At 46.6% G+C, this 96,189-nt stretch carries 63 protein-coding genes and 8 pseudogenes; 42 read left to right on the plus strand and 29 right to left on the minus strand.

What is annotated here, in order from left to right; genetic code table 11:
* Positions 1 to 180, minus strand: a pseudogene (locus D9741_RS19665) (flagellin FliC); the annotation flags it as partial.
* A 288-nt stretch (positions 181 to 468) separates the two neighbouring features.
* Between D9741_RS19665 and fliD the strand changes: the two are divergent.
* From fliD to D9741_RS19685, 4 genes are all read left to right on the plus strand, one after another.
* Entirely contained in the window at positions 469 to 1,956 is a 1,488-nt protein-coding gene (gene fliD, locus D9741_RS19670; RefSeq protein ID WP_130210261.1) for a flagellar filament capping protein FliD, read from the plus strand.
* A 52-nt stretch (positions 1,957 to 2,008) separates the two neighbouring features.
* Positions 2,009 to 2,416 carry a flagellar export chaperone FliS gene (gene fliS, locus D9741_RS19675; RefSeq protein WP_130210263.1) on the plus strand — a complete coding sequence of 136 codons (408 nt, stop codon included), beginning with the start codon at positions 2,009 to 2,011 and terminating at the stop codon, positions 2,414 to 2,416.
* Positions 2,382 to 2,744: a flagellar protein FliT gene (locus D9741_RS19680; RefSeq protein WP_130219382.1), complete on the plus strand. Its 363-nt coding sequence runs from the start codon at positions 2,382 to 2,384 to the stop codon at positions 2,742 to 2,744. The genes fliS and D9741_RS19680 overlap by 35 nt, the downstream gene beginning before the upstream one ends.
* Before the next feature lie 275 nt (positions 2,745 to 3,019).
* Positions 3,020 to 4,234, plus strand: a complete 1,215-nt coding sequence (locus D9741_RS19685) for a sigma 54-interacting transcriptional regulator (protein WP_130210267.1) — start codon at positions 3,020 to 3,022, stop codon at positions 4,232 to 4,234.
* Between the two features lie 34 nt (positions 4,235 to 4,268).
* Here D9741_RS19685 and D9741_RS19690 read toward each other — a convergent pair whose 3' ends face one another.
* Both D9741_RS19690 and megL read right to left on the minus strand, forming a co-directional pair.
* Positions 4,269 to 5,567: an aromatic amino acid transport family protein gene (locus D9741_RS19690; RefSeq protein ID WP_130210269.1), complete on the minus strand. Its 1,299-nt coding sequence runs from the start codon at positions 5,565 to 5,567 to the stop codon at positions 4,269 to 4,271.
* 74 nt (positions 5,568 to 5,641) lie between these two features.
* Positions 5,642 to 6,844 carry a methionine gamma-lyase gene (megL, locus tag D9741_RS19695; protein WP_130210271.1) on the minus strand — a complete coding sequence of 401 codons (1,203 nt, stop codon included), beginning with the start codon at positions 6,842 to 6,844 and terminating at the stop codon, positions 5,642 to 5,644.
* Positions 6,845 to 7,193: 349 nt separating this feature from the next.
* Between megL and D9741_RS19700 the strand changes: the two genes are divergently transcribed.
* Positions 7,194 to 7,487: a type II toxin-antitoxin system YoeB family toxin gene (locus tag D9741_RS19700; protein ID WP_130210273.1), complete on the plus strand. Its 294-nt coding sequence runs from the start codon at positions 7,194 to 7,196 to the stop codon at positions 7,485 to 7,487.
* A 43-nt stretch (positions 7,488 to 7,530) separates the two neighbouring features.
* Here D9741_RS19700 and D9741_RS23400 read toward each other — a convergent pair whose 3' ends face one another.
* From D9741_RS23400 to D9741_RS19735, 8 genes are all read right to left on the minus strand, one after another.
* Positions 7,531 to 7,698, minus strand: coding sequence for a hypothetical protein (locus D9741_RS23400; RefSeq protein WP_165383301.1), 168 nt, complete (start codon positions 7,696 to 7,698; stop codon positions 7,531 to 7,533).
* An 88-nt stretch (positions 7,699 to 7,786) separates the two neighbouring features.
* On the minus strand, positions 7,787 to 8,920 hold the full coding sequence (locus D9741_RS19705) for a glycosyltransferase family 4 protein (protein WP_130210275.1): 1,134 nt from the start codon (positions 8,918 to 8,920) through the stop codon (positions 7,787 to 7,789).
* Positions 8,921 to 9,001: 81 nt separating this feature from the next.
* Entirely contained in the window at positions 9,002 to 11,707 is a 2,706-nt protein-coding gene (locus D9741_RS19710; RefSeq protein ID WP_130210277.1) for an autotransporter outer membrane beta-barrel domain-containing protein, read from the minus strand.
* Positions 11,708 to 12,158: 451 nt separating this feature from the next.
* A complete protein-coding gene (locus D9741_RS19715; RefSeq protein WP_130210279.1) occupies positions 12,159 to 13,307 on the minus strand; it encodes an MFS transporter in 1,149 nt (382 codons plus the stop codon).
* 43 nt (positions 13,308 to 13,350) lie between these two features.
* Positions 13,351 to 14,049, minus strand: coding sequence for an HAD family phosphatase (locus D9741_RS19720; RefSeq protein ID WP_240780412.1), 699 nt, complete (start codon positions 14,047 to 14,049; stop codon positions 13,351 to 13,353).
* A gap of 34 nt (positions 14,050 to 14,083) precedes the next feature.
* Positions 14,084 to 16,432 carry a carbamoyltransferase HypF gene (hypF, locus tag D9741_RS19725; RefSeq protein WP_130210281.1) on the minus strand — a complete coding sequence of 783 codons (2,349 nt, stop codon included), beginning with the start codon at positions 16,430 to 16,432 and terminating at the stop codon, positions 14,084 to 14,086.
* Positions 16,407 to 17,471, minus strand: a complete 1,065-nt coding sequence (gene hypE / locus D9741_RS19730; RefSeq protein WP_240725571.1) for a hydrogenase expression/formation protein HypE — start codon at positions 17,469 to 17,471, stop codon at positions 16,407 to 16,409. Before hypE ends, hypF begins: the two co-directional genes overlap by 26 nt.
* A complete protein-coding gene (locus tag D9741_RS19735; RefSeq protein WP_130210283.1) occupies positions 17,468 to 18,067 on the minus strand; it encodes a cysteine hydrolase in 600 nt (199 codons plus the stop codon). Before D9741_RS19735 ends, hypE begins: the two co-directional genes overlap by 4 nt.
* A gap of 237 nt (positions 18,068 to 18,304) precedes the next feature.
* On the opposite strand from D9741_RS19735, the gene D9741_RS19740 reads away from it, so the two are divergent.
* Positions 18,305 to 19,186: a LysR family transcriptional regulator gene (locus tag D9741_RS19740; protein ID WP_240730457.1), complete on the plus strand. Its 882-nt coding sequence runs from the start codon at positions 18,305 to 18,307 to the stop codon at positions 19,184 to 19,186.
* Positions 19,187 to 19,352: 166 nt separating this feature from the next.
* Here the strand turns inward: D9741_RS19740 and D9741_RS19745 are convergent, their stop codons facing one another.
* The 5 genes from D9741_RS19745 to D9741_RS19765 all read right to left on the minus strand — a co-directional run bounded on the left by D9741_RS19745 (position 19,353) and on the right by D9741_RS19765 (position 25,356).
* The gene (locus D9741_RS19745) at positions 19,353 to 20,483 is read right to left on the minus strand and encodes a hypothetical protein (RefSeq protein ID WP_130210287.1); all 1,131 of its coding nucleotides are present in this window, start codon (positions 20,481 to 20,483) and stop codon (positions 19,353 to 19,355) included.
* A 659-nt stretch (positions 20,484 to 21,142) separates the two neighbouring features.
* Complete coding sequence (gene cspG, locus D9741_RS19750) at positions 21,143 to 21,358, minus strand: cold shock protein CspG (protein WP_130210289.1); 216 nt, start codon at positions 21,356 to 21,358, stop codon at positions 21,143 to 21,145.
* A 613-nt stretch (positions 21,359 to 21,971) separates the two neighbouring features.
* Complete coding sequence (locus tag D9741_RS19755; protein WP_130210291.1) at positions 21,972 to 22,841, minus strand: hypothetical protein; 870 nt, start codon at positions 22,839 to 22,841, stop codon at positions 21,972 to 21,974.
* Positions 22,842 to 22,966: 125 nt separating this feature from the next.
* Positions 22,967 to 24,174, minus strand: a protein-coding gene (locus D9741_RS19760) for an IS3 family transposase (protein ID WP_130210307.1) whose coding sequence is annotated in 2 segments (ribosomal slippage) — positions 22,967 to 23,853 and positions 23,853 to 24,174 — 1,209 coding nt in all. Because the reading frame shifts where the segments join, the coding sequence is not laid out codon by codon here.
* 483 nt (positions 24,175 to 24,657) lie between these two features.
* Positions 24,658 to 25,356, minus strand: coding sequence for a hypothetical protein (locus tag D9741_RS19765; protein ID WP_130210293.1), 699 nt, complete (start codon positions 25,354 to 25,356; stop codon positions 24,658 to 24,660).
* Positions 25,357 to 25,753: 397 nt separating this feature from the next.
* Here D9741_RS19765 and D9741_RS19770 point away from each other — a divergent pair, with 397 nt between their 5' ends.
* On the plus strand, positions 25,754 to 26,743 hold the full coding sequence (locus D9741_RS19770) for a tyrosine-type recombinase/integrase (RefSeq protein WP_130210295.1): 990 nt from the start codon (positions 25,754 to 25,756) through the stop codon (positions 26,741 to 26,743).
* A gap of 138 nt (positions 26,744 to 26,881) precedes the next feature.
* Here the strand turns inward: D9741_RS19770 and D9741_RS19775 are convergent, their stop codons facing one another.
* Positions 26,882 to 31,336, minus strand: coding sequence for an autotransporter outer membrane beta-barrel domain-containing protein (locus D9741_RS19775; protein ID WP_165383302.1), 4,455 nt, complete (start codon positions 31,334 to 31,336; stop codon positions 26,882 to 26,884).
* A gap of 402 nt (positions 31,337 to 31,738) precedes the next feature.
* Here D9741_RS19775 and D9741_RS19780 point away from each other — a divergent pair, with 402 nt between their 5' ends.
* Complete coding sequence (locus tag D9741_RS19780; RefSeq protein WP_130221287.1) at positions 31,739 to 34,102, plus strand: hypothetical protein; 2,364 nt, start codon at positions 31,739 to 31,741, stop codon at positions 34,100 to 34,102.
* Between the two features lie 86 nt (positions 34,103 to 34,188).
* On the opposite strand, the pseudogene D9741_RS23505 reads toward D9741_RS19780, so the two are convergent.
* Positions 34,189 to 34,308 (minus strand): annotated as a pseudogene (locus tag D9741_RS23505) (AAA family ATPase); the annotation flags it as partial.
* A 2,017-nt stretch (positions 34,309 to 36,325) separates the two neighbouring features.
* On the opposite strand from D9741_RS23505, the gene D9741_RS19785 reads away from it, so the two are divergent.
* The 28 genes and pseudogenes from D9741_RS19785 (at position 36,326) to tssE (ending at position 68,226) form a co-directional block, all read left to right on the plus strand.
* Positions 36,326 to 36,481, plus strand: coding sequence for an MbcA/ParS/Xre antitoxin family protein (locus tag D9741_RS19785; RefSeq protein ID WP_240726364.1), 156 nt, complete (start codon positions 36,326 to 36,328; stop codon positions 36,479 to 36,481).
* Positions 36,482 to 37,027: 546 nt separating this feature from the next.
* Entirely contained in the window at positions 37,028 to 37,249 is a 222-nt protein-coding gene (locus D9741_RS19795; RefSeq protein WP_130210301.1) for a type II toxin-antitoxin system prevent-host-death family antitoxin, read from the plus strand.
* Positions 37,250 to 37,421: 172 nt separating this feature from the next.
* A protein-coding gene (locus tag D9741_RS19800) for an IS3 family transposase (protein WP_130219387.1) occupies positions 37,422 to 38,596 on the plus strand; the annotation gives its coding sequence in 2 pieces (ribosomal slippage) (positions 37,422 to 37,680 and positions 37,680 to 38,596; 1,176 coding nt in all).
* A gap of 1,139 nt (positions 38,597 to 39,735) precedes the next feature.
* Positions 39,736 to 40,002, plus strand: a pseudogene (locus D9741_RS19805) (type VI secretion system contractile sheath small subunit); the annotation flags it as partial.
* Positions 40,003 to 40,055: 53 nt separating this feature from the next.
* Complete coding sequence (tssK, locus tag D9741_RS19810; RefSeq protein WP_130210742.1) at positions 40,056 to 41,405, plus strand: type VI secretion system baseplate subunit TssK; 1,350 nt, start codon at positions 40,056 to 40,058, stop codon at positions 41,403 to 41,405.
* The gene (gene tssL, locus D9741_RS19815) at positions 41,402 to 42,091 is read left to right on the plus strand and encodes a type VI secretion system protein TssL, short form (RefSeq protein WP_130210740.1); all 690 of its coding nucleotides are present in this window, start codon (positions 41,402 to 41,404) and stop codon (positions 42,089 to 42,091) included. Before tssK ends, tssL begins: the two co-directional genes overlap by 4 nt.
* The gene (locus D9741_RS19820; protein ID WP_130210738.1) at positions 42,091 to 43,737 is read left to right on the plus strand and encodes an OmpA family protein; all 1,647 of its coding nucleotides are present in this window, start codon (positions 42,091 to 42,093) and stop codon (positions 43,735 to 43,737) included. The genes tssL and D9741_RS19820 overlap by 1 nt, the downstream gene beginning before the upstream one ends.
* Positions 43,738 to 43,835: 98 nt before the next feature.
* Positions 43,836 to 43,970: pseudogene (locus tag D9741_RS19825) on the plus strand (type VI secretion system tube protein Hcp); the annotation flags it as partial.
* Between the two features lie 161 nt (positions 43,971 to 44,131).
* Positions 44,132 to 44,293 carry a hypothetical protein gene (locus D9741_RS23405; protein ID WP_165382800.1) on the plus strand — a complete coding sequence of 54 codons (162 nt, stop codon included), beginning with the start codon at positions 44,132 to 44,134 and terminating at the stop codon, positions 44,291 to 44,293.
* Positions 44,290 to 46,647 carry a type VI secretion system Vgr family protein gene (vgrG, locus tag D9741_RS19830; protein WP_130210734.1) on the plus strand — a complete coding sequence of 786 codons (2,358 nt, stop codon included), beginning with the start codon at positions 44,290 to 44,292 and terminating at the stop codon, positions 46,645 to 46,647. The genes D9741_RS23405 and vgrG (D9741_RS19830) overlap by 4 nt, the downstream gene beginning before the upstream one ends.
* A gap of 15 nt (positions 46,648 to 46,662) precedes the next feature.
* A complete protein-coding gene (locus D9741_RS19835; RefSeq protein ID WP_130210732.1) occupies positions 46,663 to 49,380 on the plus strand; it encodes a hypothetical protein in 2,718 nt (905 codons plus the stop codon).
* Positions 49,381 to 49,404: 24 nt separating this feature from the next.
* A complete protein-coding gene (locus D9741_RS19840; protein ID WP_130210730.1) occupies positions 49,405 to 50,151 on the plus strand; it encodes a hypothetical protein in 747 nt (248 codons plus the stop codon).
* Positions 50,152 to 50,417: 266 nt separating this feature from the next.
* Positions 50,418 to 50,651: a hypothetical protein gene (locus D9741_RS19845; RefSeq protein ID WP_240780278.1), complete on the plus strand. Its 234-nt coding sequence runs from the start codon at positions 50,418 to 50,420 to the stop codon at positions 50,649 to 50,651.
* Positions 50,648 to 51,013: a hypothetical protein gene (locus D9741_RS19850; RefSeq protein ID WP_130210728.1), complete on the plus strand. Its 366-nt coding sequence runs from the start codon at positions 50,648 to 50,650 to the stop codon at positions 51,011 to 51,013. Before D9741_RS19845 ends, D9741_RS19850 begins: the two co-directional genes overlap by 4 nt.
* 108 nt (positions 51,014 to 51,121) lie before the next feature.
* Positions 51,122 to 52,233, plus strand: a protein-coding gene (locus D9741_RS19855) for an IS3 family transposase (RefSeq protein ID WP_130210726.1) whose coding sequence is annotated in 2 segments (ribosomal slippage) — positions 51,122 to 51,383 and positions 51,383 to 52,233 — 1,113 coding nt in all. Because the reading frame shifts where the segments join, the coding sequence is not laid out codon by codon here.
* A gap of 959 nt (positions 52,234 to 53,192) precedes the next feature.
* Positions 53,193 to 53,456 (plus strand): PAAR domain-containing protein, encoded by a 264-nt coding sequence (locus D9741_RS19865; RefSeq protein ID WP_130210724.1) that lies wholly within the window; start codon positions 53,193 to 53,195, stop codon positions 53,454 to 53,456.
* Positions 53,457 to 53,458: 2 nt separating this feature from the next.
* A complete protein-coding gene (locus D9741_RS19870) occupies positions 53,459 to 54,667 on the plus strand; it encodes a hypothetical protein (RefSeq protein ID WP_130210722.1) in 1,209 nt (402 codons plus the stop codon).
* On the plus strand, positions 54,660 to 58,031 hold the full coding sequence (locus tag D9741_RS19875; protein ID WP_130210720.1) for an ImcF-related family protein: 3,372 nt from the start codon (positions 54,660 to 54,662) through the stop codon (positions 58,029 to 58,031). The genes D9741_RS19870 and D9741_RS19875 overlap by 8 nt, the downstream gene beginning before the upstream one ends.
* 130 nt (positions 58,032 to 58,161) lie before the next feature.
* Positions 58,162 to 58,328: pseudogene (locus tag D9741_RS19880) on the plus strand (type VI secretion system protein TssA); the annotation flags it as partial.
* Positions 58,329 to 58,361: 33 nt separating this feature from the next.
* Complete coding sequence (gene tssF, locus D9741_RS19885; RefSeq protein ID WP_130210718.1) at positions 58,362 to 60,131, plus strand: type VI secretion system baseplate subunit TssF; 1,770 nt, start codon at positions 58,362 to 58,364, stop codon at positions 60,129 to 60,131.
* Positions 60,095 to 61,177 carry a type VI secretion system baseplate subunit TssG gene (tssG, locus tag D9741_RS19890; RefSeq protein ID WP_130210716.1) on the plus strand — a complete coding sequence of 361 codons (1,083 nt, stop codon included), beginning with the start codon at positions 60,095 to 60,097 and terminating at the stop codon, positions 61,175 to 61,177. The genes tssF and tssG overlap by 37 nt, the downstream gene beginning before the upstream one ends.
* A 35-nt stretch (positions 61,178 to 61,212) precedes the next feature.
* Complete coding sequence (gene tssJ, locus D9741_RS19895) at positions 61,213 to 61,737, plus strand: type VI secretion system lipoprotein TssJ (RefSeq protein ID WP_130210714.1); 525 nt, start codon at positions 61,213 to 61,215, stop codon at positions 61,735 to 61,737.
* A 4-nt stretch (positions 61,738 to 61,741) separates the two neighbouring features.
* Positions 61,742 to 63,976 (plus strand): annotated as a pseudogene (gene vgrG / locus D9741_RS23640) (type VI secretion system tip protein VgrG); the annotation flags it as partial.
* Positions 63,977 to 64,477: 501 nt separating this feature from the next.
* Positions 64,478 to 65,305: pseudogene (locus D9741_RS23645) on the plus strand (S-type pyocin domain-containing protein); the annotation flags it as partial.
* Positions 65,306 to 65,308: 3 nt separating this feature from the next.
* Positions 65,309 to 65,584: a bacteriocin immunity protein gene (locus D9741_RS19905; protein ID WP_130210710.1), complete on the plus strand. Its 276-nt coding sequence runs from the start codon at positions 65,309 to 65,311 to the stop codon at positions 65,582 to 65,584.
* A 678-nt stretch (positions 65,585 to 66,262) separates the two neighbouring features.
* Positions 66,263 to 66,661 carry a hypothetical protein gene (locus tag D9741_RS19915; RefSeq protein ID WP_130210706.1) on the plus strand — a complete coding sequence of 133 codons (399 nt, stop codon included), beginning with the start codon at positions 66,263 to 66,265 and terminating at the stop codon, positions 66,659 to 66,661.
* A gap of 823 nt (positions 66,662 to 67,484) precedes the next feature.
* Positions 67,485 to 67,784, plus strand: coding sequence for a bacteriocin immunity protein (locus tag D9741_RS19925; RefSeq protein ID WP_130210704.1), 300 nt, complete (start codon positions 67,485 to 67,487; stop codon positions 67,782 to 67,784).
* 7 nt (positions 67,785 to 67,791) lie between these two features.
* A complete protein-coding gene (tssE, locus tag D9741_RS19930; protein ID WP_130210702.1) occupies positions 67,792 to 68,226 on the plus strand; it encodes a type VI secretion system baseplate subunit TssE in 435 nt (144 codons plus the stop codon).
* An 18-nt stretch (positions 68,227 to 68,244) separates the two neighbouring features.
* Here the strand turns inward: tssE and hipA are convergent.
* Both hipA and hipB read right to left on the minus strand, forming a co-directional pair.
* Positions 68,245 to 69,574 (minus strand): annotated as a pseudogene (hipA, locus tag D9741_RS19940) (type II toxin-antitoxin system serine/threonine protein kinase toxin HipA).
* Positions 69,574 to 69,840, minus strand: a complete 267-nt coding sequence (gene hipB / locus D9741_RS19945; RefSeq protein WP_130209497.1) for a type II toxin-antitoxin system antitoxin HipB — start codon at positions 69,838 to 69,840, stop codon at positions 69,574 to 69,576. Before hipB ends, hipA begins: the two are co-directional and overlap by 1 nt.
* A 449-nt stretch (positions 69,841 to 70,289) precedes the next feature.
* Between hipB and D9741_RS23410 the strand changes: the two genes are divergently transcribed.
* The 3 genes from D9741_RS23410 (at position 70,290) to D9741_RS19955 (ending at position 71,824) form a co-directional block, all read left to right on the plus strand.
* Positions 70,290 to 70,451 carry a hypothetical protein gene (locus D9741_RS23410; protein WP_165382765.1) on the plus strand — a complete coding sequence of 54 codons (162 nt, stop codon included), beginning with the start codon at positions 70,290 to 70,292 and terminating at the stop codon, positions 70,449 to 70,451.
* 312 nt (positions 70,452 to 70,763) lie between these two features.
* A complete protein-coding gene (locus D9741_RS19950) occupies positions 70,764 to 71,267 on the plus strand; it encodes a helix-turn-helix domain-containing protein (protein WP_130209643.1) in 504 nt (167 codons plus the stop codon).
* Positions 71,268 to 71,323: 56 nt separating this feature from the next.
* Positions 71,324 to 71,824 carry a DUF6622 family protein gene (locus D9741_RS19955; protein ID WP_130209499.1) on the plus strand — a complete coding sequence of 167 codons (501 nt, stop codon included), beginning with the start codon at positions 71,324 to 71,326 and terminating at the stop codon, positions 71,822 to 71,824.
* A gap of 513 nt (positions 71,825 to 72,337) precedes the next feature.
* Here D9741_RS19955 and D9741_RS19960 read toward each other — a convergent pair.
* The 3 genes from D9741_RS19960 to D9741_RS19970 form a co-directional block, all read right to left on the minus strand.
* Complete coding sequence (locus D9741_RS19960; RefSeq protein WP_130209501.1) at positions 72,338 to 72,820, minus strand: GNAT family N-acetyltransferase; 483 nt, start codon at positions 72,818 to 72,820, stop codon at positions 72,338 to 72,340.
* Positions 72,808 to 73,074 carry a DUF1778 domain-containing protein gene (locus tag D9741_RS19965; RefSeq protein ID WP_130209503.1) on the minus strand — a complete coding sequence of 89 codons (267 nt, stop codon included), beginning with the start codon at positions 73,072 to 73,074 and terminating at the stop codon, positions 72,808 to 72,810. The genes D9741_RS19960 and D9741_RS19965 overlap by 13 nt, the downstream gene beginning before the upstream one ends.
* Positions 73,075 to 73,303: 229 nt before the next feature.
* Positions 73,304 to 74,227 carry an omptin family outer membrane protease gene (locus D9741_RS19970; protein WP_130209505.1) on the minus strand — a complete coding sequence of 308 codons (924 nt, stop codon included), beginning with the start codon at positions 74,225 to 74,227 and terminating at the stop codon, positions 73,304 to 73,306.
* A gap of 849 nt (positions 74,228 to 75,076) precedes the next feature.
* Between D9741_RS19970 and D9741_RS19975 the strand changes: the two genes are divergently transcribed.
* The 3 genes from D9741_RS19975 to D9741_RS19985 all read left to right on the plus strand — a co-directional run bounded on the left by D9741_RS19975 (position 75,077) and on the right by D9741_RS19985 (position 85,555).
* The gene (locus tag D9741_RS19975) at positions 75,077 to 82,933 is read left to right on the plus strand and encodes an Ig-like domain-containing protein (RefSeq protein ID WP_165383467.1); all 7,857 of its coding nucleotides are present in this window, start codon (positions 75,077 to 75,079) and stop codon (positions 82,931 to 82,933) included.
* 448 nt (positions 82,934 to 83,381) lie between these two features.
* Positions 83,382 to 84,587, plus strand: coding sequence for an AAA family ATPase (locus D9741_RS19980; RefSeq protein ID WP_130209509.1), 1,206 nt, complete (start codon positions 83,382 to 83,384; stop codon positions 84,585 to 84,587).
* The gene (locus D9741_RS19985) at positions 84,584 to 85,555 is read left to right on the plus strand and encodes a ParB family protein (RefSeq protein WP_240780413.1); all 972 of its coding nucleotides are present in this window, start codon (positions 84,584 to 84,586) and stop codon (positions 85,553 to 85,555) included. Before D9741_RS19980 ends, D9741_RS19985 begins: the two co-directional genes overlap by 4 nt.
* A 680-nt stretch (positions 85,556 to 86,235) precedes the next feature.
* Here the strand turns inward: D9741_RS19985 and cadA are convergent.
* From cadA to cheA, 6 genes are all read right to left on the minus strand, one after another.
* The gene (cadA, locus tag D9741_RS19990; RefSeq protein ID WP_130209511.1) at positions 86,236 to 88,368 is read right to left on the minus strand and encodes a lysine decarboxylase CadA; all 2,133 of its coding nucleotides are present in this window, start codon (positions 88,366 to 88,368) and stop codon (positions 86,236 to 86,238) included.
* 77 nt (positions 88,369 to 88,445) lie between these two features.
* Positions 88,446 to 89,777: a cadaverine/lysine antiporter gene (gene cadB / locus D9741_RS19995; protein WP_130209513.1), complete on the minus strand. Its 1,332-nt coding sequence runs from the start codon at positions 89,775 to 89,777 to the stop codon at positions 88,446 to 88,448.
* Between the two features lie 363 nt (positions 89,778 to 90,140).
* A complete protein-coding gene (gene cadC / locus D9741_RS20000) occupies positions 90,141 to 91,658 on the minus strand; it encodes a lysine decarboxylation/transport transcriptional activator CadC (RefSeq protein ID WP_130209647.1) in 1,518 nt (505 codons plus the stop codon).
* Between the two features lie 338 nt (positions 91,659 to 91,996).
* Entirely contained in the window at positions 91,997 to 93,517 is a 1,521-nt protein-coding gene (locus D9741_RS20005; RefSeq protein WP_130209515.1) for a methyl-accepting chemotaxis protein, read from the minus strand.
* 43 nt (positions 93,518 to 93,560) lie between these two features.
* On the minus strand, positions 93,561 to 94,070 hold the full coding sequence (locus tag D9741_RS20010) for a chemotaxis protein CheW (RefSeq protein ID WP_130209517.1): 510 nt from the start codon (positions 94,068 to 94,070) through the stop codon (positions 93,561 to 93,563).
* A 10-nt stretch (positions 94,071 to 94,080) separates the two neighbouring features.
* A complete protein-coding gene (gene cheA, locus D9741_RS23415; protein ID WP_130209519.1) occupies positions 94,081 to 96,099 on the minus strand; it encodes a chemotaxis protein CheA in 2,019 nt (672 codons plus the stop codon).
* Positions 96,100 to 96,189: the final 90 nt, after the last annotated feature.

The raw sequence follows: 96,189 nt of genomic DNA on the forward strand, positions 1-96,189 counted from the left end.
ACCAGAGATGCTGGCGGTGAAGCGGTTGCTGATAGCCTGGCCAGCAGCATCGTCTTTTGCGCTGTTAATACGCAGACCAGAAGACAGGCGTTGGATCGCAGTGCCGAGAGTGGACTGAGATTTGTTCAGGTTGTTCTGTGCAACTAGGCTCAGTGCGTTGGTATTAATGACCTGTGACATGATATATCCTCAATTAAAACGTGACGGTGCGATCCGCCCGGAATAGAATTTAAACTGAATATGCGTTGTAACTCCGCATACCACAGATATCGGCGTGGAAATAAAGTGGCTAAAGCGAATGAGATAAAAAAAGTAAAAATAGGGCGGAAATGTAAGAGGACAAATTAAAGAAAGCGAATAATTTCATTCTTCGGATTGTTGAAAAAAAGTTAAATATTTATCCAGTCTGTTTTTATGCCGATATAGGGAAGAGATTCTTAAAAATCACAACCCCTCAGGAGAAACAACATGGGTATATCATCACTGGGAATCGGTTCAGGGATCGATACCGCATCAATGCTGGAGCAACTTAAAGCCAGCGAACAGCAGCGCCTGACGCCCTATACCAGTCTTCAGAATAGCTATAAATTGAAGATTTCAGCCTGGGGATCTATCTCCAGCCTATTGTCTACGCTGCAAAAATCGGTGAAATCATTAGGTGGTGATGCATTCAATACCCTGAAAGTGAGTAGCAACAAAGCCTTTACTGCGACGGCGAGCACGGGTGCGCTGGCGGATACTCATGAAATTACTGTGGAACAACTGGCATCTGCCCATAAACTGAAAACGGAACTCCAGACCAGTGCTGACACCACCCTGGGGAGTACAACTGGCAGCGGCACCAGAAAGATCACCATCACGCAAAAAGACGGAAAAACCACCGAAGTTGAACTTAAAGACGATGAAACGTCGTTAAACAGCATCGCCAAGGCTATCAACAAGCAAAATGGTGATGTTAGTGCCAGCGTTCAGTCTACAGGCAAAGGTTATCAACTGGTTCTGAGTTCTAAAACAACCGGCAGCGACGGTGAAATGAGCGTTAAGGTCGACGGCGATCAGAATCTTGCGGACATCTTGGACACGTCAGCAGGCGGTCAGCATCCAAATGGTGTTGCGGGCGATCCCGGTGCAGCTGACAAGATGATTTCGGTTTCGGATGCTAAAGATGCCAAATTGTCTGTTGATGGTACTGATTTTACTCGTTCCAGTAACAACATTACTGACATCATTGACGGTGTGACGCTGAACCTGAATGCCGTTTCTGAAGCAGATAAAAATGATCCGACCAAATTACAATCTGAGCAGTTGACATTAACGGCTGATACGTCTGCTATTAAAACTCACCTTCAGGATTTTGTTAAGCAATACAATGCACTGCTGTCAGCAACAACTGTATTCAGTAAGTACGTCAAGAATGATACCTCCGGTCTGAGTGATGATGATGTCGCAACGCCCAGTTCCAAGAGCGGGGCGCTGATGGGCGATTCCACGCTGCGCGGAATGGTCAGTCAAATTCGCTCTACGGTAAACGGCGTTTATGGTGATTCTGGCGCTGATTATGGTTCATTAGCCGATCTGGGCATCAAAATTGATGCCGCAACCGGTCAGATGACACTGGATGAGAACAAGCTGGACAACGCGATTGCCGATGATCCGGATCAGATCGCCAATATGTTTATGGGTCATGGCAGTAATGAAGGCATGGCGACTACGTTGGGGAATATCATCAGTAGCTATATTGGTACTGGTAGCGATGATAAAACCGGGCTTATCAAGACCACCACTGACGGCCTTGATTCACAAAGCAAGGTGGTTCAGCAGCAAATTGATAAGACCCAGAAACTGATCGATGCTCAGGTTGAGCGTTATCGCATCCAGTTCCAGAATCTGGATACCGCGATGTCAAAAATGAACAGCATGAACTCGCAATTAACCTCTCTTTTATCAACGATTTAATAAGAGTAAAGGCTGACGGAGCGTGACTCCGCCAGCCCCGCAGGAGTCTGATATGTACACTTCACAGGGCGCAGAAGCCTACAAACAAGTTTCGCTACAGAGCAAACTGGCAGGAGCAACCCCACATCAGCTTATTTCTATGCTGTTTGATGGAATTCATAGCGCAATCCAGAAAGCAATTATCTATTTTGAACAGGGTAATATTCCTCGCCGCGGGGAGATGATCTCTAAAGCAATCAATATTATTGATAATGGTTTGCGGGCATCGCTTGATCATGAGAAAGGTCTGCATATTGCAGGCGAACTCGAACAACTTTATGAGTATATGTCACGGACATTGTTTCAGGCTAACCGAACGAACGACCCTGAATTACTGAAGCATGTCGATCAACTATTAATGCGGCTTGCAGAAACCTGGGAAGAAATTGACCCACAGCAAACCCGGGGGAGACGTGGTTAATTTGATTTCACATTATGATAATTTGTTCGACATGAACCAGTCGATGTTAACGATGGTGCGTGAAGAAAAATGGGATGCCTTTTTAGCGCTGCTGGATATATTTCTGGCGAAAGCGGAAGACTTAATGACGGGCACCAGTGGATTAACGCTGTCAGAAATTGAGCGTGAACGCATCAAAAGTCTGGTTCGTGAGCTTATGAACGGTACAGAGGAGTTGATCCGTAAAGTCAATATCAGGCTCGAAACGCTCAAGCAAAATATGACATCTTTGCATCAAGGTTCAAAAGTTAGTCAGATGTATACGTTTTTTGACGCGGTAAAACGCTAATTAGCATTGGTTATACTGCATTCCCTGGGCAGCAAATGAGCTGTACCAGCGTTGGTTAATGTCCATTGGAGTCATGGGCATTAACAATATCATCTATTCTCAATAGTTTATCTATCATATTTCCTATTTCCAGTTTCCGATGCTACGCGACACATATTCCCTTAACGTTGTTCTTCATTGAGATTTTCCTCAACTCTGTGATGCCTTTGGCAGAACATCCTCCTCCTTGCAGTAAAATGCCTGTCGATGTGTTCAAAAAATGCAATGGAGCTTATGTGTTTACGATACGCTGGAATATAAAAACCATTGACCGTATTTCAATGATAGAAGACGTTTTAAAAGAATTTTCATTTTATAAATTTAATATTATTTCAATGAAAGTGACAGCCGGACGCATTCTTATTAAATCAATGTGTCGTCATACAGGGGATATCAATAGTGTGGTGACACGGTTAAGTCATCATCCAGACATTATTAATATTGAGCATTTTAGTACCGATAGTGGAATCACCTCTCATAGATCAGTAAAACCGAGCGAATATTTTACTGATATGATTGGTGAAAGCCCGCAAATGCAATCGCTTATAGAAAAAGCGATAAAGTTTTCGGAAAGTCGTTTTACCGTATTGATTCGCGGTGAAACGGGAACAGGGAAAGAGTTGCTGGCGCGTGCTATTCATAATTGTGGGCCACGACGTTTACACGCTTTTATTCCGGTAAACTGTTCGACAATCCCTGAAGAACTGATGGAAAGCGAGTTCTTTGGTTACGAGAAAGGCGCGTTCACCGGGGCCGATGGCAAAGGGAAGAAAGGATTGTTTGAAATGGCGGATAAAGGAACGCTGTTTCTTGATGAGTTTGGCGAAATGCCACTAAGTATGCAGGCAAAACTACTGCGCGTTTTGCAGGATAGTTGTATCCGCCGTATAGGCAGTTCTCAGGTTGTTTCTTTTGATACTCGGGTTATCGTAGCCACTAATGCGAACCTGGAAGAGATGATGTTGAATCGTGAGTTACGTGCCGATCTCTACTACCGAATCAATATTCTTTCGTTAACAATCCCGCCGCTTCGCCAGCATCCACAAGATATTACGTTATTAATTGATCATTTTCTGCAAAAGCATTGTTGCGAGTTTAAGCGGGCATTGGTTTTTGATAAAAATAGTCTGGAATTTTTGCAGCATTACGCATGGCCGGGCAACATCAGGGAACTGGAGAATATTATTATCCGTTTGATGCATATGTCGGACAGTGGAATAGTAACAATGGACGAAATGAAATGGATGAATTCTCTATGCCGGGAGAATCAGCAAAGGCACAGTGGGAATATAGGGCCTTTAAAAGAACAAGTTCGCTTGACTGAACGAAAAATTATCGAAAAGATGTTAGATGATAATGTCTCTGCGCGTGGTATCGCTAAAGTGCTTGGTGTCTCGCATACTACCGTTTTGAATAAAATACGCAGCTACCAGCAGGATATGGTTTATTAATGCCCCCATCTAAAACATGGGGGCGTCCCAAATACTACTCGATGAGTTTCAGCAGCGGTGAGAGACAGAGTAAAATACCGTAGATAAAAATAAGCCAGCTTCTGACCCCGCGCAGGTTTTCTAGCGCTTTGACACTGTAAATTAAGAAAACAGGGATCAGACAAGAGACGATACCGTATAGTGGACTACCAAGCTGGAAAAACACCAGGACGGATACACGAAACGAAACCCAGACAACCAGTGTAGCAACAATAAAAATCCCTATTCCTGTTGTGAGCATCTGCGGGCTGACTTTCTCAACATTAATTACCCGACTTAAAATATTGAGTACAATTCCTTTCAATGCTTCATGAAAACCAAGATATATACCAAAAAAAGCCGTCAGAACTGCAAATATATTTAATATTGTCGAAGCAAGATGAATAATTTCTCCCGGTATCACTTGCGTTGCCAGCGCCAGGGCGGAAATATTCTGCTCAAATGCGGAAACCGCTTCTTCATGGCTGATGGAAAAAGTAAATGAGAATGAAAAAAATAATATGATGGTTATCAGCGCAATGTAACTGATTCGATGGGTGCGGATAGCCATTCTGGTGGCCATAACCCGGTCTCTTTCTCTTTTTCGATAGGCAATATTCATCGGATTCAACACCTGAATAAAGACGGCTGAGAAAAAACAAAACGGGATGGTGAGCAGAACGTCGCGAAAAAAATCACTCATTGGCGGGAATGCACTAACATTATTAAAATTCCAGTGAGGGATCATGATAAAACCGAGAATAATAATAATTCCCACTTTGATGATTACCATTGGTCCGGAAATTTTAAATAATATTTTTTCACCACGAGAGGCAATGGCCACTAAAACAGAAAAGACAATGATCTTATAGATAACGGATTGTGACAAGTCGCTATCGGTTAAACCAAAATGCCTGATGTACGAAGCGCTGTCAAAAATGACGGAAAGAGAGTAGATGAATATCCCATGGACAATCATCAAAAAATAAATAACACCTAAAAAAATTCCCCAGTTTTTCCCCAGGTAGTGGCTTATAATATCAGTATAATCGTTGCAGGTTTCACTTTTAGAAAGTGTTTTAAGATACATATCCTGCACAATATAAGTTGCAGGGTAAGCAATAATAAATGCTGTAATGAAAACCCATATCCCTTTTAAACCGATCTGCACCGGCATTAAAACAGTACCTGCGCCAATTGCCATGCCAATGCATAATAAGACCCAACCAAAGTCATAGCGTGTAAAGGGGAGTTTATTGGTGAGTGTGTGAGAAATATTTACATAATTATCCGCTTGTTGCGTGCTGATTTGCATAATGTGCCTCCATCCCAATCCCTCTGCCAATAAGACAGAGGGCAGGCGTTGATATTTTATATGCTGTTGAAAAATTAATTTCCGGCGATGGCTGTTGCGATTGCCTGCTGAAGGTCCTCAATAATATCGTCAGGATCTTCCAGACCTACAGAAAGCCGAATCATTCCATCAGTAATTCCTGCTTTTAATCGTTCTTCTGGCGGTACAGGAGAGTGGGTCATCGATGCCGGATGTTGGATCAGCGTTTCGGTATCCCCAAGACTTACCGCCAGCAAACATAAATTGACCGCGTTAATCATCCGTCTGCCAGAATCAAATCCTCCGGCTATTTCGAAACTGATGACACCGCCGGGTAAAGTCATTTGTCGCTTATATAAATCGTACTGAGGGTGAGCCAGTAATCCAGGATAATAGACATGGGTAATTGTTGGATGGCTTTCAAGGAACTGCGCAATTTTCATGGCGTTGCTGGAGTGACGTTCCATCCTGACGCCGAGAGTTTTAACGCCACGCAAGGTCAGCCAGGCATTAAACGGACTCATACATCCGCCTGTAATATCCTTAAGTCCAACGTAACGCGCCTGGTCGATAAAGTCTTTTTTACCAACAATAACACCGCCAATTACATCGCCGTGACCGTTAATGTATTTAGTGACACTATGTACAACAATATCCGCCCCCAGACGTAATGGTTGTTGACCGTAAGGCGACATAAAGGTGTTATCGACAATTAACAGCGCGCCGTGCTGATGCGCGATACCCGCGACCATTTCGATATCGACCAGTGTCAGTGTTGGATTGGCTGGGGTTTCGATATAAATAACCTTCGTTTCTGGCCGTATTGCTGCTTTTAGTTCAGCAATGTTGGTTGCGTCGACAAAGCTTGTGGTAATGCCAAATTTCGGCATGCTGTGGGAAAGAAAAGCGTGCGTGCAACCATAAATTGCATTGGCAGAGACAATATGATCGCCTTGCTGACACAGAGTCAGCAGGGCTGTCGTAATTGCTGAAATTCCAGAAGCGGTCGCCAGCGCGGCTTCACCGTCTTCAAGGACGGCCATTTTTTGCTCAAGGGCATCTGTGGTGGGGTTACCCAGGCGAGTATAAATATAACCTGGTTCTTCCAGTGCAAAACGTGCAGCGCCTTGTTCAGCATTATCAAAGACAAATGTTGATGTCTGGAAAATTGGCGTGCTGAGTGATCCTGTAGAGGGGTCCGGGTGTTGTCCTGCGTGTACAATTTTGGTATCGAATCGATAATTGCGGTTATTAGACATACTCTTTCCTTAATTTTATAAACGACTCGCTAATGACTTAGCAATTGCTATGCCAGATAAATAAGCGTGTATATTCAATTCATTAGTATTTTTACACTGTCGTTTATGTTCGGAATATTTCCAGTCTGGAAATAAAGTTGCCACTATTAACGGAAACAATAGTTACAACATACAAATATTTGTCGAAATCTCCGCACTCTTTAAACTCCAGATACTAAAATGTCGCTATGTAATACCTTATCGTTCAATCAAAACAATTGTTGTTCTAACCGACGAAGAGTTAGTTAGGCTAAATGTTGTAATGAGCAGCGCTGCTCACCATGGGCAGCTTTCAAGGAGATGAGAGTTTATGTATTACAATTTTGATGATCGTGAACAAAGAACCAGATATCGCCAAAACAAACATATCGAAGTACCGCAAGCCGCTATGAGAAAATATTATGAATGGCGTCGTCTTGTCAGGGACTATGGGCACGATCCAAAAACAGCGGCAAAATCTGTTTCGGATGCAAATTGTGAAAAACTTCACGGTGTTACTGATACTTATTCATTTCGGATAAATCAAGAGCATAGGGTTGTATTCATCAAGCGAGGTAATGATATAACAGTTCTTTCCGTAGGCGGCCATTACGTTCGTCAGTAAGTAAAGACAGGTGTTATGGTAGACCTGTATAACTGCCGTCATGTTAAAGGTGATCGCTCAGGTGGTCACCGAACTCAATAATAAAACGGATCATCATCAACAGCCAGTTCTGGAACGACATACTCAATTTAAGGGTATCGTTGTTGAGTACCAGGTAAATGAGTTTTTTACTTGGTACAGTACAAGATAAGTAACCGTGGCAACTTGTCATTGACCGCCTCTGACCCACAATCAAGTCTGGGTCAAGTATTTATGCTGTAAGAAAAACAGCGTTTATGGGAATTTTGAATAAAAATAACTCACTGTCGTTCTTTCTGTAACGTCTTATGCAATTCCTGCCAAACGCTGATATATGACTCAGTCATCTTGCTTAACGTAAACTCCGGTCGATTAACACTATTACGGAATATCTGCGTCTTCTGGTCTTTACGTAATTGCTCGACATCCGAAAGATAAGTAATAATTCGCTTTTGGATCGCGGCGATTGTCGGTTCGCAAGCATATTCCGGCTGCATATAACTATCCATACCTAATCCTGGCGTGGCGATTAATGCGCAATTCGACAACAATGCTTCCAGACCAACAATACCGTAGCTTTCCTGCATACTTGGGAAAACGACGATATCAGTTTCCGCCAGCGCCCGTTTTTTCTCTTCCCCTTGCACAAAGGTTAAACCTTTAAAACCTTCTTTTTCCATATAATCGGGGATTTTTTCAGGTCCATAAACCCGGGCTTCTATGCGCTGCCGATAGGTTGGTGGAAGTGTATTGATGGCATCACGGAAAATCAGGAAATTCTTCACAATATCGGTAAAGCGACCAAAAAAGCTAATCACGACTTTGCCTTCAGGATGGGGAATTTTATCCGCCGGATAATCTGCGAAATCCACACCGATTGGAAACAGGTGAGGTGGGACGATATCCGCCGAGACATGCTGAATAACAGAGCGATGGGCCCAATCGCTATGAAGAACCACCGCGCCACTTTGCCGCACGGCGATCCTCTGCTCCCAGTAATGCTGCATTCCTTTTTGTGTCCGGGTCAGATAGTGTTGCATACCGATATAGCTGGAATGCAGCGTGAACTGAACGCGGTTTAGCTCAAAAAAGAACGGCAATAGCGGCGAGTTTTCATGTACCGAAATAATGTCAGGTTTGAACTCATTGAGGATCGGCTGAACTTTTTGCGCTGTACTCCAGGCCACGTTAAGACTGAGCGACTCCAGCGATGAATCGAGGGGTAAGGCCGGTTCTACTGCAATCTCATAATCAGCTAACTGAGAATGTGCTGTCTTTTGATTATTCAGATACAACACTTTAAAAGGATAATTACGCCGTTTTAATTCCGCCCAAAAGTGTTCATTAAAAAAACCAAGACCGCTAAACAGCACGTCCGGGGCTTCAGTTGTAACAATTAAAACTCGTGGTTGCATACCAAATCCTATTATCAAATGCAACGGATAGCCTGCCAGTCAATAAAAACCGCCAGGCTTCCATTTAACAATGGCTCTCCACTAGAAACGATATTTAATTCCTAATATAACCAGAGTATCGCTATAGCCACTGTCACCCATTTGCTGCGTGACGTTACCCCAAAGATCCAGGCGACGAGATAACTGGCCTTCAAGTCCCACTTTTACTTCGCCAATATTTTTGGTTCCATCAATACTATTCTTATAGCCATTCATGGTTGCACCAAAGTTATGAGTATTGTGGATCCAGTTGGCTTCGATAAATGGCTGGAATTTACGGTCTTTACCGTTATCAATAGCACTATGACCGTTGGCATAAGTACGAATACCAAGACGACTTTGAATATTGCCATCACCATCAAAGGAAACACGTGAACCACCACTACTTGAATGTTCAGTATGGTCATTGGCGCGAACGTTCATCCAGGTCAGTTGTCCCTTAGGTTGCAAATAATATTTCACACCGTCAGAGATTCGTTCCCCCAGTTTGAAGGTATAGCCAGCTTCAATTGATGCCGTAACACCCCGGGATTTATAGCTTTCCGTCGCCAACTGGTCACCTTTTACTTCATTATCAAACCAGTTATATAAAGCCCAGGCATCAACATAACTGCCTGTTTTATCATGCTCATTGGCATACCATGTGCCATACAATCCCGCACTGTACCCCGCCACAGAACCTGTGGATTTATATCCTGAATATTTTGACTCCGTATTGCTGTTTTGCCTGGCGAATCCGGCCATTACGCCCAAATGCCAACGGTCGAAACCATTGCTACTCCATTGTGCAATATCGCCACCTAGTTGAGAAACGTAACGATTCCCCTGATTTTTTAACTGGCCACTGCTATCACGAGAACGGTTATGACCGCCAACTTGGCGCAGCCACAAACTGGTCACCTTTTGCTCACCGGTCAGGGCATCAGTATATTGGGTTTCCCCCATACGATCGTGAAGGCGCATCAGGAACAGGCTATTGGCGGCCATATGGTTAAACATATAGCTCCCCGGTTCGGGTCGATTGATATTTTCAGGTTCAGGCTTCGGTTCTGGAGTTGGCGTAGGCTCGGGGTCAGGATCAGGTTCCGGGTTCGGTATAACCGGATCTTCAGGCGTGACAATCGGAAGCTGTGAACGCAGATACCAGTCACCATCCTGATTATTGACGCTATTTTTATGCAAATAGTATTCAAATGCACCGCCAACGACACGACCTTGCTGAATAAACTCACCGGAGGAATCACCGTTAACTTCAATAACTTTGATCCCTTCACTGGTTTTAGCTCCGGTTCCGCCAGAATTATTAATCAGCAGATAACTTTGTCCGGAGGTTGAGCCATTAATGATGACTCTGTCTGTAGGAGAACTGTCATCCCCAAGGTAAGTATCCAGCTCAACAGTGCCATTATTACCCACATAATCACCGTCGATAGTAAAACGATCACCTACGACGTTATTAGCGAGAATTAAACGGCCCTGGTTTTTGAAGGTGGGCAAATTCTGCAACAGCGCGCTGTTTGCGCTGCCATCGGCATTCGCGGTCAGTATAATTTGACCGAGGTTATTTAACTCAGTCGTTCCGCCACCAAAATCACTGGTTGCCACAGAAGCAACCGCATCCCGGACACCATCCCGATCGGAATCTGACCACTGACGAATATTCCAGACGCCCGTTGTGTCATTCACGATCTTATCCTGACCGCTGGTTAATTGAATAACACCAGTCATCGTTCCGGCATTGGTGATGCTGGTAGCCGCCCCAGTGTATTGGTATGTATTAATACCCGACGGATTATTAGTGTAGTTGAGATCATAATAATCATAGCCAGTTGTGCTAATCGCGACATCAGACAATGCCCCCAACGTTGCACCTTCATCAATCGTGATACTGGAAGTTGCTCCGCCGATGGTTTTAATCCCCGCACCTTCAGAGCCGCCATCAACTACACTACCTTCCTGTAAGTGAACATCAAACACACTCTGAGGATCGAGAATAATGTAGCCGCCGCTACTATAGGAATATTCAGGGCCGGTATCCTGTAAACGAATCGCATCTCCAACTTGAGAGCGAATAACGCCTGAGGTTGTCATCCGAGATTCCAGCGCCTGAGAATATATTGCGGCTGTATCTTTACTGGCACTCTGGTTAACAATTTGACTATCGGAATATTGCGTCACGGCCCCCAACGCTAATAGACCGCCGGATGCACCCGCCAGATAAACACTGGCGTGTTGGGTTCCACGAACGTTGGTTATATCAAAGATTATACCGCCGGAAGGCCCGGAGATGGGGGCCTGAGGTTTCTGCACATCAACATCGGAGATGTTTCCTGTATAGATATTGCCAGAGGTGCTCACTTCAATTTCGGTGTTGCTACGTCCTAATGCCTCAATACCCGTTGCATCCGAATGAATTGTTGTGCCAGCCTCTAAATGGATAACTGATTTATCCGTAGTCATATAATCAGTTTCGTATTGATAGGCTGGGGTACTAGTACGATTATTTATGTCAGTATGAATATGGATATTTATTTTGTTATCAGCATAGACACAGCTAGTTTCAGGTCTGGTACTGACATAATCACAAGAATCTGTGGCATGCGCGGTATTAAAAGCAAGAAAGATAGCACCTGCAACCAGGGTTTTGTTAAAGGGATTTTGACCTGCGTGATAGTATACATTCTGTAGCGCTATTTTAGGTTTTTCAACGCTCTCTTCTGAATAACAACAATTGTATCTATTATCCATAATAGCTCATCCTGATGAAATTTATCCATTTAATAAAACCGACGAGAGCAATACCACGCGCACGCATTTGGTTTAGGTTAAGAGTCTATACGTCCCATTAATTTTGTAAATAAGAAATATTGAACTTTTGGTTAAAATATCATTCATTGATAAAAAACAACATTTTCATACTCAAATAAACACGCATTCGGGACCAGAGAACGATAGTTATTATAAAGATTTCAACTGGTTAAAGTGAAAATGGTTTAACAAACGGAATGATCGATTAATAAAATTGTTAGCGATATAAAATAAGGATTTTTATAAACAATGCCAGGAAATTTCCGTGATTAATGCGGACAAATCACTCGTCTCTTTCGATTATTCAAAAAGTTAAAGAAGAAGATCTGTATCCTGAACAATGGCCAGAAAGGCCTCGAGAAGTCTAACCCTTTATCATCAACGAAAGTTTTTAATATTTGTTATTATTATTACGTAATAATGGTGCAAGCACAGCATTCATAACAAGTATAAAAGCCATTGCTATATATATCATTGGAAAACCGAATTGTTGTGCAAAAAAGCCTATTGGTGCTGGCGCCATTAATGTACCTAAATAACCGATGCTTGTAACAATACTTATTCCAGTACCTACAGCAATTCCAGACTGATGGCCTGCGGATGAAAAGATGACAGGAACAATATTGGCAATACCACCGCCAGCCAGAGAAAAAGCCAGAATTGCCTGCCACGGCGACGGTGACAGGGCTGCTGTTAGCATACCGGCTGCTGCCAGGATACTGGATACACGAAGAGTTTTCACGGGTCCATAACTATCATGTATCACATCACCAACGAATCGAACCATTGACATGGTGCATGCAAAAAAAGCAAAAGCAAGGCTGGCTATTTCTATATTAGCATTAAGGTTTTTCATTAGATAACGTGATGACCAGTCGACAACCGCACACTCTGGTATCATTCCAAGAAGAGCCATTATTCCTATAATATAGATTTTAGCCTGGCGGGGTAAACTCGATGATGATTTATTTTTCTGATTCTCTTGTGGATGATCATTAGTGATAAAATGAAGTGCTGTCAAAACCAGAAGAAAAGCGATCCCAGAAATTATAAAAATATGACCAAGGTATCCATAGTTTTTAACTGCATAACCACCTGTAAAACCCGATACAAATAAACCAACGCTCCATGAATAGTGGCACATTGACAGTATTGCGTAAGCTAATTTTCTTTCAAGGATAACGGCATTTGCATTCATGGCCACATTCATCGAACCAATCATCGCGCCTAAGAGAAATAAAAAGAATACTAATGAAGAAATATTTTTTACAATGCCTACGGATATTAACGAAACAGATGCTAACACGGCAAATAATCGAACAACTTTTTGTGAGCCAAACCTTGAGATTAACATACCGGACAGAGGCATCATAAATAAAGCCCCCAAACCGAATGTCAAAATAAGTAGACCAATGGTTATATCATCGGCACCAAAACGAGGAGCAAGCTGTGCTATCTGCACAGCCCATCCTCCTTGTATAAATCCGTTGACAAAAAATAGTACAGTAACGGCCCATCGGGATTTTTGTAGCCGTTCCATGAACATTACTCCTGCTGTGTTAGCTGTTTATCACTGTAATGAATTACTTACTATTTAATAAAACAGAGTGATCAGCACATAATTTAAGCATATAGCTATCTTCACTGTTTCTGATTAATTGTACATTTTTAAAATCAGGAATAATGACTTTTGCGCCTAATGGCATGAGCTCCTCATCGCCTACACCAACGCAATAACAACCCGCAGCAACTGCTGATACAACGCCGCTTTTAGCATCCTCGAAGACAACTGCCTGACTTGCTGGAATACCCAGACGTTGTGTAGCAAGAAGATAGGGATCAGGGTGAGGTTTGCCACGGGTAACATCATCACGTTCTACAATAACGGATATGTAAGGCTCTGCATGAAGTAACTCTATGACTCTGTTAATTTTTTGCCTCCAGCCGCTGGTTACAATACCAACAGGAATGTCGGCCTCTCCCAAAGAAGCAATGAGGCTGGCAACGCCAGGTATAAGTTCACAGTCCGTCGTATTCTCTACATGAATAATATGTGCCTGAACTTTTTGCTGGTCGGATTCCGGGAGATCGCCAAATAATGTCCGGATAGTATAGGGGCCAGGATGTCCGTGAATATGCTTCTGTATATCTTCGTCGGTGAGATGACGTTCATACATCAGAGCCGCTTCACGCCATCCATTTTCAATAACCATCCGGGAATCAATCAGGACTCCGTCCATATCAAATAAAACAGCTGAAAATTTTTCTCCGTTTTTATTCACTCTATTCTCCTTCAATGATAATAAATATCTATATCTATATCTTCATACCGTTCGCTGCTACGACGACCTGTCCCAGCGATATGCATCCATCATTACCAGGTACCAGCTTATGGCAATATGGTTTAAAACCTCTTGATTCAAGTTCATCAAGAGTGTTAACCAGCAAGAATTCATTACAAAAAACGCCTCCGCTCAATACAATCTGGTCAGTTCCATAACGTTCAGAGAGGAGAGAGCACATTGTTGCTATAATATGCACAATGGTTGAGTGAAAACGTCGGCTAAGATCTTCCTGGTTGATGTTATTGACTAGTATGGACTGAACTAATTCTTTCACTAACGGACGATAATCAACACTTATATCACCATTGTGAATTTCATCGATTATATAGGTAAATGGTTCAATCATATGAAAATCTTTTTTTAGAAGCGCTTCCATTTCAATGGCGGCCTGTGCTTCATACTCAATCTCTGAACAAATTCCAATAAGTGCTGAAACACCATCGAAAAGGCGCCCCATACTGGTAGTAATCGTTGTGTTAATTTTCCTTGTTACCATCCTGGTGAATACTTCACGGCGATTTTCAGATAAATCAAGAATAGCTGGTAAGTTGATATAACTCTCAACATTTTCACCATATGTTTCAACCAGCAATGATATTGCCATTCTAATAGGTTCTTTAACCGCTTTATCTCCTCCTGCTAATAACATTGGGCGTAAATGAGCAACACGCTCTACACTTTCGACGTTACCAAATAAAAATTCTCCGCCCCATATTGTTCCGTCAGAACCATACCCTGTACCATCGAAAATCACGCCAATGGTTTTACCTGAAAGACCATTTTCCGCCATACATGCGGCCATATGCGCATGGTGATGTTGGACCTGAATGACTTTGATCTCTGCATTTTCGAGGGCACTGCGAGTTGAACGAAAGGCCGGGTGTAAATCACAGACCAGAATATCGGCTTTTTTTATGGACAGTAACCCTTGCAGATGTTTTATACAGTCGAGATGAGATTTAAATGTTGTATCATTTTTTAAATCCCCAATATGTTGACTGATAAACACTTCTTTACCTTTCCCAATACTTATTGTGGTTTTCAGTTCGGCACCAAACGCCACAACATTTCCAACGGAATAAGGAAGGTGAACAGGGTAGGGAGCATAACCTCGTGAGCGACGCAAAAATGATATTTGTGAATCGGGGGTGTTTTTTCGCTTAATAACGCGAACAACGGAGTCATCTACTCTTGTACGAATATCGCGATTATTAAGTACAAAGTAGTCTGCAATTTTCCCTAGTTGTTCTATTGCATCATTATTATCAATGACAATAGGCTGTCCGGAAATATTTCCGCTGGTCATTATAACGGCCGGGAGTTCAGGATCAGCAAGTAACATATGTTGTACAGGCGTAGAAGGCAACATTACACCCAAATTGGGGTTTTTGGGGGCCACCACTTCTGGCAACGTCTGAGAGCGTTTGCGCAAAAGAACGATAGGGCGAGGCCCGCTCTCAAGTAAAGAGATATCGTCAGGGGTCACAACTGCCCACCTGGCCGCGCTTTCACTGTCTGCAACCATAACAGCGAACGGTTTAGCATCACGTCGTTTACGGCGACGTAACTCTCGCACAGCATCGACATTGGATGCATCAACGACCAGATGAAAGCCGCCAAGACTCTTAATGGCAACAATAGCGCCTTCTTTTAGCCTGTCGATGGTAAAACGTATAATGTCACTGACTGAGATTGATACGCCATCTTTATCAGTTAACTGCAGTTGTGGTCCGCAAACAGGACACGCATTGGGTTGCGCATGATAACGGCGATCTTCAATATCATGATATTCCTTATTACATTGTGGACACATTATAAAAGATTGCATGGTCGTTTGTGCACGATCATAAGGCATTCCACAGATAATAGAATAACGCGGACCACAATTGGTACAATTTATAAAGGCATAACGATAACGATGATTGGACGGATCGTTCATTTCCCTCAGACAGTCTTTACATACATTTGAATCAGGGGGAACAATTGTATCCATATTGGATAAATTATTGCTTTTTCTGATATCAAAGCCTGAATAATACGGCGCTGGTTTTTCCAGTTCGACCTTATATATATCAGTGATCCGTGCCAGAGGCGGTGGCTGAGAGATCAGTTCATCAATTATGTTATTTATGGTCTGTGAAGATGCCTGCAGTTCAAGCAAAACACCTTCGGAATCATTAAGAACCCAACCGGTTGCACCATGCGTTCTGGCTAATCGATGAACAAAAGGTCTGAATCCTACTCCCTGGACAATGCCGCAAACTCGAAACCGGCAGGTGTCTTTTTTTTCAGAATCAACAGAGTCTTGGTAGTTCTGCACCGTAAAGTTCCTCAATAATAGTATGCGTTCCGTCAGATTCGACCATGCAGACTTCCGGCTGCGAGCCTGATTTAACCTCTCCAATAATCGCTGCCTTTTTACCAAAAGGATGAACGCGGAGTAATTCCAGAACATGCTCTGCCACATCTGGCTCAACAAACAGGCAAAGACATCCCTCATTGGCCAGATTAATGACATCCACACCTAACATATCAGCAGCCATAGCTGCCTCAGGCTGGACAGGCAACGCATCTTTATTAAAAACAATAGGGCATGAAGTGGCTCTGGCATATTCGTGCAATACTGCAGAAAGACCACCACGAGTAACGTCCCGCATGGAAGCTATTTTTCCTGTAGGAGTATTAAGCAAAATGTTTTCAATCATATGATTCAGCGGTGCACAGTCACTTAATATATTACGTTCAAACCCCAAACCTTCCCGAATCGATAAAAGATGAATAGAGTGATTCCCGATATAGCCACTCAGGATTATTTTCTGACCCGGCCTGACATGAGTTATCGAAACAGGAGGCCGCTCCAGCACGCCTATTCCGGCAGTATTGATAAAAAGCTGGTCAGCCTCGCCTTTTCCAACAACCTTGGTATCACCGGCAACAATTTTCACACCGGCTAAACGCGCTGTTTCACGAACGGATGCGATAATTTTTAATAAATCTGAGACAGGCATCCCGTCTTCAATGATCAGACTCAGCGTGAGATAAAGCGGGCGGGCTCCACTTACCGCCAGATCATTAACTGTGCCACACACGGCAATCTTACCAATATCGCCGTTGCCAAAGATAAGAGGAGTTACAACGAAAGAGTCGGTAGTGAAAGCAATTTTATTCGTTGGTAGATCCAACAAGGCGCTATCCTCCATCTCTCCCAGATAAGTTTCTTCCAATGTTTCTGAGATACGCTCAACCAGCTCTCTGCTTAATTTTGCACCTGTACCATGATCCAATATTATTGTTTCATTCAATGGCGCAAATAAATTCTCGCCAAGTTCGTTATCGGGCGTTGCTTCAGTCATTTTCATGCTGTTGTCCTTTCACCACGTTCAGGTAAATCACCAGTTTTCTCCAGTAACGACAGTATTTCAGTGGACGGGGCGACGGTTGCACAATATCCAGCAAGCCATTGAAGCGCTCTGTCGGTATCATCTGATGAGGGGGCAAAAACGCAGTCATCAGGAACCCAGACGTTATAACCACGGAAGAAGGCGTCTGCTGCTGTCGTCTGGACACATACGTGAGTTTGTAATCCGGTGACAATAACTGTTTTGACTCCAAGCTCCTGGAGTTTTTGATCTAATTGAGTTTCAAAGAAGCCACTATCCCTGCCTTTTACCACAATAAAATCTGATGGATGGTAAACGGTATTAATGATTTGATTGCTTGGTGTGCCCGCTATTGCTGGTATTCCAGCCGCGCGGTTTCGATATCGACGCTGAACAGCTGGGTCATCAGGATCATGAATAAGTTGCAGATGTATAACGGCTTGCCCCTGGTTTCTTACACCATCAAGAAATTTATTAAATGCTTTCAGCTTTTTATCAAGTTCTTGCGGGTCATTTGTTATTTTATAAGTAAATTCATATTGTAAATCATTTGTCAGAACAGCAATATTTGGCATCTTTATATCCTTATTAAATAATTTTAAATGTTAATAATTCATTCAGACATAAATGAAACACCCTGAAACTATCTGTACAGGGCTATGCCAGAAGATTAAAAATAAAAGGATGTTCATCAAATATAAAAATAATAGATTTTTATTCTCAGATAAAAACCTTGTATAACAATATAAACCATACAGGTATAGTATGTACAATTCCTTTTTTTCAAAAATTGATAAGCAACGGGAATGGATATGAAGCTGCTACGTGCCTTTGTAACACTTGCCAGATTAGGGAGCTATCATGATGCAGCTGAGGCCATGTACATCACTCAGCCAGCACTAACAAAGAAAATACAGTCTTTGGAAAAAATAACGGGGATTGCCCTTTTTCAACGGGGCCGTCAGGGAGCAAAACTGACAGAACCAGGAAAACAGCTTCTTTCCCGGGCTCAGAAATTGTTGAAACATTATGAAGAGTTTTCAGAATATGCACAAAATTTGCAAAAAGGAAGTTCAGGTAAGCTGACTCTTGGATTTGGGATATCCTCGTTTCAGTTAGCTCCCAGATGTGTAAGCCTCTTTCGGGAACAATACCCTGACGTTGAGGTATTACTTGATGATGTTCCTTCAGATGTGCAATGCCGTATGTTACTGGACGGGAAGCTTCTGGCTGGATTTACCCGAGAACCGTTAACAGATAAACTTAACTTCAGCCCACTGTTTACAGAAAGTCTGGTTTTGGCTATTCCAGCGGGATTTACACTTAAGTCGCAAAAGATTCAATCAATACTGAACCAATATCAACTGTTGCAAATGACCCCAGACAGAGGTCGGGGATTGGTTGAACAAACAGAAAAATTTCTGAAAGAAAACAATTACAAAGGTAAACCATCTTCTGCTGCAAACGATATCCATACTTTACTAGCTTTGGTTGCTACAGGGAACGGTGTGGCTTTACTACCCGCGGGAACCAACTATTTTTTACCTAAGGGCGTATCACTTATTAGGCCAGAGGGTAATTATACCAAATGGAATATAGGAATTGCCTGGAACCCGCAAATAAATGATATTATCAGGGATAATTTTTTACAAATAGTAAACAATATTAGATTGAATCAGTATTGTGTTAATTAATATTACAAATTGAATAAAAAAGATTAGACTCAAGTCTCAACCTGATACAAACGGGCAACTTAGTGGACAAAAAATGCGACAGCACTGTTAATAATCCTGTCGCATGCAGTTAATTACTCCGCAGAATAAATTTTCATAAACAGAAATTTATTTTTGAAACGGGTAATCATCTCAACTGTATAGTCAATCCACCAGAATCAAAATCAACACTCAATTTATTCCTGTTATCAATAGGTTTTCCATCTATGTAAACAAGATTCAAAAGATATAGCGCATTAACATCATACTGGGTTCCAATTGAATGTGCGTTTAATCTTAGCACTGCTCCTGACCCTGATTTAAAATTGAACATGCCGGGCCAGCACTTACCTGTTGGGTTAATCACTTCCTTCACAGGGTTAATAGGGACGATATCAATCAATGGATTAATTGTTACCTTTGCATTACCTGACAATTGAATAATCTTACCTTTCCCATACCCTTGTAAAAATTGAGCTGTATGAATATCCACTGTCGAGTTATCAAAAGCATTTATCGCAACGAAATCACCTGTGTTGTTGTCTGGGATGTCATTATGGATAGACATTGTGAAAATATTACCATAAGATGAATCATGAAAAGATAAACTATTCGAAAGTTTTAATTCTGATTCAAGATGTTGATCCGACCTAACATTTAGTAAGAGTGAGGAATAATTATTAAAACGCAATCCCTCAGGTTCAATACCAGCACGATTAGGTGCTGAAATCGCATAGGCATGTACATCAAGAGTGCTATACCCTGATAGCGTTGCTTTATAAAATAAACCAATGCTATCAGCCAAAATGGAAAATTTCGAATTCTGCAAACCCGTAAAATCTGTGGATGTCGCTGTCTCTAACGATGACATTCCGAGAAAAACACCCTGTAGTTCTTCCAGTGTAACACGACTGTCGTCGTACAAGCTGAAAGCAATTTTGTATTCAGGGTAATATAGAGAGGAGTCAATTAACCTTTTATTTTTTAATTTCCTATTGCCTGAAATACGGAAATCAGCTTTTTCAAAAAATTTGAAACTGGAATCTTTAGGTGCCGCAGATTGTACAGCCCAGTTAATCTGGTTGGATTTTATACTATCCGGAATAAGAATAAGAGGGCCTGATTGAGTACCATCCATAGTTACACCGTAAACATCAAGTCCGCACCCTTGCATTTTATTAAATGTTTCTGCAGGTCCCTTCAACGTAGTTTCTCCGGCAGAACGAAAAGTTTGCTGATTATTAGAATCCCAGCTAAACGTGTCATCTGTATTTTGCATAATAACCTCTTTTCAAATAGAAATTTGCAACCCAAAACAATATCAGATTGCTGATGAACTACCTGTTTTTTCAGGTAGTGGAATAAAGTGTTAATTCATTTTCTCTGGACATGAAGTAAATTCACGGCGTTATTTGCCAGAATTTAGTCACAACGCTTTATCACTTTTCTGCGATCAAGATTTTCATTAACTGACAATCTTAAAAGCAGCTGCAATGATAATGACTTGAATACTTCATTCCAGAGCACTTTAACACCATGAATATTAATGCAATTAAAGAAGAGTTGTTGTTATTTGCAAGTTATATATTGATATGGAGTGGGTTATTTTAAAATGATCAGATATCATAGAAATGATTTTTATTATAAATCTGTGATATTGGTGATGACTTATGTTTAAATTTATCTATCTAACTGCATGATTAGCAGTCATTTTAACCAATAGGGTAAGGTAATTTACTCAGATAACGTCATGTATCTCTTCTGATATATAGGTTCAGACGCAGATAAATTTACCCGTTAAATACTTTAGACGGCATAGATATTAAAAAACAACCCGCCATTATGGCGGGTTGTTTTTTAATCTGATTATTCCTGCAACTCTGTCTACTCGGGCTTATGCCGTCTTCGTTATCGCAGATATGCTGATTATCAGGATAGTTAGCTCAACGCGATAACATTCGCGGCGGCCGGACCTTTGGCCCCATTCTCGATCGAGAACTCAACTTTCTGACCTTCATCTAAGGTGCGGAAATCGTTGCTCTGGATCGCAGAAAAGTGTACGAACACGTCTTTGCTGCCATCAGCAGGGGTGATAAATCCAAAACCTTTATCTGCGTTAAACCATTTTACTAAACCAGTCATTTTGTTAGACATAAATATTACCTTCTAAATTTGTGAGCCACACAACGCGGCAAGAATGTGATCTGTATAAAGATTTTGACTTACTAAGGCACTAAAGGAGGAGACTCACGAAGAAGGGTAATCGGAAGATAACACTGAACTGAGACTGCTTTACTAAAACTGCTTTCATAAGGTCTGTCTTGCAAACCAACGATGCTATTAACGCATATTCATTATAGTTATGCAACTTTTATTTTTCATTCATGTGTTCTATTTGTTGTGCGCCATTAACAAAGGTAAGCCAGAACGCCTGTTATCCCTTCTGTCGGTGGCTGGCTTTCAACGAAAGCCGTTGGAGCGTAAGGAGAGTCGTGAGCCCCATGATGTCCGGTAGTTCTCCTCACTATATAATGCCTGAAACCAGGCAGCGTGATGGTGAGTTACCATTCGACTATTTTACATATTCTGTGCCACCACGGCGGTTTAAAATTTCGACGTTTCTCGCACGAGCACCCTGTAACACATTTTTCTGAACAGAAAACACTCAAAACAGAATGATAGCCGGACATATATTATGTTCCGGCTATTTATTAATAGCTTACTTAATAGGTTCAGCAAGTGTTGTTCTACATTTTAATTATTTTTACTACCAAATGCTCATAGCAGTCGAGTATTCAAAAACAACCACGCCATTAATAAGATGGTCTGCTGGTTTTAAATTATAAGTTCTGGCGCCAGAGTCGCTCATTGTTTTACCATTAATAAGAATCCTGTGAGTATTTTCTGATTCAACGACAAAAGTACACATTTTATCGATATCCACAGTGAGATAAGACCGCTTACCTTCATTGATATTAACGCCATTACTATAAACAATAAGGTTAGTATTAGCATAATCCTGAATCGAAAGAATAATATGGCATTTTCCTTCCGGGGGCTCAGGGAATTTCTCAGGATTCATATATGTGAAATCAGTAAATTCTACGCTTTCAGTATGAATTTTCATAGTAAATACCCCAATTATATACCGGATATCCACCCTACCTAAAAAATCCACTTCAAGATTATACTTATCGTTAGTGTATCCTATTGTTTTATCTACATCTACCCCGCAGGGGTCATCTATCATATAGATATACCTATTTCTTGGACCTTTATCGACAACATCAATAGTACTATCCTGTACTGCACAAACAGTACCCATGCCGAATGAATACGTCGTATATTCAATGCATTGACTATGGGGTTTCCCACAAATAATAATATTGTTCTCAATTACTGGAGGAGTAAGAGATTGTTGTTTTATTTCTGCAATTGGACGCCCCTCCTCATCGCCATGAAAAAGGAAAAAATTATCATTTCGCCACTTTAAGTCCCATAAAGAGATGTTTTTCAGCTTTGAAAAAAAATCAGGAATGTAGCATTTCCTCAGGTTAGGGTAAAGTGTCGTCGTCGTTAATAACCATTGCTTGAAAAAATCAGCATTTTTTAACTTTTCTTGCTCTGAAGTGGACATTTCGTTAATCCACAGAGGGTATTTAGGATGAGTAAGATTATGTGATGGTGCATATTGTACATCCTGAACGAAAACAGGCAGTGCAGGGTGATCTTGACCCGCTATCTCCGGACCGCTTTTGTATCTTAAGTTAACGATGCCCGCTGCCGCCGGTATTCCCTCGGAGAGTAATATCCCAGCGCGCTGTGCGGGTGGTTTTCATTGTAATGCGTGAACGCTGCTGCAAGGTTTTGCAGGGCTGTTCTCACATCCGGTTTTGGCATGAACGCGATATAGTCTTCTTTCATCGTCTTCACGAACCGTTCGGCCATGCCATTACTCTGCGGACTGCTCACCGCTGTTGTACAGGGCTCAAGATTCAGCTCTCTGGCGAACCTCCGCGTTTCATGCGCAGTATACGCTGAACCGTTATCCGTCAACCACTGCACTGGTGTGTCCGGCAACCTGTCGCCGAAGCGCTTTTCCACCGACCTCAGCATCACATCCTGTACGGTCGAACTGTCGTAGCCTCCCGTGCTCGCTGCCCAGTCTATGGCCTCTCTGTCGCAGCAGTCCAGCGCGAACGTCACCCGCAGTTTTTCACCGTTGTCGCAGCCGAACTCGAAGCCGTCTGAACACCAGCGCATATCGCTTTCTGCCACCGCGATTTTTCCCTTGTGTTCACGCTTCGGTCGCTCTGGTTTGTCATGCAACAACAACAGGTTATGCTCGCTCATTATCCTGTAAAGCCGTTTGGCGTTCATCGGTGGCTCTCCCTCAGTGCGACGTTGCTTGCGCAGGATGCCCCACACGCGTCGATAACCATAACTCGGCATATCGCTGATGATATCGAGGATATCCGTCAGTATTTCAGCGTCTGCTTCGTCATTACGCCGGTTACAGCGCCTGTCCTGCCAGTCGGCAGAACGGTTAACTCGCAGTGACAGCTGCGCACGCGACACGCCCATGGTGCGGCTGACCAGGGCTATTCCCCGTCCTTTGGCAACAAGGGCGCGTGCGCTATCCATTTTCGCGACTGGCCGTACTCCACCGCTTCTTTCAGGATCTCAACTTCCATCGTCTTCTTGCCCAGAAGGCGCTGAAGCTCCCGGACCTGCTTCAGAGCAGCTGTAAGCTCAGAAGCAGGAACGACTTCCTCTCCGGCCGCAACGGCGGTGAGGCTGCCTTCCTGATATTGCTTCTTCCATTTAAACAGCAGGCTGGGCTGGATACCATGCAGGCGGGCGACATGGGAGACATTCATACCCGGCTCCATCGTCTGCTGTATAATGGCGATTTTCTCCTGAGGAGTTTTACGTTTACGGACTTCTTGCCCTAACAGGATCCCGGTCATCTCAAAATTGGCGTTAGTGTTAGACATATATTCAAGCCTATCTCTTATCTGGAGATACAGCTACTGTCCGGTGTTTCTGGGGGCTACATCAAACAGGCAGTGCAGGGCTTTCTTGTGGATATGCTTCATACTCTCCCGCCGTATTCTGAATGACGATTTTCATTATGAACTTTCTTCCAGGTTTTACGTATGATGTAATATCTACGGTTAGTGTATCTTTTTTTTATCTTATTTATAAGACATGTATCTGTTATTGCATCATAGACTTGATAACATACAATCTTATCATAAATATTTCTGTCATGTGATGCACTGTCAAATTCTGCACTTTGCCATGCCAGATAATACTTAATGCCTTGCGGTGATTTTTTTCTATAATTCTGACAAAATTAACACTGAATGATGAGTCTTGCATCTTCATAAATTCTCTCACTATATTGTTACGACACGGGAATAATATTGATAATTACGCGTATAAAAATATCATGAAACAATAGATTGTCCGTAAAACGCCACAGCCTGTGCATATAGATCCATCGAATCATCCCAGAGATCTCTTGAGTTATGGGAGCGTACTTCCGAGATATATATTTCGTTATTTTCTTCCGAAAAAATTGCTGATTCATGATTACCAATTGCACCATGTAAAGGATTAGTCCACCCACTAAATAATAAAAATCCCCATTCCTGAAAAAGCCCAGAATTTACTTCACGTTTTATATCATGATATGATTCGATTTCCAGTTCATCGTAAGGGACATTGTTGATATCGCGGCGGGCAGGGAAAGTGCCTTTTTCATCCACAACCCACTTCCATGCGCTGCAGAATCCATCCCAGGTTTCGACATGTGGTTTAAAGAAGCGAAGAGGTTTAATTACATATGCTGAAATATATTTGTCTGTAACCTTATTAGTGGCAAAAATGACAAATGTTTTACCAATGCAATTTTCATCAATATCTTTTGAAAATGACACTACGCCGTCCTGATTTACAGTAACTGTGTTGTCTCCTGCATTGGTAGAAACACTCCAGTCTACCGTATTATTATAGACAACATCATTATCAACCATCATCTGAAATGTTGCCCCAGGGAATAATGTTTTTGGGAAAGACCCATTAGTCATATCTTTTTTCATATCGAAATCATAGTAATTCACCCGAACACCAGTAACTTTTGGCATAATAAATTCCTTAATTGTTTAATTGAAATAGGCTTAATAAACATAATCGGCAAAGAGATATTATTATTTTTATACAGATAAGTGCTGTCATTTATTGGTTATAAAACCATCAGCTTCGAGAATTAATTCAGCCTAAAAAATAAACTGCTATTACTTTTATCGTAATAACATCTTGTATGAGCGACTTTATGCTTCTTCCTGATGGCATCTGGATTTGGCTGTTTCGCCACAGCGTCTATGGAATGGGATATGTTCCGGGTATGGGGAATCATAATCGACTCTACTTATTAAAATGTACCTTTGAAAAAGTAGATTTTCCGAATAGTGTTTGTGTGGCACACTATGGTTAACTTTTTACGTAGCGCATCTGACGTTTTTCGCTGTTGTGAGGTCCTCTATGACCCATCTGTCCGACATTGATCCTGAGATGAATCATTTTCAACCACTCGTTCCCTCAGAGATCGAGTTATGGCCAACATCTGTAGAAAGTGGTAATTCTCTTAATCCGGCAAGGGCATACTTGCTCTCTCTTAACTCACCGCGCAGCCGACAAACCATGGCATCTTTTTTGGGAATAGTTGCCAGAATGCTCGGAGCCGCCAATGCAGAAACTTGCCCGTGGGGAAGTTTACGTCGCCACCACATCATGGCGGTGGCTGAATTGCTACGGGATACGGGTCGGGCGACGGCGACAATCAATACCTATTTGTCTGCACTTAAAGGCGTAGCGAAAGAGGCCTGGATGTTGAAGCTGATGGATGTTGAAAGCTTCCAGCACATTCTTGCAGTACGTAATTTTCGCGGTAGTAAACTTCAGCGAGGACGCGCGTTGCATCGAGCGGAGATCCGGCAGTTATTTCAGGTCTGCGAAACCGATCGTAGCTGTCGTGGTCCGAGAGACGCCGCGATGTTGGGGGTGTTATTAGGCTGTGGATTGCGTCGTTCCGAGGCGGTAGGGCTTGATTTAAGTGACATTGTCACTTATGAACGCGCATTGCGTGTCTTAGGAAAAGGGAATAAAGAACGGCTGGCTTATATGCCGGAAGGGACATGGGTAAGATTACAGACCTGGATTGAACAGGTAAGGGGAGATGCACCGGGACCGTTGTTTACGCGCATCCGCCGTTTTGATGATGTGACCTGCGCAAGACTCACTGACCAGGCGGTTTATCACATATTGCAGGTGAGGCAGCGAGAGGCAGGAATTGAAAAATGCGCCCCTCACGATTTGAGAAGAACGTTTGCTACTGCGTTGCTTGAAAACGGCGAAGACTTAATCACGGTAAAAGATGCGATGGGCCATGCCAGTGTCACAACAACGCAAAAATACGATCGCCGTGGCGAGCAACGGCTTCGTCGCGCCCGCGACAAACTGAATTTTGATTAGCGCTTCCCCGTTTTCTGCCAAAGTGCGTTTTGTTCATGCCGGATGCGGCGTAAACGCCTTATCCTGACTACAAAATCGCGCAAATTCAATATATTGCATTTATATGTAGGCCTGATAAGCGTAGCGCATCAGGCAATGTTAGCGCCAACTATACTTAATCCCCAGCATTCCCTGAGTGTCACTATAGCCTTTGTCACCTGCCTGCACGCCCACGTTGCCCCAGATGCTCAGATTAGCATTCACTTTGCCCTCCACCCCGGTACGGATTTCGCCCAGATTACGCACGCCGTCACGACTGATGCTTACGCCATCCATCTTCACGCCAAAGGTTTCGGTATTGTGGATCCAGTTTACTTCCACGAATGGCTGGAACTCACGCTGCTTACCGTCATCCATTTTGTGATGACTGTTTAGGTACGTTCTCACACCCAGACGCGTCTGGATGTTACCATCGCCCTGAGTTTCAATACGGGTCCCATCGTTTCGGTTGTGCGCATTGTCCTTCACGCCCATCCAGGTAACCTGTGCCTGCGGCTGGATATACCAGGTGTTCAGCGTGCTCCGACTGCCGGAAAGCTCCCCGGCCTTCAGGGTATAACCCGCTTCCAGTGAGGTAGTCAGTCCTTTCGAACTGGAACTGTCGCTGGCACGATTATCCGCTGCCACACTGTTATCAAACCAGTTGTACAATATCCAGCTATCGACATACGCCCCGGTTTTATCCGCCTCATTCTGGTTCCAGGTGCCGTACAGCCCGGCGCTGTAACCGTTGATACGTCCGTCAGAGCCGTACCCGGCGCGGTCGCTGCGGGTATTGCTGCGCGCGTTTGCATAACCTCCCATCACACCCAAATGCCAGCGGTCGGTGCCGTCGGTACTCCACTGTGTGATATCGCCACCCAGTTGCAGCACATAACGATTGCTCTGCGTTTTCAACTGACCGTCACCGACAACAGAGCGTTCATGACCGCCGACCTGGCGCATCCACATGCTTGCTGCCAGTCCGTCCTCTTTTAGCGCGTCGGTGTAGTGCGGTTCACCAAGACGATCGTGCAGACGGTGGTTAAACAGCGTGTTGGCGGTTGCAATATTGCTGATATAACTACCCGCTTCCGGACGTAGCGCATCTGGTGCCGTCGGATCCACTACCGGTGGTTTGACCGGAGCCTCCGGTACAACGGGTAGAACGGGTCGAACAGGTAAAACGGGACCTTTCCACTTACTGGTGAGATACCAGTTTTGCGCCGCACTGTCAGTGCCTTTCGCCAACGTATAGACATAAGCACCAGCTTCCACGGTGCCGTTGGTTAGGGCGAAGTTAGCGGAAGAATTGCCATCGACATGGACCAGTTCAATACCATTAATGGTCTGCGCTCCGGTACCGCCGACATGATTCACTGCAAGGCGGGTGTTACCGACCGTGTCGCCGTGAACAATGAGTTTGTCGGTTTTAGAATCGTCGTCCCCCAGTTCCGTATTCATCACAATCAGGCCGTCGCTGCCAGTGTAGTTACCTTCCACGGTCAGGGTTTTGAAATCATTATCGGTCGGTGCGGAAATCGCGATTGTCCCGGCACTGCTCAGATCGTTGACCTGCGAAGTAGCTGTCATGTTCCAGCTACTGGCAGCATCAATATCGACATCGGTCGGGTCGATCCACCCGATCAGTTGTGCGCCGTTTTGCAGACTCAGACGGCTACCACTGTCACCTATAATATTGCTGGTCAGTTGCGCGCCACCGTTGGAGCCATCAAGGGCAAGCTCACCCGCGTTCAGTTCAGTGTCTGCGGTCCAGGCCGTCTGTCCCGCCAGCGTCAGGCTGCCATCACCATTCTTGATGAAGCGGCCGCCAGCCACATTGCCATCGATGATGTCGCCGTCAAAACGCGTATCGTCGCTGTCTGTAGCGTTAATGGCGGTTAGCGATGCACCGTTGAGCATCAGAATGCCACCGCTGCCGCTCAGGCGGTTAGCCTGCTGGTTGTTGCCGTTCAGATCGAGTAGGCCACCATTGACGATAATATCGCTGCTGCTGTTCAGCGTGTCAGCGATATCGGTCCGCAGTGTGCCTTCATTGATGGTAGTGCTGCCGGAATAACCATTGATAGCAGAGAATATCAGCGTACCGCCGCCGGTTTTGCTGAGGCTTTTACCGTCCCAGCCGAAGCCATACGCGGTGGAGTTCAGGTTATCTTGCAGTGCGTCCCCCAGGGTAAAGCTATGATTGTCCATTATGTTGAACGTACCATGAGCACTGGAATCTTCGGTGTTTAACCAGACCAGACCAAACTGCGCAATAACATTTTTGCTGTCGTTATCTTTCTTCGCCCATCCGATCAGAAAATGATCTATATCGACATAATCCTGCAAAGCCTGTCCTGCGACGGTATAGCTGAAATCACCGCTGATCCCGTTCCGGGTGCGGATAAGGGTATACTGATTCTCATCAGAAACAGGGGCATAGCCGGAGATATCCAGCGTATTGTTCCCGGTAAGCTGGAGAGTATCGGCACTTAGTGACGGGTCACTGGCAATATCAACCTGCGCAGTTACACCGCTGCCAAAATTTGCGTCAGCAGAAACTGTCAGCGTTTCACCGGCATCAACTTTCAGCGTACCGCCAGACATATCCAACCGGTTAGCGCTTACGGAATTAGCAATCTGCAGTTCACCACTGCCTGATTTGTTCAGCGTCTGGACGTTTTCCAGCGAACCGGCAATCATGGCGCGATCGGTGATCGACAGGTTTTCGCCGCTGTTGCCCATCGTCATTAACGCGTCATGCTGGATATCCAGCGAACTGAAACTCTGCGCCATGTTCTGCGCGCTCAGTGTTCCTTCTTTGACATTGAATCCACCTGTGTTGAGGAACTGATTGGCGTTAGCCGTAGATAAGGTTCCCGTGCCGATCTTTTCCAGTTTGCCAGGGCCGGACAGGACTCCGCCGAGTGTCAGTTTATCGGCTCCGTCGGTTTCAATCGCTACCGTGTCACCTGCTGCAGTACCAATCAGCCGACTACCGGCATTCAGATTCAATTTGCTGTCGCCATTGCTCTTAATCAGCGAACCATCGGCGAAATTCATGGTGCCAGATGAAAGCACATTCACGGTATTCGCCGCCGTACTGGTTGACAATAAAGTGGCGCCGTCCCGCAATGTAAACCGCGTGCTGCTGGTGTTTATGCCATACTGAGCATTGTCTTTTAGTTCCAGTACACCACCATAAACGGTGGTATTGGCATAAATACGCGATTGCGTATTTTGAGAACCAGGCGTGAAATCTTCGCCACTAAAAGTCACTTTCCCATCGGTAGCATCACTGCCGTTGGTGGTATTAATTCCAACAATGACATTTATTGCCACGCCAGTGGAGTTGAAACTGGTTATCGGATCACGAAACAGAATCTGACGCCCAGATTCCGCAGCGATATTCAACACGCCATTCGGCTGGCGAATGTTAATAGCATTAGCAACCGCATATGTCATATTGGGCGTTAAGAGATTTCCGACCCCGGTGAAATTTTCATAGAACTGAATATCGCTATTTTCCGCATGTAGCAGACTCGTGCCGGTAAAATTCGCGCTGTTGCCGATAAGAATAGCGCCTGCATACTGGCTATTAGAATAGTTTCCATGGACTTTCATGCCATCGATACCGTTCGTTTCCATCACCAGTCCGGTCTGTGCAACGATAGCGCCTGCTGTATCCCTGACAGCCCGATTGCCATAGATATCGGCATTACCATACAACTGCACACTTCCGTCAGAAAATAATCCGCCACCCGAACTTATTGCACTGTTATTACCGATAATAATGGAGGCATCTGTACCACTGAAAATCAAATTTCCCGAGTCATGTAACCGAATGACGCCGCCGGCAATAGCGTGATTGACATTATTGGTCAGCGTGACGTTGCCTTCAAATATAATGTTGGCGTTAGTGGTATCTATCGCGGGGTCATAGGAGTAGGCGCTGTTATTGTCAAAAACAACAGTACCGTTCGCACCACGGAAAAGCACATCTGAATTTGAGATGATAAGGCCACGATAGCCATTATTGGCACGGTTATCGACAAAACGGAGCTGACTGCCATTGCCGAGCTCATACACAATTCCCGAAGCAGTGCCGGAATTATAAACAGCTCCCCCCGTGGAGTTGCTTATTGTCATATCAATACCGTCCAGCAGCTTAATCACTGCTCTTCGAGTTCCACTCAGACTAATTAAGTTAACGGCATTGCCGGTGGCATTAAACAACCAACTGTCGGACCCCAGAGTTGTATTGCGGTCGACAATAAGCGTTGCCGGTGAAGAGCTGGTACCATTAAAAATAAGATCAGCTAAACGCGTTGTCTGATTTGCGCCTGTGCCATAGATTTGTGACAGATAGACACTCTCTCCCGGCAGGATCGACACTGTTGCGGCGAGCGACGATGTAACACAGTTCAGTGTCAACACGAAAACAACCAGCGTCATCGCAGAGCCAGCCTGCACACGACGTCCGGTTCGTTTTCCCCGACTCTTTGCAAACTCCGATACCGCGCCCCAGACGCCAGTAGATTCGTTACGGACAACACGGAATACGTTGTTCATGTTATTCATCCTTTAATTATATGAACATCTCCATCTGGTACATTATTTCTATAGCATTTTACTTAAGGACTACAGGTTTATTTTATAAATAAAAGAAGCAATATTCTTATTTGCAGGGATAAATGCCTGAAGATGCCAGACATGACTGAAAAATGAGAACTCAGTGACACGGAATAGTAAAATCATCTATAGCAACTGTTGGATAAACAAAAAACGCCCTTCGACATTATTATAAAAATATAATTTATTTATAAGTACTCATTTTAATAACGGTGCGCTATTAATTACCCACGCCATTAACTGGTGTTATAACTGCAAGCAGGAACAGACGGAGTACGAACTATTATTTTATAGTTCCTTACCATGTATCAATAATGAATAAAACAAAAATAGGATAAAATAATGTCATTTAATATAATTAATACTACATACAAAAAGATAGAGAGAGATGGGCTGACTATGACTATAAGTCAACGGAAAGGTCCAGTCTGCGCAACCCTCTATTCACCAGATGGACGTAATCTTAAGAACAACCACATTTATTATCTAATTAAAATTTTTGACGCTGAAAACAATCCAATAAAAAAAAGCCCCTTCAAATATCATGTTGATGTAGTCACCAAAAATGACTGGTCCTCACTTGATACTTATCCAACACTCAAAATATCCTATGAGGGTGACGCAAAGAAATTACAACAGGATAGTTATGGATTTTATAATACAGAAACAGATCAGAATGGAGAATTTTTATTTGGTATTTTGCCCTTCCTTACTCTGAACAACGCAGAAACTCTGATAGAAAAAACAATGGTACCTTATGTACAAAGTATAACTCTTACCTTTTATCTTGGTGATATCAGTACCGATCTTGTCGTTGAAACTCCATATAATTTAGATTTACGCACATATGACGCAGTAGACATGGTTGTCAATAGTACTGGTGATTTCCGTGATTTAACTGATACAGTCACATTAATTCCTGGCGGGAATATATGTTGTAATCGTAAAGTATGTTTTTGTTTTAGCGGGGAACTGGAATGTGAAGTAGCCTCCTCCATAGAGGGGGTAGCTATTATGGATGTGGATAAAAATAATCAGGTAACGATGCCCTTTACAGAAGAGGAAATTGCCAATCGTGAAGTCTGGGCATATACAAGTTTTGCATGGTGTGCGATGTCCCCACTGCGCATCCGCGAAGCCAATTCTTCCCGGCAACTGCATGTCAGTCCGCAAAACAACAGCAATATCTTTCCTGGGCAGACGCTCTATGCCACTTTCCGCTATCAACTGAAAGCGGGTGAAAGTTTTTCCGGAACCGGCTGTCCCTTTACATTAAACCGGGGGAATTTCTATCCTCCTGAGATTTCCTGGTGGCAGGAAGGGAATACCTTATATGGCGGCTGTTTACTGACCGTGGATGACAGCCTGATGCAAGGCGATCTGTTGTCGTGGACGGTTTCCTGCTGCCTTGATAATTCCGGAGTTCCGGTAGCCTCTGAAACGGTGAACTGGAATGTAGCCTGGGATGCCGATATCAATGTTGACGTCACTTTTGTCGCCGATACACCGGTGTTAATTGATTACAGCAATGACGACACCCGACCGTTATCCTCACGGCCCGCGATGACCTGGCGGCTGACCGTGCCGGGACTGAGTAACACCCAGGCCTGTTTTTACCCCCTTGTGACCCGCATTACCGAAGATGCCATTATCAGTGACGCGTCGTTCAGTGAAATTGCGCCCTGCATGGCTGACAGAACCAGCGGGGATTATTTTTACGTCATGCTGGACGACCAGGGGAGTGCCGTCATTAATGTGCAGCCCCGGGAAAACCGCACGCTGCTTACCGCGTTCAGCGCCGGGATTTACGGTGTCGGGACGATGATTAACACCGCGAACTTTTTTATTAACAGTGCCTGGGAGTCCGCGACGGCCCCTTCCGTCAGCGTGACGGAAGGGCAGAACCCTCAGGCCCGCCCCGGTGACGACAACTATGGTCTGGCAACATTCCCGCTGCTTTCGAACTGGGAGGCAGTGAAACAGCACGATCTGCTGGGCGGTGCCGTGTATCTGTTTGCCGGCGAAGAGGTGCAGAGAAAGAACCACTACACCCCACTGATGTTACTGGGAAAAACGCAGATCCCGCTTAAAGCCGGTGGTGGCGCGCCCGATATCGCCCTGTATTTTACCGAGTCTAATTTTGAGACCGGAAAGACCTATTACATCCATGCCTGTCTTGTTGAAAATGCTTATCTGCACAAGGGCGTAAATTACCTCCGTTTGCAGGAAATCAGATTCGAAATTCCGCAGGAGCAGCCTGCCGTGCCGGAAGGGGTGAAGCGAACCTATCGGGCACCGCAATTTGTCTGTAAAGACGGCGCGGTTATTGATGAAGATGATGTCCTGCTCGGGCGCAATGAAATCGGTTATCAGGGGCTGGAATACCGTATTCCGTTATCCGGCGGGCAAAAACACCTGGTGGCGGGAGATCAGATAATGGCCACGGCGTATCTGCACGCGTGGAATAAGCAGACGCAGGAAATGGAAAACAGTAATCCGCTGTTAAAATTAAATCAGCCCCATACCGTAACAGATGCCGATATAAATCGGGGCTATCTGACGGATGTTATTTCCATAGACGATCTGGCGGGCTGTGATATGCCCCCGCAGGGCGTGGATCAGAGCACGCTGAGAGTGGAATACTATTGTCAGAATAAGCAGGAATACTCTTATCTGCGCGAAGTGTTCATTGATATGTATCCGTAGTCATCGGAAATACCCAGCCTTTCTGGCTGGGTATTATCACGTGTGACATTAGCATGAACCATTACACAATCTGTCAAGAGCCAGGTTCAGATGTCTGTTTCCGCCATTTCATCATCACTGATTGGCGTAGCGTTTTTTGCCAGCATTCCCACTTTGCGTTTTTCCTTTAACCGGCAGCTTTCTCTTTTGATGTTCAGTGTGGTGGACAATCCCGTAGATATATATATCCGCACGCTTTAGTTCTGTTATATTTTTTTCGACAAAATAATCAAAACAGTAAATAAAATAAACGTTAGGTATTTTCTTTATGCGTTCTCTTTACATGTTGAGACTTCGAGTAATACTGTAAACCATATACGTTATAATCGCTAACCGACAAATAATCCAGAAAATTTAATTTATATGCCAGAGTAAACAAGCTGTTCATTTCAAAAATATGTTTGTAAAAGTGTATAGTATTCTGATTGCCGAAGTTTAACTGTGCAGGAGAAAATTTAGCAGATGAGAAAATTGGGGCACACTCGTCAACATTAACTGTTCTAAACAATAATGAAATAGCGGTACTTACATCATCAAAGCCTCTTAATTTCGTGCTGTTAAAATAGAACGTTCTTGCCGTAATAGTTATAGTAATCCGTCCGTCTCCGCAATCATCCAATATTCCCAGAACGCATGGTTCACAAAATGTGTTTTTCGCATATTTTCGCTCTTCATTACAAAAACAAGTTTTTAAATGTAACTCAGTGACCTCGTTTTATACGTGCTAAACTTATGCCATGTAATTGTAACTTTCTTTGCATTACCAATTATAATGCAACTTTTGGTACATACACCCCCAGATACTCCTTCTTCACCGTATTGCCTGGTCACGGTAAATTTATCTCCTGATGACTCCTTTCCTTCCACACGATCCAGTAAATTGTGATCATGTCTTCAGTTTCTTCCCGAAACACATAAATTTGTGAACACAACAAACTGAGTGATATCTCCGGTGACTTTAATAGTTTCGAATTAGATATACGACCTCTCGGTTTAAAATAACCATACCGAAGAGATTATCAGTTTTTTTTCACAAATGGGACTTTTTTTTGTGTTTTTTTGAGGCATTTTGAATGCTTGGAGTGCAGCTGGAAGTTAACAGTTTGAAAAGCACGTCAGATGGGAATGGGAGAGTCGTATGAGGATGTTTTCTAATGCTACATAAAAGTAACTTTTTTGACAATGGGTATTGGTATTATTGTGAGTTGATAGGTACTGTTTTGTCATTTAAGTTATACATATATCTAGTGCCACTTTTTCGAGAAAAATGATCCTATGATTTTTGTACATAGTGCCACTTTTAAAAAAAGTGACCCTATATCGTGATTACATAGGGTCACTTTTCATCAATAAGTGACCCTATGCGAGGTGCACATAGGGCCATTTTTAAGGAAAAAGTGACCCTATGTCGTAGTCATCCTAAGCAATTAGAGATATAATCACGCAAAGACGTTTTTTCGCGAAAGTTTCTCGGCATATCGCAGATACTGATTGCAGTATTGCGTTTTTTTAAGCAGTAAAATTTTCGTTAGCAGGCTCAGGGGTTTTGAGAAAACCCTGGAGACTTTGGTTAAAAAGTGATACAAGTAAGGACAATAGTTTAATGGATGGTTTAGAAGCTTAAATCGATAGTTCAAAATTTATAAAAGTTACTTTTCCATCTCCAAAACCGATCTTTTAATTCGAGTAGAAAATTATTGCAATTGTATTTATGCAAGGGCAATGGAAAGTAAATCAAACAACGTCGATATAGCTGAACAACTCAACAGGTTCCATTCCTTGATGCAGGTTGGCAGCGTGCGACATACACTTCACTGCAACCTCTGCTGAATATTATTATCAACCTTGCATCCTTGATATACAGTGATTATAGTTGTAAACGACTAGCATACAGGGGTACGCGTTGGTTATATCATTTTTAATGAGACTAACCAGTCCAGCGCCTGAATGGAGAGAGTGAAATTCAATTTCACTCTCTCTTTTTCATCTAACCCTTTATTGTCAAGGAGTTATACAGATTCATTTGTAATTAGTCGTGATTAGATCTGACACATTGCCTTGTTACTCATTGCGAAAATGAGTAGCGAAGTGCATATCCAGTTATTAAACAGATTAAGAAAACGATAACTAATTAGTGGAGTTGGTTCCTTGAACAGAGAAGATGTCCATCAACTGGCTACGCAATTGTTTGAAGGTAACGAAAGTGCGGCCCAAAAGTGGTGCCATGAACCCAACCGAGCGTTACGGTGGCAACCCCCTGAAGAACTTATGGGGAGCGAATCAGGAATCCAAACGGTAATAGCGTTAATAACACGACTAGAGCAAGGCGTGTATTCTTAGACCTTCTGCCCAGAGCCGTTCTGTAGTTTTATCATCGCATCAAGCAAATCGTTTTCATCCCGTGAATGCTGAGACTTGTTCCGGGTCACATCGGGGCTATTCACCGATGGAAGAGCTTTAAAACGACGGTTATCCCTTTGTTCCTGTGCCAGCTTCGCCACATACAATACTTGGCCCAAATTCTGGGGTTAACAACTTACCCAGCCGAGGAAAACATCTGCAGTCCTCAAATAGACATTAGCATTGAGCCCCTACACTCGCACCAGTTGATAGTTCACTGCTTGTATGTGCTATAGCGTAAAGAGATACCGAAAGTATCCGCGTCAGCACCTGAAGAATTTAAGAGCCTGGAAGGAGGAAGGTTGCCAAAGGATGACGATGGATGCATGGGCAGTAATGCCGTGTTTGGTGTGATCACTCACATCATCAATGATGCCTGGAGTGGGGAAATTTGACGATTGCCCGGTGATTTAAGGCGCAAAGAAGTGGTATTTCGTGTCATTAAAACCCATGATTGTATACACATAACGAGTACACGAGGTTTTTATGCAATCCATCAACTTCCGTACCGCACGCAGCAACCTTACTGAAGTGCTCAACAATGTTGAAGCCGGGGAAAAGGTTGAAATCACCCGCAGAGGCCGCGAGCCAGCTGTAATTGTCAACAAGGTTACTTTCGAAGCCTACAAAAAAGCGACGCAGGATGCCGAATTTGCATCCCTGTTTGACACACTGGATTCCACCAACAAGGAACTGGTTAACCGATAATGAGGCATATATATCACAGGAAGAGCTTATTGCGCTTCATGATACGAATATAAGCCACTACGGCCTACCGGGCATGTCGGATCCGGGTAGGGCAGAAACTGTAGTGGCATAGTGAATTTGGCCACCTGAATAGAGGTGATATCATCACCTCATAGTCAAAACAGGTGACATTATGACCGGACGTAACAGACGCAATTTTAGCCCCGAGTTTCGCCTCGAGGCTGCCCAGCTTGTACTCGATCAGCATTACACCGTTGCCGCCGCTGCCACTGCGATGAATGTCGGCAAATCCACGATGGATAAATGGGTTCGACAACTGAAAGAAGAGCGAGCGGGAAAATCACCCATAGCTTCACCCATGACACCTGAGCAGATTGAAATACGTGAGTTGAAGAAAAGACTTCAACGCGTTGAAATGGAAAGGGATATATTAAAAAAGGCTACCGCGCTCTTGATGTCAGACTCCCTGAACAATTCTCATTAGTTGAGAAACTCAGGGCGCGGTTTCCTGTTGCCGTTATGTGCAACGTGTTTGGGGTTCATCGCAGCAGTTATAAATACTGGCGGCAGCCCAGGAAGCCTGACGCCACGAAAGTGGCATTACTGAGCCTTGTGCGTGAAGTTTATCACGAAAGTAACGGTTCAGCAGGAGCGCGAAGCATTGCCGCAATGGTCACCACCAAAGGTATAAAACTGAGCCGCTGGCGGGCAACAAAGCTGATGAAAGCGCTCAATATTATCAGCTGTCAGCAACCTGGCCATCGTTATAAGAAGGTGTCTAAGGAACACATTGAGATCCCTAATTATCTGGATCGCCAGTTTGCTGTTACCGAGCCTAATCAGGCTTGGTGCGGTGATGTGACTTATATCTGGACGGGAAAACGCTGGGCTTATCTGGCTGTTGTACTCGATTTGTTTTCCCGTAAACCGGTTGGCTGGGCGATGTCATTTTTCCCTGATTCCGCACTGACAGGTAAAGCCCTGTCGATGGCCTGGGAAGCACGGGGGAAACCGGCTAATTTACTGTATCACTCGGATCAAGGCAGTCACTATACCAGCAGGAATTTCAGACAGTTACTGTGGAGATATCAGATAAAGCAAAGCCTGAGTCGCCGGGGAAATTGCTGGGATAACAGCCCAATGGAACGGTTCTTCAGAAGCCTGAAAACAGAGTGGGTACCGGATAATGGCTACGCGAATTTTAGCGAAGCCAGCACGGCAATAACGAATTACATCACAGGATATTACAGCCAGCTCAGACCTCATCAATATAATGGTGGTTTGACGCCGAATGAATCAGAACGATTGTTCTGGAAAAACTCTAAAGCTGTGGCCAGTTTTTGTTGACCACTATACCTCTCGCTTTGATTTACCTCGTATAGTGTATCTCCACTACACCGGGTGGCATCAGCCCCATTACCCCGATGCAGTCCATTTTCTTCTGCCTTTTCTGGGTGTCTTGTATGTATTTTAGCCAAGAATGTGATCCTCACCCGGTATAGTGGATCACGTTATTGCCACCATACCTGATAGCGTGGCGGCACGGTTAGGAAACTTTACCTGGTACAGTGTATCGTGAATGATGATCGGCTCTGATAACGTGATGATACTGAAGTGAAAGCTGTACCCTGTGTAGTGGATCCAGTGAAAGTGCGCACCCGGTATAGTGTGCTTCATGGCTGAATCGGAGTTTACCGCAGGTAGCCCTGCATCCATCATCATAACAGACACTGTCCGCAGGACTCGCGAGCCGTATGTGGGGTCGGTTTGGGAAATGGAAAATTTTGTACGTTAAGCGCATTATTTAACCACTCCTGATTTGTAAGGGCCTGATTTAAAGTCAGTGGTCATCGCATTTAGGTTATCCGATTGAGTCAAGACCCCCTAAGAAATGCCGTATAGTTTTTTTTCACCGGAAACCTGGATTTTTCCGCGCCCAGTAACCACGGGCGCGGTTTCGTAAACGACCGGTTGAGAAACAACGATTTTGATGCTGAAACCTGCCACATAACCCGTAACTTATTCAACGTCATACAAATCAGATAGTTTTTAAAACGAAATACCCTCCATTACTTACAATGTTTTTCCTATAAGTCCGCTTTCGGATTTTTATCACAACAGCATGTAACAAAAAATGTAACTGTTACAGTGAGTTATCAGTGCAAAGGTACACATCCGCACTAGGCAATCATCCCACTCATTGCATTGATCTTAACCAATAAAAGATCACATATGAAACATTCAACCGCCAGGGCACCTATTTATAGTTAATCCCCCTGTAAATGACGACATAAGCAGTGAACAAAAAAACCTTTACCCCAATACTTAGAGATGCGCCCTGTTACATGGTAGATGAAAATTCTTAATAGAATTACAATGACAGATTTTTGATCTGCAAAGTTGATATTTTTTAGCAAAACGCTCTATCATCGCTTTGTAAAGATACCTCGTGGTAACTATCACCACTGCCCAACAAAGGGAATGATATGGCAGATTCCAGCTTCCAGAATGAAGTGCCAAAAGCACGCGTCAACATCCAGCCTGACCTGCACACGGGTTCTGCCCAAAAGAAAGTAGAGTTGCCCTTAAAACTTCTCGCGGTGGGAAATTTCAGCAACGGCAAAGAAACTCTCCCGTTTTCTGAACGCAGCAAGTTAACTATTTCAAAACACAACTTTAATAGCGTTCTATCCGAGCTTAACCCAGAGTTCAGTATTGATGTTGCCAACACCCTGAGAGGGTATGGACGTCAATCTGTCGCTGGTATCTCAGATGCCGAAAGCAAAAGCATAAGGCGGGCGCAGAGATGAAAATTTATCGTCCATTGTGGAACGAGGGGGCTTTACTGTCCCCTCAGCAGTTCCAGCAACAGGCAGAATGGGAGTCTTTTCGCAGCGCCGGTGCAACCGCACTGGCATCTGCATTCCCCTGGGGTGTGGAAAAGATTGAGTTTAACGACAGTCTTCTTTCATCGGGTCTGATCCAGATTACGCAGTTACGTCTCTGGCTGGAAGATGGAACGCTGATTGATGCGCAAAGAAGCGATCTGCCTCCGGCGCCACGTGAGTTAGATGCCAGTCAGCTGGCAGGTCTTGATGCAGTAACTGTCGTTATCGCACTGCCTCATATGCAGCCGGGTGTTGCCAACGTTGAGCAGGAAGGCATCTTCCCGGACCGACCGCTTCGCTATCGCGAAGAATGGGTGACGTTGCCGGATGCATTTGGGCCTGAAGAAGAATCAATGGCAGTTGCCCGGTTCAATTTCTCCATCCGGTTTGCCCATGAAAGTAATGATTCCTGGAAAGTCTGCCCTGTAGCAAGGCTAATCCGGGACGGACATAATGCGTGGCTACTGGACCCGTCTTTCATTCCTCCCGTTGCGTCATTTTCGGCAAGCCCGGTTCTTCGCGAACGTCTGGTGCTGTTAAATCGCCAGTTACGTTCCCGACGCCAACGTTTGATGACAATGCGTCGTGAGAGCAACGAGAGACTTGCCGATTTTGCCGTCGCCGATGTTTCCCTTTTCTGGTTGCTGAATGCGCTAAATTCCCACGCTGGGGTGCTGACGGAATACGAACGTTTTCCTTCCCGTCCGCCTGAACAGGTGTGGGCTGAGCTTGCACGCCTGGCAGGAAGCATGCTGACCTTTTCCCTGGACCATGATCTCGACGCCATACCGGGGTATGACCACGAGGATCCCGCCAATACGTTTCCTCCGCTGTTTGACCTGATCTCGGGGTTACTTGAGGCAAGTCTGCCATCCCGGGTCATTGCTCTGGAAATGTCCCGTCCGGACGGCCAAACCTGGAAAGCAAACCTTCACGATATTCGTCTGCGCGAAGAGGCGGACCTCTACCTCTCTGTTCGCTCAGACATACCGGCCTGGCAGGTTGCCGATAAATTCCCGGCACTTTGTCAGGCGGGTTCACCTGATGACGTCAATGAGATCTATGGTGTTGCACTCAAGGGGATCCCTCTGATCCCTGTCAGCAGGGTCCCGGCGGCTTTGCCTGTACGCATGGAAAACCAGTACTTCGCGCTTGATATGGAAAGCCCCGCTGCGCATGAAATGCAGGAGCAGGGCGTGTGTATGTTCTACGTGCCTGAAATGCTTGGCGCACTGGAACTTGAACTGTTTGCGGTATTGCGCTCATGAAACAGGATATCGATATCGACCAGCTGATGACAGAGACCTGGCTCACCGTCACCATGCTGAAGAAAGGCGCCGTCACGCTCAATGGTAGTGCGCTTTACGACAAGTGCGTTAAACAGGTTGAAAGTGTGCGGGAAGCGCTGGAGCGTGCCGGTTATGACGAGGACAGTGTCGGGCATATTTCCTACGCACAATGTGCCTTGCTGGACGAGGCGGTGATGAGCCGTAAGCCTGAAAAGTGCGAGGAAGGAGAAGAGCCGAAAATTGATGAGGGCCAGGTGGCATGGCGTAAAGTCCCGCTTCAGGCACGATTTTTCGGATCACTTCGAGCAGGTGAGGCGCTGTGGGATAGCATTGCAGAGGTCCTGCGTCAGCCTTCACCGAACCCGGCCGTTTTGACGTGTTATCACCGGGTAATTGCCCTGGGTTTTCAGGGTGTGTACGGATTGAAGGCGGTCAGTCAGTCGCAGCGGGATGAAGTCGTCAAAGCCCTGTCTGAGCGATGCTCTCCGCCTGATGCAGGCCTGTCACTGATTGTTCACCGGATGGGGAAACATCGCTGGAGTCTGATGCGTTCAGTCTGGTTCTGGATAGCGCTTGCCATCATCCTTACCGGTGTTATCTGGTGGGGCGGTCATCTGTGGCTCCAGGCACTCTTGTCAGCACAAATACCGGAGCTACGTAACTAATGCGTAGATCAGTCATTATTCCGGTTGCCCTGCACACCTTTGCAGCTGTTGGCACATTGCTGTGGTTGCTCTGGTATTTCATCCCAACAGGGAACGTGTTTAAAGGTCTGACCACGGTGCTGATCCTCCTGCTGGCAGACTGGACTGTTTTTAATAACTGCAGCCGGGAGCAGCCGGTATCCGACACCTCCGTTTCAGCTGCTGACCTGCCACTACTCGACACCCAGGGCCCCGTTGTACTGGTATGCGGTGACGGGCTGGGTGCGCTGTTTCAGGGGAGTCCTCTGCGTAAAACAGCTCAGGGTTGGTGGCTCCGGGCCGATGACGTCAGCCGGTTAACGGATGTTGTCCGCAGCATACAGGCGCAGTTCCCACGCCAGGTCGGTCAGCTTTCGGTTATGTACCGTTGCCTGCCAGACCATCATCAGGATGAAGCGGTTCTGCGCTCCACATTAAAGACGCTCCGCCAGCAGAGTAAACAAATCAAAACTCTGACGGGTTTCACACTACCGGTTGTGGTGAGTGCCGAATTCTCCGGACCTGAGACTCCGTGGATAATCGTTCGTGGTGACAAGCCGATTGTATGTCCGGTAAATGATTCGCCGCAGGCTTTCATCGACTGGTTGCAGGCTAATGACAATATTACGGCACTACCCGTGATCAGTCAGGCATTTTCATTTATCCGTAAAACCCTGACTGATGAGCTTGAGAAACCTGATCGGTTAACCCCGCCTGAACGAGCGTTTTCCGTGGCACTGCGCCTCGGTACCGTCCTTCTCGAAACCCAGTCAGTCTGGACCGACTGGCTATATTCCCGCACCTGTTTGCAGTTTTCCCGAAAGCCTGGGCAGATAGATCCGGAAAGTTTATTTCCGGATGCGGTTCTGCCGCTGCTGGCACCTTTTGCATCAACGGTGCAGGGGGGGCAACGTACCCGTCGCCTGGTCCTGCTGATGTGGGTGTGTGCTCTGACCGCATTGGGTATTTCTGCGCTCAATAACCGTGACCTGATCTGTCAGGTGAGCACCGATTTGCAGCGCTGGAATGCAATCCCGATGAACCACTATCGCCCTAAGGCAGAATCACTGGTTGCCCTGAAGCAGGATGCGCTCCTGCTTGAACGCTGGCAGCGTCAGGGAGAGCCTTTCCGTTACAGCCTGGGCTATTACCCGGGGCTACGCCTGTGGCTGGCCGTGCAACAGGCTATCGATACCTGGACTCCACCACCAACACCTAAACCAAAACCAGCATCTAAACAAAAACCAGTACCGAAAATTGTTCGTCTCGACGGCATGTCGCTGTTTGATTCCGGCAAATCGGCACTCAAAGACGGCTCTGCCAAAATACTCGTCAATGCACTGGCAGGGGTCAAAGCCAGACCAGGCTGGCTCATCGTGGTCAGTGGCCACACAGACAATACCGGCAGCGTTCAGCTTAACCAGACCCTGTCTTTACAACGAGCGGAGGCCGTTCGTAACTGGATGCGTGATACCTGGGACGTCCCGGAAAGTTGCATTGACGTGCAGGGTTACGGTGACAGCCGACCGGTTGCATCAAACGACACGCCTGATGGCCGTGCGCATAACCGCCGTGTCGAGATCAGTCTGGTACCCCAGGCTGACGCCTGTCGTCTGCCAGGCGCGTAACACACGTCACAGGATGTACGTGACGTTTCAACTAAAGAAATGGAGAAGTAAACATGGCAATCCCAGTTTATCTGTGGCTGAAAGACGATGGCGGCGCTGACATCAAGGATGCCTCCTTCGAGAAGCATAACCACCTTGAGCAGATCGAGCTGCACTACGAAAAAATCACCTGGACCTACAAAGACGGCAACATCATTCATTCCAATTCCTGGAACGAACGCACCACAGCATAAGACTCTGGCGGGCAGATCCTTTCTGCCCGCCTTTTTTTTACTCCGCACAGCGCCTGTCAGACGGACGCTTTGCAGAGCAGTCTCACAATTTATCGGCATGAACCTTATGGGCATCGGTTGACGGCCAGGGGCGGTAGCGTGCCTGAACAAGAGGGAACGAAATGGAACATCATTCAGCAGTCCTGCTACGACGACTTACCCCTTATTGCGCCAGAGCACTGGAGGGGGCGGCTTTTTTATGTCAGACCCGTGCGCATGCGGAAATCACGCCTGAGCACTGGCTGTTGAAACTGCTGGAGCAGGCAGAAGGAGAGCCGTCATGAGCAGTTCCCTCTCCAACAAGGCTACCAGCCTGGTACATCAGCTTTTAGGGCAATCACGGTACCGGGTTGAAGTGCATGAATGCGACCATTTCCTGGATGTGTTACGTTACAACGCCGTTGAATCACTCAGCCAGCCCTGGCGCTATAACGTGGCGGTCACCAGCTCTTCTGCGGATATTGCTTGTGACTCGTTACTGCTGAAGCCCGCTTCATTCACTTTCCAGACACCCGTGTTTGACGGAACTCCGGCCCAGCCGGTCAGGACGGTATTTGGCGTGGTTGAGTCGTTTCGCCGCGTGTCTACCTCGAACGATGAAACCTATTACGCGCTGACGATCGTTCCCCGTATTGCCCTTCTGGGCTATACGAAAGGGAGCGAGATCTACCTCAATCAGTCAGTCACTGAAGTGGTTGAACAGGTACTGCGTAAACACTGTCTGGAAGGGCCTGATTTCGAGTTCCGCCTCTCCCGCGAATACCCCTCCCGGGAGCTCATCACCCAGTGGCGGGAAACCGACCTTGAATTTATCCAGCGTCTGCTGGCAGAAGTGGGCATTTACTGGCGCTATGAAATGGACAGCCGTCTTGAACAGGACGTGGTGATTTTCCAGGACAGCCAGCAGCAGTATGAATTTGGTGTCACGCTACCGTTACGCAACCAGGCCGGGATGAGTGACAACGGGCAGGAGAGCATCTGGGATATTCAGACCGCATATAACGTGGTGAGCGGAGGTGTGGCCACCCGGGACTACAACTACCGTGAAGCGCTACAACCTCAGGACAGTATCGAGAGCATTTTCAGCAAAGAAGGGATCACCACCGGAGAAACATACCATTATGCTGAACCTTTCCTGACAGCAGGTGACGCTGAAAGCCCGGAGACCGGGGCATACTTTGCCCGTCTGCGTCACGAACGTATTCTGAATGCGCAATATCACGTCAGCGGGCATTCCTCCAGCCCTCATCTGGCTCCGGGTCAGGTACTGGAAACTGACGGAACGCTTCCCGATACCGTGAAAGAAGGCATTGTCATCACCACGGTGCGCACCAGTGGCTCACGAAAAAGTAGCTTTACCCTGACCTTTGAAGGCATCCCGTATAGCGAAACCGTCTGTTATCGTCCGGCGCTGCTCAGTCGCCCGGTGATATCCGGCTCGCTTCCGGCCCGGGTGGAAAGCACACAGAAAGGTGACACCTGTTCCTGGCTCGATCCGGACGGGCGCTACCGGGTAAAACTGGACTTTGACCGCAACAGTACTGAACAGGGTTATGCCTGTTTGTGGCTGCGGCTGGCCAGGCCCTATGCCGGTGATACGTACGGCTTCCACTCACCGCTTATCGACGGAACGGAAGTGGCCGTCGTATTTGACAGCGGAGACCCGGATCGTCCCTACATCGCCTATGCCCTGCACGACTCAGAACATCCGGACCCTGTCACCAGTGACAACCATACGCGAAACGTGTGGCGCACTCCTGCGAACAATAAGTTGCGGATGGAGGATAAGCGCCAGGAAGAGCATATCAAGCTCGCGACGGAATATGGCAAAACGCAACTGAACATGGGACACCTGGTCAATGGCCAGCGTGAAAAGCGCGGAGCCGGTTTCGAACTGCGAACGGATGAACATGGTGCTGTACGTGCGGCAAAAGGGCTGTTCCTGACGGCTGATGCCCAGGCCAAAGCCCAGGGACCGGTACTGGAAATGGCCCCTGCGATAAGTCAGATTAATCAGGCCAACAGCCAGATGCAGGCGCTGAACAGCGCCGCTGAAGCCGCCGGAGCCCTGATCTCTGATATCAATACTCAGATTAGTCTTGTGACTGACAAAATCAGGGACCTCCAGTCTGCGGTCCTACTGGGTAGCGCTCCGCAGGGGGTGGCGTTTACCTCAGGTGAACATCTTCAGCTCAGCAGTACCCGCAATACCATGATCAATGCCGGTCAACATCTTGATATCGGTGCGATGAAAAATCTGTCGGTAACGGTGGAAAAAGCCCTTGGTCTGTTTGTCCATAAAGACGGGGCGAAGCTGGTTGCCAACCAGGGAGACATCGAGATTCAGGCTCAGCACAACACGATGGCCCTGTTTTCTGAAAAACAGCTGACGGTGACCTGTAGTAAAGACGAAATTATTATCAGCACCCCGGAAACGCTGACGCTGAACGGTGGCGGCTCTTACCTGAGACTGAGTAAGAACGGGATTGAGCATGGCTCCAAAGGGAATATGGTGATGAAGGTAGCGAGCTATCTGGTGCCCGGAAATGGCAGCAGCCTGCCACTGGAAACACCGGACTTTAAAATGACAGACGTTACGGTCACGGCTAAAAATTCCTCCAAATGGAGCAGTGAATAGCATGGAAGGGGATTTATGACAGCAAAGTTACCCAAAATCAGTTACCCCGTACCGTCAAACAAAAATGGCCATGCCTTTTCCTCTGTGGAAGCGTTGTTATCGATGATCGGAGGGGAAAGCTCAGGACTGTATCTGGTGGGAAGTCAGGGAATGTGGCATGGCGGTATTCATATTACTGATGCCACCATTCCCTGGTGCGCCCTGAGTACTGACAGTGAAGCTGAGAATGAATATTGTCGTGAGCTTTATAAAGGGGAGCAATTTATTCGTTGTATGGCCGATGGTGAAATAGTTGCCTGGCGGGTATGCAAGGATTACGAGAGTGCCGCGATTGAATGGCGAGGTGAAAAGTTGTTCATTTCGACCTCTTTTGTGCTGGTGAAACATTATATCCAGCCGGCTGATAACGCAGAAAGTGGACTGACGTTTTTTACGCTGTACATGAATCTGGCGCCCTATGCTGCTTATGAACAACAGGGTAGCCAGGCGGACAGAAAAGTGGCAGGCGTCCAGCGCTATTACACCAGTGCGGAAGATGTGCAGACATGCCGCGCAGCCGGAAAACTGAATAAAGACACGGTAGTCACGTTGAGTGACGCTATTGTGACCCGCACCAGCGACCTGCGTCAGTTTACCGAAGTGACCATTATCAGAGAGACGAAAAATGTAGCGGGAGACACGCTTGCAGCGAGAACAAAAGTCTGGACGGTATCAGACAGGGGGGCTCTGAAGGCTGTTAAATCAGCACTCGTTCCGTCCTGGTGGGCAAAATGTACTCCGGCTTACACTAATGAGTCAGAAGGCGTGGTGAACTGCACTTCGCGTACAGACTGGGCGTACTATCTGAGCAGTGACGATGTGCTGCAAGATAAAAATGCAGGCAGACTGACAGCCGATTTCCCGCTTTCATACGAGCCCGGTAATACCGCACAGCAGATCATCCGTCCAGGTAAGAATCCAGGCGATGCAGCAAGAACATTCAGTCTGGTCACTCTGGGCCGGGATAAGGATAAGTTGAAAAAGGGCGACCGGGTATGGGTAGTATCAGACGGCGACAGTCTGACGCCGGTTGCACCAGCAGCATCCGGTAGTGGATCCGTTTTTAATGATGTGTATGTCCCGCCAGTCCCTGTGACTGTCAGTGCAGGGGCTAATCTCGGCCATATGGGTTTTTATCAGCTACCTGAGGAAAACGGTAAACGCTCGCGCTACCAGGTACATATAGAGTGCCTGAGCATGGATGATATAGAAAAGTTCATCACCAACCCCGGAAGAGCAGGAGAGGATGCGCCAGTGTATCTGACCTGGCAAACCAACGCTCCATTATTTGAAAAGGGTGAGCGGGGAATGGTTGCGGGCAGTCGAAAAACAAAAGCCTCAGGAATTCTGACGCTGGCCAAAGTCCCTGGCGTTGATGCCGGGGGGAATACACTGACCAGTAACCAGGATGCTGCGTATTATCAGATACGCCCGGAAGGTGGCTGGTTACCTGCTGCCAGTGTAAAAAAGGTATCGCAGTACGCGTTAGGCGAGCTGGGGTTTGTGACGCTGAATAAAGCACCAACGAGCTTTGACCTGATTGATGGGATAAAACAACCGTATAACGTGGTTAAGGGTATTCTGGAGCAGTTGTATAAAGCAGCACAGGATGAAACGCGTACCACTCATGCCCTGAACAAATATAACTACCAGCAACTGCTGGAGATGATAGACAATAACCAGGACGGGTATTACTCGGAGCAGGAGTATCTTCAGGCGATCCATAATATCTCTTACCGCGATCGCTTATACCGTGTAATTGCGAAACACGCCAGTGAATGGTACTACGGTAAAGATGACCCGTTGTGGAAAAACTATCTGGATACATTAACCGGAGATGCACCGTTATGGAAAACGTATTTGGAAGCATTTCTGGATAAGATGACGTGGATGAAGGCAGTGTCTGAGAAGGGCGTGGCGCTGGGACCGGAGCCGTGGCATATGCATCCGGTGGTGTTTTTGGAGGCTATAGGAGATAAACGTATTGTTCATATAACAGTGGATATGCTTTATAAAGTATTCAATGGATTAAGATCACCAGCGAAATTTTCATTTCTTCAGGATATTGCCGATGAAATTAATAATCATGCGATTGAATACAAACTAGACAATGTATTGAGAGTCAATCATTTTTTTGCTCAAATAAGAGAAGAGATGGGAGGGATGGCTAGCCCTGTTGAAGCCCTTAATTATAGCGAAGAGGGTTTGAAGGCAAACTTTAGTTATTTTAGAAGACACCCTGTAGAAGCAAATGAATATTCATATACGAAACTTAATGGAAGAATTACGAAGCATGCAAATGAGATTGCTATTGCTGATAGAGTTTATGCTAATAGATTAGGAAATGGAAATATTTCGTCAGGTGATGGTAGTGCATATAGAGGTAGAGGAGGTATTCATCTTACAGGAAAAATAAATTACCAAGGATTTTCTGATTACTATAAAAAGAATTGGGTGGATGATATTGATTTTATAAAGAATCCATCATTGCTTGAGGAAGGAATTTACTGTATGCGATCAGCTATTTATTTTTGGCTTCGCGAAAAACTTTATGACATTGCTGATCAAGGGGATACAGGTTCAATAGTGGATAAAATAACAGCAAAAGTGAATTTAAATACAACTAGCTATGCAAAACGTCGGGAACATTTTGAAAGAATCAAATCAACTAACGTCTTTACTGATGCATTTTAATTAACTGAAAATCAAGGTTAGACGATGGTTAAAATTAAAGCTTTTTTAGGCTGTTTCGTGCTGTCGCTAAGTGCTTCAATTCAGGCAGCATACGTTCCATACGTAGTAAATAATTATGAAGGTTATATAGGGAAATATCCTGTGCATTTATCCCTCCAGTATTATGACTTTGGGAAAAATGTGAACGTAGAGGGAAATTATTATTACGATAATCATAGAACCTCCATTCCACTATATGGTGTGAATGAATCAAATTTGATTGTGTTATGTGAGGCCGTTAGTAATGAGAGTTTCGATAAATATATTATTCAAGGTGAGAAGTTTGAAATTGCAAAATGTCCTTTCAAGTTAACACGAAACTCTGTTGGTTTTTCAGGTGAATGGAGCAATGCTCGCTCCACTTTAAAAGTGGACTTAAGGGAGACATCCAGACTTAGTGATGGTGTTTTGAAAGGGGAGGCTAAAGAACTGGATATTCCATTTTGGGGGCAAACTAAACAGCATGCTTTCATTGGGATATATATAGAGGGGGAGGAAGGTATTGTTATCAATAAAGTAAATGTAATTGATAAAGTAAGTGGTAAATTAATACAAGTCATTAACCCACAATTGAATGGCTGTGAATTTGGTTCATATATGACGTCTATTTTTCAAAACTTAGAAAACGATGGAGCTCAGATTCACCTGAATTGTTACAGTATTGGGCCGGATATTAGTGTTAATTACATATTTAATAAGCAAACACAGAAATATGACATGATTACAGAGTAAAGCAATATTATTTTGGACTTTTATACTGACTTAGGCGTTTAGAGGATATCTAAAAAATCAGCAGAACTGATTTTAAAAGCTAAAGGATATCAGAAGAATTCTTATGTATCTAAAGTCAGTAATGCAAATAGTGTTACAGTTGAATATGGTTGTGATCTGGTAATCACACCAGTAAATGGTACTATATCAAGGATATCCTGCTGTTTAAATGCAGCGGTGTGTTACAGATTACTGGTCGTGATAATTACACCAAATGAATACGAAAAATGCTTCATGATGAATACAATAATCGCCTGATAGTAAATTACATAATGGATGATGACATGACTCATTGTATAAATGCAGTTGAAGATCAAGAGCAGTTGTTATCACGTATTGCAGAAATCAGAAAGGATTATTACCGTTCTTTAACTATAACCAACGGTGAACCTAATGCACAGATTAAATTCCTCAATGGCTGGATAAATAGAGTTAATGATTGTTTGAGGGTTGATATATGAAAAGAATATTATTGCTTTTAATTTTTATTTCATTTCACTCAATAGCTAATTTTTCTGGTCATTGGGTAAAGGAGAATGACTCACAATCGCTAACATTGGATTTAGACGAAGATGGTGCTCATCTTGTTGGTAAATATTGCTTTATAACTAATGACGGAAATAGAATTGACTGTTCTGAAGGCAATGATAGAAACATTAACGGTATAATCAAAGATAATGTTGGAATTGTGGACTTTGAAAGTACATTTGGGGGTATTGGTCAGGCAACTATATCAATTAAAAAGAATGTCCTTAAATATACCATCACTAATCCTACTCCATTTGTGAATGCTAATATGTCTGTGCCCAATGTGATATTTTAAAAAAAAATAGTGCAAGTCTCAGGCAAAGATGTAAGTATCCCGCATAATCGTGCCATTCATATTTAGAGATCATCCGGCATAATCAATCTGCCAACGAAGGAGATCGCTATGCGTAAAGCCCGTTTTACTGAGCATCAGATCATCGCTGTGATTAAGTCAGTTGAAGCCGGACGAACCGTTAAAGATGTCTGCCGGGAGGCCGGTATCTCTGAAGCCACCTACTACAACTGGAAGTCCAGATACGGCGGCATGGAGGCTTCTGATATTAAAAAAATCAAGGATCTTGAGGACGAGAACCGCCGCCTCAAACAGATGTTTGCTGACCTGCGTCTGGAGAACCGGGCGCTGAAAGACGTTATCGAAAAAAAGCTTTAAAACCAGCCTTTAAGCGTGAGCTGGTCACTCATCTGATAACGACATTCGGACTCAGTATCCGTCAGGCCTGCCGGAGTCTGAACCTGAGCAGAACGGTTTATCATTACCGCCCGGATACCACGCGTGATGAACCCGTTATTGCCGCCCTGCAGGCTGCGGCTGAGCGATACCCGCGATACGGCTTTCCGAAGCTTTTCCAGATTCTGCGACGGCAAGGATACTCGTGGAATCACAAAAGGCTCCACCGTATTTACTGTCTGCTGAAGCTGAATTTTCGCCGTAAGGGCAAACAACGACTGCCGGTACGCAATCCCTCACCACTGGCTACGCCAGAAGCGCTGAACCAGAGTTGGTCTGTCGATTTTATGCATGATGCGCTGGCCTGTGGCCGTCGTTTTCGCACGTTCAATGTCGTTGATGACTTTAATCGTGAGGCGTTATCGATTGAAATCGATCTGAATCTGCCAGCTCTGCGAGTGGTCCGTGTACTTGACAGGATCGCGGCAAACCGCGGTTATCCGGTCATGCTGCGCATGGATAATGGTCCGGAATTTATCTCTCTGGCGCTGGCTGAATGGGCAGAGATACACGCAGTAAAACTGGAGTTCATCCAGCCGGGTAAGCCGACGCAGAACGCTTTCATTGAGCGTTTTAACAGGACATACCGTACAGAAATACTCGATTTTTATCTGTTCAGAACGCTGAATGAAGTACGGGAAATTACGGAGAAATGGTTATCAGAATATAACTGTGAACGCCCGCATGAATCACTGAACAATATGACACCGGAGGAATACCGACTTCACCATTATTTGGCCGGGTTCTCAAAAAATGCATGGAACTAAAACGGGTCTATTTACAAAGAATCCACTAAAATCATTACTTGCTCATTACCTGGAGAGGGAGGTAAAGAAGCTTCATTCTTCATTGATAATATTACAAAAGAAATTAATTATAGTTTTGAAAAGAATGGTAAAACAGAGTTAAAAGTGGTTTTTAATGAAAGGAATAACCTGAGGCACACCAAAGATAGCAAAATGAGAATTACTTATTATGGCTTCAAGCGCGGCAAATACAATTATGTCATTAATGTAATCGAAGGTTCTGAAAAAAATAAATATACAATATCGTTTGATATCAAGAAAAATGGAAGGATTATTCAATCCAGTGATTGCTTACCGAGTTCATTTAGACACGATAGTATTATAAGTAATATATACTTGATATTCCTTACATGAATGAGGAAAGATTTAATTTTCCATAAGCCCCCCAACAAAAATAAATTTCATTTTAACTCATCGAAGAGTTTTAAATTTAATGTTAATGCATTGATTGTTAAATTGGTGAATAAGATAGCCAGGTGTCAGGTTAGCGACTGGGATGGAGAGGTATATGGATATACCAGGACGGAGGAAAAGAAATATTAGTCAGTTCTGGAATGGCTTACATGCTTCAGTGCGTCTTACCATCTAAGGAAAATAGGATATATATCAAAGAAAAACAAAAAGGCGAAAGAAATTGCATTAAAAACCATTTCTGAATATCCGAGCGGAATTTTCATGAAAGTCAAAGCAAAAAATAAATAAAATTTATTTTATTTTTCGCGTAATAATAAGACCAGTGCTTAGCTTGTTTCCGGAGATAAGGTAAGGGTTATACGGATTTCACAAGATAATAAATGGGTAAATATTGGTTATATCAATACCAAAGGTTTACCTCTTATATTCTGGATCAACGCTGAAACACTTGAATAATAAATATTAATTTATTCCGCCCTGTAAACAATAAATTAATGGAGATACAAATGTTGCAAATTATTCGAAAAGGCGACAAAACCACTCACGGCGGTTCAGTCATGACCTGTTCTGACACCATGATATTTGGTGGGATTGGCGTGGCGCGTAAAGGTGATATGGTTTTCTGCCCGATACCTCTACATGGTCCGACAACCATCATCGAAGGTAATCCTGATTATCTTGATAACGGGATCCCGGTCGCCTTTCACGGCCATAAATGTGGTTGTGGCTGTACATTGATCAGCTCTTTTGCTTCTGCAAAGGTTGCCTGAGTATGCCAGTCCTGCTGGATGCTATCCCTGAAAAGGCGTCGAAGGTTCCACGACCTGATACCCGCCGATGGCTGCTGTTCCTGGCATTTGTCATGTCAGGAGGAATTGCGTTAACGCTCTGGAACTGGACGGCAGAACGCACTGGCTTTATTTTCTGGTTTACTGCACTGGGATTGCCTTTCTGTCTCTGGGGGCTTCTTTTCTCCCTGCGCAGGTTTGCATATAAAGTAGAGCAGGTAGGGGCTGAGTCCAGGAATGCGGAACGCGAAGCGCTTATTGATAGCGAAACTTGTCGTGGTCAGCGCTGTGGCTGGATACTCGATACCTATGTTCAACACTTTTCAGGAAATACTCCCGCTGCACTGGTTAAAGCTGTTAATCATACTGTTCCAGCTTCAGAGACCTCCACGCCACGTGGTTCCAAATCTGCTGTCAGGTATGCAGCCTTACCCAGTTTTCAGACAGCTCTGGATACAGAACTCATCTCTGTAACGTCAACACTCGTCGCCCATGTACAAAAAATTACCGACATCCTTTCGCAGGATATTCCTTGCTGCCTGATGCTGGACTGTGACGATGATATCCGTCCCGGACTGGAGGAGCACTTCAGAAATGAACTCACGGCCAGAACCGGGAGAGTTTTCAGAGTCCTCGCAGGCAAAGGTCTGGCGGGATTTGATGCCTGGCTTGATCAGCGCTGGAACACTCCAGGCATTCTTGCAGAGGTGACGTTTTCATTGCCCGCGCAACCTGATGAAGGTGACGCCGATGCCATTACTCTTGTGGTGTTCAGCAACCGTAAGGCTGCTGGCTATCCAGATGCAGTATGCCTTCATCGCCCAGAAAAGGGTAAGGAAGTCCAGCTTGTAAAAACGCTGGACAGGGCGCTGTTATGGGCCGCAACAGCCCCTGAGGCACTAAAAACGGCCTGGTATACAGGTCCAGTCCTTTCAGGCGGAAGTGGATGGAATATGGCTTGTGAAGATAACGGGGTAACATTCAGCTTGTCAAAAGACAATCATGGAATTGATTCCGTTCTGGGATATGCCAGCCGCGCCGCCCCCTGGCTCGCTGTTATTCTTGCCTCAGTGGCATGCAGAGATAATGGCCCGCAGGTTATCGCCGCCCAACCCACCGCTGACAAAGACGACGTCTGGATCGCTGTCATCACCAAAGAAGAAGTTCGCAAGGAATCGCCCAAGAATGTCTAAGGTAAAAGTAAAAACTCTCATCGGCTCCGTTGTAACTGTCGCCTTTTTCCTGACAGCCATCGTGGCATTTCTGTTTTATGCCTTTCCGGAAAACGTAGCTTCGGCCACCGGCTTCGGTCCGTATGACGGCCAACGGATACTCACATTCTGCGCCATACTGGTTGCCACGTTGTTTTTACTCGGCTGGCTGACGGAGAAGGCTTTCGACCTCGCCGGTAAATCTGGGTTGTATTTCCAGTGGGGACGGAAAAAGGCTGAGAGCGTCACTCCGGTAATGAGCACCATTCCCGGTGAAGAAGACGACGATGAACCGGTCTTCAGCGAAGACGCCGTATCCGAACACCTGCGCTTTCGCTATGGACGTCGCTGGAAGCGTAGAGTGCGACTCCTTCTGGTGATGGGCAACCAGGACGACGTTCACAAAGCTGCCCCGGGCCTGTGTAATGACCTCTGGCAGGAAGGCGACGGCAATGTGCTGATTTATGGCGGTGACGCGCAGTCACTTCCGGACGAGATCTTCCTTTCAAAACTGAAGCGCCTGCGATCCGGGCAACCGGTTGATGGCATCATTCAGGTGATGAGTATTTCAGCCCTTCCAACGGATGGCGAACGGGATGCCCTCCTGCGTTACCGTCAGAAAGCCGACCATCAGTTGGGCTGGCAGGTGCCTGTCTGGCTGTGGCTGACTGACAACGCCACCGATGCTCAGCAGGGCGCGGAAACTGCTGCGACAGGGGTCATATTCGGGCCTGATGGCACCGTGAAAGACGCGGGTGAAGGGTTTTCTACATTGGCACTGCATCTGCAAAAAGCAGGTATGGCACAGATACTGAATAATCCGGCTGATTTCGGTCTGCTTCAGTTATCCCTCCAACTGCGGCAGGAGCTGAAAGCCAGTCTGGATGTTTTGCTCGGCGGGCTGATGCAGGGATCTGCGGTCTGGCGTTTACGCGGTGTCATGTTCAGTCCTGAAGTGGCCGTTGTCGGTTCGGTCCCAAACACACGCCCCGACACACTGACCTGGAAAGCCGTCATTGATGACTGTGATGCCGTCAGCGGCAGGAAGCTGGGCTTCGACTGGCTGAAGATGCTGCGGTTAATTCTGCTTTCCCTGATTGTCCTGTGGGGGGCCGCTACACTGCTGTCTCTGATCGTTAACCGTACTCAGATTTATCAGGCGCAGGAAACGGCAAGACAGGCAGCGGATACTGCAAAATCACTGGCTGAACGTCTGCACAATCAGCTCGTACTCCAGCAGGCCATTGCCCGTCTGCAACATCGTGAGACGACCGGCGCGCCATGGTACACACGATTTGGTCTTAATCAGGACAGCGACACGCTGGCCGCACTCTGGCCGCTGTATGCGAAAAATAACGCACAGCTAATGAGGGATGCTACAGCAGACAGTCTCAGGCAGCAGCTGAATGCCTTTGTGCAACTACCTCCTGCCAGTGATGCCCGTACGCAGGGCACACAGCATACATATGACATACTCAAAAGTTATCTGATGCTGGCGCGTCCGGACAAAGCGGACGCCGGCTGGCTGGCAAAAAACGCGCTGAAAGCCTTACCGAAACGCCAGAATGTGCCGGATGGCATATGGCAGAACATCGCACCGAAACTGCTGGGTTTTTATGCGCAAAACCTCCCGGCTCATCCGGAATGGAAAATTAAGCCTGATGCCCAATTAATCAGCACAGTCCGTCAAATTCTGCTTAAGCAAATTGGCCAGCGGAACGCTGAGTCCGGGTTATATCAGGAGATGCTTAAGCGCGTGGCCAGCAACTGGCCTGATTTAACGCTTGCTGATATGACTGGCGACACCGATGCCTCAACGGTATTCAGCACTGATGAAGTCGTTCCTGGAATGTTTACGCGTCAGGCCTGGGAAGAGCAGGTACAGGATGCGATTGATGAGGTCGTGAAAACCCGCCGCGATGAAATTGACTGGGTACTGTCGGACAAGACCCATCAGACAGGGAGCGATATCTCCCCGGAGGCGCTGAAGGCCCGCCTGACTGAACGCTATTTCACCGATTTTGGTAACGCCTGGCTCAACATGGTCAACAGCATACAGTGGCAGGAAGCCACGTCACTGTCTGAGGCGATTGCCCAGCTCAGTCTGATCGGCGATGTCCGCCAGTCCCCGCTAGTGGCACTGATGAACACGCTGGCCTGGCAGGGGAAAACAGGGCAGAAAGGTGAGGCTCTGGCTGATTCAATCGTGGACTCAGCGAAAAAGCTGATCGGTCAGAAAAAAAATGCCAGACAGTTTATTGAACAGGCACAGGGCCCTAAAGGTCCGCTTGATGGCGTGTTTGGACCGCTGATGGGGCTTATGGAAGGTAAAGAGGGTACCGGTGCCAACGGTAACCTCAGTTTCCAGTCCTGGCTGGCCCGCGTAACTCAGGTGCGGCTGAAGCTTCAGCAAGTCACCAGCGCCCCGGATCCGCAGGCTATGTCGCAGATGCTGGCCCAGACAGTATTCCAGGGCAAAGCCATCGATCTGACCGATACCCGCGACTACGGCAGTCTGGTTGCGGCGAGTCTGGGGCAGGGGTGGAATGGATTTGGCCAGTCGTTATTTGTGCAACCGCTTGATCTGGCCTGGCGGCAGGTAATTGCCCCGGCTGCGGGTAGCCTCAATGTCCGCTGGCAGACAACCATTGTCGATCAGTGGAATAAGGCCTTTGCGGGACGGTACCCGTTTAAAGCCACCGGCAGCGATGCCTCCCTGCCGCTACTGGCTCAGTTCCTGCGTAGCGACTCGGGTCGAATCACTACCTTCCTGAAAACTAATCTCGGCGGGATCCTCCGCCAGGAAGGGAATCGCTGGGTCGTTGATCCTTCCGCAAGTCAGGGGATGGTTGTGAGTCCGGATTTTCTCCGGGCGATTAATCAGCTGGCGGAACTGTCAGATATCATGTTCTCTCAGGGCGATGCGAGTGTTCACTTCGAACTGATGGCGCGTCCTTCACGGGATGTTGCCAGAGTGCAGCTTACCCTCGATGAGCAGAACCTGGATTACTTCAATCAGATGGAAAGCTGGCAGAGCTTCACCTGGCCGGGGAATACTTACTATCCAGGTGTGTCGCTCATCTGGCGTAGTGTAAACAGCGGTATGCAACTCTTCGCCAGTAACCAGGGTAACTGGGGCTTCATTCGCCTGCTGGACAAAGCCCTGATCACTCCACTCGATGCCAGCCGTACACAACTGGTGTGGATCACCGCCGATGGCAATCCTCTGAAGTTCATCATGCGCAGCGAGCTGGGCGACGGTCCGCTAGCCTTACTAAAGCTACAGGGATTTACGCTGCCCGCGTCCATTTTTAACGTTGCTGCTGGCACTGAAGGTGTTGAGTAAATATGAACAGAGGCATTCATCCTGTGCTGGCCTTTGCTAAACAGGTAGATGGCTGGTCTTCAGGTGTATTCAGTCAGGTTGATAAGTGGCGGGAAACCGATTCACTTGCCCCATGCCGGTAGATGACGTTTCGCCAGTGCTGACGCTGGAAGACTCGGAGCCCGCTCTGTTGTTTGAAGTCCTGGCCCAACGCCTGAAGCTGCTACGAATGAAAGCCGGTCACAGTGAATCTGATAAAGCCCGTTGGTGGGTCTGATCGCCATTGACCCGGCCAGTGCCATGGTGCTCTGTGGCTAATATTCTCTTTAATAATTTTCAGGAATACCATGCATGGATGATTTAACCCTTCGCTATTACGAAGCAGAGATGCGCTATCTGCGTGAGGCGGGCAAAGAGTTCGCCCGTGCCCATCCGGATCGGGCAGCGATGCTTAATCTGGATAAACCCGGCGCCCGCGATCCTTATGTAGAGCGCCTGTTTGAAGGTTTTGCCTTCCTGATGGGCCGTTTGCGTCAGAAGCTGGATGATGACCTGCCGGAACTGACCGAAGGGCTGGTGAGTCTGCTGTGGCCACACTATATGCGGACCATCCCGTCGCTGGCTATCGTCGAATTCTCTCCTGACTGGCGTGGCCTTCGTCAGGCTGAACTTCTTGCCGAAGGTTTCTCCGTACAATCACGCCCTGTCGGGCCGCATAAAACCGCCTGCCAGTACCGGACGACTCGCGATGTTCCTCTGCAACCACTGCATCTTGCGGATGCCCGCCTTCATACTGAAACCGATGGCCGCTCTGCTATCCGTTTGCGCTTCGAATGCCCTGAAAAAGTGGACTGGAGCAAAGCCGGGATCGACAAAGTCGCCATATTCCTCAACGCAGAGAGTCCGATCAGTTCAGCACTCCACCTGGCATTGACCCGTCGCGTTCACGCCATGTACGCCCGCCATTCAGGGACATACACCGAACGTCATCAGTTTGATGGCTGGTGCAAACCCATGGGCTTTGACGACAATGACGGCCTGTGGAAGAAAGCCGATACTGCCTTCAGTGGTTACCAGCTGCTGCTGGAGTATTTCAGCTTCCGACCGAAATTTATGTTTGTTGAACTGCGTGGCCTCGACACCATCGGGCTAACTGAAGCCAGCTCCTGGTTTGAAATCGACATCGTGCTCAGTGAAGCCTGGTCATCCGATCTGCCTTTTGAAACGGAAAACTTCCGGCTGCACTGTGCACCGGTCATCAACCTCTTCACCCTGGAGGCCGATCCGCTGACGCTTAACCCGCTGGATAACGAATACCTGCTCAGGCCGTTGCGTCTTCAGGATGGTCACACCGAGATTTACAGCGTCGATGATATCCATGGCGCGGTAAAGAATGGCAAACACCCCTATGTACCGTTCACCAGCTTCCGGCACCGGGGCGGTATGATGCGCCACGATGCCCCTGAACGTTATTACCACACCCGCGTGAAACGCGGCCCCTCTGGCCTGTATGACACCTGGTTGATTCTCGGGGGGCGTTCGTTCGAGCTGGAGCAGCTGTCCGATAAACCAGAATCCCTTTCGATGCGAATAACCGGTACCAACGGGCAGCTTCCGCGCACAGCGCTGGAAAGTACGCTCCTGGACAGGGTGGCAAAAACCGGCAAAGTGCCCGTCAGGGTACTGAACGTCACCGCACCGACGATACCGCTGTATCCCCCTGCAAACGACCGTTTTCACTGGCGGGTGATGAGCCACCTCGGCTCAAACTTCCTCAGCATGATGGACAATCCGGAAGTCCTGCGGGGAACGCTGGCGCTGTACGACTGGACCGATGATGAAATGAACCGACGTCGGCTTGAAGCTATCGTCGCCGTGAAGCACACCCTGCTCCGCCGTTTTGAGAAGGGCTTTATGCTCCGGGGAGTAGACATAGAGGTCACGCTGAACATGGATAATTTTGCAGGCGAGGGGGATGTGAATCTCTTCGGCGAAATGCTGCACCGGTTCTTCGCGCGCTACGCTGATATTCACCTCTTCAACCAGCTTACGCTGGTGCTGCAACCGACAGGAAAACGACTGAGATGGCGCGAGAATCACAGCCAGTACGTCCCGGGCTAACACTAGTCCTGAGCAAAGATATCTGGCGGGCCAATTTTTATCGTTTCTGCCAGCTGCTGGAGCAGGAAAATCCGGACGCGCCGAAACTGGGCGCCTCCAGCCATCCAGCCAACGATCCGGTCCGCTTCAGGCCCTGGCCTGGTATGGGTTTCCCGGTCAGTACCCTCAAAGCGGTGGAGACTGACGAAGACCACCCGGAATTACCCCCAACGGTCCGTACGACATTTTTGGGGATATATGGCGTGGACTCCCCTCTGCCGACGTCCTGGCTGGACGACATTGCGCAGCGCCGCGAAGGGCACGAGGCAGTTACCTCGTTTCTGGATATTTTCAGCCACCGTATCACCACCCAGTATTATCGGATCTGGCGGAAATACGCCTGGCCGGCCACCTTCGAGGCAGGTGGCCGCGATGCCACATCTCAGTGTCTGCTGGGGCTGGTCGGCCTTGGTATACCGGGCACCGCTGAACAGGTGGCAACGCCGGTTTCACGCTTTCTGGCCTTGCTGGGTACCATGCGATTACCCACCCGCAATGCAGAAGGCATTCGGGCCCTGGTAAGCCTACTGGCACCGAATACCCGGGCAATTATCACCGAGCCCGATCCGGTTAAGGTCCATATCGATAACCGTAGCGGGTTGGGTACCGGGAACCGCATCTGTCTTTCTCAGCGAGCCACGCTGGGTAAAACGGCAAAGGAAGCATGCAGTCGGGTACTGGTGACGCTGGAGACAGAAGATCCGGAGGAAGCCGAAGGGTGGTTACCAGGTGGTTTCCTCCATACCGATTTACTGGTCCTGCTGCGCGTTTATCTCGGCTACCGCAGTGACGCCCGACTGCGCCTCACCGTACCCGTACGATTGTTGCCTGAGCCACGCCTTGGCAAAGGCAGACGTATCCAGCTGGGCCGCACCGGCTTGCTGGGCCTGAAAGCAGGCAAGCTCAGCAATAGTCGGGGAAGTCTGACCGTCAGTCTGGGCTGCTATGAAGGGTTGCAATGTTCTGCGCTACCGTCCGCTGAAGACGGGCACTACCGCTTCGAATAATCACGTACTCCCACTCTCAATAAAGGAACTTTTGAATGGCAACAGTAACCCGTTGGTGGGCGCTGACGCTTATTGCCTGTAGCCTGCTCGCTGGCTGCGGTCTGACTCAGACTGTCACGGACGGTACGGTCAGCATCACGAAATCCATCTTCTACAAGAAAATCAAAACGCTGCATCTGGATTTTACCCCGCGTACGGCCATTAACGCTGATGGCGCACAGACACCGCTGGCAACGATGGTGAGAGTTTATCAGCTCAGGGATCGTAAAGCGGTTGATGCCGCCGATTACCAGACACTGCTGCGCAATGCCGATACGGTACTTAAAGACGACGTACTGGCGTCTAAAGAGCTGCTGGTGATGCCAGAAGGCAGCATGACACTCAATATGCCCATGGATGAAGACGCTCAGTTCGTGGCGGTGGTGGGATTATTTAACCGCCCGGATCAGAAGGACAACCGCTGGCGCCTGGTGCTGACCCGTGACGATCTGGACCCGGACAACCCCCGCACGATTGAACTGGGTGATGGCTGGCTCAGCCTCGTGCCGGTGAAGGAGTGACGTGATGGATAACTGGTTAGCGCTTTTTGACGGACAGACCCGATATTTTCTGGATATTTTTGACAGCTCAGTGAAGCCGGATGTTCTGCGCTTTTACGGCAGGGAAGCACTGAGCGAACCCTTCAGCTGGGACATCGAGTTCACAACGCTTCAGGCGAATATCCCCCCGGAAGAGGTGCTGATGAAATATGCCTCTTTCCGGATGCGGAGCGGTAAAAGTGTGCACGGCATGGTGACCCGCCTGGAATGGCTTTCCACCTCAAAGGACCAGTCTCACTACCGGCTTACGATCAGTTCGCGCCTGGCGCTCCTGGGATATACCCGACAGTGCGTGGTCTATCAGAACCAGTCTGTTCCTGAGGTGGTTGAGCAGGTGCTGCGTAAACACGGTCTGGAAGGTCCCGATTTTGAATTCAGACTGGAGCGCACCTACCCACCACGTGAAATTATCACTCAGTGGCGGGAAACGGATTTGCAGTTCATTCAGCGCATTCTGTCTGAGGTGGGTATTTACTGGCGTACGGAGATGGACGACGTGCGCGGTCTGGATACTTACATACTGGCCGACAGCCAGCTTAACTATCAGTTTGATGTGCAGTTGCCCTACAGCGAGCCGTCGGGGTTGTTCGACAGTGTGGCAGAATCGGTCTGGGATGTGCGGACCTGGCACAACATTGCCACCGGCACTGTCACCACGCGTGATTACAACTACCGGACAGCCACCATGCCGATGAATGCGGCGGTCAGCGTGCGTAATGATGTGGTCACCACCGGGGAGCATTACCGCTACGCAGCCCCTTATCGTGAAGCGGGAGACGATGCCAGCCCGGAGCCGGAAACCGAATCTGGCGCGTTCTGGGCCCGACTTCACCACGAGCGGGAGCTCAACAGGTCGGCCCGTATTCACCTGTTCAGCAATGCTGCACACCTCACACCCGGGCAGGTGCTGGAGCCGCAGGGCGATGTCATTACGGCCCTGCAAGAGGGCGTCATCCTTACGCTGGTGACCTTCCGGGGCGCCCGTGATTCCCGTCTGCATGTGTCGGTCTGGGGCCAGCCTTACACCGAACGTTACTGCTTCCGTCCGGCAGAGATCCCGCGTCCGGTCATCGCGGGTACGCTTCCGGCACGGATCGAAAGTCGCGAAAAAAATGATACCTACGCACATCTGGATGAGCAGGGGCGCTATCGGGTGAAGCAGGACTTCGACCGGGAGGGGACGGAACCCGGTTACGGCTACCTTTGGCTGCGGATGGCGAAGCCTTATGCCGGTGAAACGCTGGGCTGGCATACGCCGCTCATCGATGGCACCGAAGTGGCGATTGCGTACAGCAATGGCGATATTGATCTGCCGTACATCGCCTGTGCACTACACGACTCCGAACATCCCGATCTTGTGAACCGGGACAATCATACCCGGAACATCCTCCGGACACCGGCCAACTCAAAATTGCGGATGGAAGACAAGCGTGGTGAGGAGCACATCAAACTCGCCACGGAATACGGTAAAACGCAGCTCAACAACGGGCACCTGGTGAACAGCAAAGGACAACTTCGCGGTAAAGGCACAGAGCTGCGCACCGATGAGTGGGGAGTCCTGAGAGCAGGAAAGGGACTCTTTGTCGCTGCGGATGTCCAGGCGAAAGCGCAGGGTGATGCTCTGGACATGGATGCTGCATTGAAGGAAATCGACAGGCTTAATCAGCAACTGCAACAACTGGAAATGGCCGCAGAAAAGGCCCTGGCGCTGAAGGGGGATGTCGACAGCCAGATACAGATGTTTGAGCAGCGGCTGAAACCGCTCAATGAAGCGGTGCTTTTCTCGGCGCCGGAAGGCATGGCACTGACCAGTGGAGAAGATATGCAGCTGGCCGCGGGCCGGAACCTTGCGCTTAACGCCGGAGAAGACTTCAGTGCTGGAGTGATGGGCAATGCGACCGCTTTGACCGGGGAGAAGCTGGGGCTCTTTGCCCGCACCGGTCAACTGAGCCTGAAATCCGGGGAAGGGCCAATAGATGTCCAGGCGCAAAACGCCAGTATGCGGTTGTTCGCTGAGAAGAAGCTGACGCTGAGCTCAGCGAGTGACATCTCCTTTGCCGGAAAAAAACGTATCACGCTGATTGGTGGTGGCAGTTATCTGAAGCTTGAGGCCGGGAAGGTCGAGTATGGTACGACAGCGTCGTATGTACGGAAGGTGAAAAGGACGATGGCGGCATCAGCCAGTGCTAAACCTCCGGAGGCCTTATCCTTACCGCCTCCAGCGACCATGAGAGAATTCAATCCCGAAACGCTCACCCCGTGGGTGACGCCGGTGTATGCAAAATCCTGCCTGAAGGAGAAAGGCTGCACGGATGCCGGTACTGCCGAAGAGCCCGTTGATAACTTTGGACAGATGACAATTTTTGCCCAGCCTGTCGAGGACGACTGCTGCGGTTATGGCCATCAGCATGAGCATGCAGATGATGAAGTCGTTCAGCATGCCCAGTCAGCCAAAAAGCGTAAGCCTGACGCCGGGGGCGCTCAGGCAACGGCTGCACCACTTGCTCTTGGGGCTGCTACGGGCGTGATGACCCAGGTCTGGGGAGAATGGTCCCTGACCGGCGTATTGGGCGCGGCCCGGGGAATTCCGTATGTAGGAGCGATGATGTCCGCACTCTACGTTCCATCTGCGGGCGAGGGGAGTGACAGGGTTCCTGGCCGGGATGAATTCTGGTACGAGGAAGAGCTGCGGCAGAAAGCCATCACCGGGGCAAAAGCGACAACCCGGGTGAGATTCTTCTGGCGCCAGGATGAACAGGGCAACATGCGGGTCTATGGCGTCCATACGGGTGAAGGTACCCCGTATGAAGGTGTCCGCACAGCAAACATGGTGTGGAATAGTGAGCATAATCAATATGAGTTCACTCCAGCTCACGGTGCCGATGGTCCGCTGATTACCTGGACGCCAGAGAGACCTGAGGGCAGTGACCTTCCCTCACATACCGGCAGCGACATCAAGCCAATAGACCAGGCAACAATACTCGTCACGCCAATTCCTGACGGTAAAGATGAATACACGACACCACCTTTCCCGGTGCCGGAAGAACGCGATCTTAACGATTACATTCTGGTGTTCCCTGCGGATTCAGGGATTAAGCCGATTTATGTTTATCTCAAAACCGCGAGGGATGAGCCAGGTGTGGCAACAGGGAAGGGGGAGACGCTATCAGGTTCAGAGAAATGGCTTGAGGCTGCGAGCTCTGGTCTGGGGGCACCTGTACCTGCGCAGGTTGCTGATAAACTTAGAGGAAAACCCTTCCGTAACTTTGACCATTTTAGAGAAGAGTTTTGGCTTGCTGTGGCAGAATGTCCTGAATTGATGAGTCAGTTTAAAAGGGTTAACCAGATGGAAATAAGAGATGGGAATGCTCCTTTCAGCATAGTGCCAGAACAAGTTGGTGGAAGAAAAAGATTTGAAATACACCATATAGAACGTATTATTGATAGTGGGGCTGTTTATGACTTTGAAAACATGCGCGTAAACACAGTTAGAAATCATATTAATTTACACTCAAAGAAAAATAGGTGATTTATGGAGTTTAAGCCAAAGCTTGAGGATTATACAGAGGATGAGTTCAGAACCTTTTTAAATGAATTTTTCACGAACCCAAAAAAATTAAAAGGAAAAGAGCGGCAGCAGTATATAGATAATTTAGTTGCGCACTTTGACCTAATTGTAAATCACCCTGAAGGTAATGGATTGTTATTCTATCCCCCAGACGACCGTGAAGATAGCCCTGATGGGGTGATCGGGGAAATAATAAGATGGAGAAAATCCCAAGGGCTTCCACTTTTTAAAGATAGTTAAGAATTAATACCTGAACTCAATATGGCTATCTGATGAGATAATCTAACCAAACATTTCTGCTTGCACATTATGAGGAATGCAAAGCTGATTATGATTAACAATAGGTGTGTTAAAAACAAATTGGAAGATTATACTAAAAATAAATTCATGAAAATCTTGAATGAATTTTACTCAGAACATAGATCATCGTCATCACCTAAGGGTAACGAGCTAGAAACTTATTTAGATAATCTCCTTGATATGTTGACTGTACTGGTTGGGACCGGAGAAGTTAGTGACTTTATATACTACCCAGACACACCTGAAAATGATTCGCCTGAAGGTGCATTAAATGAAATAATTAAATGGAGAAAATATCAAGAGCTTCCATTATTTAAGGACTTCTAGGTCAAAGAATCATGAATAGAATATCATCATGACTGCTGCGTAACGGTCTTAATTTAGTAACAAAAATGGACTTGTTGGGGAATGATATTCGGAGTCGCTGGATATTATGGAGCGGACTTGGTTGCGGATTATATTGATGAAAATTAATTTCGATCGTTTATTTAGCAAAAAAAAAATAACCTTCAGGATATCTATTCTGAAAATACCTTTATCACAATCCCAGACTCAGAAAGAAGATACCCACCATTCTTTTTTGTTGGGAGCGGGGTATATGCATACTCAACCAGGTTCATGATTAAATCCGATGACTTAGCAAAGCTAGTTGATACGATCGAGGAAAGGTTCAACAAAAAGATAACCAGCAATAAAGCTATTTATTCGCTCAAAAACAGCACTCTTCACTATTATCAATTTAAAGAATTTGGTCAAACAGCAGTAGATATAATAACTAATGACAACAACCTCATTGATAATATTTACGCTTTATATTTAGAACCACCGCTACCGAGCACTGTATTCCCTAACCGGGATGTAGAAACATTCGGAAGTCTACAAGGCGATATAGAAGCATGGTGGAGTATATATTGGCACCCTTTCTGGGGGAGGCTATCTCTGGAAAAGAAAAAACATTACGTAGAGCAAAAAAATTTATCTAATGAGCTAAAGGAATTCCTACTTCTCCATAACTAACATCATTCCCGCAAAATGACTTTCGCCCAAGATGATCTCTGAGGTTTATGCCATGCGGTCTGGCGCAGACCAGTGTGAATGGTAAAATCGGCATCACGATTTCAACATAAATTTATTCACTATGGTAAATAGGAGACACGAAATGATAAATGTAACTGAGATGAGCGAAAACATTTCCAATTATACATAAAACGAATTCACCGAAATTGTAAGTGAATTCTATCCCGAGCAAGTATCAAAAAAATCATTAAGCAATACAGAATTAGAAAATTATTTGGACAAGCTTTTGGATAAAATCATTTACTTAGTTGGCTCAGTTACTGCGAGTGATTTTATATATTACCCTAACACCCAGAAGAAGACAATCCAGAATCCGTAATTAAGGAAATAAAAAATCAAGAAAAAACCATGGATTAGCTCTTTTTAAAGATTAATAAAACCACACAAAATGAATAGAAGGTAATTTATGGAACTTAAAAACTCATTTTCAGAATATACACAACAAGAATTTTTGCTTTTTTGAATGAATTTTTTAAGAATTCAAGAAAAGCAAAGCCAAAGGGGGAATCTCTTAGTGATTATTTGACAAAATTATCGAATCACTTTGACAAAATCACGGAGCATCCTGAAAAGAGCGATTTAATATTTCACCCAAAGGATAATTCAAAATGTACTCCAGAAGGATTGATTGAGGCAGTTTTAAACTGGAGAATATCCCAAAGCCTTCCTATTTTCAAAGATATTTAAACTAGAACGTTATAACCCTATGTAATTCCAAGAGTAAATGACACTTTATTAAATCCATAATTACAGACAGAAAAATATGTTTGAATTTATGCGTACGTTTAATGATTACACTGAAAATGAATTTCTCGAATTCTTACATGAATTTAGAAAAGCAACAAGGAAAGATAAGTTTCTAAAAGGGAAAGAATTAGATACTTACTTAGATAAGCTCATGTACCATTTCATAGTTATTACTGAGCACCCTAAGCAAGGAGACCTAATAGCCTATCCTGAATCACCAGAAGACGGGAACCCCAATAATATTATCAAAATTGTGAGGGTGTGGAGAAAATCTCAAGGCCTCCCACTTTTTAAAGACTCTGAAGCGGATTCTTGAGGTCTAAATGTCCAATAGAAAATCCCCATCGTTATATGAAATTCTCACTGGCAACTTTACAGGGGATCTTCCCCTTGAAGTTGTAAACGAAGAAGACCAGGTCATTTTATCCGTGCTGGATAACATCCAGCGTATCTTGAACGCCCGGGCCGGGACCATATCTCATCTACCAGATTATGGTTTGCCGGATATGACCAAAATTCTGCAAGGCATGCCCGGAACAGCCCACGAGCTAATCGATACGCTGGCCGGTGTTCTACTCAAGTATGAACCACGTTTGCAGTCCCTTAATGTAACTTTATTCGAACAGCAAGTGCCCGGGGAGCTGCGTTACGCCATAGATGCGGAACTGAGAGGTATCGGACTTGTACGGTATGGGACCGAGTTTATGCCAGAGGGAAAGGTGATGATCAGACACTTGAAACAGCAGCAAAATCTGTAAAAACATCAATTTATCTAATCAATTCATACCCTCATTTCCATATTCTCGGCTTAACCGACCGTGCAACCTCAACACATTGGTTTCAATTGCCGTCAACACGTTCTCCGGAAAATCTGCCGATAATGAAGTCTTCACGTTATCCAGTGCTGCGGGAATCATTCTGGCAAAGTCACTCAGGATTTCATGCATCTGCACTTCCGGGAATTTCAGTGCCTTTGCTGTCGCCAAAAAATGTCGCGGATAAATTTTATTGATTACCGTTTTCTGCCTTTGGATGCATTAAGCCCCATTGCCAGTTTGAGATCGCTGATATGTATTCCCGGGCCACCCAATACCGGAAATGCTGAAATGATGTCGTAAAATGGCGTGAGTCGATAACTACCGCCGGCCTAGATAAACACAGAGAAATTTTTCGCATGGCCGTCCGTCGCGCCAATCAACCACTGGAATACCTGGAATTTCATAAAATCATAACGATCGCGAAGCGCCTCGCTGGACCCCATTAAAAACGCCATGATCCGCGCGATGCCTGGGCCTCCGTCAGATTCATATTTCACCGATGAAGGTAAACCGAATGTCTGACACATATCCTCCTGCGGCAAGCGAAGTAAAACCGTTCGTTCAGTATTCCAGCGTCTGTCAAAGCGTTCGACCGCTAACGCGCGCACCTTTCCCGCTTTAATGATTTCTGCGTCGGGAACATTCAACCCGAATTCTTTTGCCAGCAGCAGACAGTAATACTCATTATCAACACTCTGACTGAGATCGAGCGTCGCGTTGGGCTGCCTGATTTCACCAATCGGCAATTTAATGATATGCGTCGTCGGCGTTATTCCTTTCGGAATGCACCAGTCATTGCCCATTCTGAGCAGCGCGGTCTTCTCCTGCGCGCCAGCAACCGAGATGCGAAAGTCATCTTCCTCCTAATCATGTCTAGCGGGATATCTGCTTTATAAGCCGTTAATACTTCTTCAAGTCTGGCTTCAGTAAGCTTTTCCCATGCCATTATCGGGCGCGTTACGGTTTCGTCTTCTGGTAATAACGTCACGGCGCCAACGCTGTCTCGCCCTATTTCTGACAATAAATCAAACGGTTGTCTGGATTTAGCATGATAACGTTTAACGATCCGGTCGCGTAAAATCGGGCTATCGGGTAACAGGTTATCGAAGAAGTTAAATACGGCATCAGAGGTGATATTCCCCCTCTGCAATGGCAGCGAAAGCGACAATGGCCTGGCATAACGGTTGGCTAACCACTCCGGCGCATACTTAAAGGTATGGGCACCGTTGGCCAGCTTCGTCAACTCGCCTACCCGCTGGTTGTTCATCCACGTGACAAGTTTAGGCATTACCACTCCAGATCTTGCTGATCAGTTGATTCTGGCGAGGCATTTTTCGTGTCGCATAGCGTCATTGATAGCTTAAGCGACAGTAATATCTTAAAAAATGTTGTTAGCGTGGTGTTGTCAGGGTTGTTTTCGAAATTGGAAATGGTCGCCTGTTTTATACCGATTTTTTTCGCCAGCTCGCTCTGCGTCCAGCCATTTTGCTGACGAACCAGTTTCATTGCATTTGCTAATTGCGTTGGGCTATAGATCATCGGAAAGCTTATCATGCCATACGTCCACAAGAAGTTTATCCGCTTTAGGGGATATTTTCAGTTTTATCCTTTAGTGAGGATAAAGTCAATCTGCAAACGCATTTTATCCGCTTTACGGGATAAACACTGCGATAGCCGCGATCGCGGATAAAAACGACCATACAGGTATAGTGCATCTCCACTACACCGGGTGGCGTCAGCCCCATTACCCCGATGCAGTCCATTTTCTTCTGACTTTTCTGTGTGTTTTGTGTGTATTTTAGCCAAGAATGTGATCAGTACCCGATATAGTGGATCACGTCATTGCCACCATACCTGATAGCGTGATGGCACGGTTAGGAAACTTTACCTGGTACAGTGTATCGTGAATGATGATCGGCTCTGATAACGCGATGATACTGAAGTGAAAGCTGTACCCTGTGTAGTGGATCCAGTGAAAGTGCGCACCCGGTATAGTGTGCTTCATGGCTGAATCGGAGTTTGCCGCAGGTAGCCCTGCGTCCACCATCATGACAGACACTGGTCGCAGGACTCGCGAGCCGTATGTAGGTAATCCACTATGCCGGGTGAATGATATGTTGATCCATGCTGACGGACAGCTGGTTATCCACAAAAACGGAGCATAACCTTGTGACCGGAATCCGGATAAGACGAGATAATCATCATTACTGCGGCATCACCAGTAAGGGGTAACCCTGCTCCTCTTTTACTTCAGTTTCTCTATATTCAGCATAAATTCAGACGTTCCGCTGATGCTGGAAGTCGACGGAAAGAACGGGAAGCTGCGGCTGTCACCCAACCCCAGACCCAACTGAATGTGCAGGGGTCCGACCTTATGACACTGGCGTGTCGCCTTGCTGTCATGGTGGTGTCGTATACGGTGCCGGACTGATGTGCAAGTATTATTGTCACAGACATTGCAGAGAACGGGAACAATGATGACTGTCGCTGAAAAGGTGAAAACATATCGTCTGAGAAAGGCATGGTCGCAGGAACAACTGGCTGAAGTCGCCTCTCTTTCTGTAAGGACTGTGCAGCGAACTGAAAAAGGCCAGAAGCCGAGTCTGGAAACACTCAGTGCGATTGCTTCAGCCTTTGATATAAATGTTTCTGATCTCTCGGAAGAGACTTACGTTGCCAGCCAGGCTCTTGATGAACGCATCAGCGAAGCCAAAATTCAGGTAGCACAGGAAACCCGGTTTTATCGGATTCTGGTTACTGCTGTTCTGGTATGCACAGCATTAATGATAATTAACTCTCTGTTTACCCCGGAAAGTTACTGGTCCGTTGTGGTAGCTGTTATATGGGGAGGACTTGTCATACTCAGGGGAATACGCGTGTTTATCATGCGAGGGAAAATCGCCTTATGGCAACAACGCAGGTTGCAGAAAATTCTTCGGTCAGGAAATAAAATATCGAATAACAATACCACTGAAAAGTAATGGTGTGCCGATTCACCTGTACTGAAAAAGATTAACTTTCGTAACTGGGACAACTTATGAATATTGCAATCTTTTTAAGAGATACACCTGTCTGGATATGGATCCTGCTGGCTTTTTTACTGCGACGCGGCTTTGCTGCTCTTTATGTCCGGGAGATGACAATCAGGCGGTTGTTTTTTCTCCCAGTGCTTTTTCTTGTCTGGGGGGCATATGGTGTTATCACTGAGACAGCACTTGCTGGCGCAAGCCTTTCAATGATGGCAGCAGGACTGCTCGCAGGCACGGCTCTTGGATACAGGTTGTGGCGCTTACAGCCACCGCTGAGAGATTCAGATAATCCGGGCATGATTATCAGGGCTGGGACGCCGCTGACCCTGGGGCTGATTGTGATTACTTTTTGCATGAAGTTCATACTTACTTCAGCCATTTATCTGCAACCGGGATTACGGTCATCCGCAAGTTTTTGTATGTTGTTTGGCGGTGTAACAGGACTTATTGATGGCGTATTCTGGGGAGGAACCCTGAGCCTTTTCATCCCTTGGTACAGCAGAAGATGATTAACCGTAACTACCGGTGATCGAAACCCAAAGGACCCGCTATTCATTGTTGTTGGCTCACGCCAGATGAAATTGAAATTTTCGCTTGTGGTAAGCGATGGTCGCACAGTTAGGGTATACCCCAAGGCATAAACGCTATAAGCGTTGTAGGATTGCTCTTGGATCTGTGACAATTGATAACTTACAAAAAGCTTTGCTTAAAATCCGTAAACCGTGGAGAACGAGCAATATCGTTATCCCGTCATTTATTTAATTAAATGTCTGCTTCACAGCAGACACTCAACAGCGCCGTCCGCGTCTATAACTGACCTATCGCGCTTAATGTTCTATATTGCTGTTCTGTTAACCGACTGGGGCCGAGTGACATTTATCGCAAGCCATGCCTAAGTGCGTACAATGAATCGCATAAAAAAGTAACTTATTGATTTTAAAGTACATATAACAAAAATTATGTTAAATGACACATCTGGAAGGCCTCGGTATGCACATTTCAATCTCCCTTGCCCCCCATTATTACGGCAGTCGGAGAAACAACGTTCTCTCCTGCGTTTGTGATGCTTTAAAACCATGATGCAGGTAAAAGCGTCGGGCAGTGTCAGTAAGTGCATGAACCATAATGGCGCGAACACCAATATTTTCAGCGACTCTATAGCATCGCAATACCGCATCATGAAGCAGATCGGCGCCCAGTCCTTTACCGTGGAATGAAAGATCGACCGCCAGACGAGCCAGGATAATCACCGGTATGGGGTCAGGCATATTACGGCGAATATTTCCCGTTGCTTCGACATGATTCACACTACCGGTTGCAAGTGAGTAATAACCAACTACACGTTTTGTCTCTTGCTTGCAGATAACAAACGTCCGCGCAGCCCCAAGCGCCTGATTCTTTAAGCCTCGGTGTTTTAACCATTCATCCAGAACAGCCTCACCGCTAACAAATTCCGCAAGTTGATGAGAACTCGATAAAGGTTCAGGCTGAGTTACAAATCCCACTGTGGTTTCCTTGCCAGAAGTTTTTCTAATGCTGGGTTAGATTCTACCGGTGCATCGATCATATCGATAAACTCGGCATACTGCTCCTCGTTCAAATTAAACACCCTGCGTTCAAGAATGACATTCTCTGCGGCCTGGCAAGCCATTTCGAGGATAAAATCCGTGCGCGACTTATGCAGAATTTCTGCTGCCGTATCTATCAGCGCCCGCTGGGATTCTCTGGCGCGAAGGTTGAGTTGGACATCTGATTTCATGGTAACACTCCGTATAGCATTTGCTATACAGCATAGCAGATTATTGCTGTGTAGCAATTACTATACATAGCGGATAACTGAATCTTTCACCAGAGTGTTACTGACTAAAGGTACTTAATGTTGGCAAGACGGCTGCTGCAACGGATGGGTAAACTATCAGGATGTTGTAACTACGTAATTTTTATTTAAATTCGGGGGCGTTTACTGCCCCCGAAGACGCATTTAACCATCAGAAGCGGTACTCAATCCCTGCGCCAATGGCGTAGTTATAGTTTTGAATACCCGCAGCATCATTGTAATGTTCAGAGTCACCTGTGACTTTATCACGTACAGCTGTGTCACCCCTGCCTTCAGAAAAACGCGTCCAGCTCAGTTCAGTGAAGACACGAGCCTGAGAAGTAATGTGATATCCCGCATTGATAGTCCCTGAGTAATAGTTTGAATTACTGGCACTTTCATTAAAACTCAAGTCACGCAGGTAATGCTCATCATGGTCACGCGCTTCTACCCACGGACTGAATTTAAACTGGGCTGTGATATCAAAATCCTGGTAAATATATTGACCCTTCAGCCCTAAGTAAGGCACCCGGTATTTCTGCTGGTAACCAATGGTACGCTCACCTCGCGGGAAATCGCCCTCATTAGCACCATTATCATAGGAATAATGCCCGCCCTCGGCCAGCCAACTAAAACGGGTTTCTTGATACCCCACCAAAGCACCGAGCTTAAAGCTATCTTCTTTCAGCAACCAGCCAGTAAGGTTCAGATCAAACTGGTTGGCAAAATTCAGGTGCGTGTCAGGACTGCCAGACCAGTCACTCCAGTGGCTTTGCGAAGGATAAGACCAGTCATAATCATCCATACCTGAACCGCGAGATGCCAGCGTTGTCCACCCATTAGCATTCAGCGACAACCATGATAATGGCTCCCAGGTAATACCTGCTTTAATAATCGGCGCATTGTTTATTTTCCAGTTAAGCTGGCTTGCTTTAACCCCTTCATCATAAACAAATTCGCGAGACTCCCCGTTTAACACCGAAAGGGAAGTTTCAACTGACACACTCTCAGGAGAAAAGTTAACGCTCTGGTCAGCATATGCCAATGGCGTTAATGCAAGTAAACCTGCCCCGGTAAGTAATACTCTTTTAAACATCGCTTTTACCCTTATAACCTGGTGGATATGCCTTATGACTGACATCAGCGCACCGATAAATTTTTCAGTTATACCTCAGCAGCAATTACTACTGACTAAATGATGGAAATGCTGTCATTTATGGATATATTTAACCTGATTGGACTATGATATTTTTACAGCCCATAATGCCATACATCCCGCGACTGCAATCAATCAAATTATGCAGAATTACGTGGTTATTCCACATTTTAAAATAGAACATTCATTGACATCAGAACAAATTAAGGTAAAACCCCTAATAAAAACTCAAACAACGTAACTCAAAATACAACACAACTCCAAAGAAATATAATTGATTGATATACATACATATAATCATATCACAAAGATAAATCACTATAGCATCGACGCCAACCAACGCAGTAATAATGGAATTTTATGCTGTGATTTCACATAGCAACCAGACCTATATATTCTAGTTATAAACAACATTACCAGGAATTATAGCAACTGTTATACGCAACAGTATGTTTTCATTAAAAAATACACATAAAACCATAACTATCCGAATATTCCATTATTAACAAAAAATCATTAACATTCTTTAGTTTCTATCACCTCCCAGGCCAGGAGATACAAATTAAACACATTACACCGACGTGCAAATAAACGTCAGCAATACACTGTTCCGCCGTCTGCCTCAGGCAATTTGAACAGAAGAAAAAAGTACTTTAAGGAAGATTGGCACGGATATATTTAAATACTGTCCGCCGTCTATTAACAAATTTCAAACAACAGACTGATGTTATTATGAAACAGAGACTCACGGCCTGCCTGCAAATATTTTTGCAGCTCACGGTTATTTTTATGAACTCCTTTGTTTTTACGTTCCCTGCTCAGGCAGCAACGAATTCGCCGGAGAATAAATCCAAACAAGAAGAAAAAGGAAAGCACTCTGCAAAAACGGCAGCACAGGATGATGGTGACGATAAAAAAATCGCTTCGATCATTACCAGCACGGCTGAATTATTAAAGCAGAGCAACAGAACAGATGCGCTGATATCCTCAGCCATCGGCAGCACTTCTTCGATTGCCACCAGTGAAGTGCAACAGTGGTTGCAGCAGTTCGGAACCGCCAAAGTTAACGCGACCCTGGACCGCAAAATGGCACTCAATAATGCCAGCGTGGATCTCCTGGTCCCTCTTTACGATAACAAGAAGCAGGATCTCGTGTTTACCCAGGTTGGCGCCCGCCGCAATGATAACCGCGATATAGCCAATATCGGTATTGGTTATCGTTACTTCGCTGACCACTGGATGTGGGGCGTCAACACTTTTTATGACCAGCAGCTCTCCGGTAATAAGCATCAGCGTCTGGGCGTCGGTACGGAGCTGGGTGGCGATTTCTTCCGCCTGAGCGCAAACGGTTACCGCCGACTTTCCGGCTGGAAGAATTCAAAACGCTATGACGATTATCAGGAACGCGTCGCCAATGGCTATGACATTCGCGCCGAGGGGTATTTACCCGTTTATCCACAGTTAGGCGCAGAACTGGCGTGGGAGCAGTACTTTGGTGAGGAAGTGGCACTCTCGCAGAATAGCAGTGATAAGCGCCTGAGCAACTCGTGGGCCATGACGCTGGGCGTCAACTACACGCCATTCCCACTGATGACCGTGGGCCTGAACCAAAAAATGGGTAAAGGTGATCAGAACGACACCCAGGTGAACCTCAATCTCAACTGGAAAATGGGCGAATCCCTGGCGAGCCATCTCGATCCAGACGCCGTCGGCGCCAGCAGAACGCTGATGGGTAGCCGTTACGAGCTGGTAAACAGAAACAACGACATTGTGCTGGAGTACCGTAAGCAACAGGTTATCTGGCTGACCCTGCAGGATAAAATTTCCGGCACTGAATCTATGACCCTGCCGGTAAATGTGCAGGTAAAGAGCAAATATCCCCTTGATCACATCCACTGGCAGGCCGACAGTCTGCTGAAAAACGGCGGCAACATCAGCGAGAAAAATGGCGCCTGGTCCGTCACATTCCCGCATTATCATACCGGCAACGCCGTGAAGAATGTCTATGTTGTTTCCGCGACGGCTCTGGATACGAAAGGTAACCAGTCGCCACCGGCGTACATGACTGTGCAGGTTGACAGTTTTAATATTCAACACGCAGTCACCACCGCCAGCGCCGCTAAAATGACGCTGCCAGCGGACGGAGCAAGCAGCACACCGATTAGCGTGACGCTGACCACCGCCAGTGGTGAGAAAGTCACCGGTCAGGCAGCTAACCTCAGTGCTCAAATCACGCAAGCCAACTCAAAACAACAGAAGCCACAAAAGAAAGCCAGGCTGCAAAAGAAAACCAACCTCTCTCCGGCAACCGCGCCAACGCAGGTGCCAGCCAGTATCTCAGCGTTTAAAGAAACCTCGCCCGGTGTGTATGTCAGTACTTTCCATGCCGGCAATATGCCTGGACAGACAACTGTCGATGTTTTCTATAACAAAACTCAGAAGATTAGCAGCACAACCATTACTCTGGAATCTCCCGCTGCCAGCGAGCGCTTTGCTGCCCACGGGATAACCGCATCTGTGCCGTCAGCCCTGGCTAACGGCAAAGATGCCATCAGCCTCACTGCACACGTCGTGGATGCAACGGGGAATCCTGTATCGGGCGTCCCCGTTACCTGGACCACGGATAATGCGCAAGCTCTCCTGTCGGCAACGTCCGCTCGCACCGATGCCCAGGGGAACGCCAGCATCTCGCTGACCAGTTCCCAGCTCCTGAGTACAACAATCAGCGCCCATCTCGATAACGGCGAAATGATTAAAAGTGAAGCGCTGCAGTTTATTGCGGATAATGCCAACGCAGTGATCAGCCAGATTGATGGCGATAAAACCGGTGCTATCGCCAATGGCCAGGACACTATCATCCTGCAGGCCATCGTGACCGATACCAGCAACCACCCTTTACCAAACCAGACCGTGAACTGGGCCATTAGTTCCGGTAGTACCACAGCACATCTGGCTGGCAGCCAGAGCCAAACCAACGAGAATGGCGTGGCAACCATGCTTCTCACCTCCACCAGTGCCGGACAGGTTACCGTTTCCGCCACCACCGGAGACAAGACAACCGGGAAAGCGGTACCAAAACACTCCATTCCTCTGACTTTTGCGGCCGACGCCAAAAGCGCCGTGCTGAAAAATATTACACCGGATAAGACCACGCTGCTGGCCGACGGGAAAGAGAGCGCAACGCTAACCGTTATTATAGAAGATGCGTTAGGTAACCCATTAAAAAATGTCCAGATCGACTGGAGTACCCTCAGTACTACCGCGCATTTTGCCCCGACAACCGCGCTGACGGATGACGAAGGCAAAGCTACAACCCAGGTTAGCTCCTCTGCTGTGGAAGATGTGGCACTGACGGCTGCCCTCCAGGGGAAGAAGATGACCTCCCCGACGTTGCATTTTACGGTTGATAATAAAAGTGCTGCGGTAACGTCGCTTAACACCAGTAAAGAAACCGCCATTGCCAACCTGAATGACGCCATTCAGCTGACTGCACTGATTTGCGATGCACACCAGCATCCTGTATCCGGCAGCCCGGTGAAGTGGACCATTACGTCCGGTAAAGGGGTACTCAGCACCGAGCAGAACACCACCGATGCCAGTGGTTACAGCAAGGTCATGCTGACGTCAGCCTCAAGCGGGGATGTGGTGGTTACTGCCAGCACCGCAGGCAGTAGCGCAGTGGCTTCTCATAACCTGCATTTTATTGCCGACAGCACTTCGGCAAAAGTCACCGACGTCACCGTGGATAAAAAACACGCCGTTGCCGACGGAAAAGAATCTGTAACCTACATCGCGACAGTAAAAGATGAGAAAGGCAACGCCCTGGCAAGCCATAAAGTAACATGGCATGCCTCCGGCGCTGGCGTCATCCTTTCTGCAGCAACCACGCAAACTGATGCTTCCGGGATAACCTCGGTCACACTGTCGGCGCTGAAAGCCGGTACAGCCAGCCTCTCTGCACAGGCTGAAGCAGGCGTTGCGTTTAATGCTTCCCCGGTAACCTTTACCGGAGACACCCGCACCGCACAGCTTACTGACCTTAAAATCAGTAAACAGAATGCGCTCGCCAACGGCACCGATGAAGTCACCTTCACGGGTACAGTGATGGATGCGAACAGTAACCCGCTGTCGGGTATCAGCATCAACTGGAGCGCAACACCTGCCACTGGCCACCTGTCCGCGGCCTCTGGTACGTCAGACAGCAACGGTAACGTGACGGTATCCCTGGCTTCAAAACAACGCGGGGCGCATCAGGTTACCGCTCTGGTGAACGGTAAAGCAATTACCTCAAACAGCGTGATATTCACCGAGGATGCCGCCACGGCCAGCCTGTCTGCCCTGAATGCAGACAAAACCAGTATCACCGCCGGTACAGGCAGCGTCACGCTGACCACTCAGGTGCTGGACGCATCCGGCCATCCGGTGGCGAATAAATCTGTCGTCTGGAAGTCTGACAATGCCGCGGGGGTTTTCAGTGAAACCACCTCGAATACCGACGCCCAGGGTAATGCGAAGGTGACCTACAGCAGCACCCGTGCACAGGCCACCACGATCACCGCATCCAGTGACAATAACAGTCAGAAAACCGTGAAGCTAACCATCACGCCCGATGTCAAGAGCGCAAAACCTGTTGATGTCAGTGTCAATAAAACCAGCGCAACGGCGAATGGCAAGGATGTGGTCACCCTGACCGCCAGAGTGGAAGATCAATACAAAAACCCCGTCAGCCAGAGTGATGTTAACTGGCAGATCCAACCGGCAGGTAAGTATCATCTTACCGGTAGCCCACAAAAAACCGATGATCAGGGCCGGGTTACCGCAACGCTGGCTTCAGAGGATGTGGTCGCCTGTCAGGCCGTGGCAACCGCTAACGGTGTGAACAAATCGTCTGCAACCATCAACTTTGATGTCGACGCAGCCACCATCGGTGTTGCCGCCCTGACATCGTCCACAACATCCGATATTGTTGCGGGCAAAGATATCATTACGCTACGGGCCGTAGTCACTGACAGCAGCGGCCACCCTGTTGCAAAGCAAATAGTTTACTGGAGTTCTGATAACACCACTGGCGATTTCTCGCCAGCTGCTGCCAGCGAAACCAACAGTCAGGGTATCGCGGAGATGAAATATAAGACCACCCGTTCCGGTGCCACGCATATCACGGCGAGTTCCAATCAAACCAGCCGGGATATAACGGTGAATATTATCGGTGATATGACCACCGCGACCCTGTCTGACAGTAAAGTGGACAAAACCCAGGCCGTAGCCGATGGCAATGAACAGATAACATGGTCGGTCACGGTGAAAGATGCAAACGGCAATATCCTGCCTGGCGCACAGGTTAACTGGAGCAGCAACGATCCGAAGCTGACCTTCGCCAGCACCAACAGCCTTGCGGATAATCAGGGGGTTGCAACCATGCATTTCACCTCCACACACGCCGGGCAGACAACTGTTTCCGCCACCACCGCGAACGGTGCAGCGAAACAAACCACCACGCTGACGTTTGTTGCCGACGCCAAAAGCGCCGTGCTGAAAAGCATTTCACCGGATAAAACCACCCTGCTGGCCGACGGAAAGGACAGCGCTACGCTGACTGCTGTCGCAGAAGACGCACAGGGTAATCCGTTAAAGAATGTCCAGATCGACTGGAGTTCAACCAGCAACACCGCACAGTTAACCGCTACGACCACCCAGACGGACGAGCAGGGACATGTCACAGTCCAGGTCAGTTCTCCGGCGGTGGAAGAGGTTACGCTGACTGCCACGCTGCAGGGGCAGAAGCTGGCGTCTCCGGTCCTGCACTTTATGGCGGACAGTAAAACCGCCGCGGTAACTTCACTTAACGCCGACAAAAAAACTGCCGTCGCCAACCTGAATGATGCCATTCAATTGACGGCGCTAGTCACTGATGCCAGTAAGCATCCGGTGATCGGCAGCCAGGTGAAGTGGGTTATTACGTCCGGTAAGGGAACGCTCAGTAGCACGCAGAACACCACCGATGCCAGTGGCAACAGCGTGGTAACACTAACGTCACAGTCAAGCGGGGATGTGGTTGTTTCCGCCAGCACCGCGACAGGTGCCGCAGTAGGTTCACAAAGTCTGCACTTTATTGCCGACAGCACTTCGGCAAAAGTGACTGGCGTCACCGTGGATAAAACGCAGGCTATTGCCGACGGCAAGGAGCTTATTACCTACACCGCAGCAGTAAAAGATGCTAAAGGCAACCCTGTTGCAAATCATAAAGTGACCTGGAGCGCTTCTGGTACGGTTGTTACGCTTTCAGCACCGAGCGCAACAACCGGTGCTTCGGGCGTCGCGTCCGTTACACTGTTGGCGCTCAAAGCCGGTACGGTCAGCCTCTCCGCACAGGCAGAAGCAGGCAGTGCGTTTAATGCGCCACTGGTAACCTTTATCGGTGACGCCCGCACTGCGCAGCTTACCGACCTGAAACTCAGTAAACAGAACGCACTCGCTAACGGCACCGATGAAATTGTTTTCACGGGGATTGTGGTGGATGCAAACAATAACCCGCTGCCGGGCATCAGCATCAACTGGGCGGCGATACCTGCAACGGGTCTTCTGTCGGCAGCGTCCAGCACGTCAGACAGCAATGGTAAAGTGACGGTATCTCTGACCTCAAAACAACGTGGGGAGCATCAGATCAGCGGTAACATTGGCCATGTTGCCAGCGGAGCACTGGCAACATCAGGTACAGTGAAATTCACTGAGGACGCGACGTCTGCTACGCTGCAAAGCCTGACGGCAGATAACACCAGTGTCACAGCCGGTAAAGGTATTGTTACGTTGACCGCCCAGGTTCTGGACGCATCCGGTCACCCGGTCGCGAATAAACCTGTTGTCTGGCAGTCTGACAATGCCGCAGGTGTTTTCAGTGAAACAACGTCGAACACCGATGCGCAGGGTAACGTGAAGGTGACTTACAGCAGCACGCTCGCGAAAGCCACCACCATTACGGCATCCAGCGACAATCACAGCCAGAAAACTATTCAGCTAACCATCACGCCTGATATACAGAGTGCAAAACCGGTTAACGTCAGCGCCAGTAAAACCAGCGCAATGGCGAATAACAAGGATGTGGTTACCCTGACCGCCACCGTGGAAGATGAATACAAGAACCCCGTCAACCAGAGTGAGGTGACCTGGCAGATTCAGCCAGCAACAGGTAAATATCATCTTACCGGCAGTCCGCAAAAAACCGACGCCCAGGGTCAGGCTACAGCAACGCTCACCTCAGAGGATGTGCTCGCTTATCAGGCCGTGGCAACCGTTAATGGCGTGAACCAGTCATCTGAAACCATCAGCTTTGGTGCCGATGCGACTACCGCCACAGTCTCTGTGCTCATCCCATCCACAACAACGGATGTGATCGCAGGTGATAGCATAACGCTGAAAGCCACAGTAACGGACAAATCCGGTCATCCTGTTATTAACCAACGTGTTAACTGGAGCTCCGATAATACCAGTGGGATTTTCCAGGCTAATAATTACAGTGACACCAACAACCAGGGTATTACAGAGATAACCTATTCTGCCACCCAGGCCGGAGCCACGCACATCACGGCGGAAAGTAATAACAGTCACCAGAACGTGACGGTGAATATGATTGGCAACATTGCTACCGCGACTCTGTCTGACAGCAAAGTGGACAAAACCCAGGCCGTAGCCGATGACAAGGAACTGGTGACCTGGTCAGTTATAATCAAAGATGCGCATAGCAATCCGGTTGAGGGTGTCCAGGTCGACTGGACCAGTAACAACCCAAATCTGACGTTAGACGGCACCAGCAGCCTGACAGATAACCAGGGCGTCGCAACCATCACCGGACACACAAAAATCGCAGCCACAACAATTGTCACCGCCACGATGCCAATAAGTGGCACACAGCTTGCCGCGCCCGGAGTCACCTTTATTGGCGATGTTAAAACAGCAACGATATTTGATTTAACGTATGCAAAAAACCTTATTAACAATGACGATTCGGATATGTCTACTTATTACGCTACGGTTAAGGACATCAATAATAATGTGGTTCCCGGTGCCACAGTTAACTGGCAGACGACGCTGAACGCCCTTTCTGCTGCAACTTCGAAGACAAATAATTCTGGAGTCGCAACTGTCACACTTAAGGGGCGTGAGGAAGGAAAGGCTACAGTCACTGCTCTCATTAATGGTTCGACACAACAGGACAGCAACGTTGTGTTCTTTAACGGTAAACTATCCAATAGCTGGGTCATCAACACAGACTCAGCCATCTATAAATCTGTTACTTTAGAAACTCGTGCTTCAGCGGGATTTGTCACTGTCTCCCCCACAATGGGCGCGGAAACACTCTCTTCCGGGGCTGGCTATGCGGAAATTACGACACCTGTGACAGATGAAAATGGCAACCAATATACGATTCATCTGAGGGGTAACCGCGTAACTCAATGTGGAGAAAGCGTCTTTAATTCTGCCTATAATTCTTGTTCAGCACCCAATCTCACCGCCAAACTTACATGGCTTCGTAGTGATAATAGTGAGATTCCCCCCGGTCATTACACTGGTCAGATTCACTTTATGGCCCGTAACCGTTGGAGCTGGGCTGTTGATTTCAACATTGATCTGGATTTAACCATTAGCTAAACAGAAATCACGCTAGCACCCAATAAAGGTGCCTGACTAACGCAGTGAGATTACCCACCGCATCAGCTTAAATAACATCTAATGGCCTGCGCAACATTTATTGCGCAGGCCATTTTTTATCAAAAATACCCTGATATTACCGATTTTTTTGGACTATTGACCTGACGCGTATTGGCTGAAAATAGTGCTATCAGAGTTCCATCAGGTTGAACGCAATACAACAACGATATTATCCAGACAGACGCTTTATGTACGTCATCAGCACTACATGACTCGCCCTTCTGCCCCGCTCCGATCTGGCGAATAACGCCCAGAGACGCTCACTACTCAGCGGATAAGTGAGACGCTACCCGCTATTTTTACCTTATTGCATCTGAAATGTTTACTTTGCCACTTGTATGTAGCATTCTTGACGAAATTCATCATTTCAGCATAAAGGCAGAAAATCATGGATACGCCTGTCCATCTGTTAAAAGTTGCGCAACGTTCAGAGAAAATGCTGTTTTCTCTTACCGAACAAATTCAGTCACAGAAAGAAGAGTTGCAGGAAAACAAGTTTTATCAGGTCTATGCCAAGGCAGCGCTTGCCCGGCTGCCCCGTCTCACGCGCGCCAGCGTGGACTACGCCGTCAACGAGATGGAAGAAAGCGGCTATGTGTTTGATAAGCGCCCCGCCGGTAGCTCCACCAAATACGCGATGTCGATTCAGAACATTATCGACATTTACCATCACCGTGGCGTTCCCAAATATCGCGACCGCTATCCATCGGCATTCGCCGTTTTCATCGGCAACCTGAAAGGTGGCGTGTCTAAAACGGTTTCTACCGTTTCTCTGGCCCATGCGCTACGCACCCACCCTCACCTGCTTTATGAAGACTTACGCATCCTGGTCGTTGATCTCGATCCGCAGTCTTCAGCAACCATGTTCCTCAACCATACCCGGGCCATTGGCATGGTCGAGGCCACCTCCGCACAGGCCATGCTGCAAAATGTATCGCGTGAGGAGTTGCTCTCAGAATTTATCGTGCCTTCCATTGTGCCGGGCGTGGACGTACTGCCAGCCTCAATTGAAGATGCGTTTATCGCCTCACGCTGGGATGAGTTATGCGCCGAACACCTGCCTGGACAGAATGTTCACGCGGTGTTGAAAGAGAATGTGATTGATAAACTGCGCAAAGATTACGATTTCATCTTTATCGATAGCGGCCCACACCTTGATGCGTTTCTCAAAAATGCTATCGCCTCAGCCGATCTGCTGTTAACGCCGGTTCCGCCTGCGCAGGTTGATTTCCACTCGACGCTGAAATATTTAACCAGGCTCCCTGAACTGGTTGAAATTATTAATGAATCCGGCATGAAATGTAATCTGCAAGGCAATATCGGCTTTATGTCAAAACTGTCGAACAAGGCCGACCATAAGCTTTGTCATAGCCTGGCGAAGGAAATTTTTGGCGGCGATATGCTTGATGTCGCATTACCGCGACTGGATGGCTTTGAGCGTTGTGGTGAGTCTTTCGACACCGTTGTCTCGGCAAACCCAGCCACCTATATCGGCAGCAGCGAAGCGTTGAAAAATGCCCGCCACGCCGCCGAAGATTTCGCCCGGGCAGTCTTCGACCGCATTGAATTTATCAGAACCAATGGAGGTGTATGATGAGCGCCAAGAGAGTCACCATAGGCCGTACCTTCAAAACCCCTGCGCTGCACGAGGATGATGGCGGACCGTCTCAGGAGCAAATCTTTACCCTCTCCACTGGGCGTCATGTTACTTTTTCGCTGCGCACCATCCCGGCCAACGAGGTTGAAAATGGGACGTATGTTATTCAGGAGATCAATGGCCGCGATCAGACTTCACTGACCAGCGAGTCCCTGAAAGACATTACCCGCACGCTTCGTCTGCAACAGTTTTTCCCTTGCATCGGCATCGAGCGGGAAGACGGCGTGGAAATTATTGATGGTTCCCGCAGACGCGCGGCGGCAATTTTGTGCCATACCCCACTGAAAGTGCTGGTCACCACTTCAACAGTATCTGCCGATGAAGCTCGTAAACTGGCGGCAGATATTCAGACGGCGAAAGAACATAACCTGCGTGAAGTCGGGTTACGCCTGATGGCGCTTAAAGCGTCTGGTCTGAATCAGAAACAGATAGCCGCACAGGAAAAACTGTCGCCGGCCAAAGTCTCCCGCGCCATGCAGGCGGCATCCGTTCCGCAGGAACTGGTTTCCCTGTTTCCGGTGCAGTCGGAGCTTCATTTTTCCGATTACAAATTACTCGCTGCGGTGGACGAAAGTCTCGCCGAGAAAAATGTCGAACTGAGCACGCTGATCGAACAAATTTCAGAAGATATTGATCTTATTCTGAGCGAAGGTGGCCTTGCGGAAGATGAGATTAAAAATAAGCTGCTGAAGCTTATTCAGAAAAAATCCTCTTTGCTGATCTCACTGCCTAAAAAAGAGAAAGCGAAAGTGGTGTCGCTATGGGCTTTTGATGACAAAGACAGATACGCGCGTAAACGCATTAATGGCCGGACAATCTCTTTTGAATTTAATCGTCTGACAAAAGAGGTCATGGACGAGCTGGAGCAGTCAATTAATGACGTGCTCGCCAGGCACCTTGATTAACCGTTTTCGCGCGGACATCATGAATGTACGCGGTAACGGCAAAATGGCTATTTAGCCCGACGTAGTTTCTTGCCGGATGCGGCGTAAACGCCTTATCCGGCCTACAGAACCATGTAGATGTAAGCGCTTACTTCATGTGATAACCTGATAGTAAAACGAAAAACTCAGGCACTGCCTATAAATTATAATTATGCCACAACAGAACTATTCCTGCTATCACCGCAAAAAAACCAATAACGCTGAGTAAAAAAATTATCGACACATGATGACTAAACTTAACTTTTCGGTTGCTGAACATAATCTCATATCCTTCCATCTTGCTTCTCCTTTTTCTATCCTGGTTAATAGCGGGTATATCTTTTACAGAGCAATATTTATCTAAAATGCTGTTTTGTTCTAAATCCGGGTGTGAATAAAGTCTTTATCTTATTTTTGATTTTTGTGCCAAAATTTATTTTCTCTGTATGTGCACTATCACATACTGACACTCAGCGTAAGAGAAAACCATCAGGATTTGGCCTTAGTTTAGCGGCCAGGAGGTATTGATAATATGGCTAAAAGAGGAGTAAGCAGCGGGCAAAAATAAAGCCGGTGAACGACAGCATGTATTCACCGGCCCCTTCCAATAGATCGATATAAGACAGAAGGAAATAAACTGTTATATCAATTTACTACTTTAATTACTTAAGTACTTTCACGGTATAACGGCCATCGGCCTGACGATACGCACCATGAATATCGGTTTCAAAGCCCGGATAATGCGCGCCAATTTCACACAGCATCTGCAGGAACTCCAGTACCGGACGGCTTTCAGCGGTGATCATTTCGCCAGGCATCACCAGCGGTACACCCGGAGGATACGGCAGGATCATATTGGCGTTAACGCGACCGACCATGTCATCCAGATAAACTTCTTCTACTTCGCTATGCAGTTCTTTCTGGAATGCACGATACGGCGTTACCACCATTTCAGGCAGAACTTCGAACGCGCGATACATCAGATCCGGCAAATTATGGTGAGAAATCAGTTTATGAATGTTCTGCGCCAGTTCCTGAATACGCATGTCTTCATAGAATTCAGGATCTTCCTGATACAGTGACGGCAGCATGTTTTTCACACGCAGGTTTAAATCAAAGGCGCGTTTGAACTCGGTCAGGCCACGCAACAGGCTCAGAGCTTTGGTTTTATCGATACCAATGCTGAAAAGGAAGAGCAGGTTATAAGGACCGGTTTTCTCAACAATAATGCCGTGTTCATCAAGGTATTTCGCCACAATGCTTGCTGGAATACCGAAATCGTCCATCGTGCCGTCTTTCGTCATACCCGGCGTCAGCAGAGTGACTTTGATCGGGTCCAGATACATATGCTCGTTGTCAATGTTCTGGAAACCATGCCAGCCGTTGTCAGAATTGAGCGGCCAGCATTCAACCTGGTCAATCTGCTCTGGCTGCCAGACATCAAAGAACCAACCTTCTGATTCACCTTTTAAGCGTTTAATCTCTTTACGGAACCTGATTGCACGATTAATAGAGCCATCAATCAGACGCTTACCGGCATTTCCTTTCATCATTGCCGCAGCAGTTTCAGTCGATGCAACAATACCGTAATGCGGTGAAGTCGTGGTGTGCATCATATAGGCTTCGCTGAACGTCTCTTCGTTGACATCCCCTTTCACATGGATCATGGATGCCTGAGAAAACGCCGCGAGCAATTTATGCGTAGACTGAGTTTCGTAAATCACTTTACCTTCAACACGACCACCGCTCATCCCGCATTTACCTTTGTAAATTGGCGAGAAATTGGTGTAAGGCACCCAAGCGGAATCAAAGTGGATGGATTTTACGTCCAGCGTTTTCTTGATGTAATCGGTGTTGTACAGCAGGCCGTCATAAGTCGAGTTGGTAATAACAGCATGTACAGGCCAGGTGGCATTCGGAGTTTCTTGCACGCGTTTGGCGATGGTTTCATGCTGAAATTCGCTCTGCGGAATACCGCCTAAAATACCGTAAGCATTACGGGTCGGGCGGAAGTAGATCGGCGTAATATCGCTCATCATCATCAGATGGGTCAGCGATTTGTGGCAGTTACGGTCAATCAGCACAGTACTGCCCGCCGGAGCGGAATACATGCCGACGATTTTGTTAGCGGTTGACGTACCGTTGGTGACCATATAGCTGCGTTCAGCGTTGAACACGCGAGCAATATACTCTTCCGCTTCTTTGTGCGGACCAGAGTGATCCAGCAGAGATCCCAGCTCAGATACCGAGATGGAGATGTCTGACTTCATGGTGTTTGCACCAAAGAAGTCATAGAAAATGCTACCGACCGGGCTTTTCAGGAATGCCGTACCGCTCATATGACCAGGGGTACAGAATGTGTACTTACCTTCACGAACATATTTGAACAGGGCTTTGGTCAGTGGCGGCAGAATGGTATCGATATATTCGTCAGTATTTTGCTTGATTTTTAAGGCGATATCTTCCGCCGCGCCCAGCGCGTATTCGAAGAAACGCACCTGCATACGCAGCTCGTTAAGGCTGACATCCAGGGTAGAGTGAGTATTTGCAAACGCATACAGTGGCATGTACTCATTCATGGCGCTGATTTCTTCGCACAGCGCAAGATTGTACTTATCCCAGTCGAAGATCACGCCGCAAAGTTGAGCATTATTTTCAATCAGCTTCAGCAGATCTTCGCGGTCGTTTGGATAGACAACGTGGAAGCCTCGTTTTTCAAGGGCGCAATGCAATTCACGGATAGGCTCTTCTTTAAAGTAAACACCCATCTGATTCATTATCGCGATAACGTTCATATTTATATCTCCTGATAGAGCTGGCTCCTCCCGTCTCGTTGTGGGAGAACGAGAGGAACGCAGAGAAACGAAGGGAATTAGTGGGTGTCTACGCTGCTAACGTCGTCAGCAGCATGTTCGCGCTGGTGCAATTTACGACCGTAAAACATCAGGATTATCAGGCTGACGATAAATGTACCGGTCAGCTCGAAGGACGTGGCGCCTGACAGAGCGATGAAGCAGAAGACACAACCCAGCACTGAACAAACCAGGCTGGCGCAGTTGCGCAGGTTGACGCCTTCGAAACGAATCAGATCAACACAGGAGTAGAAGTAAGGAAGCATGGTTAACAGCACGGCGATCCCGGTTAGCACGCCAAACAGGTCAGAAGCTTTACCACCGGTAGAGTTCATCACCGTGATCAACACCATCAGGGCTGTCATTTTCACAGCTGCAAGCAGCAGGCCTTTTTTAGGGATGTTATTACTGTCAACATCACCATAAACTTTCGGGAAGTTGCCGTCGTTTGCCGCACGGACACCCGCCTGGCCAACCAGCATCATCCAGGAACCGAGGGAAGTCAGACAGGCGAAAGCGGTAAAAGCAGAAACCACCGGTGCGGCCCAGCCGCCAAACATCGTCGCGGCGCTAACGGCGAACGGAGCACCAGAAGCAGCCATACGGTCGGCAGGGAACATCCCGGAAAGCACCTGGGTTGCGGCAATATAAACGATACCGGCCATTGCCGTGCCCAGCATGGTTGCCAGCGGAACGGTGCGTTTTGGATTCTTCACCATGCCGCTGCTCACCGCAGCAGATTCAACGCCAACGAAAGCCCACAGGCAGAGCAGAATACTGTTAATCACAGCGCGGCTGTCAGTCGTACCGGAGGTGTTCCAGTTCGCCTGGTAAGTCGCCAGATCAAACCAGTGCCAGCCAATAACAGCAGTCAATGCGACAGGAATCAGAACCAGTATCAGGCCAATCGTCGTCAAACGACTCACCCAGGTACCGCCAAGCATGTTGACGAACGTAAAGATCCAGACGATAGCAATACAGGCAATGCCGGCTGGAATTGGGCTATTTAATACAGGGAAGAAAGTAGAAAGATAAGAGACTGCGGTAATACCAATAGCAAGGTTACCGATCCAGTTCGCATGGTAATAAAGAACACCGGTCTGGAAACCGAATGCCGGAGATATTTCCCCTGCATAAGCAATTGGACCACCTTGTTGCGGGTTTTTGGTCGCCAGGCGGGCATAAACATAGGCCAGCGACATCGCGCCAATAATAGAGATAATCCATCCCCAGATAGCAATACCACCAATGCTGGCAAGATTCGCGGGTAATAATGCAATCCCGCTGCCCATCATATTACCGGCTACCACGCCAGTGCAGGCAAATAGCCCGATCTGTTTGGCAGAACTCATATTTTCAATCTCCTGGATTTAATATTCAAGGCACTAGTCAACATGTAAACAACGCTGAAGACTGGCCGACTACAGAAAAGAGTACTAATTCAGGAGAATGAAGTCCTAAAGATAAAATGAATAAACAATAAACGATATATAAATGATGTTTTTTAGAGATCCATAAAGGTTATCTGGATTATCTACGGTTATCATGAAAAGATAAATCTTGTTTATTATCAACCAATTAAAGCAACTTTCTTAAGAATAAAACCGTAGTTCATCTGACTTATGATGGATTACGTAAAATATAAATACGGTGACTGATGACATGAAAAAAACGCCTTATCATATTATTTAAGAAAAAATATGATAAGGCTTCATTTATTCTGCTGAAGAATAATTTTCAAGGTAGGGTACGATGCGGTTTAGTGATGTCTGGAATATTCCGTTTTTAATCCAGTACAGCGTGTTTTCACCAGGACGAAAATTAAATGCGGTAATATAGGCATCAGCAGCAAGACGGTTTTCGCCTTTCATTTCGTAGACTTTTCCCAGCAGGATATAGTTTAGCCAGGAGAGCTCATTTCTGATACCAAGATTAATTGCCTGATACGCCTCCTCCACGTTGCCACGATCTAACAAATCGACAGTTTTAATCTGATAGTAAATCGCTGAATCCTTGATCCCTGGGCTGTTACGAATTTTCTCCATCGAGGCATATAACGTTTTAAGCTGTTTGTCATCAAGCAACTGCTGCGTATGGCGAAAAATATCGATCAATGCTTTTTCAGCATTAACATAGGTAAATTCCGGGGACTGTTTCGCCACGTCTTCGAGGATTTCACTGGCTTTGTTTAGCGATGCAGCATCCCCCTGCATTAACAACTGATGTGCTTCAAAAAAATGTGCCAGAGACTGACTTTTAATGGGTTGATAATGGCTCATCATTTCCGTCATTTTGTCTGACCGGGATAGCGAAAGCGCCGATGATAAATTGCTCAGTAAATCATTCTGGATCGCAACCTCATTAGACCCCGTAATGAAGTAACGTTTATCCAGCATAACCTCGCCGTTCGCATGATCGACCAGGCGGACAGACATAAAACATTGCTGTGCGCGATAGTGACGTTGATTGAGAAACTCCAGCGTTAACGTTTTCCCTGAATTCCCCGAAACATGGCCGCTGTAGTTTATTTTGTCATGCACCATATAATTAGAAAATGTGTTAAGCGTGGATGTCACCAGGCTTCCTAAGCCAACGGCATAAAAAAGCTGTAAATTCCAGTTATTACATGCATTTCCATTAACGAGGTGTATATCAATATCAAGTGGATTCAGCAGAAGCTGAGTATTGGTCGTCGTTAAATTAGATTTAATTGCTGTTTTTGCAACCATAAATACACAACTGAGCACGGCTAGTAAAAATATAGCCCAAACGATAACAACACGGAAATGATGATATTTACGCGGCTGATTATCCGTTAATTGAGGTGCGGTAATGGTGGGGGCATTGGTCGGTGGCGGAGTATCAGACATAATATCGGATTGTTCAGGCGTCAATTCCATTTCTTCAGCACACCATATTACCGGCGCGGTGAGTTTATATCCACGCTTGGGGATAGTAACGATATATTCATTATTTTCATCATCATCGCCATTTTTTAATGACTTGCGTAATTCAGAAATAGATTGTGTTACAACGTGGCTGGTAACGATATTACGCTTCCACACATGGTCAATCAACTCATCGCGCGTAAGCACCTCTCCGGGGTGATGAGCAAGAAAAACCAGAAGATCGATTAATCGCGGTTCGAGTGTTGTCCGCCGCCCGTTGCAGCTGATTTGATTAACATCGGGACTGACTAACCATTCGCCCACTCGAACGACAGGTTGCTGCATAAAATTAGCTCCAAAAAACGGCTTGTTATATGCTGATATTAACACCCTCTTCAATTGTTGCATCTGTTTCCATATTATTAACCATAAAATAAGTTAAATCTGTAGCAAAAAGAAACTAACTTAAGATATTTAATGAGATTAACTCAGGTGTTTACCCTGGCTAATATAAAGGCATTTATATTAATCCTATATAAATAGATTAAGCCTACTACTAAAAATTAACCAGTCCAAACCAGGAGTAGTAACGAGAAAAACAGGAATAGTAATCGTAGTTATCGACAACGATGGCAGATATAACACCCTGGTAGGGTGCTATATCTGATGTGCATCGGGGATAATCAAAGATCATTAATCGGTAATTTAAAGAAGGCGATCATTTCCTGTAATTGTCTGACCTGATCATGCAGACTCAGTGCGATGGTTTCCGATTCGCCGACCAATATGCTATTACGCTGCGTCACGTTATCCATTTCAGTCAGTGCATACGCAACCTGCTGAATTCCCTTGCTCTGCTCTTCAGACGCCTGTGAGATATCATTCATAATGCTGTTGACATCATAAATGGCATCTACCATTTCATTAATCGTCTTACCCGCATTGGAAGCCAGCGCATTGCCTGTATTAACATGTTCAACGGCTGTGGTTATCAATTCATTGATTTCTTTTGCCGCACTGGCGCTGTTTTGAGCCAGATGCCGTACTTCACTGGCAACGACAGCAAATCCACGTCCATGATCTCCGGCTCTTGCCGCTTCAACAGCAGCATTAAGCGCCAGGATATATGTCTGGCGAGCGATGTCATCCACAACTTTGTTAATTTCCGATATCTTTTTAACACTTTGCTCAATAGTACGGATGGTTTCCGTAACCGCCTGCGCCGCCGTCAGCCCTTCCTGTGCCGTCGTATTTGCCGCGCTGGCAAATTCATTCGCTTTTTTTGCGTTGTCAGCATTATGCGCGACTGTCGTACTAATCTCTTCCATATTGGCAGCCGTAAGCTGTAATGCCCCCGCCTGCTCCTCTGTACGAGTTGACAGGTCGCTGTTGCCATGCGCCATTTCATCAGTACTGTCACTGATTAATTCAATTGAACTTTTAAACGTTGTAAGGATTTCGCTTAAATTGAGCCGCATAGTATCCAGTTGCTCAATAACTTCGCCAATTTCGTTTTTCTGACCGATGTCTAAGGTATGGTTAAGTTCGCCATTAGAAATTAAAGAAAAGCATTCTTTAATGTATTCAAATCGTGAGAATACTTTATTTTTTAACCATAGCCAGCCAACAGCCGATAATATTATCCAAAAACCGAAAGAGAATATACTAACATAATAAGAGTCAGTTAACAGACAGTTAATAATATCCTTAGCTTCAGGCTCATCATATTTATAGACATAATCATCCAGAGCATTTTCCTGAATAACAAAATTATCGACCTCTTTTTGCACTTCACTCAGTCGACCCGAACTAAACGCCTTTTCAACATTTGCAAAAGCATTACTGACTGCCTGAGTGGATTTCGAACCAACTTTAGCATCATCAGAAATTACATTCAGATACTCATGGAAATAATTTTTAGCAGATTCCATGTTATGCATGGATTTACTATTGTCACGGTAATCCCATTCTTCAAAGACAAGTTCAAGCGCTTGCCGTGTCTTTGACAATTTATTGATCTGATCTAAACCTGTCGTTAGCCTGAAAACGTTATTCTTAATCTCAATAAAATGATATAATGTTATAATATTTGACATAGTGAAGAGCAAAACAACAAAAGAAACGGCAATAATAAAAGTTGTTTTTAGAGATAATGAGTCAGGTAAAAACCTGAGCTTCTCGCTGATTTTTGATGAAAAAATCATTATGCACCTGACCTGTAAGCATGAAAATTACTAAAGCAACATTTTAGTCAACTGATATTTCTGCTGTACGCTCAACCAATTGCATTTCTTCACTGTTAAGCAATTTTTCAATATCTACGAGAATAAGCATTCTGGAATCAAGCGTACCTAAGCCAAGCAAGTAATCCGTAGCTAATTTTGCGCCACTAAAATCAGGTGCCGGGCGAATTTGTTCGGGTGACAAGGAGAGCACATCAGAGACACCATCGACCACTATCCCAACTATTTTATTAGAAAAACTTAACACGATAACGACAGTGTTTTCATCAAATGCGACAGTGTCGAGATGAAATTTAACGCGAAAGTCAACTACAGGTACAATAACGCCGCGAAGGTTTGTCACACCGGCAATAAAATCAGGGGTATTCGCAATGCGTGTAACACGTTCATAGCCGCGAATTTCCTGAACCTTTAATATCTCGATCCCATACTCTTCTTGTCCAAGAGTAAAAATTAAATATTCATTACCGACATTTTCTTTTGCCGACTGCTTATCGTTATCTGTGAGTTTCATAATGTATTCCTTAATTGAGAACCTTGCCGGAATCCACTATTGCAGGCGTCATTGCTGTTCTGGAATAAAGCGCAGCAACATCCAGGATCATAGCTACGCTGCCGTCCCCCAGAATAGTGGCAGCAGCAATTCCCGGCACCTTACGATAGTTTTGTTCGAGATTTTTGACGACAACCTGATGCTGACCAATCAGTTGATCAACCAGTAGCGCATAACGAACGCCAGCACTTTGCACGACGACCGCAATACCTTCATTTACACTCTGTAAATCACTCTGGATACCGAAAAGATTATTCAGCTCTATGAGGGCCAGATATTCCTCTCTGACTTTCAATACCAGCTCACCGCCGGACATTCTGTTTAACGGCATTTCCAGTAACATCAGCGATTCCATCACTGCGCCAAGCGGAAGAACATAAATTTCTGACCCAACGCGTACAGACATACCGTCCAGAATTGCCAGCGTCAGAGGTAATATTATCCGGATAGTGGTTCCACGCCCCTGCTCTGAATGGATTGTCACATGGCCGCCCATATCCTGAATGTTTCGTTTCACGACATCCATACCAACGCCACGACCGGAGACATCGGTAACTTTCTCTGCGGTGGAGAAACCCGCTGCAAAAATGAGCATCCAGACTTCTTCATCGCTGGGGTTATCACTAATAGCGACGCCCTGCGCATGAGCGCGATTAAGGATTTTTTCTCTGTTGAGGCCGGCGCCATCATCCACGACTTCGATAACAATATTACCGCCGTGGTGCTCTGCCGATAGCGTCAGGCTACCGGTAGCAGGTTTACCATTAGCGAGCCTGACATCAATCGGCTCAATACCGTGATCCAGACTATTACGTACCAGATGTGTAAGAGGGTCGATAATGCGTTCGATTAAACTTTTATCCAGTTCAGCAGAACCGCCCCACAGCGTCAGTTCTACCTGTTTATTTAATTTATTAGCAAGATCATGAACTAAACGCGGAAAACGGCTGAAGACATATTCCATCGGCATCATACGGATCGACATCACCGATGCCTGCAAATCCCGTGCATTACGTTCGAGTTGCGCAATACTGTTAATCAGCGAATCGTACTGAGCAGGATCCAGCCCCGCAGATAACTGTGTAAGCATGGTCTGGGTGATAATAAGTTCACCGACCTGGTTAATTATCTGATCTACTTTTTCTACGGCGACACGAATACTACCGGATTCAGTACCTTGTTTACGGGATTCGCTGGCACCACGCAGTTTTCTTGCTGGCGCAGCGCCAGTCGGGGAACTGGCTGTTGCAGAAAATCCACTATCGTTTGTTTCTCCCGCAACACCGCCTGTATCCGGACAGGTATTTTCTACAAAATCGTCATCACAAACATCAATTGTGATTTGTTCTGGTTCCAGAATAAAACATAATACCGCCAGAATATCATCCGCAGCGGTAGTGGTAAACATACGAGCCTGCAGGCTGCTTTTCTCAATTTTAAGATCCTGCAACTCGCCAAGATTTTTAAGTTCCTCAACAAGAGGTTCGAAATCCTTTTCTCCCAGATCCCTGAGGGTAATCTTTAAAATATCTTCTCCCGTTCCTGTATCTTTTTTACTTTCTTTTATCGGCTCGGACTGAGTGTTGTTATTAACAGTGCCCTCCCTGGATTCCAGGGCCATCTGTCTCAGTGCCTCGCAAATATACCGGTAGCTGTCCTCATCCGGCGAGCGGGAAGATTTATATGCATCAAGTTGATCCTGCATAATATCCTTACTTTCTAAAAAAAGATTAATGATGCCTTCATTGAGCTGGAGTTTTCCGCTGCGGGCATCATCCAGAATATTTTCCAGAATATGCGTTGTTTCCTGCAATATGGTAAAACCAAATGTCCCCGCGCCGCCTTTAATCGAATGAGCGGCTCGGAAGATAGCGTTCAGGCTTTCCTTATCAGGCGTTCGCGGATTAAGCTCAAGCAAATGCCCTTCCATATCTGCCAATAGCTCATCGGCTTCATCAAAGAAAGTCTGATAAAAATCGCTGATATCCATCTTATTTCGTCTTCTCCTGAACAGGAATTTCGGACGCGGGGTGTAACGGCGGGTTAGCGGTGCCAAGTGTGCTGGATGGCGCAATATCAG

This window comes from Escherichia sp. E14V7 (genome assembly GCF_004212225.1).
Classification (GTDB): Bacteria; Pseudomonadota; Gammaproteobacteria; order Enterobacterales; family Enterobacteriaceae; genus Escherichia.

Coding starts and splice junctions, on each gene's coding strand:
- fliD (WP_130210261.1), top strand. CDS start 469: ATGGGTATATCATCACTGGGAATCGGTTCAGGGATCGATACCGCATCA.
- fliS (WP_130210263.1), top strand. CDS start 2,009: ATGTACACTTCACAGGGCGCAGAAGCCTACAAACAAGTTTCGCTACAG.
- D9741_RS19690 (WP_130210269.1), bottom strand. CDS start 5,567: ATGCAAATCAGCACGCAACAAGCGGATAATTATGTAAATATTTCTCAC.
- megL (WP_130210271.1), bottom strand. CDS start 6,844: ATGTCTAATAACCGCAATTATCGATTCGATACCAAAATTGTACACGCA.
- D9741_RS19700 (WP_130210273.1), top strand. CDS start 7,194: ATGTATTACAATTTTGATGATCGTGAACAAAGAACCAGATATCGCCAA.
- D9741_RS23400 (WP_165383301.1), bottom strand. CDS start 7,698: ATGACAAGTTGCCACGGTTACTTATCTTGTACTGTACCAAGTAAAAAA.
- D9741_RS19705 (WP_130210275.1), bottom strand. CDS start 8,920: ATGCAACCACGAGTTTTAATTGTTACAACTGAAGCCCCGGACGTGCTG.
- D9741_RS19710 (WP_130210277.1), bottom strand. CDS start 11,707: ATGGATAATAGATACAATTGTTGTTATTCAGAAGAGAGCGTTGAAAAA.
- D9741_RS19715 (WP_130210279.1), bottom strand. CDS start 13,307: ATGGAACGGCTACAAAAATCCCGATGGGCCGTTACTGTACTATTTTTT.
- hypE (WP_240725571.1), bottom strand. CDS start 17,471: ATGAAAATGACTGAAGCAACGCCCGATAACGAACTTGGCGAGAATTTA.
- D9741_RS19735 (WP_130210283.1), bottom strand. CDS start 18,067: ATGCCAAATATTGCTGTTCTGACAAATGATTTACAATATGAATTTACT.
- D9741_RS19740 (WP_240730457.1), top strand. CDS start 18,305: ATGAAGCTGCTACGTGCCTTTGTAACACTTGCCAGATTAGGGAGCTAT.
- D9741_RS19745 (WP_130210287.1), bottom strand. CDS start 20,483: ATGCAAAATACAGATGACACGTTTAGCTGGGATTCTAATAATCAGCAA.
- cspG (WP_130210289.1), bottom strand. CDS start 21,358: ATGTCTAACAAAATGACTGGTTTAGTAAAATGGTTTAACGCAGATAAA.
- D9741_RS19755 (WP_130210291.1), bottom strand. CDS start 22,841: ATGTCCACTTCAGAGCAAGAAAAGTTAAAAAATGCTGATTTTTTCAAG.
- D9741_RS19765 (WP_130210293.1), bottom strand. CDS start 25,356: ATGCCAAAAGTTACTGGTGTTCGGGTGAATTACTATGATTTCGATATG.
- D9741_RS19770 (WP_130210295.1), top strand. CDS start 25,754: ATGACCCATCTGTCCGACATTGATCCTGAGATGAATCATTTTCAACCA.
- D9741_RS19775 (WP_165383302.1), bottom strand. CDS start 31,336: ATGAACAACGTATTCCGTGTTGTCCGTAACGAATCTACTGGCGTCTGG.
- D9741_RS19780 (WP_130221287.1), top strand. CDS start 31,739: ATGTCATTTAATATAATTAATACTACATACAAAAAGATAGAGAGAGAT.
- D9741_RS19795 (WP_130210301.1), top strand. CDS start 37,028: ATGCAATCCATCAACTTCCGTACCGCACGCAGCAACCTTACTGAAGTG.
- tssK (WP_130210742.1), top strand. CDS start 40,056: ATGAAAATTTATCGTCCATTGTGGAACGAGGGGGCTTTACTGTCCCCT.
- tssL (WP_130210740.1), top strand. CDS start 41,402: ATGAAACAGGATATCGATATCGACCAGCTGATGACAGAGACCTGGCTC.
- D9741_RS19820 (WP_130210738.1), top strand. CDS start 42,091: ATGCGTAGATCAGTCATTATTCCGGTTGCCCTGCACACCTTTGCAGCT.
- D9741_RS23405 (WP_165382800.1), top strand. CDS start 44,132: ATGGAACATCATTCAGCAGTCCTGCTACGACGACTTACCCCTTATTGC.
- vgrG (WP_130210734.1), top strand. CDS start 44,290: ATGAGCAGTTCCCTCTCCAACAAGGCTACCAGCCTGGTACATCAGCTT.
- D9741_RS19835 (WP_130210732.1), top strand. CDS start 46,663: ATGACAGCAAAGTTACCCAAAATCAGTTACCCCGTACCGTCAAACAAA.
- D9741_RS19840 (WP_130210730.1), top strand. CDS start 49,405: ATGGTTAAAATTAAAGCTTTTTTAGGCTGTTTCGTGCTGTCGCTAAGT.
- D9741_RS19845 (WP_240780278.1), top strand. CDS start 50,418: ATGCTTCATGATGAATACAATAATCGCCTGATAGTAAATTACATAATG.
- D9741_RS19850 (WP_130210728.1), top strand. CDS start 50,648: ATGAAAAGAATATTATTGCTTTTAATTTTTATTTCATTTCACTCAATA.
- D9741_RS19865 (WP_130210724.1), top strand. CDS start 53,193: ATGTTGCAAATTATTCGAAAAGGCGACAAAACCACTCACGGCGGTTCA.
- D9741_RS19870 (WP_130210722.1), top strand. CDS start 53,459: ATGCCAGTCCTGCTGGATGCTATCCCTGAAAAGGCGTCGAAGGTTCCA.
- D9741_RS19875 (WP_130210720.1), top strand. CDS start 54,660: ATGTCTAAGGTAAAAGTAAAAACTCTCATCGGCTCCGTTGTAACTGTC.
- tssF (WP_130210718.1), top strand. CDS start 58,362: ATGGATGATTTAACCCTTCGCTATTACGAAGCAGAGATGCGCTATCTG.
- tssG (WP_130210716.1), top strand. CDS start 60,095: ATGGCGCGAGAATCACAGCCAGTACGTCCCGGGCTAACACTAGTCCTG.
- tssJ (WP_130210714.1), top strand. CDS start 61,213: ATGGCAACAGTAACCCGTTGGTGGGCGCTGACGCTTATTGCCTGTAGC.
- D9741_RS19905 (WP_130210710.1), top strand. CDS start 65,309: ATGGAGTTTAAGCCAAAGCTTGAGGATTATACAGAGGATGAGTTCAGA.
- D9741_RS19915 (WP_130210706.1), top strand. CDS start 66,263: ATGATTAAATCCGATGACTTAGCAAAGCTAGTTGATACGATCGAGGAA.
- D9741_RS19925 (WP_130210704.1), top strand. CDS start 67,485: ATGTTTGAATTTATGCGTACGTTTAATGATTACACTGAAAATGAATTT.
- tssE (WP_130210702.1), top strand. CDS start 67,792: ATGTCCAATAGAAAATCCCCATCGTTATATGAAATTCTCACTGGCAAC.
- hipB (WP_130209497.1), bottom strand. CDS start 69,840: ATGATAAGCTTTCCGATGATCTATAGCCCAACGCAATTAGCAAATGCA.
- D9741_RS23410 (WP_165382765.1), top strand. CDS start 70,290: ATGGCTGAATCGGAGTTTGCCGCAGGTAGCCCTGCGTCCACCATCATG.
- D9741_RS19950 (WP_130209643.1), top strand. CDS start 70,764: ATGACTGTCGCTGAAAAGGTGAAAACATATCGTCTGAGAAAGGCATGG.
- D9741_RS19955 (WP_130209499.1), top strand. CDS start 71,324: ATGAATATTGCAATCTTTTTAAGAGATACACCTGTCTGGATATGGATC.
- D9741_RS19965 (WP_130209503.1), bottom strand. CDS start 73,074: ATGAAATCAGATGTCCAACTCAACCTTCGCGCCAGAGAATCCCAGCGG.
- D9741_RS19970 (WP_130209505.1), bottom strand. CDS start 74,227: ATGTTTAAAAGAGTATTACTTACCGGGGCAGGTTTACTTGCATTAACG.
- D9741_RS19975 (WP_165383467.1), top strand. CDS start 75,077: ATGAACTCCTTTGTTTTTACGTTCCCTGCTCAGGCAGCAACGAATTCG.
- D9741_RS19980 (WP_130209509.1), top strand. CDS start 83,382: ATGGATACGCCTGTCCATCTGTTAAAAGTTGCGCAACGTTCAGAGAAA.
- D9741_RS19985 (WP_240780413.1), top strand. CDS start 84,584: ATGATGAGCGCCAAGAGAGTCACCATAGGCCGTACCTTCAAAACCCCT.
- cadA (WP_130209511.1), bottom strand. CDS start 88,368: ATGAACGTTATCGCGATAATGAATCAGATGGGTGTTTACTTTAAAGAA.
- cadB (WP_130209513.1), bottom strand. CDS start 89,777: ATGAGTTCTGCCAAACAGATCGGGCTATTTGCCTGCACTGGCGTGGTA.
- cadC (WP_130209647.1), bottom strand. CDS start 91,658: ATGCAGCAACCTGTCGTTCGAGTGGGCGAATGGTTAGTCAGTCCCGAT.
- D9741_RS20005 (WP_130209515.1), bottom strand. CDS start 93,517: ATGATTTTTTCATCAAAAATCAGCGAGAAGCTCAGGTTTTTACCTGAC.
- D9741_RS20010 (WP_130209517.1), bottom strand. CDS start 94,070: ATGAAACTCACAGATAACGATAAGCAGTCGGCAAAAGAAAATGTCGGT.
- cheA (WP_130209519.1), bottom strand. CDS start 96,099: ATGGATATCAGCGATTTTTATCAGACTTTCTTTGATGAAGCCGATGAG.